This window comes from Rhodococcus sp. IEGM 1409, assembly GCF_030056735.1.
Lineage (GTDB): Bacteria > Actinomycetota > Actinomycetes > Mycobacteriales > Mycobacteriaceae > Rhodococcus_F.
In genome coordinates, this window is sequence record NZ_JASHKN010000014.1 from 56,549 (window position 1) to 151,717 (window position 95,169).

Annotated in this window: 89 protein-coding genes and 2 tRNA genes (1 of these 91 running past the window's edge); 58 read left to right on the forward strand and 33 right to left on the reverse strand. The window is 62.8% G+C overall.

What is annotated here, in order from left to right:
• Positions 1 to 188, reverse strand: the start of a protein-coding gene (locus tag QM716_RS27165) for a maleylpyruvate isomerase family mycothiol-dependent enzyme (RefSeq protein ID WP_283307368.1). It extends 631 nt beyond the left edge of the window; 188 of the gene's 819 nt are visible here — the first part of the coding sequence; it begins with the start codon at positions 186 to 188; its stop codon lies off the left edge, out of view.
• Positions 189 to 379: 191 nt separating this feature from the next.
• Here QM716_RS27165 and QM716_RS27170 point away from each other — a divergent pair, with 191 nt between their 5' ends.
• Positions 380 to 1,918 (forward strand): AMP-binding protein, encoded by a 1,539-nt coding sequence (locus QM716_RS27170; RefSeq protein ID WP_283307369.1) that lies wholly within the window; start codon positions 380 to 382, stop codon positions 1,916 to 1,918.
• A gap of 183 nt (positions 1,919 to 2,101) precedes the next feature.
• Here the strand turns inward: QM716_RS27170 and QM716_RS29440 are convergent, their stop codons facing one another.
• Positions 2,102 to 2,308, reverse strand: a complete 207-nt coding sequence (locus tag QM716_RS29440) for a DUF488 domain-containing protein (protein ID WP_502942160.1) — start codon at positions 2,306 to 2,308, stop codon at positions 2,102 to 2,104.
• Positions 2,309 to 2,582: 274 nt separating this feature from the next.
• Here QM716_RS29440 and QM716_RS27175 point away from each other — a divergent pair, with 274 nt between their 5' ends.
• From QM716_RS27175 to QM716_RS27185, 3 genes are read left to right on the forward strand one after another with little or no spacing between them, the layout of a single operon-like run.
• Entirely contained in the window at positions 2,583 to 3,692 is a 1,110-nt protein-coding gene (locus tag QM716_RS27175; protein WP_283307370.1) for a Re/Si-specific NAD(P)(+) transhydrogenase subunit alpha, read from the forward strand.
• The gene (locus tag QM716_RS27180; RefSeq protein WP_003941319.1) at positions 3,692 to 4,015 is read left to right on the forward strand and encodes an NAD(P) transhydrogenase subunit alpha part 2; all 324 of its coding nucleotides are present in this window, start codon (positions 3,692 to 3,694) and stop codon (positions 4,013 to 4,015) included. The genes QM716_RS27175 and QM716_RS27180 overlap by 1 nt, the downstream gene beginning before the upstream one ends.
• On the forward strand, positions 4,015 to 5,445 hold the full coding sequence (locus tag QM716_RS27185) for an NAD(P)(+) transhydrogenase (Re/Si-specific) subunit beta (protein WP_283307371.1): 1,431 nt from the start codon (positions 4,015 to 4,017) through the stop codon (positions 5,443 to 5,445). Before QM716_RS27180 ends, QM716_RS27185 begins: the two co-directional genes overlap by 1 nt.
• Before the next feature lie 357 nt (positions 5,446 to 5,802).
• Here the strand turns inward: QM716_RS27185 and QM716_RS27190 are convergent, their stop codons facing one another.
• The 5 genes from QM716_RS27190 to pdhA are packed head-to-tail and all read right to left on the reverse strand — an operon-like array spanning position 5,803 to position 10,960.
• A complete protein-coding gene (locus QM716_RS27190; protein ID WP_349307369.1) occupies positions 5,803 to 6,456 on the reverse strand; it encodes a hypothetical protein in 654 nt (217 codons plus the stop codon).
• Positions 6,457 to 6,485: 29 nt separating this feature from the next.
• Entirely contained in the window at positions 6,486 to 7,691 is a 1,206-nt protein-coding gene (locus QM716_RS27195; RefSeq protein WP_283307373.1) for an MFS transporter, read from the reverse strand.
• A 10-nt stretch (positions 7,692 to 7,701) separates the two neighbouring features.
• A complete protein-coding gene (locus QM716_RS27200) occupies positions 7,702 to 8,901 on the reverse strand; it encodes a dihydrolipoamide acetyltransferase family protein (RefSeq protein ID WP_283307374.1) in 1,200 nt (399 codons plus the stop codon).
• Entirely contained in the window at positions 8,898 to 9,875 is a 978-nt protein-coding gene (locus QM716_RS27205; protein WP_283307375.1) for an alpha-ketoacid dehydrogenase subunit beta, read from the reverse strand. The genes QM716_RS27200 and QM716_RS27205 overlap by 4 nt, the downstream gene beginning before the upstream one ends.
• Positions 9,872 to 10,960 carry a pyruvate dehydrogenase (acetyl-transferring) E1 component subunit alpha gene (gene pdhA, locus QM716_RS27210; RefSeq protein ID WP_283307376.1) on the reverse strand — a complete coding sequence of 363 codons (1,089 nt, stop codon included), beginning with the start codon at positions 10,958 to 10,960 and terminating at the stop codon, positions 9,872 to 9,874. The genes QM716_RS27205 and pdhA overlap by 4 nt, the downstream gene beginning before the upstream one ends.
• A 220-nt stretch (positions 10,961 to 11,180) precedes the next feature.
• Between pdhA and QM716_RS27215 the strand changes: the two genes are divergently transcribed.
• Complete coding sequence (locus tag QM716_RS27215; RefSeq protein WP_283307377.1) at positions 11,181 to 12,209, forward strand: phosphotransferase family protein; 1,029 nt, start codon at positions 11,181 to 11,183, stop codon at positions 12,207 to 12,209.
• Here QM716_RS27215 and QM716_RS27220 read toward each other — a convergent pair.
• Genes QM716_RS27220 through QM716_RS27230 form a run of 3 tightly spaced genes read right to left on the reverse strand, consistent with a single transcriptional unit; the run spans position 12,206 to position 14,400 of the window.
• Positions 12,206 to 12,655 carry an acyl-CoA thioesterase gene (locus QM716_RS27220; protein WP_283307378.1) on the reverse strand — a complete coding sequence of 150 codons (450 nt, stop codon included), beginning with the start codon at positions 12,653 to 12,655 and terminating at the stop codon, positions 12,206 to 12,208. The genes QM716_RS27215 and QM716_RS27220 overlap by 4 nt on opposite strands.
• On the reverse strand, positions 12,652 to 13,890 hold the full coding sequence (locus tag QM716_RS27225) for a benzoate/H(+) symporter BenE family transporter (protein WP_283307379.1): 1,239 nt from the start codon (positions 13,888 to 13,890) through the stop codon (positions 12,652 to 12,654). Before QM716_RS27225 ends, QM716_RS27220 begins: the two co-directional genes overlap by 4 nt.
• Positions 13,891 to 13,926: 36 nt before the next feature.
• Positions 13,927 to 14,400, reverse strand: a complete 474-nt coding sequence (locus QM716_RS27230) for an Lrp/AsnC family transcriptional regulator (protein WP_283307380.1) — start codon at positions 14,398 to 14,400, stop codon at positions 13,927 to 13,929.
• Between the two features lie 102 nt (positions 14,401 to 14,502).
• Between QM716_RS27230 and QM716_RS27235 the strand changes: the two genes are divergently transcribed.
• Together QM716_RS27235 and QM716_RS27240 are read left to right on the forward strand one after the other, a co-directional pair.
• Entirely contained in the window at positions 14,503 to 15,126 is a 624-nt protein-coding gene (locus tag QM716_RS27235) for a LysE family translocator (RefSeq protein ID WP_283307381.1), read from the forward strand.
• A 22-nt stretch (positions 15,127 to 15,148) separates the two neighbouring features.
• Entirely contained in the window at positions 15,149 to 15,985 is an 837-nt protein-coding gene (locus tag QM716_RS27240) for a sulfurtransferase (protein ID WP_283307382.1), read from the forward strand.
• 1 nt (position 15,986) lies between these two features.
• Here the strand turns inward: QM716_RS27240 and QM716_RS27245 are convergent, their stop codons facing one another.
• The gene (locus tag QM716_RS27245) at positions 15,987 to 16,448 is read right to left on the reverse strand and encodes a DUF6328 family protein (RefSeq protein ID WP_283307383.1); all 462 of its coding nucleotides are present in this window, start codon (positions 16,446 to 16,448) and stop codon (positions 15,987 to 15,989) included.
• Between the two features lie 13 nt (positions 16,449 to 16,461).
• Positions 16,462 to 17,280 carry a shikimate 5-dehydrogenase gene (locus QM716_RS27250; protein WP_283307384.1) on the reverse strand — a complete coding sequence of 273 codons (819 nt, stop codon included), beginning with the start codon at positions 17,278 to 17,280 and terminating at the stop codon, positions 16,462 to 16,464.
• A gap of 127 nt (positions 17,281 to 17,407) precedes the next feature.
• On the opposite strand from QM716_RS27250, the gene QM716_RS27255 reads away from it, so the two are divergent.
• The gene (locus QM716_RS27255; protein ID WP_283307385.1) at positions 17,408 to 18,982 is read left to right on the forward strand and encodes a molybdopterin-dependent oxidoreductase; all 1,575 of its coding nucleotides are present in this window, start codon (positions 17,408 to 17,410) and stop codon (positions 18,980 to 18,982) included.
• Here the strand turns inward: QM716_RS27255 and QM716_RS27260 are convergent.
• Positions 18,969 to 19,604 carry a TetR/AcrR family transcriptional regulator C-terminal domain-containing protein gene (locus QM716_RS27260; RefSeq protein WP_283307386.1) on the reverse strand — a complete coding sequence of 212 codons (636 nt, stop codon included), beginning with the start codon at positions 19,602 to 19,604 and terminating at the stop codon, positions 18,969 to 18,971. The genes QM716_RS27255 and QM716_RS27260 overlap by 14 nt on opposite strands.
• A 158-nt stretch (positions 19,605 to 19,762) precedes the next feature.
• On the opposite strand from QM716_RS27260, the gene QM716_RS27265 reads away from it, so the two are divergent.
• A complete protein-coding gene (locus tag QM716_RS27265; RefSeq protein WP_283307387.1) occupies positions 19,763 to 20,995 on the forward strand; it encodes a metal-dependent hydrolase family protein in 1,233 nt (410 codons plus the stop codon).
• A 1-nt stretch (position 20,996) separates the two neighbouring features.
• Here the strand turns inward: QM716_RS27265 and QM716_RS27270 are convergent, their stop codons facing one another.
• Positions 20,997 to 21,698 (reverse strand): HNH endonuclease family protein, encoded by a 702-nt coding sequence (locus QM716_RS27270; protein WP_283307388.1) that lies wholly within the window; start codon positions 21,696 to 21,698, stop codon positions 20,997 to 20,999.
• A gap of 53 nt (positions 21,699 to 21,751) precedes the next feature.
• Positions 21,752 to 22,672, reverse strand: coding sequence for an NADP-dependent oxidoreductase (locus QM716_RS27275; protein ID WP_283307389.1), 921 nt, complete (start codon positions 22,670 to 22,672; stop codon positions 21,752 to 21,754).
• A gap of 79 nt (positions 22,673 to 22,751) precedes the next feature.
• Between QM716_RS27275 and QM716_RS27280 the strand changes: the two genes are divergently transcribed.
• The 3 genes from QM716_RS27280 to QM716_RS27290 all read left to right on the forward strand — a co-directional run bounded on the left by QM716_RS27280 (position 22,752) and on the right by QM716_RS27290 (position 27,237).
• A complete protein-coding gene (locus QM716_RS27280; protein WP_283307390.1) occupies positions 22,752 to 25,568 on the forward strand; it encodes a DEAD/DEAH box helicase in 2,817 nt (938 codons plus the stop codon).
• Positions 25,565 to 26,338 (forward strand): SWIM zinc finger family protein, encoded by a 774-nt coding sequence (locus tag QM716_RS27285; protein WP_283307391.1) that lies wholly within the window; start codon positions 25,565 to 25,567, stop codon positions 26,336 to 26,338. The genes QM716_RS27280 and QM716_RS27285 overlap by 4 nt, the downstream gene beginning before the upstream one ends.
• Before the next feature lie 149 nt (positions 26,339 to 26,487).
• The gene (locus tag QM716_RS27290) at positions 26,488 to 27,237 is read left to right on the forward strand and encodes a GntR family transcriptional regulator (protein WP_283307392.1); all 750 of its coding nucleotides are present in this window, start codon (positions 26,488 to 26,490) and stop codon (positions 27,235 to 27,237) included.
• 65 nt (positions 27,238 to 27,302) lie between these two features.
• Here the strand turns inward: QM716_RS27290 and QM716_RS27295 are convergent, their stop codons facing one another.
• Positions 27,303 to 27,761, reverse strand: a complete 459-nt coding sequence (locus QM716_RS27295) for a PTS sugar transporter subunit IIA (RefSeq protein WP_283307393.1) — start codon at positions 27,759 to 27,761, stop codon at positions 27,303 to 27,305.
• Positions 27,758 to 27,988, reverse strand: coding sequence for a PTS sugar transporter subunit IIB (locus QM716_RS27300; protein WP_283307394.1), 231 nt, complete (start codon positions 27,986 to 27,988; stop codon positions 27,758 to 27,760). The genes QM716_RS27295 and QM716_RS27300 overlap by 4 nt, the downstream gene beginning before the upstream one ends.
• A 328-nt stretch (positions 27,989 to 28,316) precedes the next feature.
• Here QM716_RS27300 and QM716_RS27305 point away from each other — a divergent pair, with 328 nt between their 5' ends.
• From QM716_RS27305 to QM716_RS27355, 11 genes are all read left to right on the forward strand, one after another.
• A complete protein-coding gene (locus QM716_RS27305; RefSeq protein WP_283307395.1) occupies positions 28,317 to 29,660 on the forward strand; it encodes a PTS transporter subunit EIIC in 1,344 nt (447 codons plus the stop codon).
• A 2-nt stretch (positions 29,661 to 29,662) separates the two neighbouring features.
• The gene (locus QM716_RS27310) at positions 29,663 to 29,932 is read left to right on the forward strand and encodes an HPr family phosphocarrier protein (RefSeq protein ID WP_283307396.1); all 270 of its coding nucleotides are present in this window, start codon (positions 29,663 to 29,665) and stop codon (positions 29,930 to 29,932) included.
• The gene (gene ptsP / locus QM716_RS27315) at positions 29,932 to 31,605 is read left to right on the forward strand and encodes a phosphoenolpyruvate--protein phosphotransferase (protein WP_283307397.1); all 1,674 of its coding nucleotides are present in this window, start codon (positions 29,932 to 29,934) and stop codon (positions 31,603 to 31,605) included. Before QM716_RS27310 ends, ptsP begins: the two co-directional genes overlap by 1 nt.
• Positions 31,602 to 32,843, forward strand: a complete 1,242-nt coding sequence (locus QM716_RS27320; RefSeq protein WP_283307398.1) for an N-acetylglucosamine-6-phosphate deacetylase — start codon at positions 31,602 to 31,604, stop codon at positions 32,841 to 32,843. Before ptsP ends, QM716_RS27320 begins: the two co-directional genes overlap by 4 nt.
• Complete coding sequence (gene nagB / locus QM716_RS27325; RefSeq protein WP_283307399.1) at positions 32,831 to 33,610, forward strand: glucosamine-6-phosphate deaminase; 780 nt, start codon at positions 32,831 to 32,833, stop codon at positions 33,608 to 33,610. Before QM716_RS27320 ends, nagB begins: the two co-directional genes overlap by 13 nt.
• A gap of 1 nt (position 33,611) precedes the next feature.
• Positions 33,612 to 34,331 carry a copper homeostasis protein CutC gene (locus tag QM716_RS27330; RefSeq protein WP_283307400.1) on the forward strand — a complete coding sequence of 240 codons (720 nt, stop codon included), beginning with the start codon at positions 33,612 to 33,614 and terminating at the stop codon, positions 34,329 to 34,331.
• Positions 34,332 to 34,463: 132 nt separating this feature from the next.
• Positions 34,464 to 35,996, forward strand: coding sequence for a CoA-acylating methylmalonate-semialdehyde dehydrogenase (locus QM716_RS27335; RefSeq protein WP_283307401.1), 1,533 nt, complete (start codon positions 34,464 to 34,466; stop codon positions 35,994 to 35,996).
• 14 nt (positions 35,997 to 36,010) lie between these two features.
• Complete coding sequence (locus tag QM716_RS27340; protein WP_283307402.1) at positions 36,011 to 37,171, forward strand: isobutyryl-CoA dehydrogenase; 1,161 nt, start codon at positions 36,011 to 36,013, stop codon at positions 37,169 to 37,171.
• The gene (locus QM716_RS27345; protein ID WP_283307403.1) at positions 37,168 to 38,226 is read left to right on the forward strand and encodes an enoyl-CoA hydratase/isomerase family protein; all 1,059 of its coding nucleotides are present in this window, start codon (positions 37,168 to 37,170) and stop codon (positions 38,224 to 38,226) included. The genes QM716_RS27340 and QM716_RS27345 overlap by 4 nt, the downstream gene beginning before the upstream one ends.
• 23 nt (positions 38,227 to 38,249) lie before the next feature.
• Positions 38,250 to 39,143, forward strand: a complete 894-nt coding sequence (gene mmsB, locus QM716_RS27350; protein ID WP_283307404.1) for a 3-hydroxyisobutyrate dehydrogenase — start codon at positions 38,250 to 38,252, stop codon at positions 39,141 to 39,143.
• The gene (locus tag QM716_RS27355; protein ID WP_283307405.1) at positions 39,143 to 39,919 is read left to right on the forward strand and encodes an enoyl-CoA hydratase; all 777 of its coding nucleotides are present in this window, start codon (positions 39,143 to 39,145) and stop codon (positions 39,917 to 39,919) included. The genes mmsB and QM716_RS27355 overlap by 1 nt, the downstream gene beginning before the upstream one ends.
• Before the next feature lie 106 nt (positions 39,920 to 40,025).
• On the opposite strand, the gene QM716_RS27360 is transcribed toward QM716_RS27355, so the two are convergent.
• Entirely contained in the window at positions 40,026 to 40,559 is a 534-nt protein-coding gene (locus QM716_RS27360) for a MarR family winged helix-turn-helix transcriptional regulator (RefSeq protein WP_283307406.1), read from the reverse strand.
• An 85-nt stretch (positions 40,560 to 40,644) separates the two neighbouring features.
• On the opposite strand from QM716_RS27360, the gene mraY reads away from it, so the two are divergent.
• On the forward strand, positions 40,645 to 41,721 hold the full coding sequence (mraY, locus tag QM716_RS27365) for a phospho-N-acetylmuramoyl-pentapeptide-transferase (protein ID WP_003941316.1): 1,077 nt from the start codon (positions 40,645 to 40,647) through the stop codon (positions 41,719 to 41,721).
• On the opposite strand, the gene QM716_RS27370 is transcribed toward mraY, so the two are convergent.
• Positions 41,718 to 42,986, reverse strand: coding sequence for a multidrug effflux MFS transporter (locus tag QM716_RS27370; protein ID WP_283307407.1), 1,269 nt, complete (start codon positions 42,984 to 42,986; stop codon positions 41,718 to 41,720). The two genes, mraY and QM716_RS27370, sit on opposite strands and share 4 nt — an antisense overlap.
• Positions 42,987 to 43,219: 233 nt before the next feature.
• Here QM716_RS27370 and QM716_RS27375 point away from each other — a divergent pair.
• Positions 43,220 to 43,290 (forward strand) — tRNA-Cys (locus QM716_RS27375).
• Positions 43,291 to 43,439: 149 nt separating this feature from the next.
• A complete protein-coding gene (gene dcm, locus QM716_RS27380) occupies positions 43,440 to 44,741 on the forward strand; it encodes a DNA (cytosine-5-)-methyltransferase (RefSeq protein ID WP_283307408.1) in 1,302 nt (433 codons plus the stop codon).
• A gap of 82 nt (positions 44,742 to 44,823) precedes the next feature.
• Here the strand turns inward: dcm and QM716_RS27385 are convergent, their stop codons facing one another.
• Positions 44,824 to 44,949: a hypothetical protein gene (locus QM716_RS27385; RefSeq protein WP_003941303.1), complete on the reverse strand. Its 126-nt coding sequence runs from the start codon at positions 44,947 to 44,949 to the stop codon at positions 44,824 to 44,826.
• 394 nt (positions 44,950 to 45,343) lie between these two features.
• A complete protein-coding gene (locus QM716_RS27390) occupies positions 45,344 to 45,991 on the reverse strand; it encodes a TetR/AcrR family transcriptional regulator (protein ID WP_042923173.1) in 648 nt (215 codons plus the stop codon).
• Between the two features lie 97 nt (positions 45,992 to 46,088).
• On the opposite strand from QM716_RS27390, the gene QM716_RS27395 reads away from it, so the two are divergent.
• Together QM716_RS27395 and QM716_RS27400 are read left to right on the forward strand one after the other, a co-directional pair.
• On the forward strand, positions 46,089 to 47,879 hold the full coding sequence (locus QM716_RS27395; protein WP_283307409.1) for an N-acyl-D-amino-acid deacylase family protein: 1,791 nt from the start codon (positions 46,089 to 46,091) through the stop codon (positions 47,877 to 47,879).
• Complete coding sequence (locus tag QM716_RS27400) at positions 47,876 to 48,721, forward strand: alpha/beta fold hydrolase (RefSeq protein WP_283307410.1); 846 nt, start codon at positions 47,876 to 47,878, stop codon at positions 48,719 to 48,721. The genes QM716_RS27395 and QM716_RS27400 overlap by 4 nt, the downstream gene beginning before the upstream one ends.
• Before the next feature lie 73 nt (positions 48,722 to 48,794).
• Here QM716_RS27400 and QM716_RS27405 read toward each other — a convergent pair whose 3' ends face one another.
• Genes QM716_RS27405 through QM716_RS27415 form a run of 3 tightly spaced genes read right to left on the reverse strand, consistent with a single transcriptional unit; the run spans position 48,795 to position 51,893 of the window.
• Complete coding sequence (locus QM716_RS27405) at positions 48,795 to 49,934, reverse strand: sulfotransferase family protein (protein ID WP_283307411.1); 1,140 nt, start codon at positions 49,932 to 49,934, stop codon at positions 48,795 to 48,797.
• Positions 49,935 to 49,941: 7 nt separating this feature from the next.
• Entirely contained in the window at positions 49,942 to 50,724 is a 783-nt protein-coding gene (locus tag QM716_RS27410) for an SDR family oxidoreductase (protein ID WP_007726165.1), read from the reverse strand.
• Positions 50,725 to 50,726: 2 nt separating this feature from the next.
• Positions 50,727 to 51,893: a hypothetical protein gene (locus QM716_RS27415; RefSeq protein ID WP_283307412.1), complete on the reverse strand. Its 1,167-nt coding sequence runs from the start codon at positions 51,891 to 51,893 to the stop codon at positions 50,727 to 50,729.
• Positions 51,894 to 52,009: 116 nt separating this feature from the next.
• Here QM716_RS27415 and QM716_RS27420 point away from each other — a divergent pair, with 116 nt between their 5' ends.
• The 5 genes from QM716_RS27420 to QM716_RS27440 all read left to right on the forward strand — a co-directional run bounded on the left by QM716_RS27420 (position 52,010) and on the right by QM716_RS27440 (position 57,380).
• Positions 52,010 to 52,945, forward strand: coding sequence for a helix-turn-helix domain-containing protein (locus tag QM716_RS27420; protein ID WP_283307413.1), 936 nt, complete (start codon positions 52,010 to 52,012; stop codon positions 52,943 to 52,945).
• Positions 52,946 to 53,090: 145 nt separating this feature from the next.
• On the forward strand, positions 53,091 to 54,017 hold the full coding sequence (gene cysD / locus QM716_RS27425) for a sulfate adenylyltransferase subunit CysD (protein WP_283307414.1): 927 nt from the start codon (positions 53,091 to 53,093) through the stop codon (positions 54,015 to 54,017).
• The gene (gene cysC / locus QM716_RS27430) at positions 54,017 to 55,861 is read left to right on the forward strand and encodes an adenylyl-sulfate kinase (RefSeq protein WP_283307415.1); all 1,845 of its coding nucleotides are present in this window, start codon (positions 54,017 to 54,019) and stop codon (positions 55,859 to 55,861) included. The genes cysD and cysC overlap by 1 nt, the downstream gene beginning before the upstream one ends.
• A complete protein-coding gene (locus QM716_RS27435; RefSeq protein ID WP_283307416.1) occupies positions 55,858 to 57,012 on the forward strand; it encodes a 3'(2'),5'-bisphosphate nucleotidase CysQ in 1,155 nt (384 codons plus the stop codon). The genes cysC and QM716_RS27435 overlap by 4 nt, the downstream gene beginning before the upstream one ends.
• Positions 57,009 to 57,380, forward strand: a complete 372-nt coding sequence (locus tag QM716_RS27440; protein ID WP_283307417.1) for a limonene-1,2-epoxide hydrolase family protein — start codon at positions 57,009 to 57,011, stop codon at positions 57,378 to 57,380. Before QM716_RS27435 ends, QM716_RS27440 begins: the two co-directional genes overlap by 4 nt.
• 9 nt (positions 57,381 to 57,389) lie before the next feature.
• Here QM716_RS27440 and QM716_RS27445 read toward each other — a convergent pair whose 3' ends face one another.
• Both QM716_RS27445 and QM716_RS27450 read right to left on the reverse strand, forming a co-directional pair.
• The gene (locus QM716_RS27445) at positions 57,390 to 58,541 is read right to left on the reverse strand and encodes a N(5)-(carboxyethyl)ornithine synthase (RefSeq protein WP_003941354.1); all 1,152 of its coding nucleotides are present in this window, start codon (positions 58,539 to 58,541) and stop codon (positions 57,390 to 57,392) included.
• A 233-nt stretch (positions 58,542 to 58,774) separates the two neighbouring features.
• Complete coding sequence (locus QM716_RS27450; protein WP_283307418.1) at positions 58,775 to 59,152, reverse strand: MarR family winged helix-turn-helix transcriptional regulator; 378 nt, start codon at positions 59,150 to 59,152, stop codon at positions 58,775 to 58,777.
• A gap of 85 nt (positions 59,153 to 59,237) precedes the next feature.
• Between QM716_RS27450 and QM716_RS27455 the strand changes: the two genes are divergently transcribed.
• Entirely contained in the window at positions 59,238 to 60,767 is a 1,530-nt protein-coding gene (locus tag QM716_RS27455; RefSeq protein WP_283307419.1) for an MFS transporter, read from the forward strand.
• Positions 60,768 to 60,840: 73 nt separating this feature from the next.
• Here the strand turns inward: QM716_RS27455 and QM716_RS27460 are convergent, their stop codons facing one another.
• From QM716_RS27460 to QM716_RS27475, 4 genes are all read right to left on the reverse strand, one after another.
• The gene (locus QM716_RS27460) at positions 60,841 to 62,703 is read right to left on the reverse strand and encodes an FAD-dependent monooxygenase (protein WP_283307420.1); all 1,863 of its coding nucleotides are present in this window, start codon (positions 62,701 to 62,703) and stop codon (positions 60,841 to 60,843) included.
• 2 nt (positions 62,704 to 62,705) lie between these two features.
• Positions 62,706 to 64,016 carry an MFS transporter gene (locus QM716_RS27465; RefSeq protein WP_283307421.1) on the reverse strand — a complete coding sequence of 437 codons (1,311 nt, stop codon included), beginning with the start codon at positions 64,014 to 64,016 and terminating at the stop codon, positions 62,706 to 62,708.
• Positions 64,017 to 64,144: 128 nt separating this feature from the next.
• Positions 64,145 to 65,071, reverse strand: a complete 927-nt coding sequence (locus QM716_RS27470) for a LysR family transcriptional regulator (RefSeq protein ID WP_283307422.1) — start codon at positions 65,069 to 65,071, stop codon at positions 64,145 to 64,147.
• An 89-nt stretch (positions 65,072 to 65,160) separates the two neighbouring features.
• Positions 65,161 to 65,236, reverse strand: a tRNA-Arg gene (locus tag QM716_RS27475).
• A 243-nt stretch (positions 65,237 to 65,479) separates the two neighbouring features.
• Between QM716_RS27475 and QM716_RS27480 the strand changes: the two genes are divergently transcribed.
• Positions 65,480 to 67,849, forward strand: a complete 2,370-nt coding sequence (locus QM716_RS27480; protein ID WP_283307444.1) for a phosphoketolase family protein — start codon at positions 65,480 to 65,482, stop codon at positions 67,847 to 67,849.
• Between the two features lie 81 nt (positions 67,850 to 67,930).
• Here the strand turns inward: QM716_RS27480 and QM716_RS27485 are convergent, their stop codons facing one another.
• On the reverse strand, positions 67,931 to 68,650 hold the full coding sequence (locus tag QM716_RS27485) for a DUF305 domain-containing protein (protein ID WP_283307423.1): 720 nt from the start codon (positions 68,648 to 68,650) through the stop codon (positions 67,931 to 67,933).
• On the reverse strand, positions 68,643 to 69,470 hold the full coding sequence (locus QM716_RS27490; RefSeq protein WP_283307424.1) for a thioredoxin-like domain-containing protein: 828 nt from the start codon (positions 69,468 to 69,470) through the stop codon (positions 68,643 to 68,645). The genes QM716_RS27485 and QM716_RS27490 overlap by 8 nt, the downstream gene beginning before the upstream one ends.
• A 216-nt stretch (positions 69,471 to 69,686) precedes the next feature.
• Between QM716_RS27490 and argS the strand changes: the two genes are divergently transcribed.
• The 22 genes from argS to QM716_RS27600 all read left to right on the forward strand — a co-directional run bounded on the left by argS (position 69,687) and on the right by QM716_RS27600 (position 93,082).
• Positions 69,687 to 71,339: an arginine--tRNA ligase gene (gene argS, locus QM716_RS27495; RefSeq protein ID WP_283307425.1), complete on the forward strand. Its 1,653-nt coding sequence runs from the start codon at positions 69,687 to 69,689 to the stop codon at positions 71,337 to 71,339.
• Positions 71,336 to 72,757, forward strand: a complete 1,422-nt coding sequence (gene lysA, locus QM716_RS27500) for a diaminopimelate decarboxylase (protein ID WP_283307426.1) — start codon at positions 71,336 to 71,338, stop codon at positions 72,755 to 72,757. The genes argS and lysA overlap by 4 nt, the downstream gene beginning before the upstream one ends.
• On the forward strand, positions 72,754 to 74,067 hold the full coding sequence (locus QM716_RS27505; RefSeq protein WP_283307427.1) for a homoserine dehydrogenase: 1,314 nt from the start codon (positions 72,754 to 72,756) through the stop codon (positions 74,065 to 74,067). The genes lysA and QM716_RS27505 overlap by 4 nt, the downstream gene beginning before the upstream one ends.
• Positions 74,064 to 75,146, forward strand: coding sequence for a threonine synthase (gene thrC / locus QM716_RS27510; protein ID WP_003941280.1), 1,083 nt, complete (start codon positions 74,064 to 74,066; stop codon positions 75,144 to 75,146). The genes QM716_RS27505 and thrC overlap by 4 nt, the downstream gene beginning before the upstream one ends.
• Before the next feature lie 44 nt (positions 75,147 to 75,190).
• The gene (gene thrB / locus QM716_RS27515) at positions 75,191 to 76,135 is read left to right on the forward strand and encodes a homoserine kinase (RefSeq protein WP_283307428.1); all 945 of its coding nucleotides are present in this window, start codon (positions 75,191 to 75,193) and stop codon (positions 76,133 to 76,135) included.
• A gap of 503 nt (positions 76,136 to 76,638) precedes the next feature.
• Entirely contained in the window at positions 76,639 to 78,831 is a 2,193-nt protein-coding gene (gene rho / locus QM716_RS27520) for a transcription termination factor Rho (protein ID WP_283307429.1), read from the forward strand.
• 226 nt (positions 78,832 to 79,057) lie between these two features.
• Entirely contained in the window at positions 79,058 to 79,294 is a 237-nt protein-coding gene (gene rpmE / locus QM716_RS27525) for a 50S ribosomal protein L31 (RefSeq protein ID WP_003941310.1), read from the forward strand.
• A 146-nt stretch (positions 79,295 to 79,440) separates the two neighbouring features.
• Positions 79,441 to 80,520 carry a peptide chain release factor 1 gene (gene prfA / locus QM716_RS27530; RefSeq protein ID WP_283307430.1) on the forward strand — a complete coding sequence of 360 codons (1,080 nt, stop codon included), beginning with the start codon at positions 79,441 to 79,443 and terminating at the stop codon, positions 80,518 to 80,520.
• A gap of 77 nt (positions 80,521 to 80,597) precedes the next feature.
• Complete coding sequence (gene prmC / locus QM716_RS27535; protein ID WP_283307431.1) at positions 80,598 to 81,530, forward strand: peptide chain release factor N(5)-glutamine methyltransferase; 933 nt, start codon at positions 80,598 to 80,600, stop codon at positions 81,528 to 81,530.
• Positions 81,527 to 82,189, forward strand: coding sequence for an L-threonylcarbamoyladenylate synthase (locus tag QM716_RS27540; RefSeq protein ID WP_283307432.1), 663 nt, complete (start codon positions 81,527 to 81,529; stop codon positions 82,187 to 82,189). Before prmC ends, QM716_RS27540 begins: the two co-directional genes overlap by 4 nt.
• Positions 82,190 to 82,191: 2 nt before the next feature.
• Positions 82,192 to 83,517, forward strand: coding sequence for a serine hydroxymethyltransferase (gene glyA, locus QM716_RS27545; protein WP_283307433.1), 1,326 nt, complete (start codon positions 82,192 to 82,194; stop codon positions 83,515 to 83,517).
• Positions 83,514 to 84,701: a glycosyltransferase family 4 protein gene (locus QM716_RS27550; RefSeq protein ID WP_283307434.1), complete on the forward strand. Its 1,188-nt coding sequence runs from the start codon at positions 83,514 to 83,516 to the stop codon at positions 84,699 to 84,701. The genes glyA and QM716_RS27550 overlap by 4 nt, the downstream gene beginning before the upstream one ends.
• A gap of 32 nt (positions 84,702 to 84,733) precedes the next feature.
• Positions 84,734 to 85,204, forward strand: a complete 471-nt coding sequence (locus QM716_RS27555) for a Cg1360 family ATP-synthase-associated protein (RefSeq protein WP_411194354.1) — start codon at positions 84,734 to 84,736, stop codon at positions 85,202 to 85,204.
• Positions 85,205 to 85,484: 280 nt separating this feature from the next.
• A complete protein-coding gene (gene atpB / locus QM716_RS27560) occupies positions 85,485 to 86,312 on the forward strand; it encodes a F0F1 ATP synthase subunit A (protein WP_283307435.1) in 828 nt (275 codons plus the stop codon).
• Positions 86,313 to 86,395: 83 nt separating this feature from the next.
• The gene (locus QM716_RS27565; protein ID WP_042923194.1) at positions 86,396 to 86,644 is read left to right on the forward strand and encodes an ATP synthase F0 subunit C; all 249 of its coding nucleotides are present in this window, start codon (positions 86,396 to 86,398) and stop codon (positions 86,642 to 86,644) included.
• A gap of 7 nt (positions 86,645 to 86,651) precedes the next feature.
• Complete coding sequence (locus tag QM716_RS27570) at positions 86,652 to 87,212, forward strand: F0F1 ATP synthase subunit B (protein ID WP_042923197.1); 561 nt, start codon at positions 86,652 to 86,654, stop codon at positions 87,210 to 87,212.
• A 5-nt stretch (positions 87,213 to 87,217) separates the two neighbouring features.
• The gene (locus QM716_RS27575; RefSeq protein ID WP_283307436.1) at positions 87,218 to 88,042 is read left to right on the forward strand and encodes a F0F1 ATP synthase subunit delta; all 825 of its coding nucleotides are present in this window, start codon (positions 87,218 to 87,220) and stop codon (positions 88,040 to 88,042) included.
• A 62-nt stretch (positions 88,043 to 88,104) separates the two neighbouring features.
• Positions 88,105 to 89,748, forward strand: coding sequence for a F0F1 ATP synthase subunit alpha (atpA, locus tag QM716_RS27580; protein ID WP_283307437.1), 1,644 nt, complete (start codon positions 88,105 to 88,107; stop codon positions 89,746 to 89,748).
• A gap of 48 nt (positions 89,749 to 89,796) precedes the next feature.
• Entirely contained in the window at positions 89,797 to 90,780 is a 984-nt protein-coding gene (locus QM716_RS27585) for a F0F1 ATP synthase subunit gamma (protein WP_283307438.1), read from the forward strand.
• Positions 90,781 to 90,783: 3 nt separating this feature from the next.
• Complete coding sequence (gene atpD, locus QM716_RS27590; RefSeq protein WP_003941349.1) at positions 90,784 to 92,235, forward strand: F0F1 ATP synthase subunit beta; 1,452 nt, start codon at positions 90,784 to 90,786, stop codon at positions 92,233 to 92,235.
• A gap of 6 nt (positions 92,236 to 92,241) precedes the next feature.
• Positions 92,242 to 92,610, forward strand: coding sequence for a F0F1 ATP synthase subunit epsilon (locus QM716_RS27595; RefSeq protein ID WP_003941287.1), 369 nt, complete (start codon positions 92,242 to 92,244; stop codon positions 92,608 to 92,610).
• 49 nt (positions 92,611 to 92,659) lie between these two features.
• A complete protein-coding gene (locus QM716_RS27600; protein WP_058037053.1) occupies positions 92,660 to 93,082 on the forward strand; it encodes a DUF2550 domain-containing protein in 423 nt (140 codons plus the stop codon).
• 10 nt (positions 93,083 to 93,092) lie between these two features.
• Here the strand turns inward: QM716_RS27600 and QM716_RS27605 are convergent, their stop codons facing one another.
• Positions 93,093 to 93,665: a cob(I)yrinic acid a,c-diamide adenosyltransferase gene (locus tag QM716_RS27605; protein ID WP_283307439.1), complete on the reverse strand. Its 573-nt coding sequence runs from the start codon at positions 93,663 to 93,665 to the stop codon at positions 93,093 to 93,095.
• 54 nt (positions 93,666 to 93,719) lie between these two features.
• On the opposite strand from QM716_RS27605, the gene murA reads away from it, so the two are divergent.
• Positions 93,720 to 94,979, forward strand: a complete 1,260-nt coding sequence (gene murA, locus QM716_RS27610) for a UDP-N-acetylglucosamine 1-carboxyvinyltransferase (RefSeq protein ID WP_283307440.1) — start codon at positions 93,720 to 93,722, stop codon at positions 94,977 to 94,979.
• Positions 94,980 to 95,169 lie beyond the last annotated feature (190 nt).

Consider the following 95,169-nt stretch of genomic DNA (forward strand, 5'->3'; position numbering starts at 1 on the left):
GGCGGGTTTATGCCCGAGAGCAGCGATTCTGTACCGATCAGATGAGAAACGATGTCGTGAACTGTCCATCCCGGAAGATTCGACGGTGTCAACCACTGATCGCCGTCGAGTTCGGCAAGCAGGCCATCGATGACTCTCCATTCCTCGGTCAATGCGTCGAGTACTGAGTCCTGGGGCCAACCACTCATGTGGACATCTCCTGTTTCGGACGGTGCGGTTCTCCTCACTGTATGTCGCGCCGGATAAGTGAGCGGGCATTCCCAGGCTTCGAGTCGGTGTCGCCAAACATCCAAGGGAGGCAGAGTTCCTGTGGTAGACCAGGATTGTCGACGCCGAAGCAGGCTCACGCGGCGTTGTCGTCACCGACAGAGGAGTCTTCGTGTTTCCAGGAAATTTTGTCCAGTCCACGCCAGACAAGCCCGCCGTCATTCGCCCTGCGACCGGTGAGTCCATCACCTATCGGGAACTCGACGAACGGTCGACGCGGCTGGCGCGGTACTTCCGAAGCGTCGGTGCCAAGCCGGGGGACCACGTCGCTCTCATCTCGAACAACGATCTCCGGGCGTTCGAGGTCTACTGGGCGGCGTTGAGATCCGGTCTGTACATCACAGCGGTGAACTGGCATCTCACCGCTTCTGAGGCTGCCTACATCGTCGACGACTGCGAGGCGACAATTCTGGTCGCGTCAGGGCAGGCGTCAGCAGCAGTTCCGTTGGACGAGAAGCTGATTCCGCGCGTACGTCATCGATTGGTATACGGCGGCACTCTCGAGGGTTTCGACGACTACGAGGGGGCGGTCGACGCACAGTCCGCTGATCCACTCGACTCGCAGCCACGTGGGGCGGACATGCTGTATTCGTCCGGAACCACCGGCAGGCCCAAGGGGATCAAGGGAGATCTTCCGGAGGGCGAGGTGGACACCACCATGGATCCGTACACTGCGGTGTTTGCGCCGATGTACGGGTTCGACTCCGACACAGTCTATTTGTGCCCGGCTCCGGTCTATCATGCGGCGCCCCTGCGCTTTTGCGGCGTGATCAATTCGGTCGGCGGAACCGTGATCTTGATGGATGCTTTCGAAGCCGAGACTGCGCTGGGGTTGATCGGTAAATACGCTGTGACCCACAGTCAGTGGGTGCCGACGATGTTCGTACGAATGCTGAAACTTCCGAAGGAGACCCGCAATCGTTACGACGTCTCGACGGTGAAAGTCGCAATTCACGCTGCTGCTCCCTGCCCGCCCGAGGTGAAGACGGCAATGATCGACTGGTGGGGGCCGGTGATCCACGAGTACTACGCCTCGACCGAGGGGTCGGGAGCCACCTTCATCAACAGTGAGCAGGCCTTGTCGCATCCGGGTTCGGTCGGTCGTGACGGCGTGATGGGGATCGTGCACATCTGCGACGAGGGCGGGCGTGATCTTCCGGTCGGCGAGATCGGTACCGTGTTCTGGGAACGGGAGACTCTGCCGTTCCGCTACCACAACGATCCCGAGAAAACGGCTGCCGCGCAGCATCCGGATCATCCGACGTGGACGACAAGTGGAGATATCGGATATATCGATCCCGAGCGCTTTCTTTATCTGACCGATCGCGCGGCATTCACGATTATCTCTGGCGGCGTCAATATCTATCCGCAGGAGTCCGAGAACATCCTTACCTTGCATCCGAAGGTGTTCGACGTGGCGGTCATCGGTGTTCCCGATGAAGAAATGGGTGAACAGGTCAAGGCGGTTGTCCAACTTGCGGAGGGAATCGAGCCGAGTGTCCATGTCGCCGAGGAATTGCTGGAATACGTCCGCAGTCAGGTTGCACATTTCAAAGCTCCGAGAAGCATTGACTTTGCCGACGAATTGCCTAGGACCGCGACAGGAAAACTCGTCAAGCACAAGCTGCGGTCTCAATATGTGAGCAGTTGAACCCTCAGGTGAAATACTAGGACATCAGAGTATTTCTGCAAGATAGTCGGAAAGGCCCTGTGCATGGCTGTATGGCAGGTCCTTGCTTGCTGTCAGCAGAACAACGGGTCGAGCACCGATACCGGTGCGATGCGTTCGACGTATTCGCGAACCGGAGATGCATCCAGTTCGTCGATGTATCTGCTATTGAATGCGTCGAAACGGGTGTGGTCGTGGCCGTACCATTTTCGCAAATTCGGGGGAGGGCGCCAAGTCCTTCGACCAGTCGTCGTACTGCAGGTTTTCGCGTTTGACGCCGCGTGGCCAGAGTCGGTCGACGAGGAGACGGACGGCGTTACATTCGGAAGCAGGTTCGTAAACTCGCTCGACGGTGATGATCCGGCGCGTCATTTTGATGCTTTTACGTCTTCCGGCCGTTTCAAATAGTGGAATAGCCCGCCATTTGACTGTGATCGGCCTCACAGTAGGCTTCTCCAGGTATGTCCAAACATACTGTTCGGACTCGATTCAGATGGAGAAAGCGCGTCGTCGGTTTCCCTACGCCGCTGTAACTCTGGCTACTATCAGTCACCATTCACCCAAAAGCGGGTCATCTTCCGCTCATCACATGCTGGTTGCCGCTCGTCGCAGCAGGCGAACCACCAACCGCAGAAGGTAATGGAAAATGGAAACATCGAAGAGCGCACAAATGCGTCCGTCGGTCGGCGTCCCTCGAGAATCGAGTGACGGTGAGCGCCGGGTCGCGTTGGTGCCCAAAATTGTGTCCGCTTTGATCGGCAAGGGTGTCGATGTAATCGTCGAGTCCGGGGCCGGTCTCGGGGCGTTGATTCCCGACGAGCTGTACACCGCTGCCGGCGCGAAGATCGGCGATCCGTGGACTGCTGACGTGGTGGTCAAGGTTGCGCCCCCGTCGACAGAAGAGATCGCCCGGATCAGCACCGGCGCGAAGCTCATCGGTTTCTTGAATCCGCGTAATGCAGACAACCGCATCGCCGAGTTGAAGGCCGCCGGCATCGAGGGATATGCCGTGGAGGCGATTCCCCGTATCTCCCGTGCGCAGGTGATGGACGCGTTGTCCTCGCAGGCGAACGTGTCCGGATACAAGGCTGTTCTGTTGGCGGCATCGGAGTCGACGCGGTTCTTCCCGATGCTCACCACCGCTGCGGGCACGGTGAAGCCTGCGACCGTTCTGGTGCTCGGCGTGGGTGTGGCAGGTCTGCAGGCGCTGGCGACAGCCAAGCGTCTCGGTGGCCGCGCTACCGGGTACGACGTGCGCCCTGAGGTCGCAGACCAGGTGCGTTCAGTGGGCGCACAGTGGCTCGACCTCGGAATCGATGCGGCCGGCGAGGGTGGATACGCCCGCGAGCTGACCGACGACGAGCGCGCGAAGCAGCAGCAGGCACTCGAAGACGCGATCAAGGGCTTCGACGTCGTGATCACCACGGCTTTGGTTCCGGGTCGTCCCGCGCCGCGACTGGTCACCGCTGCCGCGGTCGAAGGGATGAAGCCGGGCAGTGTCGTGGTCGACCTCGCGGGTGAAACCGGTGGTAACTGCGAGCTGACCGAGCCGGGTCAAACCGTCGTCAAGCACGGCGTGACCATCTGCTCTCCGCTGAATTTGCCGGCGTCCATGCCTGAGCATGCGTCGGAGTTGTACTCGAAGAACATTTCCGCGCTGATCGAACTGATGTTGGTGGAAGGTGCTTTGGCGCCTGATTTCTCCGACGAGGTTCTGGCCGGTGCGTGCGTCACCCGTGAAGAGAAGGGCGCCTGATGTACACATCACTTCTGGCGAACATCGCGATCCTGGTGTTGTCCGGGTTCGTCGGTTTCGCCGTGATTTCCAAAGTTCCGAACACCCTGCACACCCCGCTGATGTCCGGTACGAACGCCATCCACGGCATCGTCGTCCTGGGTGCGTTGGTCGTCCTGGGCAAGGTGCACGATCCGTCGATCGGGTTGCAGATCATCTTGTTCGTCGCCCTCGTCTTCGGAACCGTGAACGTTGTCGGCGGTTTTGTGGTCACGGACCGCATGTTGGCGATGTTCAAGGCCAAGCCGGCCGCCAAGTCTGTGTCGAAGGATGGTGACCAGTAATGGAATACCTGGTCAATGCGCTCTACATTGTCGCGTTCTCGATGTTCATCTACGGCCTCATGGGTCTTACCGGCCCGAAGACCGCAGTCCGCGGCAACCAGATCGCCGCGGTCGGCATGCTCATCGCCGTCGTTGCAACACTGATCTCCATTCGTGATGCGGAGATGGGGAACTGGATCCTCATCGCTGCCGGCCTGGTCATCGGTGTCGTGCTCGGCGTCCCGCCGGCGCTCCGCACGAAGATGACGGCCATGCCGCAGTTGGTCGCGCTGTTCAACGGCGTGGGTGGTGGCACCGTCGCGTTGATCGCGTACGCGGAATTTCTGGACTCGGACGGGTTCACCGCATTTCAGCACGGCGAGTCGCCGACGGTGCACATCGTCATCGCTTCGCTCTTTGCCGCGGTGATCGGATCGATCTCCTTCTGGGGCAGCGTGATCGCGTTCCTGAAGCTGCAGGAAACCCTGCCTGGTCGCCCGATCGGAATCGGTAAGCTCCAGCAACCGCTCAATGCTCTGCTGCTCATTGCCGCAGTCGCGTTCTCGGTGATCATCGGTATCAAGGCGATCTCGCCGGAAGGCCCGACCAGCTCACTGTGGATCGTCGGCGTGCTCGTGCTCTCGGGCATCCTCGGACTGATGGTCGTTCTGCCCATCGGCGGCGCGGACATGCCCGTCGTCATCTCGCTGCTCAACGCTCTGACCGGTTTGTCAGCTGCTGCTGCAGGTTTGGCGCTCAACAACCAGGCGATGATCGTCGCCGGCATGATTGTCGGTGCTTCGGGCACCATCCTGACCAACCTCATGGCGAAGGCCATGAACCGGTCCATCCCAGCCATCGTCGCCGGCGGTTTCGGCGGCGGCGGCGGAGAAGCGCCATCCTCCGACGGCGTCGTGCGCACGGCAAAGGCGACCTCGGCGGCCGACGCGGCTATCCAGATGGCCTACGCCAACCAGGTCATCGTCGTACCCGGATACGGACTTGCGGTCGCGCAGGCTCAGCACGCCGTCAAGGACATGGCGAAGTTGCTCGAGTCGAAGGGCGTCGAGGTCAAGTACGCCATTCACCCGGTCGCCGGCCGTATGCCCGGTCACATGAACGTTCTTCTTGCAGAAGCGGATGTCTCGTACGACGCGATGAAGGAAATGGACGACATCAACGACGAGTTCGCGCGTACCGATGTCACCTTGGTGATCGGCGCGAACGACGTCACCAACCCGGCGGCGCGCAACGATCCGAGCTCACCGATTCACGGAATGCCGATCCTCAATGTCGACCAGTCGAAGTCCGTCATCGTGCTCAAGCGTTCGATGAACTCCGGTTTCGCCGGTATCGAGAACCCGCTCTTCTTCGCCGAGGGCACCTCGATGCTCTTCGGTGACGCCAAGAAGTCGGTCTCCGAAGTTACCGAGGAACTCAAGGCGCTGTAGCGCTGGTACTCGGAAGGGGCGTCCACTCGTAACAGCGAGTGGGCGCCCTTATTCGTCTCTTGTGCTGCAACGACTTCTTGTGCTGTAACGACAAAGGCGCCTAGCCCGAGACAAAACTCGGAACAGGCGCCTCTGGTGACGTTTTACGGGACCTCGGGGGTTTCGGGGTCGGAAGAGAAGCCGGAAAGTAGTTCGATCAACTTCTGGATCAGTTCGAGCGGGTTCAGATCTTCGAGGCTCACGGTAAAGACTCCTTCGCTGTGGAACTACTTGATTCGGACATTTCAGAACATACGTCATGTCCAACCGTCGCGGGAGAGCTATCGGCGAAAATCTCTGGATCCCAAAGATTTAGGACTAAAGTCGGATGCTTCGGTGCCTGGAGAACGCGATTGCTGCCGTATCCGGGCGTAGCTCTTCACGTTTCGCGGCGATGGGTGATCGTGCCATCAAAATGGCTGCGACACAGGCCCATACCAGAGCGATCAGGATGCCGGCTATCACTCCGAAAAGGCCGCTCAACTCGGCGGCGAGTGCACTGGCAACGATCGCAGCAACCCCGACAAATCCCAGACCGGCAACCACCGGACGCCACTGCGGGGCGGAGATCAGGATCGCCGAGCAGTACAGAGCGGTCGCCGCGGCCACGTGACCGCTGGGCAACAGGGCCTGGGGCACATCGGTGAGCCAGGAACCGAAAGCGGCGTTGGTGAGATTGGCGCCCATCCCGAGGAGCAGGATCGCGCCGATGCCATAGGGGAGTCCGCGGACCATCGAGACGACGGCCAAAGCGGTAGTGGCTGCGAGTACAGCGGTGACGTCGAATCGGCCTACCGTCCACTCGGCAAGTGCGCGTACCTGTTCCGGGACGCTCACGCCGGGCGAGGTGGGTTGCACAAAATACAAGATGCCCAACGCTACAGCGGCGATCGCAGCAAGGGCGAGGAAGCGGGGAGTCGCGGAGTGGGTGGGGTGCTGGGTGGAGGTCGAGACGGTCACGAGTACCAGCATCCCTGGTGAGTCTGTGCCGATCGTGAGGATCAGCTGTGAGGTCGGTGGGCGGTCGGAGAATCGCGCCGAACGACACCCGCACAACCCGCTGCGACCAGGACGCATGCAAATGGGATCAACATTGCTGTGGTGAGAGGCACAAGCTTGGTGACCCACCCGATGGTTGCCGGGCCGGCGAGGAATCCGATGTATCCCATCCCGACGACACGAGACATGTTGGTACCAGCCGAACCTGAGCCGAGATTTCCCGCGGTGGTGAAGATCTGCGGAATGCATCCAGAGAGGCCAGCGCCGAACAGTGCCCAGCCGAGCAATGTCAGCGGTAGCCAACCGGACACCACGACAGTCAGCATGCCGACGGACGACAGCAACGCGCCGTAGCGAACCACAGCCACCGGGCCGACCGCTGCGCTGATTCGATCCGCGGTGAACCGTCCGACGGTCATCATCGCTGAGAACGCACCGAACGACAGTGCAGCAACGGCATTCGAGACACCCAGATCTTCCTTGACCTGCAGCGCACTCCAGTCGTTTGCCACTCCCTCGGCCAGCATCAGAACAAAGGCGAGGGTTCCGAGCGCAAGCACGCGAGCCGAGAATCGGCCGTGTGTCTTTCCGGCAGTCAAGGCCGTTTCGGCGTGCACGTCGAGGTGGGGGAGCAGGGGCCGCGAGCACAGCCAGAGCGCCAGCAGACCGATTGCCGACGCGATGCTGAGCGTGACGTACGGCGGAAAATCCAGTGCGAGAGTGCCGAATCCGATGACGGACCCCAATACGCCGCCGACGGAGAACATGCCGTGAAAGGCCGCCATGATCGGGCGCCGGTACAGCTGTTCGGCTTCGACCGCCTGCGAGTTCATCGACACGTCCAATGCGCCGTTCGCGAAGCCGAACACCACAAGGGCAGCGCCCAGTTGCCAGGTGTTCGTGGCGAACCCCGGGCCGAGAGTGGCGAATGCCAGCCCGCTGCCCGCCAGGATGACCATGTGCCTGCTGCCGTATCGATCCGCGAGCGGGCCGCTCAATTGCATACCGGCGATGGCTCCGACTGCAAGAAGGAGAAGCAGTGAGCCGAGCGTCGAGTGACTGATTCCCACACGGTGTTCGATGGACGGGATGTGGACGACCCACATCGCGAGGAGAAAGCCGTTGATGCCGAAAATGCCGAAGATGCCGGCCCGGGCGCGTACCAGGGCGGAGGTGGGGACTGCGCGGTCGGTGGGGTTGACGCTCACTCGTACCTTTTTACAGGTGTGACAGCAACAGGTCCGGGTCCGTGAGCATCTCTGCGACAAATGAGAGGAATTTGGCGGCCTGCTCACCGCTCAGTACGCGGTGGTCGAACGTCAACGTCAGTGTCACGACGCTCCGCACTTCGATCTTGCGCCCGATCACCCACGGGCGCTCGCTCACCGAGCCCAGGCAGAGGATGACGGCTTCTCCCGGATTAAGGAGCGGCATGCCGCCGTCGACACCGAAGACTCCGACATTGGTGATCGTGACGGTGCCACCGGTCAGGTGATGGACATCGGTCACTCCCGCGCGGGCAGCGACAGTCAATTCGGTCACCGCGCGTGCGAGTTGGACCAGGCTCAGGGCCTCGGCGCTCTTGATGTTGGGCACGGACAGCCCGCGCTCGGAGGCGACGGCGATGCCGAGATTCACGTGATCGTCGATGACGGCGTCGCCGCGAGCCTCGTCCCAATGCGCGTTCACCATCGGATGCGACGCGATGGCCGCCACCAATGCCTTGGCCGCGAGAGTCAGCGGAGTGAGGGACAGTCCGGTGAACGCGTCCGAGGAACGGAGCCTGTCGAGCAGTCCCATCGAAGGCGTGACATCGGCGGTGAGGAAGACGCTGGCCTGCGGAGCGCGGGTGCTGGCAACCATCGCCGACGCCATCCGATTCCGCATGCCGGACGAGGCCAGGCGTGTCGCGTTATTCGAAGGCGCCTTCAAGCCAAGCGCGCCTGCGACGTCAGCCGCCGTGACGGCACCGTCGAATCCGCTGCCGGTGATTTCGCTCAGCTCGATGCCGGACTCGCGGGCCGCGCGCCGCGCCGAAGGGGTTGCGGGCCGTCGCTCGGGTGTCGGTAGGGGCTGGGGGTGCGGCGCGATCCTGCTCCGTCGCCGGCTCGGTTGCTCGGCGGTGGGTCCGTACCCGACCAGCACACTCGGAGACTGTGGATCACGCAGATCGGCAGACCCCTCGATACGGATGATCGGAGTGCCGACGGGAACGGTAGTGCCAGGTTCGACGAGGAGTTCTCCGACAACGCCGACATACGGTGACGGCAGTTCGACAAGAGCTTTGGCCGTCTCTACCTGGGCGAGAACTTGATTGAGTGCCACAGTGTCGCCGACCTTGACCGTCCACTCGATCAGATCGGCGGAAGTCAGGCCCTCGCCGAGATCCGGCAAACGGAATTCGTGCGCCGTACTCATGCCGCCAGCGTTCGGTCGAGCGCCGCGAGGATCCGGTCGGCGTCCGGAAGGTGAAACTGCTCGAGCTTGGCGGGCGGATAGGGGATGTCGAATCCGGTGACCCGCAGGATCGGCGACTCTAACTGGTAGAAGCAGTGTTCCGCGACGTGTGCTGCGATTTCGGCGCCGACGCCGAGAAACTTCGCCGCCTCGTGGACGACGACCAGCCGGCCAGTCTTGTTCACCGATGTCTCGATCGTGTCGAAGTCGACGGGGGAGAGCGAACGCAGATCTACCACTTCCAGATCATGGCCTTCTTCTTCGGCGATCCGCGCGGCGTCGAGTGCGGTGGCGACCATGGATCCGTACGCAACCAGTGTCGCATCGTTTCCTGAGCGGGCGACGCGGGCACGGTGAAGCGGAAGTTCGGGCGCGGCATCGATATCCACGTCGGCGGCGTCCCAGTAGCGCCGTTTGGGTTCGAGGAAGATCACCGGGTCGTCGGCGGCAATCGATTGTCGGATCATGTGAAATCCGTCGATCGGATTGCTCGGGTACACCACCCTCAGTCCCGCGGTGTGAGCGAAGTAGGCTTCCGGCGACTCCGAATGATGTTCCACCGCACCGATTCCGCCGCCACTGGGAATTCGAATCGTCAGCGGTGCTGTCATGGCGCCTCGGGTACGGTAGTGGATCTTTGCCACCTGCGAGACGATCTGATCGAAAGCCGGGTAGACGAAACCGTCGAACTGGATCTCGCAGACCGGCCGGTATCCGCGCAGAGCCAAGCCGAAAGCTGTTCCCACGATCCCAGATTCGGCGAGCGGCATGTCGATTACCCTGGTATCGCCGAAGTCCTTCTGCAGGGCGTCGGTAACCCGGAATACGCCGCCGAGACGGCCGACGTCCTCGCCCATGATCACCACGCGACGATCGTCTTCGAGTGCGCGTCGCAGGCCGGTGTTGAGCGCGGTCACCAGATTCATGACGGTCATGACAGTGCCCCTTCCATGCTGCCCAGATACGCTCGATGCTCTTCGCGTTCAGCGTCGATCAAGGGGTGTGCCTCGACGTAGACGTGATCGAAGAGCGCTGACGGGGGTGGATCGGTGAGTGCGATGGTTGCGCGTCGCAGTCCAGCGGCGAGGTCGTCGGCGGCCGCCGTGATGGTGGTGAGTTCTTTCTCATCGAGAAGGCCGTGATGGCCGAGGAGCAGACGCACTCGCTCCAGCGGATCGCGGTTTCTCCACTCCGACATATCCGTATCGGCGCGGTACCTGCTCGGATCGTCGGACGTCGTGTGCGGGCCCATTCTGCAGGTGATCGCCTCGATGAACGTCGGGCCGCTGCCCTCGCGTGCGCGATTGAGCGCCGAGCGCGTGACGGCGAGCACGGCAAGGACGTCGTTACCGTCGACGCGGATCGCCGGGATGCCGTAACCGATCGCCCGATGTGAGATGGGTGTGCGGGACTGCAGGGACACAGGTTCACTGATGGCCCACTGGTTGTTCTGGCAGAAGAAGACAACGCCGACACGGAAACTGGCGGCAAATCCCATCGCCTCGGCGATGTCGCCCTGGCTCGTGGCGCCGTCACCGAAGTAGGCGATCGTCGCGATCTCGGCGCCGTCCAGATGTGCGCCCAGTGCGTATCCCGTGGCGTGCAGACCTTGGGAGCCGACGACGATCGCCGGATTGGTGACGTTGAATTGTGCTGGATCCCAGCCGGAATGGGAGATTCCGCGCCACATGGTCGTCAGCAGTTCGACGGGAACTCCCCGGCAGTACGCGACGGCGTGTTCGCGATAGCTGGTGAAGGCGAAGTCGTCGAGGGCAAGCGCTCTCGCGGAACCGACCTGCGCGGCTTCCTGGCCGAGCATCGGAGCCCACAAACCTATTTCGCCTTGACGCTGAAGGGCAACAGCTTCGGTGTCGATTCGGCGACTCACGACGAGATCGCGATACAACGACAGCAGTTCGTCAGGTCCGATGTCTGTTATGAGACGGTCGAATTCGGGACGGCACACGCGTGCGCCGTTCGGTTGGATGAGTTGGACCGGATAATCGAGATTGTCGATCATCTTCGCTCACCTCGGTTTCTGCTCATGCCCGGCGCGCCTCGTGAGTACGCCGCACAATCCCGATGTGTTGTATGCAGTTGTCGCTCTACCATCAGGATCCCCCTGATTGGGAAATTCGCAAGTATTTCACTGCCGTATCAAGACCTGAACTGCGAACTGGCGAGTAACAAACGTGTCCGTACGCCCAACCGATCCGGCATCAACCGCTAGCATCGGTGCGGTGACTGCAGTCGGTTTGAACGAAGAAGCTGTTTCCGCGTGGATCGCCGAACTGGGGGTCGGCGCCACGACACCACTGACTTTCGAGAGGATCGGTAACGGGCAATCGAACCTGACCTACTCCGTGACGGATGCGGGCGGAGGACGGTGGGTACTGCGCAGACCTCCACTGGGCACGTTGTTGGCGTCGGCCCACGACGTCGTACGTGAGCACCGCATCCTGTCCTCACTCCAGGGCACCAAGGTTCCGGTTCCCAAAATCCTCGGTATCACCGAAGACCCGGAGATCACGGACGCTCCGCTGGTCCTGATGAGCTACATCGACGGCGTTGTGATCGACGGCGTCCCGGTGGCTCAGAAGTTGACCGAGGACGAGCGTCGTGCGGTCGGGCTGGCGATGCCGAAAACCCTCGCCAGCATCCATGGGGTCGACCTGGAAGAGACCGGCCTCGACGATCTGGCCAGCCGCAAGCCCTTTGCCGAGCGTCAGCTCAAACGGTGGTCGGCGCAGTGGGAGAAGTCGAAGACCCGCGATGTTCCGGACGTCGACCGGTTGGCCGAGATTCTGCACCGAAACATTCCGGAACAGAGCGAAGTGACCTTGGTTCACGGCGACTTCCACCTCAACAACGTCATCACCGATCCGGTCGAGGGGCGCATCGTTGCCGTCGTCGACTGGGAGCTGTGCACGTTGGGGGAGCCCCTCGCGGATCTCGGTGCGCTACTCGCGTACTGGCCGGAAGCCGGCGACAAAGTTGCCGGTCCGTTCATGGCGTCCACGCTGGAAGGCTTCCCGAACCGGGAGGAGCTGGTCGCTGCCTACGTCGAGGCGACGGGCCGCGACGTGTCCGCCGTCGGATACTGGCACGTACTCGCGCTGTGGAAGCTCTCGATCATCGCCGAGGGCGTGCTGCGCCGGATCCTCGACGATCCGCGCAACAAGGCCGAGCACGGCGGGCCGACGGTCGCGCTGATCGACGGAATCGTTGCACGCGCCGTCTTGACGGCAGATCAGCTCGGTCTGAGCTAGCTTCCGGTCAAGCTCCCGGCTGCCGATCTGATGGTGGCCGGGATCTCCACCGGCTTGCGGGTGTCAGCGTCGACGTAGACGTGTACGAAGCGTCCGCTGGCAGCGGGTTCCCAATTGCCGCCGTCGACCTCGTGGAATATCGCCAGGGAGTAGACGATGCTCTTGGTGCCCAGCTTTTCGACGGAGATGCCCACCTGCAACTGCTCGGGAAACGACAGTTCGCTCAGGTACCGGCACGACGTCTCGGCGACGACGCCGATGGCAGGCAGATTGCGGATGTCGGTTCCGGTGGAAGACATCAGCCAGGCGTTGACCGCCGTGTCGAAGTACGAGTAGTAGGTCACGTTGTTGACGTGGCCGTAGTGATCGTTGTCGTCCCACCGCGTCGGGACGGGCCAGAGAACGGGAAACTCGCTGATCGACGGGGGCGTCTGCGCTGTGCTCACGGCTTCGACTGTAGTGAGGACTTTCGCGAGAGTGAGGGCAGGGTGGTGCCCTGTAGGACGGCACGCACGATCAGCCCCACTAACAGCGCCCAGAATGCCGAACCGATTCCCAGGATACTGACCCCGGATGCGGCGATCAGAAACGTGACCACGGCGCCTTCACGTTCGCTCGCCTCGCCCAGCGCCGAAGTGAGGGCACCGGCAAGCGTTGCCAGGAGCGCCAGTCCGGCAACAGTTTCCACGACTCCGGCCGGTGCGGCGGCTACCAGAGCGGCCACCGCGGCCGCGCCGGCAGCGAGAACGAGATACGCCCAGCCTGCGGTGAAGGCAGCGATCCATCGGCGTTTGGGATCCGGATGCGCGGTAGGGGCGGCGGCCAGGGCTGCGCTGATCGCCGCGAGGTTGATCGCATGGCCACCGGCGGGAGCGCCGACGATGGTGCCGATACCCGTCACGATCATCGACGGTCGCCAGGGAACGGTGTATCCGAACGAATTCATCACCGCCACACCGGGAATGTTCTGCGAAGCCATCGTGACGATGTAGAGCGGAACGGCGATGCCGATCATCGCCTGCCAGGTCCACGACGGCGCGGTGAGATCGATGCGGGGGATCATGGCGCCGGCGTCGAGCATGCGATCCGACGTGACGAGGCTGATCCCGATCACGATCGCCGCGGTAAGAAACGCGAGCGGAACCGCCCATCGCTTGGAGAAGCGTTGCGCCGCAAGCCAGACCAGGATGACCGGTGCAACCGCTGCCGGTGCGTCCCGGACCGCGATGATCGGCGCCAGACACAGTGGCATCAGAACTCCGGCGAGCATCGCCTGTGCCAGGGGTGTCGGGATTGCCGAAATGACCCTTCCGAGCGTCGGCCACAGTCCGGTAAGAACGATCGCGATTCCGACGACGATGAATGCGCCGACCGCGGCCGGCCACCCACCCTCGACCGCTCCGGCGCCGGCCAGGAGAGCGGCACCGGGCGTCGACCACGCGAGGGTGATCGGCATCCGATACCGGCGTGAGAGCCAGAGCATTCCCAACGCTTGGGTCATGCACAGAACCAGCAGACCGGACGCCGCCTCGGCCGCGTCCGCACCGACGGCGGCGAGGCCGGTGAGCACCACCGCGAACGAACTTGTGAAGCCGACGAGGGCTGTGACGATGCCTGCGCTCATCGGTTGTGAGTTGCTGCGAACGGCTTCCGGTTCGGTGGTTTCTGTGGAGTCCGACATGGTCAGTGATTCTGCCCGACCACCTCGGGGCGCGAATTACCTGTCCGGCCGAATGGGTGAGGTGACCGCTTTGCCGTAGATGAGGTGCGTTTGGGCGTGCCAGACCTCGGGGTGTGCGGCGAGGTGGTCGATCAATACTCGTTGTAGATGAGCACTGTCGCGGACCGCGACGTGGAGGAAGAAGTCTTCCGGGCCCGAGACGTTGAAGAGGGCAAGGGTTTCCGGCAATGCGAGCGCGTCGGCCGTGAAGCGATCGACGAGGTCGCGTCGATGCGGTCGCAACTGCACGGCGATGATCGCCTGCATCGACCGACCCACCGCAGCCGGGTCGACAATCGCATGGATACCGCTGATCGTCCCGTTGGCACGGAGGCGTCGTACGCGCTCGTGGCACGAGGACGTCGCCAAGCCGACACGATCGGCTAAAACCTTGTTGGTGATCGACGCGTCGTTCTGCAATTCGGCCAAAATCTTCCAGTCCACCGGATCCAGAGGCTCATTCTTCGTCATCTGCCGAACTATATCCGGAGTCGTTTTGAACTTCCCGGATCCAGTTGCACACTCCTGGCATGAACATGTGTCTCGAATCAGCTCGGGTGTGAGGTATTTCGGATGAGTGTCGGTCAATGGCTTGCTTTCGGCTCCCTGCTATCCATCGTCCTGTTCACGCCGGGACCGGATTTTGTCCTGATCCTGCGTCATTCTCTGGCGGATCGACGGACCGGCGCAGTGGCAGCTGCCGGCGTGATCTCGGGGCTGTTCGTTCACACCGCTGCGGCGTCACTGGGTCTTTCGGCCCTCGTCGCGACCCGTCCGCAGTTGCTCTCCGCGCTGACGTACGCCGGGGCGGCATACCTCACCTGGCTCGGCATCTCCGCGATCCGAAGTGCATTCAAAGCCCGAGCCTCGGACGAGGGAATTCCGGCGGCAAAGGAACCGATCGCCGCCACCACGGCGTTTCGCTACGGATTCCTGTCGAACTTGCTGAACCCGAAGGCGTTGCTGTTCTTTCTCGGGCTACTCCCGCAGTTCATCGAGCCGGGTGAAGGCGCAGGGCTGCGCACGTTGATGTTGGCGGGCGCGACGGTGGTCGCCGCGGCGTTGTGGTGGGCGATCGTGGTGGTGCTGGCGGCCGGAGCCGGCAAGAAGCTGCGTCGTCCTGGCGTCGGCAAGAGGATCGATGTGGTGACGGGCGTGTTGTTGGTGGGCCTCGGTGCCTTCTTCGGGGTTGCATGAGAGTTCGTGTCAGGATGGGCTCATGACACTTCCCGTGCTGATCGACGTCGAAGAACTGTCCGCCCTCGTCGAGGCCGGCGCCTCGCCGCGTTTGCTCGATGTCCGATGGGCGCTGGGTGATTCGAACGGCGAGCAGCATTTCCGCGAGGGCCATATTCCTGGTGCCGTATTCGTGAACCTCGACGAGGAACTTGCCTCGCCGCCGTCGGCGGAAATGGGAAGGCATCCGCTGCCCAGTCTCGAAGACCTGCAGGACGCTGCGCGGCGTTGGGGAATCGACGACGGTGATTCGGTGGTGCTCTACGACGCCACCGGCAACACGGCCGCTGCCCGCGGTTGGTGGCTGCTGCGGTGGGCCGGGCTCTCGGACGTCCGACTCCTCGACGGCGGGCTACCGACCTGGGAGACCGCGGGACTGCCGTTGGCGGCCGGAATCGGTGAGTCGGTCACTCCAGGCAACGTGACTTTCACCGGCGGCAACATGCCGACTGTCGACATCGACGGCGTCGGCAATTGGATGGGTGAGGGCGGTGTCCTTCTCGACGCCCGAGCAGGGGAGCGTTACCGCGGTGAGGTCGAGCCGATGGATCCCGTCGCGGGGCACATCCCCGGTGCGGTGAGCGCGCCGACCGCAGAGAACATCACCGTCGACGGAAGGTTCCTGGATGCGGACGGCCTGCGTGAGCGGTTCGCCGGCCTGGGCGTCGGAGACAGAGTGGCGGTGTACTGCGGATCCGGAGTGACCGCAGCGCACGAGATTGCGGCGCTCGCGATCGCAGGTTACGACGCGACGCTGTTCCCGGGCTCGTGGTCACAGTGGTCGAACGACAGCACTCGCGGCGTCGAAACCGGAGCCTGAGTCAGCTTTTGGTGCGATCGATGAATGACGGCACGAGGAACCACAGTGCCGTGAACATGATCGCGGCGCACGCTGCCAAGACCTTGGCGGCAACTCCGCCGACGGCGACCTCGGCGATCAACAGGACCGTGCCGGTCATGGAGGCGGCGAGAAAAGCTATGCCGCACAGGACGAATCGGTTGGCGATGGGCAAGATGTTCTCACGGTGCCCACGACGGAACAGCACACGGTGCCAGACAGCGGGCGCCATCAGGAACCCGAACGAGATGGCAACAAGTATCACGGTCACCAAGTGGATGCCGCGGATGTACGTCGAAGCCTCCTCGTAGCGTTCGGTGAATGCCACGGCCAGCAGGAAGGCGAACAGGATCTGCACACCCGAGAGCGCAACGCGCAGTTCTTGCAACAGCTCGTTGAAGTTTCGCGCCAGTTGTCGAGGCGGAGTCTCCCCGGTCTCGTTCACGGTGGCGTGGTTCCTAGGCCCGTGAGTATTCCGACGCTCGCTGGATCTGCTCCGCGCTCGGACGCACACCGGTGTAGAGAACGAACTGCTCGGCCGCCTGAAGGGCGATGACCGATGCTCCGGTGATCGCCGTCTTGCCGAGTTCGGTGGCCAACGCGATCAATGGTGTGTTCGCGGGCATCGCGACGACGTCGAAGACGACCTCGGCTGCACGAACTGCGTCTTCGGGAAATGACAGTGCATCTGCTTCCGCGCCACCGGACATACCGATCGGGGTCGCGTTGATCAGCACACCGGGACGCAACTCGCCCAGATCGGCCTGCCAGTCGAAGCCGTACTGCTTCGCGAGCGCTGACCCTACTTCCTGGTTGCGTGCGATCACCGTGACGTCGGTGAAACCGGTGTCGCGCACCGCAGCGACGACGGCTTTTGCCATGCCGCCGCTTCCGGCGACAGCGACGGACAGGCTCGTGTCGACGTCGTTGTCACGCAGCAGATCGGCCACCGCCTGATAGTCGGTGTTGTAGGCGTGCAGCACTCCGGACTCGTTGACGATCGTATTGACGGAGTCGATAGCACTGGCCGAATCGTGCATGACGTCGATGTGCTCGATGACCTGTTCCTTGAACGGCATCGACACCCCGCATCCTCGAATCCCAAGTGCGCGTATGCCGCCGATCGCGGCGGGCACGTTTTCGGTGGTGAAGGCTTTGTAGACGAAGTTCAGGCCCAATTCCTCGTAGAGGTAATTGTGAAACCTGGTGCCGATATTGCTCGGTCGCCCGGAGAGCGACATGCACAGCAGCGTGTCCTTGTTGAGGTCGACGGTCATTGTTCCCACTCTAATCGCGACGACGGGGTAGTTCTCGAGGGAGGAGTGCACCCATCCGGATGTCCTGCAGCGCCGAATGCCGGGTATCCGATCGAAGCACCACTCGCACCGACAGAGCCGAGACGACATGGTCACACAGAACATCGACGAGCACCCGAGCACCGAATCTCGTCCACCGCGTCGTAGGTGGGCTGCTCACGCGATCTCCGGAGTGTTGGCCGCGGCCGTCGTCCTGGGCATCGGTGAACTGGTGGCGCTGCCGATCAACCCGGACGCGTCGCCCTTCTACGCAGTCGGTGCAACCACCGTCGACCGAACCCCGGCATGGGCTCGCGAGTTCGCGATCGACACCTTCGGTACCAACGACAAACCGGCGCTGTTCATCGGAATGTCGATATTGATCGTTCTGCTCGGCGCGGTGGCCGGACTGCTGGAACGGCGACGCCGTCCGATCGGCAGTCTCATCCTCGTTCTGCTGGGTGCGGTTGGCGTGTATGCGGCGATGCAACGCCCGACCGCCGATGCGATGTATGTATTCCCGACGCTGGTCGGTGTGGTGGCGGGCGTCGCAACACTGCGGTTGCTGATCACACAACTCGAGGTGCCGCTCTCGCCGGGCGTCGCCGACTCGTGGTTGCCTCGTCGTCAGTTCCTTCTGCTGGCAGGTGCGGCGTTGGCAGTGGCTGCGGCGGCGGGCGCGGCCGGAAAGTTCGTGGGACAGCGAATCGCCGGCGCGGTGGCGAATCGTGAAGACTTCGTCGTGCCCACCGCCGCTGACCCGGCGCCGCCGATTCCGGCGGGTGCGGATATCGGGATTTCGGGTGCATCGACGTACATCACGCCGAACGACGACTTCTATCGAATCGATACCGCGCTCCTTGTTCCGCAACTGACGACGGATTCGTGGGAACTCCGAATTCACGGAATGGTGGACCGAGAGATGACGTTGTCGTTCGACGATCTGGTGGCGCGAACGCCGATCGAGCGAGTGATCACGCTGACCTGCGTTTCCAACGAGGTGGGTGGCGTACTGGCCGGGAACGCAAAGTGGATCGGTTACCCCATGAAGGATCTGCTCGACGAAGTCGGTGTCCATCCCGACGCTGACATGCTCCTTTCGACCAGCGTCGACGGCTTCACGGTCGGGACTCCCGTCGAGATAGTCACCGACGGCCGTGACGCGATCCTCGCCGTGGCGATGAACGGTGAGCCGTTGCCGTTCGAGCACGGTTATCCCGTTCGGCAGGTGGTTCCGGGGCTGTACGGTTTCGTGTCCGCCACCAAGTGGGTGACGGAGTGGGAGTTGACGCGTTTCGACAAGGTCGAGGCCTATTGGACCCAGCGCGGTTGGGGTGCGCAGGCACCGATCAAGACGTCGTCGCGCATTGAGGTACCGGCAGCTTTGGCGCCGATCGAGCCGGGACAGGTGCTTGTCGCCGGAACTGCTTGGGCGCAGCATCGCGGGATCGAGAAGGTCGAGGTTCGCGTCGACAACGGTGACTGGCAACCGGCGACGCTAGCTCAGGAGTACTCGATCGACACGTGGCGTCAATGGTCCTGGATGTGGGATGCGGGCTCAGGCTTGCACACGGTGCAGGTCAGAGCGACGGACTTGGACGGGAATGTTCAGGTGGAAGAGCGCACTCCGCCGATTCCCGGTGGAGCCACGGGATGGCACACCAGGTCGTTCACCGTGAAGTGACGGGGAAATCCGAATGGGGTTCGGTATACAGGCGAACGACACGCTGAGCCATCCATCCGGCGATCAGGGTTCGCAGGCCGAAGTCGAAGGTGTCGTCGGTTCGGAGTGGGGTCGTAGCCTCGCGCGTGATCTCGCTCGGGTTGGAGGACTGGGTCCACGCGACATCCGGCGTCGACAGTTTCACGACTGATCCGAGAACCAGACTGTCGAGTGTGGAAATTGCGTGGCGAGTGTCGGTCGGATCGAAACCACCGTCCGAAAATGCTTGAACCAGTGCAGTATCGATTGCGAAGGTCACCTCGGTGCGGACGCTTCGTGTCATCAGCAGCGGGATGAGGCGCCAGTGCTCGACCGCAGCTCGGCGATAGGCCCACCCCCATGTGCTGATCCGCTCGCTCCACCCGGTGGGTGGTTGCGGGACCGAGATCGACGACATCACGCGGATGCGCATGAGTTCGACGATCTCGGATCGACCTGAAATGTGTGAATAGAGCGAAGACGGAGTCACGTTCAGTTGCTTGGCGATCCCGGGCATGGTGAAGTCGCCGGTCGCGTCGACAGCATTCAGAGCCGCGTCGGTGATGTTCCCCCTGGACAGTATCGGCTGGGTAGGACGCGGCATCGATTCTCCTGGTGAGGGATTCGTCGGCAATCTCGGACTTGATCGATTGATGACAACTCCTTGATTTCGGGAGCCGATATGCATCATACTAACCGAACCCTATTCGGTATGTCGGCGGATTCTTCCGGCGATCGGTACACGTCGGAGGAACATTCAATATGTCTGTCGTATGGCTGACCGGTGCAACGATCATCGACGGTACGGGCGCCGACCCCATCGAGAACTGCCCTGTTGCTGTGGAAAGCGGACGCATCAGTGCGATCGGTGGCACGCCGCCCGAGGGAGCGGAGGTGCTGGACTGCGCCGGGTTGACGATCACGCCCGGACTGATCGACGCACACGTTCATCTCGGTGGATCGAGTGATCTCGCACCGAGCCTGCGGCGTCAGATCTCGGTAGCCGAGCTTGCCGCAGACATGTTCGCGACCTGCGCGTCGACCCTCGACGGGGGATTTACCACCGTTCGTGACTGCGGCGGAATCGACGGTGGACTCGCCGGAGTTGTCGCCTCAGGCAAGATTCCGGGACCGCGGATCATTCAGTGCGGCCCGATCCAGTGCCAGACCGGCGGACACGGACACCTGGCAGCCGAGTGGGAGCCGACTTCGGACTGGTCCGATCATGACATCCCAGGATTGCGTTGTATGTCTCTGCTTTCCGACGGTCCGCACGAAATGCGTAAGAACGTTCGCGAGACGTTCCGCAGAGGTGCGGACTTCCTCAAACTGTGCGTCACCGGGGGAGTGGTATCGACTCATGACAAGCTCACCGACACGCAGTTCACGGTCGACGAGATCGAAGTTGCAGTCGAAGAAGCCAATGCGCGCGGTACGTATGTCACGGTGCATGCCCACAACAACGAGGGAATCCGGAACGCGGTCACTGCCGGCGCCAAATGCGTCGAGCATGGCTCCGATATCGACGACGAGACCGCCAAGTTGATGGCCGAGCACGACGTCGCATTGGTGCCGACGTTGGCTGTGGTTCAGGTGCTCTCGGACAGTGCGGCGTCAGCGGGTCTGCCCGAATCGATTTCGGCTCGCATCGGAAAGATGATGCAGGGGCAGATCGACGGGCTCCTCGCCGCGCGAAATGCCGGGGTCAGAGTGGGGCTGGGATCCGACCTCATCGGTACCGATCAGACGGGCCGTGGGATGGAGCTGGTCCTGCGCGCGAAGGTCGAAACACCCATGGATGCACTGGTTTCCGCTACTCGGATCAACGCCGACATTCTCGGAATCGCCGACGAGGTCGGCACCATCGAAGTCGGCAAGTTCGCCGACCTCGTTGCCTTCCGTGGCAATCCGTTGACGGATCCCTCCATCTTTGCCGATCGTGAGCGGATCGCACTCGTCATTCAGAGCGGCCGAGTGGTGAAGGACTGCCGCTAGATCAGCAGCGAGTGGCAAGATCCGTCAGGGCCGAATGATCAGCTCGGCTGACCGGTAGACCATAGGAAATCGCGACGGTCAAGTACTTGCCGGCGTAGAAGCATCGGTACGCAGGATTGGGCGGCAACCAGTCGCTGGGCGTGCTGTCGCCTTTTGACTGGTTGTCGGGGCCGTTGACGGCCAACAGGTTCAGCGACATGTCGTTCGCGAACCTCATCCGCAGCGCAGGCGTCCAGGAGTTCGCGCCGAAGTCCCAGGCCGCGGCGAGCGGGAAGACATGGTCGATTTGGACGGACTTGGCCTGGCTGCGTTCGAATTCGATGTGATCACCGGAGTACGGGTCGGTCATCACCCCGGACAGTACGACGCAGTCACGCGTACCCGGTTTGAACACCACGCCCGAGAGATCGTGGGCCAGGACGTTGTTGCGGGTATCGCACCCGTCGTGGCCACCTGGCGCGTCCTGGTCGTCGGACCAAGCGGGGCCGAAGACGCAGGCTTCGCCGTTACCGCAGCCGCGCTCGTATCCACCCGGATGTGGGCGGTTGTTCACGATTGCGGTTCGGGACAGCAACTCTTCGAGTTCCGATCGCGTCGGGCTGCCAGGGGCCGAATCGAGACGCTCGTCTCCGAACCATCCGCAGGACGCGACGAGACATACGAGCACGAGCGCCGACAGGATCGCAGATAGCCGTGCAATCACCTGTGCCCCCGCCCGTCGTAGACGGTGATTGAACCATCGCGGGCTGACAGAAATCAGCCGAACTCGATCACCACTTTGCCGGCGGCATGGCCGTCCTCGACTGCAGCGAGCGCGTCACCGGCGTTGGAGAAAGGGTAGCGACCGGACACGGACGGGTTCAGGGTCCCATCGGCCACGAGTGCCGCCACCTCTGTGAATACTGCTGTGGTCCTTCGACGTTCGACTCCGCCGCCGCCGAGTCGGCTTGCCGCCAGGGGATCGGCGATGCTCAGGATCGGCGCGCCCGATCGCGCGAGCGCGGCGCCGCGGGTGAGCGTGTCCCCGCCGACCAGGTCGAAAACCGCGTCCACTCCGACTGGGGACAACGCGGACACTTCGTCTGCGAATCCGTCTCCCGACGCAACCCAGCGTGCTCCCGCTTCCTCGATCGCGGTTCTCTTGCCCTCACTCGCGACACCGATCACGTTGATGCTCCGCGAGAGCGCAAGCGCGATCGCGCTGCGACCCACGCCGCCGCCGGCACCGAGGAGCAGAAGTGTTGCTCCGGGCTTCAGCCCGAGACCGTGGAGAGCGTCGTAGGCCGTTCCCGCCGCAACCGTCAGCACCGCGGCATCCGCCCACGGCACGGTAGGCGGCTTGTGTGCTGTTGACGAGACGTTGAGCAATGTCGACTCGGCGTAGCCGCCGAAGCCGGTGGCGGTCGCGCCGAACACTTCGTCGCCGACCTCGAACTCGGTGACCCGCGGACCCACTCCGATGACAACACCGGACACTTCGCGTCCCAGAACCGCAGGCAGTGTCACGGGCACGGTGTCTTTTCGCGTACCAGCGCGAACCTTCCAGTCGGCTGGATTGACGCCCGCGGCTCGGACCGACACCAGCAGTTGTCCCGCACCGGGCGGTGGCAGGGTGACGTCGAAGTAGGACTGTGTGTCGGGGCCGCCGTACTCGATAAAGCCGTATGCCGTCGTCATGCCTGCCAGCCTATTGCCCCGCTAGGCCGGCAGGGTGGTGAGGAGCAGTGGTGTCGGTGGCACCTGATTGGATGGTCGGATGCTGCATGGACTCTGGTCACCGGGATCGGGGCTCAAACTGTGGGTCGACGGGCACGATGGTGCCGGGACCGACGATCCTCGTGATCCGGTCAGCGCTGTCCTGCATCGCAAGTTCCGTCATCGTGTGAATGTCGCTATGCCGCCCGTGCCTGGCGGGCCATTGCAGAGTGAGTACGCGGCCGTTGCGTTGGCACCGCCGGACGCAGTCGATCTCCTGCTGCGGTTCAAGGCCGACGACCAGCGAATCGCCGGCGACCTCCACTTTCTCGTGCACGTGGCGCGAGGGATCGACCGTTGGGTACGTGCTGGGCGAGTGGTACCGGCTCTGACGCGGGCCGAAGGCAGTTGGTGGCCGCGCTGGCAGTTGTCGGTAGGGGAACGCCAGCGCGCCTGGATCGGTGAACTGGTAGTTGCCATGCCGCCGGTACAGCGGGCCCTCGGCTCGCCGAGGGCGACGATCGAAGACATCACGAACGAATTCACGGACCCGATCGTCCGCCGTGTTCTCGGTGGCTCGGTGCCGGTGATGCAGACCCCGCTGTGGCAGGCAGTGCTGTCCGGAGACGCTTTCGACGAAGCGTCGGTACGAGCGGCTGAGGGACTCTCCGAATGGGGGTCGACGTTCACCGCCGGAGAGCCGGACCTGGTTCTGCGACTGATCGAACCGGAACTTGACGACAATTCCGATCCGGACGACGAAGCGCTGTGGCGTCTTCAGGTGTGTCTACGTCCCGAAGGCGAAGCGCCCGAGCGTGTTCGACTGCACCGTGCCGATCCCAAACGCATCCAACTCGGCAGCCGCAAGCTCGAAGAGGCGATCAAAGCCTACCCGCGTTTTCGCGACGTGCCGCGGGACGAAGACAGTCTCGACCTGTTGCTGCCCACTCCTGTCGTGATGGACCTGGTCGGACACGGCGCGATCGTATTGCGGGAGCGAGGGATCACGCTACTGCTCCCGCGCGCCTGGAACGTGGTATCTCCCTCACTGCGTGTGCGGGTGACCACGGCGGCATCTCCGATCGTGGCGGAGAATCGCACGGTCGGTATGGATCAATTGTTGGAATACGATTGGGAATTGGCGCTCGGAGACAAGGTGCTCACCGCCGAGGAAATGAACCGACTCGTCGACGCGAAGTCCGATCTGGTCCAGTTGCGCGGTGAGTGGGTTCAAGCAGACAAAGACGTGCTTGCCCGTGCGGCTCGTTTTGTCAATCAGCGGCATTCGAGCGGGGACCGAGCGATTGTCGATCTGATCAAGGATTTGATCGCCGACGACCTCAAAGATCTGCCGGTCGAGGAAGTGAAGGCAACCGGATGGGCTTCCGCATTGCTCGACCAGTCGGTGGCTCCGCAGCAGGTCGCGGTGCCGTCGACGGTCAATGCGACTTTGCGTCCGTATCAACGACGCGGTCTCGACTGGTTGGCATACATGAGTGCGCTGGGGCTCGGTGCGGTATTGGCCGACGACATGGGTTTGGGTAAGACGCTGCAACTGCTGGCGTTACTTGCGCACGAGACGTCCAAGACAGCAACGCTTTTGGTGTGCCCGATGTCGGTGGTCGGAAATTGGCAGCGTGAAGCGGCGCGATTTGTGCCGAGTCTGCGTGTCTACGTTCATCACGGTTCGGACCGCGCTACGGGGCCAGAGTTGGAACAGGCAGTTCGTGAGAGTGATCTGGTGATCACCACCTACGCCCTCATGACTCGCGACGTCGCGGCGCTCAAGGATCTCGACTGGCGCCGCGTGGTGCTCGACGAAGCTCAACACATCAAGAACGCCAAGACATCTCAGGCGCGCGCTGCTCGGAGCATTCCCGCGGACCATCGAGTTGCTCTGACCGGAACGCCGGTGGAGAACCGACTGGACGAATTGCGGTCCATCCTCGATTTTGCCAATCGCGGGGTGCTCGGCTCGGAGCAGATGTTCCGCAAACGGTTTGTCGTACCGATCGAGCGGGAAAAAGATCAACTTGCCGTCTCCAGACTGCGAGCCGTCACGTCACCATTTGTGCTGCGGCGGGTGAAGACTGATCCCTCCGTGATCGCGGATCTACCCGAGAAACTGGAGATGACCGTTCGAGCGAATCTCAGTGAGGAACAGGCCGCGTTGTACCGCGCGGTGGTGGACGAGATGATGGCGCAGATCAAGGGGACGGAAGGCATGAAGCGTAAGGGTGCCGTCCTGTCTGCGCTGACCAAACTCAAACAGGTGTGCAATCATCCGGCGCACTTCCTGCGCGACGGATCGCCGATGATGCGCCGCGGGCAACACCGTTCGGGAAAACTCGGTCTGGTCGAGGACATCGTCGAGTCGGTCACCGCCGACGACGAGAAGGTTCTGCTCTTCACACAGTTTCGTGAGTTCGGGGAATTAGTGGTGCCGTACCTGGCCGACCGGTTCACCACCGATGTTCCGTTCCTGCATGGCGGAGTGTCGAAAGCCGGAAGGGACGCCATGGTCGAGGCATTCCAAGGTGAAGGCGGACCGCCCATCATGGTGCTCTCGCTCAAGGCCGGCGGCACCGGTCTGAATCTCACGGCGGCCAACCACGTGGTTCACCTGGACAGATGGTGGAACCCCGCGGTGGAGAACCAGGCGACGGACCGCGTCTTCCGCATCGGCCAGAGAAAGAATGTGCAGGTGCGCAAAATGGTGTGCGTCGGAACTTTGGAAGAGCGGATCGACACGATGATCGCGAGCAAGAGCGAACTCGCTGAACTTGCCGTCGGAACGGGTGAGAACTGGGTGACGGAGATGAGCGTCGAGCAACTGGATGAGTTGTTGCGACTCGGCGACGACGCGGTAGGCGAATGAGTCCGCGCGGTAAGGGCCCCGATTTCAGCGAGTACACCGGGCCGCGGAGACGAGCCCCTGCGCCGGTCAAGCCCCGTCCCGCGTTCGGGAGGACGTTCTGGGGCAAGGCTTTTGTCCGCGTCGTCGAAGAAATCGGCGACAAACCTCGTGTCACACGTGGGCGTACGTATGCGCGTTCGGGCCAGGTCTTGGCGCTCGACATCGAACCGGGAGTGGTGACCGCCGAGGTTCAGGGCAGTCAATTGCAGCCTTTTGTTTCCACGCTGTCGATCGACACCCTTGATCAATCGGATATCGACGACATCATCACCAAGATCCGCCGCGTGCCGGGAAGCCTTGCCTCGCTGGTGTCCGGCACGGTCCCGGACATGCTTGCTGCTCAGCTGATACCGGACGGGCCGTCGGCTTTCCGCTTCGACTGCACCTGCCCCGATGTCGGTTGGCCGTGCAAACACGCTGCGGCCGTGGCGTTCTTGACTGCCGAGCGAATCGACACCGATCCGCTGAGGTTGCTGAGACTTCGCGGGGTCGATCTGGAGCAGTTGATCGGGGGCGTGGAAGACGAGTCGACTGTTCCGGTGGACGTCGAGAATTGGTTCGGAATCGCCGCTGCCCTGCCGGCGCTACCGAAGGTGCCTTTTCGTGCGGCGATCGACGATCTGGATATCAGGCGCTTGCGCGAGGCGGTTGCGGCACTGGGATTGGACATGGCTCAGCAGAATGTCGCCTTGGACGAGATACGGTCCATCTACCGACGGTTGGACGATTGAAATCGGACCACTCCGGACTGGTGCTAGTTTCCTGTCGTGAATTCCAGTATCGTTTATTGGACCGGTCCGGTCGGGACCTGCCTGCGATTTCATATCGTTGTCGTCGGCGAATAGACGGCTATTCATTTCTCGGAGGGACAGTCGCTGTGATGCCCGTTCATTTGCGCGACAGCGCAATACCCAAACACGAACAGTTGCGCACCATTCTCCTGCGCAAGTGCACCCAAGAACTCCAGCCTGGTGACTTGATGACCAGCGAGCGAAACCTGATGCAGGACTACGGCGTCAGTCGGATCACCGTTCGCGAGGCCATCGGGCAACTGGTCAATGACGGACACCTCGTTCGCGTGCGTGGCAAGGGAACCTTCGTTGCGCACCGTGCCGTCCAGTCAAAGCTGCACCTTGCATCCTTCACCGAGGAAATGCGCGCCCAGGGGCACCATCCCACGACAGTGGTCCTGGTCAGCGAACAGGGGCCTGTCCCCGAAAGTACTGCTGCCGCACTGAATATGAGACCGGGTTCCGACGGTTATCACGTCAAGCGCTTGCGCCTCGCCGACGGCGAGCCAGTGAGTGTCGACGACGGCTGGTTCAATCCGGAACTGTTGCCGGGTCTGCTCGACATGGACTTGACGGGTTCGATCTACCGGGCGACCGCTGACAAGTACGGCAAGCCGATCGATCGGGCAGAACAGACGGTCAGTGCAGACGGCGCCAGTACGGAGATCGCGACTCTCCTCGGTACTCGTAAAGGCGCTCCGGTCCTGTACTTCGATCGAGTGTCGTTCAGCGAGATCGCACCGGTCGAGCACACTCGTAGTTGGTACCGATCCGACCGCTACCAGTTGCAGATGGAAGTCCAGGGTCAAGCGCGGCCCAAAACTCGCGGCGACCAGTAATTGTTCGGTAGTCATCGATCGAAACGAAAGGGCGGGCACACCTTTCGGTGCGCCCGTCCTTTGCGTTACGCCGACCAGTCGAACAGCGTGTCGCCTGTGGTGACGTCGCTACCGATCGAAGGGGATTCGACGGTGTCCGGCTTGGAATCCATCACCACTACCGGGCAGATCGCCGAGTAGCCGGTGGTGTCGATGTCCGCTGGATCGAAGCTGACGACGGGATCACCCGCATTGACGGTGTCACCCTCGGCGGCGATGAGAGTGAATCCGTCGCCTTCGAGTTTGACCGTGTCGATGCCGATATGGACCAGCACGCCGGTGGCCTTCTCGCCGAAGATCACAAATGCGTGGGGGTGAAGTTTGAGGATCTTCCCGCTGATCGGCGCGACAACGGTGAGCGGCCCCTGATCGCGGGCAGGTTCGATGGCGACGCCCGAGCCGACCATCTGCTGAGCGAACACCGGGTCCGGGACGTCTGCCAGTGCGACGACCCGGCCGGGCAGCGGGGCGAGGACGACCGTCACAGGATGTCCTCGATGTCCTCTGCAAGGGTGTCTGCCTCGGGTCCCACGATGACCTGGACGACCGTTCCGGCCTTGAGTACGCCGTGTGCGCCGGCAGCCTTGAGCGCGGCTTCGTTCACCTTCGCGCCGTCCTTGACCTCGGTGCGTAGGCGGGTGATGCACGCTTCGATCTCGACGATGTTCTCCGCGCCGCCGAGGCCCTTGATGATTGCTTCCGCTTTCGACATTTGCTGCTCCTGATTGTCGGGTTGGTCGTGATCGTTGAACGGTCGTACAGGTGGGCTGACTAGTTGCTGGTCAAGGCTATCCCGGTTACGTGTGTCACATCTTGGTGTTGACAACTCGCCTCGACCAGGTAAAACTACAACTGGTTATGACCGGACAGTACCCGTTGGAAGTCCGGCTCCACAACAGTTTCGACAAAACGGTTTCGGCCTCACCTCCGAGCGTGAACCGCGACCTGCATTTTCACGAAACCTGCACGTGCACGACACCCGAATTTCCAGAACCAGTGGCCGATCGCGACGCGGCCCGGCGAACGAAGAAGGTCCTTTGATGACGCTCGAAGACACCCCGAAGAAGGAATCGAAAGTGTTCGCCGGGGTTCAACGCCTCGGCCGAAGCTTGATGCTTCCGATCGCAGTTCTGCCGGCTGCGGGAATTTTGCTCCGCCTCGGCCAGGACGACCTGCTCGGGCGGTTCAGTTCGATGCACAGTGCGGCGGCAGTGATCTCCGCTGCGGGACAAGCGGTCTTCACGTGGCTGCCGCTGATCTTCGCCGTCGGTATCGCGATCGGCTGGGCCAAGAAGGCCGACGGCTCGACCGCCTTGGCGGCCGTCGTCGGCTACATGGTGATCGACGGAGTGTTCAAGGCGATGTCGCCGATCGTCCTCGAAGGGAAAACCGACCCGAACGGGGATCAATCCCTGATCAACTACGGTGTGCTTGCCGGTATCGTGATGGGCTTGCTGTCGGCGATCTTGTGGCAGCGGTTCTATCGAACGAAGCTTCCCGATTATCTCGGATTCTTCAACGGGCGCAGGCTCGTTCCCATTCTGACGGCAATCACCGGTTTGGTCGTCGGTGTCCTGATGGCATTCGTGTACCCGCTGTTCAACTCCGGCCTGAACTGGGTCGGTGAAGCAGTTGCTTCCAATACCGTTGTGGGTGGCGGCATTTACGGCGCAGCGAACCGACTGCTGATCCCCACCGGCTTGCACCACATTTTGAACTCCGCCGTGTGGTTCTTGATCGGCGACTACCAGGACGCGAGCGGGCAGATCGTTCGCGGCGACCTCAACCGGTTCTTCGCCGGTGACCCCTCCGCCGGTACGTTCATGACCGGCTTCTTCCCGATCATGATGTTCGCTCTCCCTGCTGCAGCCTTCGCAATCTGGCGCAACGCCAAGCCTTCTCAGAAGAAGCTCGTCGGCGGCATCATGCTCTCCACCGGGCTTACCGCCTTCCTCACCGGAATCACCGAACCTCTCGAATTCTCCTTCATGTTTGTCGCGTGGCCGCTCTACGTCATCCACTCACTGTTGACCGGAACGTCGATGGCGCTGGTCAATGCGCTCGGTATCCACGACGGATTCACGTTCTCCGCAGGCTTCTTCGACTACGTGTTGAACTTCGGCAAGGCGACCAACGCTTGGATGCTGATCCCGATCGGACTCGGGTACGCGCTGATCTACTACTTCCTCTTCAGTTTCGTGATCAAGAAGTGGAATCTGCGCACGCCGGGACGAGAAGAAGACGTCGAGGTGGCGGCAGCCGAACCGGATTCCGCGCTCCTCGAGGCCGAATTGGCACTCGCAGCCGAGGGTGATACCCGCACCGACGCCCCACTGGTCGCAGAACTTGAACACAAGCTCGACAAGGAACTGGAAGGACGCTGAACATGGCGATCGCAACCACGACAATCGGATCCCGCGTCGGACTCCACGCACGACCCGCAGCGCTCTTCGCGCGCGCCGCGGCCGACCTACCGGTCGTCGTCACCATCTCGCTCGGCGACGGCGAACCCGTCGACGCCTCCAGCATGTTGTCGGTCATGACTCTCGGTGCCGCATTCGGGGATTCGGTGACCTTGCGAGCTGACGGTGACGGCGCCGATGCCGCGGTCGGTTCGCTCGCAGAGCTTCTCGCTTCGGAACTGGACGAAGCTTGATGACGGCGAGTGTGGACAACCGCATTGCGGGTATCGGAGTGAGCGCTGGTTCGGTATGTGCGCCGTGGCTGCGATTCTCCACGCCCGAACCGACCTCGGCGTCGGATCGGGTTACGGGCAGCCCCGAGGCGGAGCTGATCAGAATCCGAGAGGCACTGGACGCCGTCGCGGAGGAATTGCTCACGCGTGCACAGTCCGTCGAAGGTGTTCCGGCGGAAATCCTGACGACCTCGGCTGCGATGGCGCGCGATGCGGGCATCGTGAAGGCGGCCAAGGCAAACCTGGAGTCCGGGTTGCCGACCGCTCACTCGGTGGCGATCGCCTTCGACGCGTTCTGTGAAAAACTCACAGCGCTCGGCGGATACATGGCCGAGCGGGCAACCGATTTGCGTGATCTCGGACAGCGAGCCGTTGCCGTGCTCCGCGGTGAGCCGATGCCCGGAATTCCCGCTCCGGGTCACCCGTACATCCTGGTGGCGCGCGACTTGGCGCCGGCGGATACGGCGACGCTGGGTGAGAGTGACGTGGTCGGACTGTTGACCGCGGAAGGAGGCCCGACCAGCCATACGGCTATCTTGGCGAAGTCGCTCGGAATCCCGGCCGTGGTCAACTGCTCGGGAACCGATCAGCTGACGGAGGGGAAACTCCTCATCCTCGACGGCACCACCGGGACGGTCACCATCGATCCCTCGGAAGAAATGCGCGAGCGCGCTGTCCGTGAAGCATCGTTCGTGGCTGAGCAATCGGCTTCGGCACGTGGTCCGGGGCGCACGCGCGACGGATTCGCGGTGAGATTGTCGGCCAACATCGGAACCCTCGAGGACGCCGCGCGGGCCGGGGCGGCGGATTGTGAGGGCGTCGGACTGTTCCGTACCGAATTCTCGTATCTCGGGCGGCACGACGCTCCTTCGGTAGAGGAGCAGGCCCAGACGTACACGTCGGTGCTCGAGTACTTCGCCGGACAGAAGGTAGTGGTCCGCACTCTCGATTCGGGTTCGGACAAGCCGTTGCCGTTTCTCGATCTCGGAGGCGAAGAGAATCCGGCACTGGGCGTCCGTGGGTTACGAGTGGGCACGGTCTATCCCGACACACTGATCAGTCAGCTCGACGCACTTGCCGCCGCAGGAAACGCGACGGGCGCCGACCTGTGGGTGATGGCGCCGATGGTGGCGACGGCCGACGAAGCGAAAGGATTTGCAGCCCTTGCGCGTTCGCGGGGTATCGGCAAGGTGGGAGCGATGATCGAGATTCCAGCTGCCGCTTTGCGGGCGAGGGATCTCCTCGAGCATCTCGATTTTGTCAGTATCGGTACCAACGATCTGAGCCAGTACACCTGCGCCGTGGATCGTATGGCCGGGAGCCTGGCGCAGCTGCTCGATCCGTGGCAGCCGGCGGTCCTCGATCTGATCGCGATGGTCGGCCAGGCGGGCGCCGACGCCGGGAAACCGGTTGGCGTGTGCGGCGAATCCGCGTCGGATCCGCTGTTGGCTCCGGTTCTGGTCGGGTTGGGCGTCACGAGCCTGTCGATGTCGGTCCCGGCGTTGGGCGCTGTGCGCTCTCAATTGGCGTCACTCGATCTGGAGGTGTGCAAGGACATGGCCGCAGCGGCGCGGGGCGCGCGAAACCCGATCGAGGGTAGAGCGGCCGTCGCGCGGATTCGCGAGTCCGCATGAGTACGTCAGGCTCGGCCGCTGTTATCGATCCGATCGTGTTGCGGGGAACGGTGATCGGATCGCCGATCGGCAAGATTCACGACGGGGTTGTCGTCGTGGACGGGGAGAAGATCAGCTGGGTCGGCTCGGCTGCGGACTACGTCGCGTCGGCGCCCGTCTCGGCCATTCCGGAACGTACCGACTCGTTGATCATGCCTGGACTGATCGATGTCCACAGTCACGGCGCAGCGGGTGCTGGTTTCCCGAACACCGATGCAGAGGGAGCGAGCCGCGCCGCAGCGCACCATAGTGAGCACGGCACGACCGGAATGTTGGCCAGCCTGGTCTCCGCACCCCGCGCAGATCTGGTGCGGCAAGCAACGATGCTCGCCGATCTGGTCGAACGCGGAGAACTCCTGGGTATCCACCTCGAGGGGCCGTTCATCAACGGCCTCCGCTGCGGTGCCCAGGATCCGGCGGCGATCATTCCCGGCGATCCGGTTCTGCTCGAAGCCGTGTGCGACGCCGCGCGGGGGACCGTACGGTCCATGACTCTGGCTCCCGAGACCGAGAACTTCGCAGAGTTGCTCGCGATCATGCGTCATCGCAATATCGTGCCGAGTTTCGGTCACACCGATGCCGGCGCGGCAACGACGTCGGCGCGCATCGATGCTGCAGTACACGGGGAGTGGGCCGGTGAGATCAGCGCAACGCACCTCTTCAACGGGATGCCGCCGCTGCACCATCGATCGCCGGGCCCCGTTGCGGCGTGCCTGGCGGCGGCGGCGCGAGGCGAGATGGTGGTGGAACTGATCGCGGACGGAGTGCATCTTGCTCCCGAGACCGTGTCGATGGTCTTTGATGCTGTCGGGCCGGACCAGATCGCCTTGGTCAGTGATTCGATGGCCGCTGCCGGAATGGATGACGGCGACTACCAACTCGGTGCTCTCGACGTCACGGTTCACGAGGGAGTCGCACGGCTCGCGACCACCGACGGCAGTTCCGGTGCCATCGCCGGAGGGACTGCACGATTGCTCGATGTGGTGCGTAGCACCGTATTCGACGGTGGAGTCGCTCTCGAAGACGCGGTCGCAGCAGCAACTCGGAGCCCGGCGCGTCTGCTGGGGCTTGGCGACCTGATCGGATCGCTGGCCGTCGGCGCTCGCGCCGACATTCTGGTCACCGATCGTCAATTGCGCCTGGGGCGTGTACTACTCGGCGGAAAAACCGCCGGACAGGAAGAATCATGGAAATCGTAATTCTGCCGACACCCGCGGAGGTCGACTCGACCGTCGCGGACATCGTCGAAGGGTATGTCAGAGCCGGGGCGACGACGCTCGGGCTCGCAACGGGGTCGTCGCCGATCGGAACTTATCGTGAATTGGCAGCGCGGCATCGCGACGCCGAACTCGACTTCTCGCTGGCCGGCGCCTTCCTGCTCGACGAGTACCTCGGATTGCCGAAACGCCATCCGCAGTCGTACTACTCGGTGATTCGGTCGGAGTTCGTCGATCACGTCAACCTGGATCCGGCGATGGTGTCCAGCCCCAACGGTGAAGCGCCGTGCCCGGAGAAGGAGATCGCCCGGTACGACCAGAGCATCGCGGCGGCCGGGGGAGTGGACGTGCAGTTGCTCGGCATCGGCACCGACGGCCATATCGGCTTCAACGAGCCAGGATCGTCTTTGACGTCGCGCACCCGCGTGAAGACACTGACCGAACAGACCAGGATCGACAATGCGCGGTTCTTCGACGGTGTGGACGACGTCCCGCACCACGTGCTCACCCAGGGGCTCGGAACCATCAGCGATGCACGGCATCTGGTGATGATTGCGACCGGAGAAGGAAAAGCTGATGCGATCGCGGCCGCCGTGGAAGGTCCGTTGTCTGCATTCTGCCCGGCCTCGGTGATGCAGTTGCACCGCCATGTCACCGTCGTGATCGACGAAGCCGCGGCCAGTTCGCTCGAGCTTGCCGACTACTACCGGTACGCGCTCGAACACAAGCCGTCGTGGCAGTCCTTCTGACATGACCGTTTTGGAACTGGCTGTGCAGGACGTGCGGGGGGCGAGGATCGCGCGTTCGGTAGGAGCAACTCGGGTCGAGGTGTGTGCTGCCCTCGGCCCGACGGGGGGAGTGACGCCCAGCATCGGAGTGATCGAGGCAGCGTCGGAAGTGGGGATCGCGGTTCACCCGCTGATCCGTCCGCGCGCCGGAGGTTTTGTGTTCTCACCCGACGAAGTGTGGGTGATGGAGCACGACGTCCGTGCTGCTGCGGCGGCGGGAGCTGCCGGCATCGTGATCGGCGCGCTGACGGAGGACAATTCGATCGACACCCTCGTGCTGCGCCGCATCATCGGATGCGTGGACCGGGCGAGGGTCGAGGTGACGGTGCATCGTGCGATGGACGTGGTGACCGACCGTCTGACCGCGCTGGACGAGCTGATCGATCTTGGCGTGACCCGCGTGCTGACATCCGGGGGTGCGGACACTTGCAGTGAGGGGCTCGAAGAGATCGGACGAATGGTCGACCATGCCGCGGGTCGCATTCAGATCATGGCGGGTGGCGGAATATCCGTCGACGACATCCCGGCGATCGCTGCCGTCGGCGTCGATGCGGTGCATCTCTCGGCGCGCAAAGTTGTCGCAGTGTCCGGCGGACCTGGTGGGGGATCGGATGGATACGACGTCACCGATGCCGAAGTCGCGCGGGATGCTGCGTTAGCGCTACGCGCTGTGAGTGCTTAGAGACCCCTGGGACTCCTTAACCACTCACGGCGCTTGGGCTCTAGACATACATGGACATCCAACTATAGGATGGTAGACATATTCACTGCTGCCTCCTGGGCGGTCCATACGAGCAAGGAACGGGTTAGCACAATGGTTGAAAATGCGACGGTTGAAAATGCGACGGTTCACGAGTTGACGCACTTCGTCGGTGGCAAGCGTGTTCCCGGGACCTCTGATCGATTTGCAGACGTGTTCGATCCCAACACCGGCAAGGTGCAGGCCCGCGTCCCCCTCGCGAGCAAGGCCGAGACTGAAGCCATCATCGCCAATGCCGAAGAGGCGCAGCTGGTGTGGGCAGCGTTCAACCCGCAGAAGCGCGCCCGCGTGCTGATGAAGTTCCTGCAGCTCGCTCAGGCCGAGATGGATTCTCTGGCCCGCCTCCTTTCGTCCGAGCACGGCAAGACCGTCGCCGACGCCAAGGGCGACATCCAGCGCGGCCTCGAGGTTATCGAGTTCGCCGTCGGCGCTCCGCACTTGCTCAAGGGTGAATTCACCGAGAGTGCCGGCACCGGCATCGACGTGTACTCCATGCGTCAGCCGCTCGGCGTCGTTGCCGGAATCACGCCGTTCAACTTCCCCGCGATGATCCCGCTGTGGAAGGCCGGCCCCGCCCTCGCCGCAGGTAACGCCTTCATCCTCAAGCCCTCCGAGCGTGACCCTTCCGTGCCGCTGCGCCTGGCCGAACTGTTCCTCGAGGCCGGACTGCCCGCCGGCGTGTTCAACGTGGTCAACGGTGACAAGGAAGTTGTCGACGTCCTGCTCACCGACGATCGCATCAAGGCTGTCGGCTTCGTCGGCTCCACGCCGATCGCTCAGTACATCTACGAGACGGCCGCAGCTCACGGCAAGCGCGCACAGTGCTTCGGTGGCGCCAAGAACCACGCGATCGTCATGCCGGACGCCGACCTCGACGAGGTTGCCGACGCCCTGATCGGTGCCGGCTATGGCAGCGCCGGCGAGCGTTGCATGGCCATCTCGGTTGCTGTTCCCGTCGGCGAGGAGACAGCGGACGCCCTCGTTGCGAAGCTGAAGGAGCGCGTCGCGAAGCTCAAGATCGGTCGCAGTGACGACGAAGGCGTCGATTTCGGTCCCCTGGTCTGCCAGGATGCTCTCGACCGCGTCAACAACTACGTGCAGATCGGCATCGACGAGGGCGCAACGGCAGTCGTCGACGGCCGCGGCTTCACTCTCGAAGGCCACGAAGGCGGATTCTTCGCCGGCGCAACCCTGTTCGACAACGTCACGTCGGACATGCGCATCTACAAGGAAGAGATCTTCGGACCCGTCCTTCAGGTGGTACGCGCTGCAGATTACGAAGAGGCACTGCGTCTGCCGACCGAACACGAGTACGGCAACGGCGTCTCCATCTTCACCCGCGACGGCGACACCGCGCGTGACTTCACCGCTCGCGTCAACGTCGGCATGGTCGGCGTCAACGTGCCGATCCCGGTCCCGATCGCCTACCACACCTTCGGCGGCTGGAAGCGCTCCGGATTCGGTGACCTGAACCAGCACGGCCCCGACTCCTTCCGCTTCTACACCAAGACCAAGACCGTGACGCAGCGCTGGCCTTCCGGCAAAAAAGAAGAGACCAACCACTTCGTCATCCCCACGATGAACTGATCGGAACACTTTTCATGTTTACTCTGACCGATGACGAGCGGGCGATTCGCGACACTGCCCGCGACTTCGCGGCCGAGCATCTGGCGCCCAACGCAGTGGAGTGGGATCAGACCAAGCATTTCCCGGTGGACGTCCTCCGTAAGGCGGCGTCCCTGGGGATGGGCGGTATCTACATTCGTGAAGACGTGGGTGGCAGTGAGCTGAGCCGCGTCGACGCTGCCCGGATCTTCGAAGAGCTCGCCAAGGGTGATCCGTCGATCGCCGCGTACATCTCCATCCACAACATGGTCACGTGGATGATCGACCAGTTCGGGGATGACGACCAGCGCCACAAGTGGGTGCCCGGACTCTGCTCGATGGACCAACTGGGCAGCTACTGCCTCACCGAACCCGGTGCGGGCTCGGATGCTGCGGGCTTGAGTACCAAGGCCGTTCGCGACGGTGACGACTACATCCTCAACGGCGTCAAGCAGTTCATTTCCGGCGCAGGCACTTCCGACGTGTACGTCGTGATGGCGCGCACCGGATCTGCCGGTGCCAAGGGCATTTCGGCGTTCATCGTGCCCAAGGATTCACCTGGACTGTCCTTCGGTGCCAACGAGGTCAAGATGGGCTGGAACGCGCAGCCCACTCGTCAGGTGATCTTCGAAGACGTGCGCGTTCCCGCCGCCAACATGCTCGGTGAAGAGGGCAGCGGATTCCGCATCGCCATGAAGGGTCTCAACGGCGGCCGGTTGAACATCGCCGCCTGCTCGGTCGGCGGGGCCCAGGCAGCGCTCGAGAAGGCCGTCGCATACCTGGTGGACCGCAAAGCTTTCGGTTCGGCACTGATCGAATCGCAGGCCCTGCAGTTCCAGCTCGCCGACATGCGCACAGAACTCGAAGCGGCCAGGACACTGCTGTGGCGCGCCGCCGCAGCACTCGAAGACGGAGCGTCCGACGTCGTGGAGCTGTGTGCGATGGCCAAGCGCTTCGCGACCGACACCGGATTCGACGTTGCCAACAAGGCTCTCCAGCTTCACGGCGGGTACGGCTATCTTGCTGAGTACGGGATCGAGAAGATCGTTCGCGATCTTCGGGTTCATCAGATCCTCGAAGGCAGCAACGAGATCATGAGGGTGGTCATCGCGCGCAGCGTTGTCGCATCAGGTCAGGGAAAGCAGGGAGCAGCATGAGCGACGAGCTCGAGGTATTGATCGAAAAGCGTGACGGACTGGGGCTCATCACCCTCAACCGTCCCAAGGCGATCAACGCCCTCAACCACTCGATGGTCAAGGCGATGGCCAAGGCACTCGAGGAATGGAAGTCCGACGACGACGTCAAGGCCGTCGTACTCACGGGCGCCGGCGAACGTGGTCTGTGCGCGGGCGGCGACATCGTCTCGATCTACCACGACGCCAAGGACGGCAAGACCGGTTCGCTCGACTTCTGGCGTGAGGAGTACATCCTCAACTCCGAGATCGCGAACTACCCCAAGCCGTACGTTGCGATCATGGACGGGATCGTCATGGGCGGCGGCGTCGGAGTGTCCGCACACGGCGACATTCGCATCGTGACCGAGCGTTCGATGATCGGAATGCCAGAGACCGGAATCGGTTTCATTCCCGACGTCGGCGGAACGTACCTGCTCTCGCGCGCTCCTGGTGAACTCGGAACGCACATCGCGCTCACCACGGCGCGACTGAGCGCCGGGGATGCCATCGCAGCAGGCTTCGCGGATCACTTCATCCCGTCGGAGAACATCGAGACGTTCATTGCCGCTCTCGCGTCGTCTTCGGTTGCCGAGGCCGTAGCGCAGTACGCGGAGTCGGCTCCGGTGTCGGAGCTGTTGGCCCAGCAGAGCTGGATCGACGCCGCGTACTCGGCAGACGATGTGTCCACCATCGTGGAGCGTCTTCGCGCAAGTGGAATCCCCGATGCGGAGAAGGCCGCGGAGCAGATTCTCGGCAAGTCACCCATCGCACTGTCGGTGACCCTGCGATCACTGCGCCATGCCAAGAACGCAGCAGGCCTGGAAGAAGTCCTCAACGAGGAGTTCCGGGTCTCGACGGCTGCGCTCGCCTCACACGATCTGGTCGAGGGCATTCGCGCCCAGGTCGTGGAGAAGGACCGAAACCCGAAGTGGTTACCGGCAACTCTCGACGATGTCACGGCAGAATCCGTCGACGCCTACTTCGCCCCGCTGGGCGACAACGAGCTCGGACTCGCCCCCCAACTGCAAGGCAACTGATCACCGCCGAAGGAGCATCACTAATGAGCACCATTGGATTTATCGGACTCGGTCACATGGGTGGCCCGATGGCGGCCAATCTCGTCAAGGCCGGACACAAGGTCGTCGGTTTCGATCTGGCACCTGCGGCGCTGGAGCAGGCAGTCAAAGACGGTGCATCGGTAGCGGATTCGGCAGTCGACGCCGTTCGCGGTGCCGACGTCGTGATCACGATGCTGCCGAGCGGTAAGCACGTTCTCGGACTGTACGAAGAGCTGCTGCCGGGGGCAACACCGGGCACGCTGTTCATCGACTGTTCCACCATCGACGTCGCCGATGCCCGCGAGGCACACGACAAAGCCGAAGCAGCCGGTCACCGCAGCGTCGACGCACCGGTCTCCGGCGGAGTCGTCGGGGCAACGGCAGGCACTCTGGCATTCATGGTCGGCGGTTCCGAAGCGGACTTCCAGGCCGCGTCACCGTTGCTGGACGTGATGGGCCGCAAGGTTGTTCACTGTGGCGACGCCGGTGTCGGCCAGGCTGCCAAGATCTGCAACAACATGATCCTCGGCATTTCGATGATTGCGATCAGCGAGGCGTTCGTGCTGGGTGAGAAGCTCGGTCTGAGCAACCAGGCGCTCTTCGACGTGGCGTCCAACGCCTCGGGACAGTGCTGGGCACTGACCACCAACTGCCCGGTACCGGGACCGGTGCCCACCAGCCCGGCCAACAACGACTACCAGCCTGGCTTTGCCGTCGCGCTGATGGACAAGGACCTCGGTCTGGCTGCAAATGCGCTGCGCACCAACGGCGTCGATGCTGAGATCGGGCTCAAGGCCGCCGAACTCTACAGTCGCTTCCATACTGCGGGCGGTGGCGGTCAGGACTTCTCTGCCATCATCAACGACATCCGTGACCGTTCGACCGAAGGACAGTAGTGACCGACTTCAACACCATCATCCTCGAGCGTAAGGGTCGCGTCGGCGTCATCACGCTCAACCGCCCGAAGGCTCTCAACGCACTGAACTCCGAGCTGATGAACGAGGTCGTCGCTGCGGTTGCCGACCTCGAAGCGGACAACGGCATCGGAGCCATCCTGATCACCGGTTCCGAGCGCGCATTCGCCGCCGGCGCCGACATCAAGGAAATGCAGTCCAAGACGTACATGGACGCATACGTCGAGGATTTCTTCACCCCGTGGGACCGCGTCGCAGCAGCTCGCAAGCCGCTGATCGCCGCTGTCTCCGGATACGCCCTCGGTGGTGGCTGCGAGCTGGCGATGCTCTGCGATTTCATCATCGCTTCGGATACCGCGAAGTTCGGTCAGCCGGAGATCAAGCTCGGTGTCATTCCGGGTATCGGTGGCTCGCAGCGCCTTACGCGCGCCGTGGGCAAGGCCAAGGCAATGGAACTGTGCCTCACCGGCCGCAACATGGACGCAGAAGAAGCCGAGCGCGCAGGCCTGGTCGCCAGGATCGTTCCGGCCGCCGACTTGCTTGACGACGCCTTGAAGACCGCAACCACCATCGCCGAGATGTCGCTGCCGATTGCGATGATGGCCAAGGAAGCAGTCAACCGCTCCTTCGAGACCACCCTCGCCGAGGGCGTCCGCTTCGAGCGTCGGGTGTTCCACTCGACCTTCGCCACGGAGGATCAGAAGGAAGGCATGGCCGCATTCGTGGAGAAGCGGTCGGCCGAATTCAAGCACCGCTGAGCTCAGGTACCGCTGAACTTCAATACCGCTGAACTTCAATACCGCTGAAACTGCCCTCACACTCGTCGAGAGTGTGAGGGCAGTTTCAGCGGTATCTGTGGTCAGTTCACCATTTGGTGGGCACGCCGCCGGTGTCGAAGTCGCCGGCTGTCTTGCGAAGCTCAGTGAGGATCGTCACCAATTGTTCGAGCTTGTCCTGCTGGAGTCCGGGGTGAGCGAACACCTTGCTGTTGAGCATTTCGGTCGCTTCGAGAGCCAATGCGCGACCCGCGTCGGAGATCTCGATGAGCGTCGCGCGTCGATCACTGGGATGCGGGACCCGCCTGACCAGCTCTGCTTTCTCCAAACGGTCGACTGCATTGGTGACACTGGTGGGATGAACCTGGAGGCGGGCACTTGCCTTGGCCATCGGGAGCGCACCCGACCTGGTGAAGGTGAGAAGCGTCAGCAATTCGTAGCGGGCGAAGGTCAACCCGAGCGGCTTGAGTACCTCTTCGACCCGCGCCATCATGATCTGCTGTGCCCGCATCACCGACGTGACCGCAGCCATACCGTCGGCGACGTCACTCCACCCGTGCTCCGTCCACTGACGATGCGCCTCTTCGATGGGGTCGAGGGGGAGCGGTGCGGGGGGAGACATAAGGTCGATCATCCCATGCTGGCAAGCGGTCGGGTGCCTTGTCTGATTGTGTGTCGCAGCCGCTTACGTCTGTAGAGTCCCACGGGTGATTTCAATCCTCGTCGCGGGTGGCGTCTCGTTGTTCGTCGCTCTCTTCCTGACTCCGTTTCTCATTCGTGTGCTTTCGCGGCAAGGGCTCGGGCACGAGATTCGGATCGAGGGTCCGCAGAGTCACCAAGGCAAGCGTGGCACCCCGTCGATGGGCGGGATCGCGATCATCGCCGGCATGTGGGCGGGATACCTGGCGGCACACATCATCGGTTTCGGCTCGCGGCTTCCACGTCTGTCTGCGTCCGGTTGGCTGGTTCTCGCGCTGGCGACGTCACTGGGAATCGTCGGCTTTCTCGACGACTTCATCAAGATCCGCAAGAAGCGCAACCTCGGGCTCAACAAGACGGCAAAGACCGTCGGTCAGCTGGCGAGCGCCATCATCTTCGGCATTCTGTTCCTGCAGTTCTCCAACAACAACGGAGTCACCCCAGGTAGCCAGTACCTGTCCCACGTTCGTGACATCTCGGTGTTCTCGATGGGGGCCATCGGCTTTGTGGTCTTCTTCTGCATTCTGGTTTTTGCCTGGTCCAACGCCGTCAATTTCACCGACGGTCTCGACGGTCTCGCGGCCGGCTCGATGGGCATGATCCTGGGGACCTACGTCGTCATCGCCGGCTGGCAGTACCGGAACTCGTGTGTCCTCGAGCCCGCCGCCGGATGCTACGACGTTCGTGACCCTCTCGATCTCGCTATCGTCGCTGCCGCAGCAGGCGGGGCGTGCCTCGGCTTCCTCTGGTGGAATGCCGCCCCGGCTCAGATCTTCATGGGCGACACCGGCTCCTTGGCACTCGGCGGCCTGGTGGTCGGCCTGTCCGTCACGACGCACACCGAGCTGCTGATGGTCATCATCGGCGCCCTGTTCGTGGCTGAGATCCTGTCGGTGATTATCCAGGTTCTGGTGTTCCGATCGTCCGGCCGACGCGTATTCAAGATGGCCCCGATCCATCATCACTTCGAGTTACTCGGCTGGCCGGAAACCGTCGTGATCGCAAGATTCTGGATCTTCGTCGCGATCTCGTGCGTCCTGGGACTCGCCACCTTCTACAGCGAGTGGTTCTCCGCTGCCGGTTAGACCGGTTCACTCTTTCGGGTTGTAGCCAGAAGAGCGATCAGACCCAGCGACACACACGCCGTCATCGTGACGGCCAGGGCGGTGCTGGTGTTTCCCAGTAGCCCGACGGCGGGCGCGATGGCCGCGCCGACGCCGAACTGAAACGCACCGAGCATTGCCGCAGCAGTACCCGCCGCTTCGCCGTGACGAGCGAGAGCCAGTGCCGGGGCGTTGGGGAGAACAAAGCCGATGGCGCCGGCCATGACCCACAGTGCGATCACGAATCCGGTGAGCCCGCCCAGTTCGAGGACTGCGACAGCGATGACTACAGCGCCGGATACCACCGCCGCGACAAGGGCCCACTTGGTGATCTGCTGAGGAGTCCACCGGTCGAGCAGTCGGACGTTGACCTGCGAAGCGCCGATCAACGCGATCGCGCCCGCACTGAAGAGCAGTGCAAACTCCTGCTGGTTGAGGCCGTACTGGTCCTGATAGACAAATGAAGCACCGGAGACATACGCGAACAACGACGCCATGCCGACGCTGGAGACGAGCGTCAGCACCATGAACGTGCGGTCACTGAGCAGCGAACCGTAGGTACGGAGAACCGACTTCAGTCCGCTCGGGCGACGCTTTTCCCGCGGCAGTGTTTCGGCGAGACCGAACGCACCGATCATCGCCGTGCCGACGCCGATCAATGCCAGGACGACGAAGATCCCGCGCCAGTCGAGGGCGACGAGGAGGGCGCCGCCGATGCTGGGCGCCAGGATCGGTGCCACGCCCAGCACAAGCATCAGCCGGCTCATCACGACGGCAACGGTGTTACCGCTGTAGAGGTCGCGGACGATCGCCATTGTGACCACTGCCGCGGCTGCCGCGCCCATGCCCTGGAACACCCGCAGGATGCCGAGGACCGCGATGCTCGGTGCGAAGACCGCCAGCAGCGACGCCAGGATGTGCACGCCGATTCCGGCGAGAAGCGGCTTCTTACGGCCGAGAGTGTCCGAGAGCGGCCCCACCAACAGTTGGCCGAGCGCGAGGCCGATGAGGGTTCCGGTGATCGTCAGCTGAACCGTTGACGACGAGACCCCGAGATCGGCGCCGATATCCGGCAGCGCGGGCAGGTACATGTCGATGGTGAAAGGCCCGAGCGCCGTCATGGAACCGAGGGCCAGGATCTTTCCGACGCTCGGTTTGCGGTCGACACTGCTCGTGTCCAGCGGGGCCGTCTCCAGGGGCGGGGCTGCCTTTACTGGCGGGGCAACGGCGGTGTTATCGGCGCTCATGAAACCTTCTGGGTTGTCTGGGTCTGGCGAACTGCTCGGGCGTTCGGGCGAATCCGGGCCGCAATTCGTATGACCTGCGCCCACCGAGGGAGTCAGCATCGAGACTGACCGATTTGTTCCCGAAGGGCCCGCAGTTTTCCCAGAGACTGGAACGCTTGGTGGGATTGCACTCGAATCATGCTGAGCGGAACTGTGGTTCGACGCCGTCGCTCGGGGCAGAGTTACGCAGTGACGCGGGTGTGGCTGAGTGGCTAGGCACCGGCCTGCAAAGCCGTTCACACGGGTTCGAGTCCCGTCATCCGCTCGTGTCGGAGACCGGCAGGCATTTCGCCTGCCGGTCCCTCTTGTGTGGTCCCGGTTCACAGGGTCCGCTGCGATAGTCTGGGCTGCCGGAGCGGACCACATGAGTGAGGCACTGAATTGATTTCGGGACAGGACCTGCGATCGCGGCGCATGGACGTGGGGATCAGTCAGTTCCAGTTCGCCCGTGAAGCCGGAGTCTCGTCGGCCGTTGTCTCCGCGTGGGAACTCGACAAGGCGTATCCCAAACCACCGGTGGAGCTAGCAGTTCTCACGGCCCTCACCGCGTTGGAATCCGCGAAGCGTGAGGGTACGTATGCGGCCCCGCGGAAGCGATCGTGCGGTAGTACCCGTGCGCGTCGAGCGACACCGGTCAACGACCCCGCCTCGGTGGCCGGGCGTGCGGTCGCAGGGGCAGGAAGCGGAGGCCCAACCATACTGACGGCGTTCTCCGGTTGTGGCGGTATGGCCGAAGGCTTTCGGATGGCGGGGTTTTCGGTGGAGGGATACATCGAAGTCGTGCCGGAGGCGCGCGCGACCTTCGATCGGAACTTCCCCGGCGCGAGGTGCCTCGGCGAGGACATCCGGGCCATCGACGAAGCCCGTGTGAAAGATCTTCTGGCACAAGTGGACATCGATGTGTTGGCCGGGGGACCGCCGTGTCAGGGCTTCAGCCTCGCCGGCCGACGCGACCGCGACGATCCGCGCAACCATCTCTTCCGGAACCTGCTCGAGCTCGCCGAACTGGTGAAGCCGAAGGTCTTGGTGATGGAGAACGTGCGACTGCTGCTCAGCATGAAGGACCCGGACGGCGGGATGGTCATCGACCGGATTCTCGGCGAGATGGCTGCACGCGGTTACGAAGCGTCGGTCAACACGGTGAATGCGCAGGATTACGGGGTCCCGCAGTTCCGGGAGAGAGTATTCATCGTGGCGACCCGCCGCGACAGTGGTATCGGGCCACTGCGTTTCCCGCCGAAGACTCATGGCGTGAATGGTGTTGCGCCGCTGAGGACTTTCCGCGATGCCACCGTCGATCTAGCCCCGCTGGAATCCGGGCAGGCCTGCGAGACGGACCCGCTGCACTGGGCCGTCGAGCATCCCGAGCACGTCTTGCGGTGGTTGCGTGATGTGCCGGAAGGGATGTCGGCTCACGACAACGAAAATCCGTCGATGCGACCATCCTCGGGCTACAACACGACGTACAAGCGACTGCGGTGGGACGAGCCGGCGTCGACGGTCGGAACCACCTTCGGGATGATCTCGGCTTCCCGCAACGTGCACCCGAAACACACGCGATCCTTGACCGTTCGAGAAGCTGCTCGCCTCCAGACCTTCCCCGACGACTACGTCTTCGAAGGCAAGTGGGGAGCGGTGCGCACGATGATCGGCAATGCCGTGCCGCCGCAACTGGCTTCGGCGCTGGCAGGAGAGATCAAGAAGGCGCTCGGCTGAGGTAAGGCGCCGACGGAAAATGGGGCCGACAATGTCGGCCCCATTTCGAGTTACGCCCTGGCAGGGGTGTGGTGCAAGCGAATCAGCTGAGGTTGAGCTTGGCGATCAACGGCTGGACGACCTTGATGATGTCGATGACGGCGCTGAGGGTGTTGATGGAACCCATGTTTCGGTCCTCCGTGTCGTATGTACAGGTGTGTATGTACAAGGTTGTGTCTGCGTGGTGTTTCTGTACGACCTTGTGTCGCAGACACAAATTAGCAAACTGGACGCTTGTTTGGGTTGAAATGACCACTTTGCGCTGAAGTTGCCGAAGAGTTCACGGTTTGTTCAGGGACGGAAACAAAAAACAGGCCGGACTCCCCGAAGTCCGGCCTGTCGATGACGCTTTGCGATCAGCTGAATGCCGAAAGTGCGCTGATGAGGCCGATGCCCGCAACTGCGACCTTGAGGACACTCAAGACGTCTTCGAGCTTGACACCCTCGGGCAATACGTTTTCGACAGACTCCATGTTGGATCCTTCATATGTTGGGGTCGTGGTCCAGTGCCACTGCAAGGAAGATACCCAATCGTGACCACCTGTGAAACCCCGGCGCGAAGATCACAGTTGTGTTGCGCCGGACTCACTGGCCGTCGCGACCACGGTGGCTGCCACTATTTGCTCCACGCTGATGCCCGCTGCCGGTAGGCAGTGGTAGAAAATTCGTTCGCAGAGGTCGACCATCTCCCCGCGCTCGAGCGTCGGCTCGTCGATCCAGTTGACGACGATTTCCTCCATGAATGCCTGCCACCCGGCGATTGTCGCCTCTACGGTCGCGTTCGATTCGATGCCCAGATTCGTCAGCGCAGCGACGATCCACGTGGTGAAAGTGCGGCGCATGCCGCGGTAGATCGTGCGCATCCGGACGTCGCCACTGCCGGCCATACGCATCACGGCGAGGTAAATGGTGGGGTGCTCGATAACGGCGTCGACGAAAGTTTCGATACCTGAACGCAGCTGGGACGTGATGGGTAGCTCGGGATCCGGTCGCATTCGATCTTCGAGATCGGCCGAGGCAGCCTCGAGGATGGCGTTCTGGAAGCCCTTCTTGTTTTTGAAGTAGTGGAACAGCAATGGCGGTGAGACGCCGGCCTCGGCCGCAACTCGGTCCATCGACAGCTGATCAAAAGGCTCGGTCCGCAACATGTGCACTGCCACCTCGAGGATTTGCCTCTGACGGTCTTCGGGGGAGCGGGGGACGGCAGCCATTCCGACATCTTATGTATTCGCTCGGAAGGTTCATTGACTTTTACTCAACGCTGTCTATAACGTGAGGTAACACATACGTGAGGCGAGGAGTCCGACAGTGTCTGCTTTCGACATCGTGGTCAACGACGGGTTGTGGTTCGACGGGACGGGGGCTCCAGGTCTGCGTCGTAATCTCGGAATTCGAGACGGCGTGGTCGCGGAGGTGTCCACGACGCGCCTGGAGATCGGACCGGACACCGAAGTGATCGACGCGGCCGGCAAATGGGTTCTCCCGGGCTTTGTCGACGTCCACACGCACTACGACGCCGAAGCCTTGGTCAGTCCAGGGCTTCCGGAATCGGTTCGCCACGGCGTCACGACGGTCGTGCTCGGCAATTGCTCGCTGTCGACGGTGTATTCGACCCCGCGCGAGATCGCGGACCTGTTCAGCCGAGTCGAAGCAGTTCCCCACGATGCGGTGCTGAGCATCCTCGAAGCGAACAAGACTTGGAGCGGCCCCACCGCTTACACCGCCGCACTCGACGCGCTCCCGCTCGGACCCAACGTCGCGGCATTCATCGGTCACTCCGACATTCGCACGCACGTACTCGGATTGGGGCGAGGCACAGACAAGAAGGTCAAGCCGAGCCGCTCGGAACTCGGCCGGATGGGCTCGATGCTCGAGGACGCCATCGATGCGGGGATGCTGGGCCTGTCGTCGATGACCAATGCCCTCGACAAGATCGACGGCGACGAATACCGTTCTCGCTCTTTGCCGTCGACGTACGCGCGGTGGAAGGAGTTCCGATTCCTCAACCGTATCCTTCGTGATCGCGGAAAGATCTTGCAGAGCGCTCCGACCATCAACCTGTATCCGAACGTCGCGGCGTTCTTCGCCGAGAGTTCCGCGATCGGACGCAAGAAGCCGCTCAAGACTTCGCTGCTCTCCGGTGCGGATTCGAAGGCCTACCCGGTGATCGTGTACTTCATGCTCGCTGCGGCCCCACTGCTGAACCGTTTCGCCAAGACCGATTTCAAGTGGCAGCATCTTCCGGTTCCCTTCACGGTCTACGCGGACGGAATCGACCTCGTCGTGTTCGAGGAGTTCGGTGCCGGCGCCGCCGCTTTGCATCTCAAAGACCAGGTGGAGCGCAACAAGCTGCTCCAGGACGAGTCGTACCGGCGTGCATTCCGTAAGGACTACGACAACAAGTTCTCGCCGCGCATCTGGCACCGCAATTTCTACGACGCCGTCATCGTCGGTTGCCCGGACGAGACGTTGATCGGCAAGAACTTCGGTCAGGTCGGAGACATCCGGGGAGTGCACCCGGTGGACGCGTACCTCGACTTGGTGGTCAAGTACGGGCGAGATCTTCGTTGGCGCACCACCATTGCGAATCATCGTCCCAAGTTTGCGAAGAAACTCGCCGCGAGTTCCGGCGTACAGATGGGCTTCGGCGATGCCGGCGCGCATCTGCGCAACATGGCGTTCTACAACTACCCGGTGCGACTCCTCAAGCGTGTGAAGGACGCCCAGAGTGATCGCAAGCCGTTCCTGACCGTCGAGCGCGCAATCCATCGCCTGACGGGTGAACTGGCGGACTGGTACGGCATCGATGCCGGGCATCTACGCCAGGGTGACCGCGCGGACTTCGTTGTCATCGACCCTGCCGGGCTCGACGAGTCGGTCGACGGGTTGTTCGAGGCAACCGTCCCCGAGTACGGCGGGATCAGCCGAATGGTCAACCGCAGCGACGATGCAGCCGTCGCGACCGTGATCAACGGCCGACTCGTCTACAGCGACGGTGAATTCGTCCCGGGATTCGGAACCGAAAAGACGGGCCAATTCCTGCGCGCCGGCGAAAAGGCTCCGGTTGCGGGTGTCGCGAAGACTAGCGTGGCGTTATGACTTCACCGGCGGATCGCCTCACCTCGTACTCCCGGTCCGGACTGACCTTCGACGTACGCGACGAAGGGCCGGTCGACGGTCCGGTCGTGGTCCTCCTGCACGGTTTTCCGCAGGATTCGAGCTCGTGGGATCAGCTCGCACCGCTGCTGCACGCCCGCGGCTTCCGTACCGTCGCACCGGATCAGCGAGGATACTCACCAGGCGCCCGGCCGAAAGCGCGCTGGGCGTACCGCGGGTCCGAGCTTGCCGCAGATTCTGTCGCATTGATCGACGCACTCGGTGTGGGGAAGGTGCACCTGGTCGGCCACGACTGGGGTGCCGCCGTGGCATGGCAGGTAGCTGCCGAGCGGCCCGATTTGCTCAATACCGTTACCGCGGTGTCGGTTCCGCATCCACTTGCATTCGTCAAGGCAATGGTGACCAGCACACAGGGACTGAAATCGTGGTACATGGGGGCGTTCCAATTGCCCTTCGTTCCCGAGAAGGTTCTGTCCTCCACGTCGGCGGGTGAGAAGTTCCTGATTTCGAGCGGACAGACGCCGGAGAACGCACGGCGCGATCTGAACGCCATGCTGGCTCCCGGACGACTGCGCGGGGGTCTGAACTGGTACCGCGCGATGTGGATGACCAAGCCGAACCCCGCAAGTGCCCGGGTCACCGTGCCGACTTTGCATGTGTGGAGCGACGGCGACGCTGCCATCGGGCCCAAGGGTTCTGCGCTCACCCCCGCGTTTGTCGACGGTCCGTACCGGTTCGAAGTTCTCAGCGGCGTGAGCCACTGGATTCCGGACGAGGCCCCGGAGGAGTTGGACCGACTGCTGGGAGAACATCTCAGTAGCTGACCGAGTTTCGATCACTGAAGCCCCGCCGATCGGCGGGGCTTCAGTTGTCAGTAAGGTTGTCGGCCAGCGGGTGTCAGCGAGTTCCGAATCGCTCTTCCACCTGCTCCTTCGTCAGTCCGAACTCCTCGAGCGTGTACTTGTGCGAAGGTTTGCGAGCACCCGAGCGGCTTTCCTCGTGCATGGCCTCCATCGACTGCTGCGCGGCAGATGTCAACGAGATGTCGAAGTGCGCGTAGATGTTCTCGACGGTGCCCAGTGGATCGGTGACGAAGTCCTGATAGTCGACGTCGATGAACTGTGCCGGATTGTGGTGTGCACGTGCACTGTCGAACTGCTCGAGACCCCTGGCCCACAATTCGAGCTGACTTTCGCCGATCACCTTGTCGGTGAACGTGTTCGACCAACCCTCTGTCGCCTGGGCGGCCAGGCTGCACACCGATGGAATGATCGTGGTAGGGGAGCGGTGAGTCTGAATGACCAGCGCGTCGGGGTACGCCTCCATCAATTCGTCGAGCGCAAACAGGTGGCTCGGGTTCTTGAGGACCCACCGTCGATCCTGATCGGGCAGACCGATCAGCTGCAGGTTCTTCTTGTGTCGGGCATAGGCGTTCGACCACTCCTGGTCCTTCAGCCACGCGGAGTACGTGGGTAGATTCGCCAGGCACTCGTAAGACACGGACTTGAACGTCTGACGTAGGAGTTGCCAGCACTCTTCGACTTCACTGGCTGACATGTAGTGCACGCCCATGAATTCGGGATGCTCGACGTGGTGTTGCCCGAACGTCTCCTCGATCTTCGCGAAGACCGGGTTCGATTCCCACGTATCGCGAGGCGGGCGAGGCTGGGGGAACTCGGTCAGCCACATCTCGAGGCCCTGGTGAGCCGGGTCGACCGTGAGGAGGCGGTGCAGCGCAGTGGTGCCGGTGCGCGGCAATCCGGTGACGAAGATCGGACGCTCGATCTTGACGTCGGCGTGTTCCGGATGCTCCTTCCATGCCGATTCACTGAGTAGACGTGCCACCAGCGCGCCGCGCAGGAATACCCGAGAGATCTTGCTGCCGAAGGGGGTCAGATCCTCGTCACGGTCGTAGGACTCGAGGAGTACCGACAGAGCCTCGGTGTAATCGTCGACGCCGAAGTCCGTCAGTCCGGTCATCCGTGTCGCCGAGGCGTGGAGATCCTCGACGGTGCCGACATGAGTGCGTTCAGTCATGGTGCTCCTAGTGATGGAATTCGCCGCAGTTGACGTCGATACATTGGCCGGTGATGGCGCTGGCCATCGGAGACGCGAGGAAGATCGCCGCATCGGATACTTCGTCGGTCGTCGGCAGGCGCTTGAGGTCGGTGTTCGAGGCGGTGTGCTCGTAAATCTGTTCGACGGTCATGCCGAACTTCTCCGCCTGGTGCGCGAAGTAACCCTTGAGGGTGTCGCCCCAAATATAGCCGGGTGCAATCGAATTGACACGAATTCCTTGCGGACCGAGCTCGGTGGCCAGAGACTGCGACATGGCGAGCAGCGCCGATTTTGCCATCTTGTAGCTGCCGTACCGCTCTTGCGAGTGGCGCAACACCATCGAATTGATGTTCACCACGGAGCCGTCCGACTCTGCAAGTGCCGGCGTGAACAGCTGGGTCAGACGAAGCGCCCCGAGCACGGTCAGTTCGATGCTGTCGCGGATGTGCTGGTAATCGGTGCGAGCCAACGGTTTCATCGAGGGTATCGAGAATGCATTGTTGATCAGCGTGTCGACTTTGCCGTAGGCGGCAATGGATTCGGCCACCAGATTCTCGGCGGAAGCCTGGTCGGTGATGTCGGTGGCCACGGTGACTGCGCGCCCACCGGCATCGACGATTTCTTTTGCGACGTCGTCGAGTCTCGATTGTGTGCGCGCTGCGAGAACAAGACTCGCGCCGGCCGACGCACAACGAAGGGCCAAAGCGCGGCCGAGGGCCGGACCGACTCCGGAGATGACTACTACACGGTCTTCGAGCAATGCGGTCATGATTACCCCAGCATTCGGTTGTCGATGGCGGCCTGGCGCTGGGCAATTCGCGCTGCCCAGTCCTCGGCGGTGATGGCGTTGGTGTCGAAATGCGGCAGGTGGTTCGCAATATCTTCGACTGGAACGATGTCGACGGTTGGGCCGTCCTCGGGCGTCAGCTCACGGGAGACTCGCTGCCAACGGAACTGAAGAATGCCGCGCGGATGCCCGACGGTTTCGATCCAGTTGGTGACACCGGGGTTTCTCTCGCTGACCACCATTCGGACCATCCCGTCCGGATCCACCTGCGCCTGGCCGTTGTTGAGCGAAGTCTGGTGGTTGACGTAGTCCAGTGAGATGTACCAGAGGCTGCCGAGTTGGAATCCCAGATACGGTGCGTCCGACGCCGGGACGGTGATGATCATCGCCTGGTCATCGGTGAGTTCGTAATGTCCTACCGACGAGTACTGCGTCGCCAGTCCGCCCGGAGTCAGACGCGGTTCGGTCATGGTGTTGACCGTGAGCTTGAGGTAGAACCACTCCGGAAACTGCAGCCACGTCTTGACCCGGGTGACCAGGGCCTTCCCTGCCCGTGCATACCGTTTCTCGGTCTCTTCGGCGGTGAGCGGCGGCGGCGCGATCCCGATCGAATCGGTGCGCTCGATGCGGATCACGCCGCGCTGCTGACTCCAGTCGCTGTAGACCTCGCGCACGACCAACTGCGAGGATCCTGGCGCCAGGGTGTAGTAGTTGGCTCGGCCGTCGGCAGGGCCGGGGCCGAACCAAGCGACGAAGTTACCGTCCTCGCCTATCTCGAGTTCGCGGTCGTCGAAGGCGATCTCGCTTCCGGGAACGTTCGAGTTGGTGTAGTTCCCGCTCAGCACCTGGAAGCTGAGATCGGCTGTGGTGCCACGCTTTCCGGTGACCTTGTATTCCTTGTCGTCGTTGATGCGAGCGCCGAAGTACAGGGTGTCCGGGTTGTCGAGGCCCATCTTGGTGAACGGTCCGGTGCCCTGGATGAAACTCGGATGGGTCCTTTCGCTGGCCCACGCGGCATGCGTCGTCGCGATGATTCCGCCGGCCAGATATTGGTATCCCTCCAGTAGATCCTGCTCGGATCTGATGTGCGGCGCAGTCTCGATCAATTTCTCGGCTTCGGCGATCGCTTCGGCAAACGGGTCCGTCAGCACGCTGGCTCCTCACAGTTCCGACTATGTCGCCGGCCCAGAGCGTCGTGGTACAAATATGTACCTATGGGGTAGATGTTTGGTATTCCGACAATAGAACGCGTTCTAGGGAGTGGTCAATGGGTGGACCTGAGAAGGCGCCTGACGAGGGTCGCTCGAGGGGGAGGCAATCGCCTCCCACCGAACGTGTGGTTCAGGTGCTCGACTACCTCGTCGGCCGCCCTGACCAGCGGTTCGGGCTGTCGGAACTCGCCCGCGCGCTCGAGATCAGCAAGCCGACCTGCCTGGGAATTCTCACGGCCCTGGCTGACCGTGGGTACCTGACACGGGACGAGGCGTCGAAGACCTACGGGCTCGGCCCTGCCTTGATCGCGGCCGGACGTGCAGCTCAGCGAGGATTTGCCGTCGGACCGATAGCACGCACCCACCTCGAGAAGGTGAGTGCGGACTTCGGGACGACATGCACGGCGTCCGGTGTGATCGGTGATCAGATCAGCGTGCTCGAAGTGACCGGGCCGATCGGCGCGCGTCGCACCGCCAAGGTTGGTCAGGTGTACCCGTTCGCTCCGCCGGTCGGACTGATGTACGTCCTCTGGGGTTCGGATCACGACATGGACAGTTGGCTGAGCAAGGAGCCGAGCTTGCCGGTGCGCTTGGATCGCGAGCGTCTGTGGAACGTGGTCCGCGAGTGTCGCGCCGCGGGGTATCTGGTCGAGAGTCTGGACCCGGTCGGGCAGCGACTTCACACGCTGATGGCGGGCGTCGCGACGCATGATCTTCCGCCGGAGGTGCGTGAACTGCTCGGTGAGATGGTGTCGAGCCTGGGCGAGAGGGTGTACCTCGGGCGCGATATCAGTTCTGACGACGAGCATCCCGTCAGTCTCATCGCGGCCCCGACTTACGACGCCGAAGGGCATCAGGCGCTGGTGCTCACGCTGTATGTGGGCGGGGCGATTACGGGCGCCGAGATCGAGCGAAGGGCCGCGGCGCTGGTTGTGGCGGCGGACGCGGTGACGGCGGAAGTTGGTGGCCGGAGTCCGGATCGCGGTCTGTGACGTTTGATTGTCGGTCATTGACCTTTGGGTAGAACGAGTTCTATTCTGTGATTGCGTTCAATTTAGAACCAGTCCGGTACATAAATGTACCGATGCGGTGACGAAGTTCCCGCAACGGAGTCAGTGATGCTCAGGAGCGAAAGACATGGCAACACTCCAGACCCCGCCCGCCTACGAGTTGTCGCATTTGCGAGCACTCGAAGCGGAGGCGGTCCATATTTTCCGCGAAGTCGCAGCGACTTTCGAAAAGCCGGTCCTCCTGTTCTCCGGAGGTAAGGATTCCGTCGTGATGCTGCACGTAGCGGCCAAGGCATTCTGGCCTGCGCCATTGCCGTTCGCCGTGATGCACGTCGACACCGGTCACAACTTCGACGAGGTGATCGAGTTCCGTGACCGCACTGTCGATCGCTTCAGCCTGCGGCTTGTCGTCTCCAGTGTGCAGGACGACATCGACGCCGGACGCGTCATCGAGGACACCGGAGTCGGTTCCAGTCGCAATCGCCTGCAGACGCACGCGTTACTGCGCGGAATTCGCGACAACAAGTTCGACGCCGTGTTCGGTGGTGCTCGCCGCGACGAAGAGAAAGCGCGAGCCAAGGAGCGGGTATTCAGCTTTCGGGACGAGTTCGGGCAGTGGGATCCCAAGGTGCAGCGACCTGAACTGTGGAACCTGTACAACGGCAAACACCGTAAGGGCGAACATATTCGGATCTTCCCCCTCTCCAATTGGACAGAGCTCGACATCTGGCAGTACATCGAGAGCGAGCAGATCGACCTTCCCGGCATCTACTACGCCCATCGGCGTGAAGTAGTTCCGCGCGACGGAATGTTGTTGGCGCGCACCCGCTTCCTCGAGCTTCGCGCAGGTGAGGAGTCCTACGAGGCGTTGGTGCGCTTCCGTACGGTCGGCGACGCAACGTGCACCGGGTGCGTCGAATCGTCGGCCGAAACCCCGGCCGCCGTCGTGGAAGAGGTTGCTGCGAGCCGTATCACGGAGCGTGGCGCAACAAGAGCTGATGACCGTATTTCCGAAGCAGGCATGGAAGATCGTAAGAAAGAGGGGTACTTCTGATGCCGCAACTGCTGAGAGTCGCTACGGCGGGCAGTGTCGACGATGGTAAATCCACACTCATCGGCCGGTTGCTCTACGACTCCAAATCCATCTTCGAGGACCAGCTCGAGGCGGTGGAACGGAGCAGTCGAGAACGCGGAGACGAGTACGCCAACCTCGCGTTACTGACTGACGGATTGCGCGCCGAGCGCGAACAGGGCATCACGATCGATGTGGCCCACCGGTATTTCGCGACCCCTCACCGCAAGTTCATCATCGCGGACACTCCCGGGCACGAGCAGTACACCCGCAACATGGTGACCGGTGCTTCGACGGCAGATCTCGCCCTGATCCTGGTGGATGCACGCAAAGGAGTGCTCGAACAGACGCGGCGCCATGCCTTCTTGTCGACTCTCCTGGGGATTCCCCACCTCGTGCTGTGTGTGAACAAGATGGACTTGGTGGACTGGTCTCAGGAACGATTCGAGGAGATCAAGGAAGAATTCCGGCAGTTCGCGATCAAATTGGACGTCCACGACCTGACGTTCATTCCGGTCTCGGCGCTGTTGGGAGACAACATCGTTGCCCGGACCGAGAACATGTCGTGGTACGACGGGCCGTCGCTGCTGCACCATCTGGAGCAGGTGCACATCGCCTCGGATCGCAACTTGATCGACGCTCGGTTTCCGGTGCAGTACGTGATCCGTCCGCAGAAGCAGACCGACGCCGACCTCCACGATTTCCGTGGCTACGCGGGAACGGTGGCCAGTGGGGTCTTCAAGCCAGGCGACGAAATCGTGGCGTTGCCTTCTGGATTCACGTCGACGGTGAAGGCTGTCCACGGGCCGGGCGGCGACGTGATCGACGAGGCGTTTGCGCCCGCGGCCGTGTGCATCGAGCTGACCGACGATCTGGACGTCAGCCGTGGGGACCAATTGTGTCGGCTCAACAACCGGCCGCAGGTCGGGCAGGAAATCGATGCGATGGTCTGTTGGCTGACCGAACAGACCACACTGTCGGAGAACAATCGCTACTCGTTGCTGCACACCACGCGCTCCACGAAGGCACAGATCGTACGGCTCGACTACCGGCTGGACGTCAATTCCCTGCACCGCGACGAGAAGGCAGAATCTCTGTCCCTCAACGAGATCGGTCGCATCTCGATCAAAACGCAACAGCCGTTGATGTTCGATCCCTACCGCCGCAACCGCGTGACGGGCAGCTTCATTCTCGTAGACGAGACCACGGGCAATACCGTCGCAGCCGGAATGATCAACGGTCCCACGCTCAAGGAATCACGCGTCGTCTGGCACAGTTCGGAGGTCTCTCGCGAGGAACGGGCGACTACCGGCGGGACCGTGTGGCTCACCGGTCTCTCAGCCTCGGGTAAGTCCACGATCGCGGTGGAACTCGAGCGCCGGTTGGTGGCCGCGGGTATCCCGGCGTACCGCCTCGACGGCGACAACCTCCGACACGGCCTGAACGCGGATCTGGGTTTCAGCGCCGAGGACCGGGCGGAAAACGTTCGCAGGGTCGGCGCCGTGGCGCAGCTGTTCGCCGATTCCGGCGCAGTGGCAGTGGCCTGCCTTATCAGTCCGTACCGCGAGGATCGTGATCGAGTGCGCGCAGCCCACGAAGCTGCTGGACTGAAGTTCGTCGAGGTTTATGTCGACACGCCGATCGAGCAGTGTGAAGCCCGAGATCCCAAGGGAATGTATGCCAAAGCCAGAGCTGGGGAAATCAAGGGATTCACGGGGGTCGACGATCCCTACGAAGCCCCGAACAGTCCAGAACTGGTGATTCGGCCCGAAGACGGAACGCCTACCGAACTTGCACTGCGAATTATGGAAGTGTTGGACCGGTGAGCGAACCCACACACAGCCGACTTGCCGACGAGGCACTGGCAGCGGAATTGGCGCAAGCAGCCGGCGCGATCCTCTTGGGGATCCGAGCCGAGGGCCTGGGCGTCGACGACGGTCGTGAGCTGGGACGACGGGGCGACAAGGCCGCCGATTCCTACATCCTCGACCGGTTGGCGGCCGAGCGGCCGGGCGATGCCGTGCTCTCGGAAGAATCTGCCGACGATCGCACTCGTCTGGAGGCGTCCCGGGTCTGGATCATCGATCCGCTGGACGGCTCCAAGGAATACGGACTCCCGGATCATTCGGATTGGGCAGTGCACGTTGCGCTTTGGGAGCGCGGTAGCGGAATTACCGCAGCCGCGGTTGCTCAGCCGGCGCTCGGAGCGGTGTACTCCAGTGGCGACGAGGCCGATTCGGTTCCCGTGAACTCACCGCTCCGCGTAGTAGTCAGCGGATCGCGGCCGCCCGCATTCACCGAAGCGGTGGCAGCCGAACTCGGGGCCGACGTGGTGCACATGGGGTCGGCCGGCGCCAAGGCGATGGCGGTGGTGCGCGGCGACGTCGACGCTTACCTTCACGCCGGTGGGCAGTGGGAGTGGGATTCGGCGGCACCGGTCGGCGTCGCGCAGGCGGCGGGACTGCATTGCAGTCGCATCGACGGTTCGCCGTTGCTCTACAACGAGTCTCATCCCTACCTGCCGGATCTCGTGATCTGCCGACCGGAGTTGGCTGAGGCGATCGTCGGCGCAATTGCCAAGCACTCCAAGGAGTCCGCGGTCAGCGGGCGCGTCGCCATGGCGCGTGAATACGTGAACGCTTTGCTCACTCATGACGCAACGAAGGTCCGATTCGCCGCCGACGCCTGGCGGGTCGAGAACGGTCAGCGAACCGGTGATACCGGCGCTTTCATCAGCAACGAGCTCGAACAGGGGCAGCAATATCGCGGAATCGTGGCGATTCGTGAACTCGCGCTGCGTGAGTGGGGTGAGAGCGTCGTAGCGCGGTATCTGCTGGACCTCGGAACGCCTGGCCAATCACCGGCCGTGACGGTCTTCGTCACCGAGTACTTCGCCATTCCTGCAGGAGAGATCGCCAGCATCATGGCTATTATCGAACCACACGAATCCGAAGCGAAAGAGGCTGGCACACAATGACACCGGACAAGCTGATCACCGAATTCTGTGCACTCTGGGCACACGCCGACGTCGCGAAGATCGTCGAGTACTTCACCGATGACATCGTCTACCACAACATTCCGATGGAACCCGTCGTCGGGCGCGAGGCCGTCCGAGCTTTCATCGAACAATTTGTCGGTGCCTTCGGAAACATCGACTTTCAGATCAAGCGTCAGGTCGCGGACGGCAGCGTGGTGATGAACGAACGCGTCGACGTCTTCACCATCAACGGCGCCGAGGTAGCGCTCCCGGTCATGGGGGTATTCGAAGTCGAGGGCGGGAAGATCAGCGCCTGGCGCGACTATTTCGACATGGCGCCGATCAACGCGGCAGCCGGCCAGGCCTGATCGGGGCCGCTACTCCGCGATGACGGCGTGCGGGTAGTCCGCTGAGCGGTGCTGGAACCGTGTGATGGCCGGATTCACGATGACGCCGTCACGGATTTCGATGGCCCGATCGACGGTCTCGTCTGCCTTCCATGCCGTCTCTCCCGCCATCACGGTGGGCAGGTAGGGGAGAAGAGACTCGCTGATTTCCCACGATGCCGAGTTCCACAGGTACGACGGACTGTGGTCGACACCGTAGTAGGTGATGTTGTCACCGACGATGAAGGTCGGCTCGGCAAACGAGGTGGGGCGAGCCCAACTGAAGCCCATGCCTTCGTCGCACGACACGTCGACGATGAGGCTGCCGGGTTGGAAGTCCATGAGGTCTTCCTCGGTCAGGAAAGTCAGTGGGGCGTCGGTGTTCTGCAGTACGCAGTTGACGACGATGTCGTGCTCGGCCAAGAATCCGGGCACCGGCACGCTGTGATTGTCGAGCATCACGTGGCTGCCACGGACGTCACCGTTGTTGTTGTCGAAAGAGACCATGCGCGCCGAGTGAATAGGGGAGCTGACGGCGGTGACTCCACGCTGGGTGAGGACGTCCACTTCGTGGATGCCGTGCGCCTTGAGCGCTGTGACCGCGCCGCGTGCAGTGGCTCCGAAACCGATCACGGCAGCAGTGAGACGGCGGCCGTAGTCTCCGGTGGAACCGATCAACTGCAGGGCGTGCAGTACCGAGCAATAGCCGGCGAGCTCGTTGTTCTTGTGGAACACATGCAGATTGAACGATCCGTCGCTGTGCCAGAAGTTCATGGCCTCGAAGGCGATGAGAGTCAGTTTCTTGTCGATCGCGATCTGTGTCAACTCGGTGTCCTGGACGCAGTGCGGCCAGCCCCAGAGAACCTGACCGGATCGCAGTTCGGCGAGGTCACGCACCAACGGCTTCGGTAGCAGAACCACATCGGTTTCCGCCAAAATCTGCTTGCGCGTGCGGATTCCGGCAACCAGGCGCGAGAGGTAGTCGTCGGAGTAGCCGAAGGGGTGGCCGTAGCCCTCTTCGAGGTAGATCCGAGAGCGTAGTTCGGCATCGATGCGATCGAAATGCGCAGGATGGATCGGCAACCGGCGTTCTGCCGGTTTGCTCGACTGTCCGATGACTCCAAGGGTGCGTGCGTTGTTCAATTGTGTATCTCTCGATAGGAGCAGGTAGAGATGTCAGGCAGGAGCCTGAGGGACGAGCAGAAGCCGCAGAAACGCTGGCAGATTGCCTCGGCCAGGACCGCGTGAAAGCGTGCTGGCTGCGCTGCTGTCGATCGCCGACGGCAACAGAAAGGCGCGTCGGTATGTGCCCAGTCTAGTCCGGAACGGCCCTCGCCTGGTGGCCGGGCGCTGTGTGGTGCTCCTCTGACGTACGGCTACTGCTCGCGCAGGCGTGAATCCAGCACGGCCAGTTGAATTTTGCTGGCATCCGCGTGTACCTGGCGTCCTTTGTCGGTAACGTCGACGAAGACTCCGCGCCGGTCAGCCTCGCATAGTGCTCGCTGAACCAATCCGGCCTTCTCGAGACGAGCGACGCTGCGGGAGAGCGCGCTGGGACTCAGATACATCTCCGAGGCCAGCTCCTGCATGCGTGGACGCTCGCACGAGGCGTCCATGAGCCGGTCGAGAGCCTCGAAGTCGCTCATGCTCAGCCCATGCGCCGACTGCATCTGGCGATCGAGTTCGCTCGCGATGTCGTTGTAGCTGGTCGACAGCGAGCGCCAGGTGTTGCGCAATTCGGATTCCGACGTCACGACCGCATTCTAGTTGAAGACCCGATTGCGTGCAATTGCATTAAATGCTTGTGCATTATGTGCATGTGCATCTATTCTCGCTGACGTGACTTGCACAGACTCGACACTCAAACCATTCGAATCGCCGGAATCCCCGGGTTCTAAGGAATCCGCGGATCCGGCCACAGGGGAGGGCTGGTCCCTCAAGCTGTGGGGCATCCTCGCGGTGCTCTGCCTCGTGTTGTTCCTCGACGGTCTCGATGTGTCGATGGTGGGCGTCGCTTTACCGTCCATCGGCAATGAACTGGGCCTGTCCACTACTTCGCTGCAGTGGATCATCAACGGCTACGTCCTCGGATTCGGCGGCTTGCTGCTGCTCGGTGGACGTACTGCCGACCTTCTCGGACGCAGGAAGGTCTTCCTGATCGCGCTCGCCGTGTTCGCGATCGCCTCGCTGGTCGGTGGACTTGTCGACAACGGAACACTGCTGATCGCATCACGATTCGTCAAGGGACTCGCTGCGGCATTCACTGCGCCGACCGCAATGTCCATCCTCACCACGACGTTCAAGGAGGGGCCCGCCCGTAACCGTGCCTTGTCAGTGTTCTCGGTGTTCGGAGCCAGTGGTTACTCCTCCGGCTTGATCCTCGGCGGGCTGTTGACCAGCGCCGGTTGGCGATTCACGTTCCTGATGCCGGTTCCGTTTGCCGTCATCGCACTGATCGGTGGGTACTTCCTCATTCCGCGGGACCGTCCCGCGGACGCCGGGGGGCACGACCTCGTCGGGGCCGTCACCCTGGTGACGGGAATGCTGCTCACGGTTTACACGATGGTCTCGGCTCCGACCCGTGGATGGGCGCACCCGATGACACTGGGATCGTTCGCCGTGGCCGCCGTGCTGCTCGCGACGTTCTTTTTCGTGGAGAAGAAGGTTGCGCATCCGCTTGTGCGCCTCGGACTTCTGCGCGTCGGCACCATCGTCCGTGCGAATCTGGCCATCATCGCGCTCTTCGGTTCCTACCTGAGCTTCCAGTTCATGATGACGATCTTCCTTCAGTCCGCTCTCGGCTGGTCGCCGCTGAAGATGGCGATGGCGTTGCTCCCCGCAGGCATCATCGTCGCCTTCGGATCACCGTTTGTCGGACGGTTGGTCGACTTGTACGGCAGTGCCAAGCTCATCATCGCGGCACTGACGTCGCTGAGCGTCGGGTACCTCTGGTTCCTCTTCGCCGGCGGCGATTCACCGTCGTACGTCGTGGCGATTCTGCCGAGCGTCATCCTGCTCGGGCTCGGATTCGCATTGGGGTACACCTCGATCATGGCGCAGGCCACCTCGGGCGTCGACGACTCCGAGCAGGGCTTGGCCTCGGGTCTGGTGAACACGTCCGCTCAGGTCGGTGCGGCGCTCGTGCTCGCTCTGACTACTGCCCTCGTGACCGCTGGATCGCACACCGCGTCCGGCGCCGGTACTGCCGGGTTCGAGCAGTTCCATCCCGGCCTGATTCTGGTCACCGGGGTCGCGCTGGTGGGCTTGGCGATCACCGTCTCGCCGCTCGTACGTGGGAGTTCGCTGCGGGGAAGATCAATGCGTGAAAGGCGCGCTGAGGAAGAAAAGGAGTTGGCCGAGGTCAACTGAATACTTGCTTCATCCGCGAATGCGCTCGGCCGCGTAGGAGAGACTCCTGCGCGGCCGAGCTGCTGTGCGGGAACTACCGAGTGGCAGAATTCAGGGCTGTGTCGAAGCTCGTCGACGTAGCTTGTGAACCGAGAATCAAGGCAAGACGCACCAACATGGCTTCGCGATCAGCCGGTTCAGCCTGATCGAGTGCGTTCGACAGTGCCAGCCAGACGTGTTCGCGGTGGCCTTCGTCGTCGATCACAGTGGGCGCGACCGACTGTGTCGCGTCGAAGTGCGTTGGCGCGGTGCCGGCAGTGAGGTGTTTGGCCACGTCGCTCAATTGCGCGGGATCGCTGATGCGGCACAGCACCAAGCCGTCGGGCCGAATCACGAAGATCTCGCCGACACGGGCGCCGAGGGCAGATGCGAGGTCACCTTCGACATCGGGAATCGTGGAGGCGGCAGTTCCCGCGGTGATCACCTGCACGGTTTCCGGTGCAGTAGTCTGAGCGAGAATTTCGGCCTGTTCGGCGAGTTCGGTCACCGCCTCAGCCGGCAGTCCGAAGGTCACTAGACCGAATCCAGTGCCGCGCAGACTGTTCAAGGAGACTGCCGAACCGTCGACCGAGGTCTGGACGATTCTGTCTTCCAACGGATCGCCGGGTAGCACCCCCTCGGTGCTCGGAGCCGTGGGCCACGTCAGTGGTGAGAGGCGGGCGTGCGTCGCACTCGACTGGCGAGGGTTGATCAGGTGCGCGAATTCGCTTCGGGTGGTGGCGAGTTCGAGTACGGCGTCGCGGGTGGTCCGGTAACCGTGACTGCCTGGGGACATGATGAGCGTCGACTTGCCTGCATTGTCGACGTTCTGCTGCCACGCGCTGCGACGTTCCTTCGAATAGGCGTCGAGGATGGCGGTATCGGAAGCTCTGTTGACGACGGCGGCCAGTTGCCACACCAGGGTCTCGGCGTCTTCCATGCCGGAGTTGAGTCCACGGACACCGAAGATCGGAACGAGATGCGCGGCGTCGCCGGCAAACAGGACGCGGCCGTGAGTGAAGTCTTCCAGGGCCAAGGCGTGAGCGCGGTAGAAGCCGAACCATTCGAGGGTCCAGGGGATGTCGCTCTGGAGCCATTCGAGGTGACGCGTGATGCGATCGCGGATGCGGTCTTCCTGCGTCTCGGCTTCTGGATCGTCCGACGCGTCGAGCTGGTAGTCGATGCGCCAGATGTCACGAGGCTGGCGGTGCATGATGATCGTGGAACCCGGGTTGCTGGGTGCGTCGAACCACACCAGACGCTCGGCCGGGAGTTCCGATTCCCAATGAATGTCGGCAATGACGTAGTTGCCTTCGTAGCTGTTGCCCTGCAAGCGGATTCCGCTGAGTTCGCGCATCTTGCTGCGTCCACCATCGGCAGCCACTACCCAGGCGGCACGCAGTTCGCGGGTTCCGAACGTGGTGTCGACGGTCAGAGACACCTCGTCCTCACCACGGGAGATGCCGGCGATCGATGACGACCAGTGGAAGTTCACGAGGGGATGAGCGAGCAACTTGTCCGTCATGATCTGCTCGAGCTCGGACTGCGACACGTTGACCATGGGGCCACGCGCGTCGTGCTCGGCGGATGCCATGCGGAAGTGCAGTACTTCCTGATCACGATAGTAGCTCCGGCCACCCACCCACGGCAGAACTGTGTCTTCGAGTTCGGCACCGAAGCCCAGGCGTTCGGCAACTTCGAGGCTGTGCCGTGACACGCAGATCGCGCGACTGCCGAACGAGACCTGATCTGCCGCTTCGAGAATCGTGACGGGAATGCCGCGCTGTGCCAAGCCCATGGCTACGCCCATGCCGACGGGGCCGGCACCGACGATCACGACGGGAAGTGCGTCGGCCGAAGGCTCCGTGGACATGAAGTCCTCGGGTGCGTACTTCTTCGGATGAAAGTAAGTCGACATGGTCACGAGGCTTTCTGTGCGGCAGCAGGTTCCGGGAGCAACAAGATGGAAACCAGGCTGATCACGGCAATGATCACGAAGTAGGCAGTGATGGCGAACGAGGTGTCGAATGCGGCGTAGAGCGCAGTGGCGATCATCGGAGCCAGGCCGCCGCCGAGGATTGCGCCGATCTGGTATCCCAGTGACGCTCCGCTGTAGCGGATGTGTGCGGGAAACAATTCCGCGAACAGGGCAGCTTGTGGGCCGGCGCAGCAGCCGAGCGTGAAGCCGAGGGCGATCATCGATACGAGCATCACCGGAACGATCGCTGTGTCGATCAGCGGAAAGAACACCGCTGCCGCGACGACGAGGGCGATCGAACTGCGGATGTAGACGGTCCGGCGTCCGAGAGTGTCCGACTTGTGGGCGCTGAAAGCCATTCCCGCCATCCAGAACGGGCAGGATGCGATGAGGAGAAACAGCATGGTGGTTTTGCTGAAGCCGAGTTCGGACTCGCCGTATTTGAGGACGTAAACCATGTACGCGTACGCAATTCCGTTGGTGGCGATGAAGGTTCCACCGGCGAGGAGCACAGTCTTCCAGTGTTTGGTCAGAACCTCGAGGATCGGCAGGGACTCCGCCGGCGTCTCGGACTTCGATGCGGTGAACTCGTTACTCTCCTCGAGTCCGAGACGGATCCACATCGCAACACCCACGAGAACTGCGCTGAGCAGGAACGGGATTCGCCATCCCCAGGAGGTGAAGGCGTCGTCGTCCATGAAGGCGGCGAGAGGGAGATAGACGAGGTTGGCCACCAGTACGCCTGCGGGAACACCGATTTGTGGTGCGCTGCCGTACAACCCCTTCTTGCCCTCCGGCGCGTTTTCGGTTGCGACCAGAACTGCGCCACCCCACTCGCCGCCGACACCGAGTCCTTGGACGAAACGCAGGGTCACCAGGAGTATGGGCGCAAAGACGCCGATGGCGGCGTAGTTGGGTAACAGACCGATGGCAACGGTGGCGCTGCCCATCAACATGAGCGAGGTGACCAACATGGATTTGCGTCCGATGCGGTCGCCGAAGTGCCCCATCACGATTCCGCCGATGGGGCGCGCGACGAATCCGACGGCGAGGGTGGCAAAGGCGGCCAGGGTACCTGCCAGATCGGACGTGCCGGGGAAGAACTGCTTGCCGAGTACGAGTGCGGCCGCGGTGCCGTAGATGAAGAAGTCGTACCACTCGATGGCGGTGCCGACAAAGCTGCCGAGGGCGGCCTTGCGCGCCTTGACCGTCGCGGCAGCGCGCGTAGCGGTCGGTGAGGCGATGGAGGTCATGAAGTGCCTTTCGAGATAAATGTGGCTTGAAGACACAATGACGTGCGCCACAACACTTGAAAAGCGAAAGAATTGGAGGTTCTTGCACGGAAAATCCGCGGAAGGACTTTCGATGCCTGGTAGCGCGACTATTGGGCGATGTCTGAGGGTGAAACGAATTCTATGAAAGCGCGTGCGACACGGCTCAAGCGCGTGTTCTGGTGCCAAGCGAGAACTACGTGCACCGACGGCACTGCGGGGGAAGAGATGGTCTTGACGACCACCTCGAGCCCCTCGTAGGTGACGTCCATCTTGGGTCGCTGGAGCAGCAGCGTCCAGCCGAGGCCGCGGCCGACAAATGCTCTCGCTGTCTCGAAGTTCGCAGTTCTGTAGGCAACCTTCGGGATGAATCCGCCTGCGCGACAGACGTCAAGCGCGTGTTTGGTGCTCGGCGGCGCGTCGAGGAGAACCATCGGATGCTCCGCCAGGTCCGGAAGATTGATCGGTCGCTCGGACCGCGCGAGCGGATGCTCGGCACCCAGGACGATCAAAGGTTTGCGGATTCCCAACGGGACTGTGCGCAGTTGTGGAGACAGATCCAGGTCGTAGGCGATCGCGAGGTCCAACTCGCCGTTCTCGAGATGTGTCTGGAGGCGATTCTGGGTGTCCTCGCGGAACTCCACCAGCGCGTCAGGATTCTCACGGGTGAACCCGGCGATCATCGACGGCAACACCGTCGGTCCCAGAGCGGGATAACAGCCGATCGCGATGGGGCCCGACACGGTTCCGCCGGTTCCCAGTGCGTCGGATTCGAGCTCGCCTGCCTGCTGAAGTAGTGCCCGCGCACGCACCAGGACGGATTCACCGGTACGAGTCAGTTGAATGCCGAATGAGCGACGGCGAACGCACAGTTGAACTTTGAGCGCGCGTTCGAGTTCGGTGAGCGCCGCGGACAGGGCAGAGGGGGAGAGATGCAAGCGCTCGGCCGCTGCACTGATCGTTCCGGTCTCGGCTACCGCGACAAACACAGCAAGCTGACGCATCGTGTACGTAGGAGCAGGATCGATGCGAGGCATGAGATCGACAGTAGTCGGGTAGATGACCCAGAAACTTTTGGTGTGGCACCGTGAAGAGGCGAAGGATGAATCGCTGACCTGCGTCTTCGTGGTGCCCCCGGCAGGATTCGAACCTGCGACCTTTCGCTCCGGAGGCGAACGCTCTATCCCCTGAGCTACGGGGGCGCACCGAACTTTCGGTGTGCCGATTGGGCTGCGTTAGCGTAGCGCATCGCGGGGGGACAAGACCAAACCGGTCCCCGTCTCGGCATGGCGTCGTCGCCCTAGGCGATCGAGCATGCGGCCGGGGACCATGGTCGTCGAATCATCTGTACCGACTGACTCGGATGCTTTTTGCGCCTAGGCTCGCCTGTGAGTACAGGCTCGGGCGGACTGCTCGGGCAGCCTCGTGAGGTACGGGAGTCGTTGATGACCGATCACCACTATTCCGAAGACCAACTCGCACTCGACCTGAAGTGGTGGGCAGCGGCCAACTACCTGACCGTTGCGCAGATCTACCTGAAGGACAACACGCTCCTGCGGGAACCGTTGCGTGCCGAGCACATCAAACCTCGACTGCTCGGGCACTGGGGGACCAGTCCCGGTTTGTCGATGATCTACACGCTCCTCAATAGGCACATCGTCGTCACTGATGCGGACTGGCTGTACGTGACCGGTCCCGGGCACGGCGGTCCGGCGCTGGTCGCGTCGACGTATCTCGAGGGAACGTACTCGGAGATCTATCCGGAAGTGTCGGACGACGCCGAGGGCATCCACCGGATGTGTCGGCGATTCTCGGCTCCCGGCGGGGTGCCCAGCCACGTGAGTGTGCAGACACCCGGAAGCATTCACGAAGGCGGGGAGCTCGGCTACGCCCTTGCCCATGCGGCCGGCGCTGCCTTCGATCATCCGAACCTCGTGGTGGCTTGTGTGATCGGCGACGGCGAAGCGGAGACCGGGCCTCTGTCCGGTTCGTGGAAGCTTCCGGCGTTCCTGAATCCACGACGCGACGGCGCGGTGCTGCCGATCCTGCACGTGAACGGCGCCAAGATCGCCGGGCCGACGGTGTACGGCCGCAGCAGTGACGAAGACATCCAGGCGTATCTCGGTGGCCAGGGGTGGGCACCGATCGTCGTCTCCGGTGACGACCCCGACGTGGTGTTTCCTCAGCTGTATCAAGCGATCTCACAGGCGCACGAGAAGATCCGCGAGATGCAGGGTGCCGCACGCCGCGGAGAGGAATGGACGGGTTCGTGGCCGGCAATCGTGTTGCGGACACCGAAAGGATGGACCGGTCCGCACGCCGTCGACGGAATTTTGGTCGAGGGCACACATCGTGCGCACCAGGTGCCGTTGTCCGGCGTGCGAACAAACGAGTCGCATCTGCGGCAACTCGAAGAGTGGATGCGTTCGTATCGGCCAGACGAGTTGTTCGACTCCAACGGATCACTGGTCGCGGAACTGGCGGCGCTCTCGCCGGCGGGTGACAAGCGTATGGGGAGCACCCCGTACGCGAACGGTGGACGACTTCGCGTCGATCTCCCGATGCCGCCGCTCGAAAGATATGCGCTTCCAATCGAATCCCCGGGTTCGACTTTCCACGAGACGACGAGAGTGCTGGGCGAGCTTCTGCGCGACATCTACGCCGCCACGGAAACCGAAGACGGCGGCGGGATTTTCCGACTCTTCTGCCCGGACGAGACGTCGAGCAATCGCCTCGGCGCCGTGTTCGAGACAACCGATCGCTGCTGGCAATTGCCGATCACCGACTACGACGACGGACTGTCCGCGGACGGACGCGTCATGGAGGTCCTCAGCGAGCACCTCTGTGAGGGTTGGCTCGAGGGGTATCTGTTGTCAGGCCGACACGGGATGTTCGCGAGCTACGAAGCGTTTGCGATGGTGAGTGTCTCGATGCTCATCCAGCACGCCAAGTGGCTCCAACACGCAGTCGACCTGCCGTGGCGGGCGTCCGTCGCTTCGCTCAACGTGCTGCTGACCAGTACTTGTTGGCGCAACGACCACAACGGATTCTCTCATCAGGGTCCCGGTATGATCGACGCCGTTATTCCCTTGGCTCCCAGTGTGATCCGTGTGTGGCTACCGCCGGATTCCAACACCTTGCTCTCGATCTCGGATCACTGTCTGCGCAGTACCGACCACGTCAACCTGATCGTCGTGGACAAGCAACCGCACCTGCAATACCTCACGCTCGAGCAAGCGCACGAGCACTGTGCGGCGGGGGCTTCGGTCTGGGAATGGGCCGGAACGGAAGCTCGCGGACAGGAACCGGACGTGATCCTGGCCGCGGCGGGAGACGTACCGACGCAGGAGATATTGGCTGCTGCACAGTTGCTGCGCGATCACACGCCGGAACTGGTCACCCGTGTCGTCAACGTCGTCGACCTGATGGCGCTGCTGACCCCAACCGAGCATCCACACGGATTCGGGGAGCGGGTCTTCCTCGATCTGTTCACCACGCAGACCGACGTCGTGTTCGCGTTTCACGGCTACTCGCGCGCGGTGCACGAACTCATCCACGGGCGTCCGAGTCCCGAGCGTTTCCACGTTCGCGGATTCAGTGAACAGGGCACAACCACAACACCGTTCGACATGGTTGTCCTCAACAAGATGAGCCGCTACCACCTGGTGATCGAGGCGCTACGACGCTCCAAGCGCCGGCCGGCCGGCGCGTCCGAGTTGGCGGAGTTCTGCCGCACCCAGCTCGAAAAGCACTCGCGCTACATCGTCGAGCACTTCGAAGACATGCCGGAGGTAGAAAACTGGACCTGGTCCTGAAATTCAGGACCAGGCCCAGTTCGGGTCTGAACGTTCTCGGTTCAGTTCAGTTCAGTTCAGTTCAGTTCAGTTCGGTTCGGCTCAGTTCATAGGCAGTGGCACGGCGCCGCGAGCTGCCAACATGTCGGTCATCAGCTTGGACTCGCTCTGCTGCGTGTTGACCATGGTCTGCGCCAGGCTGCGCACCGGACCCTCGGTGGCGTCAGCTGCTGCGTACTCCATCATCGGAAGCCCACCTTCGTGGTGACGAAGCATCAACTGCAGGAACAAGGTGTCGAGTTGCAGGCCTTCCGCTGCGCGGAGAGCTGCAAGGTCCTCGGGGGACGCCATGCCGGGCATGGTGTCGACCGGGCCCGAATGAGCCATGTCCATCGTGGCCGAAGTCCCGTGCGATCCGTGGCCGGAGCCCGAGTCGGACGACATCCACTCCATGTACGGACCCACCTTGGACAGCGGCTGATCCCACATGGTCAGCCACGCCTGCATCTGACCGAGCTGGTTCTGCTGCGTGGTCAAGATGTCGAACGCGAGCGTGCGCATGTCGTTGTCGGTGGACTTCGTCAGAGCGATCGACGCCATGTCCACTGCCTGGCTGTGATGCACGCTCATGTCCTGTGCGAATCCGACGTCCACCGAATCCGATGCCGGAACGGTCAGTGACGACTTCGCGTCGGGTCCGAGGAGACTGGTAAATGCGCCCAATGCAAAACCGACGGCGATCGCGCCGATCAGACCGATGATCAGCAGTGCGGTGCGCTGACTCGGCTTCGAAGACTGATCGGTGTTCTGGGAACTATCCACCGGCGGGAATCTGCTCGTCGGTCGCCGCGGTAGCGCCCGCGCCGTCCATCTGGATGGCGTCGGGGCCCGGAGGCGTCGGATCGAACGGCGACGTCGACGGAGTGAACAGCGGATTGGTGCAGCTCGCGCCGACCTCGGGGTAGACGTTCGGGTTCTGGTTCAGCGCGGTGATGAACTGATCGATGCGATCGTCGTCGGCCTTGTCGATCTCGACGCGATGGCCCCACGACTGCAGAGAAATGGGGCTGCTCTGACCGGGGAACGGCGACATCAGCATGTAGGACTTGCCGTTGACGCGTCCGGCAAGGCTGTCGATCTGGTCCTGATCGACGAGATCAGGGTTGTACGTGATCCAGATGGCACCGTGCTCGAGCGAGTGGACGGCATTCTCGGTGCGGATCGGGTCGGCGTACACGGTTCCGGTGCAGTTCGCCCAGGTGGCGTCGTGCGGGCCACCGAACGGCGGGGTCTGGTCGTACGCGACGCGCTGAGCGGAATCGACGTGCTGGCCCGCCGGGTATTCGATCTTGAGGACGCCGTCGATCTTGTCTGACGGATCCTTGTTCTCCGAGCTGTACTTGTACGGCTCGAGGGCTTGCCGCTCCTCGACCTTGGGCCACAGATTGATGCCGAGCACGGCGATGAGTGCGAGCACAGCCACACCGGCGCCGATCGACAGCCAGGGGATCTGGCGGGGAGCGGGGACGCCACCCTTGCCCTTCTTGGCCGGCCGACTGCTCTGGTTGGCGGCCTTGATGGCCTTGGCTGATTTGGCCCCGGAGTTCTTCTTGGGACCGCGACTATCGGAACCGCTTGGCATCGATTGGGCTCTTTCGGTGTGTGGGCTTGAGGTGTAGCGCGCCCGCGCATGAAGGTACGCGGTGGTAGCTCGGGCATTACCACTGTACTTTCCGAGTCTGAGGGCAAACTTTGAGAGTGGCGTGCGACACGCCACAGCGGCCTCGAATAGCTTCACCGAGTGCGAGGCGTGAGGCGAGTCTCCACTTCCGGTGTCCAGGCAATAGGATGAATACCTGTGACTCCAGCTGACCTTGCCGAACTGCTCCGCGGAACCGCAGCGAGCGTCCTTGCCGATCGTGGCCTCGACGTATCCGTGCTGCCCGAAACCCTTACCGTCGAGCGACCACGCAACCCCGAGCACGGCGACTACGCCACCAACATTGCGATGCAGGTAGCCAAGAAGGTCGGCACGAATCCCCGCGAGCTGGCGGGCTGGATCGCCGAAGCCCTCACCGCTGCCGACGGAATCGAATCCGCCGAGATCGCCGGGCCCGGCTTCCTCAATATTCGGCTCGACAAGGATGCCCAGGGTGCGATCGTCGTGTCGGTTCTCGAAGCCGGCGCGTCGTACGGCTCGGGTGATTCCCTCGCCGGCAAGAAGATCAACCTCGAATTCGTCTCGGCCAACCCCACCGGTCCGATTCACCTCGGTGGAACCCGTTGGGCCGCAGTCGGAGACGCGCTCGGACGCATTCTGTCCGCGCAGGGTGGGTTGGTCACACGTGAGTACTACTTCAACGACCACGGTGCCCAGATCGACCGCTTCTCGCGTTCGCTGATCGCTGCAGCGAAGGGCGAACCTGCTCCCGAAGACGGTTACGCCGGTGCATACATCGCCGACATCGCCGCCTCGGTGCTGAAGCAGCGCCCCGACGCGATGGAGCTGCCGGCCGACGAGCAGCAGGAAACCTTCCGGGCCATCGGCGTCGAATTGATGTTCACGCACATCAAGCAGACACTGCACGATTTCGGCGTCGACTTCGACGTGTACTTCCACGAGAACTCGCTCTTCGAATCCGGTGCGGTCGAGAACGCCGTCGAATCCCTCAAGGGTTCGGGCAACCTCTTCCACGAAGACGGTGCTTGGTGGCTCAAGAGCACCGATTACGGCGACGACAAGGATCGCGTCGTCATCAAGAGCGACGGCAACGCCGCCTACATCGCCGGTGACATCGCCTACTTCCAGAACAAGCGCGCCCGCGGGTTCGACCTCTGCATCTACATGCTCGGTGCCGACCATCACGGTTACATCGGCCGTCTCAAGGCTGCCGCCGCCGCTTTCGGTGACGATCCGGACACCGTGGAGGTGCTGATCGGCCAGATGGTCAACCTCGTCAAGGACGGCACCGCCGTCAAGATGAGCAAGCGTGCAGGCACCGTCATCACCCTCGACGACCTGGTCGAGGCAATCGGCGTCGACGCGTCGCGCTACGTCATGATCCGCTCGTCGGTCGACTCCAGCATCGACATCGACCTGGACCTGTGGACCAAGACCAGCAGCGAGAACCCTGTCTACTACGTCCAGTACGCGCACGCACGACTCGCTGCGATCGCCCGCAACGCCGCAGACCTCGGACTCTCGGCCGACGCGAGCCACCTCGCCCTGCTCACTGTCGAGCAGGAAGGCGACCTCATCCGCACGATCGGCGAGTACCCGCGCGTCGTGTCCAGCGCAGCGAATCTGCGTGAGCCGCACCGTATTGCCCGCTACCTCGAAGAACTCGCGGGTGCGTACCACCGCTTCTACGGCGCGTGCCGCATCCTTCCGCAAGGCGACGAAGACGCCACCGACGTGCATCGCGCGCGTCTGGCCCTTTGCGCCGCCACCCGACAGGTCCTGGCCAACGGCCTCGAACTGCTCGGCGTCACCGCACCGGAGCAAATGTGAACGCGCACCCCGCCGGCCCCAAGCATGCCGAGCAGTTGCAGGCCCCCGGCTTGCCCGACCGTCCGGCCGGCCCCGAAGCCTTCGGTGAACTCTCACCGCAGGTGTGGCCGCGCAACGCTTCTCGCGGTGACGATGGTGAAGTGACCCTCGCGGGTGTGAAGGTCAGTGAACTTGCCGAGAAGTACGGCACCCCGTTGTTCGTCATCGACGAGGACGACTTCCGCTCGCGCTGCCGTGACATGGCCCGCGCTTTCGGCCCGGACGCCAAGGTGCACTACGCATCCAAGGCGTTCCTCTGCGGTGAGATCGCACGCTGGGTTGCCGACGAAGGCCTCTCGCTCGACGTCTGCTCCGGCGGCGAACTGGCGATCGCGTTGCACGCGGACTTCCCGGCCGAGCGAATTGCCATGCACGGCAACAACAAGTCCGTCGCCGAACTGGCGGCAGGCGTCGCCGCGGGCGTGGGGCACGTCGTGCTCGACTCGGCGATCGAGATCGACCGACTCGATCGCGTCGCCGGGGAAGCCGGTGTCGTTCAGGACGTGTTGATCCGCCTGACCGTTGGCGTCGAAGCGCATACCCACGAATTCATCTCCACCGCACACGAAGACCAGAAGTTCGGCTTCTCGCTGGCCGGGGGAGCGGCAATCGACGCGGTCCGCCGCGTCTTCGCCGCCGAAAACCTGCGACTGGTCGGACTGCACAGCCACATCGGCTCGCAGATCTTCGACGTCGACGGCTTCGAGGTGGCAGCGCACCGCGTGATCGGTTTGCTCCGCGACGTCGTCACCGAGTTCGGCGTCGAGAAGACCAAGCAGATTTCGATCATCGATCTCGGCGGCGGCATGGGGATCTCGTACATCCCGTCCGACGACCCGCCGCCCGTCGACGAACTGGCAGCAAAGCTCGGTCACATCGTGCGCAACGAGTCCGCACTGGTCGGACTGCCGGAGCCGACGCTTGCCGTCGAACCCGGCCGCGCCATCGCCGGACCGGGCACGGTGACGCTCTACGAGGTCGGCACCATCAAGGACGTCACGGTGGGCAGTTCGCTGACACGCCGCTACATCAGCGTCGACGGCGGGATGAGCGACAACATCCGCACGTCCCTCTACGGTGCGGAGTACGAAGCCAAGTTGGTTTCGCGAACTTCCGAGGCTGATCCCGTCGTTGCACGTATCGTCGGTAAGCACTGCGAGTCCGGTGACGTGGTCATTCGGGACACCTGGATGCCCGAGGACGTCGGACCCGGTGATTTACTAGCGGTAGCAGCGACCGGTGCATACTGCTATTCGATGTCGAGCAGGTACAACCTGCTCACCCGCCCAGCCGTGGTGGCGGTGCGTGACGGAGTCTCACGCGTGATTCTGCGGAGGGAAACAGTGGAAGATCTGCTCAGCTTGGAGGTATCGCAGTGACGAGCGAATCGGCGCATCGCGCTATCGGTGTGGCCGTTCTCGGCCTCGGCAACGTCGGGAGCGAGGTCGTCCGGATCATTCGTGAGCAGGCCGAGGAACTCGAAGCCCGCGTCGGCGCCCCGTTGGAACTGCGGGGAGTTGCCGTTCGTCGTATCGGCTCGGACCGCGGAATTCCCGAGGAACTGCAGACGACGGACGCCGAGTCCCTGGTCGGTCGTGACGACGTCGACATCGTCGTCGAGGTGATCGGCGGAATCGAGCTTCCTCGCAAGCTGATTCTCTCCTCGCTCAACTCCGGTAAGTCAGTCGTCACCGCCAACAAGGCGCTGCTCGCGGACCACACCGGTGAATTGGCGGAGGCTGCAGAGGCCAACTCGGTCGACCTGTACTTCGAGGCCGCTGTTGCCGGCGCGATCCCCGTGATCCGCCCGCTCACGCAGTCGTTGGCCGGAGACCGTGTCAACAAGGTCGCCGGAATCGTGAACGGCACCACCAACTTCATCCTCTCGGCGATGGACGAGACCGGCGCCGACTACGAGGAGACACTGGCCGAAGCCGGACGCCTCGGTTACGCGGAAGCCGATCCGACCGCCGACGTCGAAGGCTACGACGCCGCGGCGAAGGCTGCGATCCTCGCGTCGATCGCGTTCCACACCCGCGTCACTGCCGCGGACGTGTACCGCGAAGGAATCTCCACGATCACTTCTGCCGACCTGGCGTCGGCGAAGGCACTCGACTGCACGATCAAGTTGCTCTCGATCTGCGAGCGCATCGTCACACCCAAGGGCAAGGAGCGGATTTCCGCTCGCGTGTACCCGGCGCTGGTTCCACTCAGTCACCCGCTCGCTTCGGTCAACGGCGCGTTCAACGCCGTTGTCGTGGAAGCAGAGAACGCCGGCCGGCTCATGTTCTACGGCCAGGGCGCAGGCGGCGCCCCCACCGCTTCCGCGGTGATGGGTGACCTGGTGATGGCGGCGCGCAACAAGGTTCACGGCGGCCGCGGCCCCCGTGAGTCCAAATACGCCAAGCTCAAGATCGCCCCGATGGGCGACATCCTCACGCGCTACTACGTGAACATGGAGGTCGCGGACAAGGAAGGCGTGCTGTCCGCAGTCGCCGCCGAGTTCGCCAAGCACGGCGTGAGCATCTCCGTTGTCCGTCAGGAGGGCGCCGGCGCCGGCGCGCGTCTGGTGGTCGTCACTCATGTAGCAACCGACGCGGCTCTGTCCGAGACCGTGGCGGCCCTCAACGAACTCGAATTCGTCACCGCTGTGACCAGCGTGCTGCGACTGGAAGGCACTGAACAATGACCGGCATCGTCAACCCAGTCCACAAGGCATGGCCGGGTCTCATCGAGGCATACCGGGACCGTCTCGCGATCGGTGACAACTGGAAGACCGTCACCCTGCGCGAAGGCGGCACCCCGCTCCTGCCGGCCGGCCACCTCTCCGAGATCACCGGCTGCGACGTCTACCTCAAGGTCGAGGGTCTAAACCCCACCGGTTCCTTCAAGGACCGCGGCATGACGATGGCCGTCACCGACGCCTTGGCCCGTGGCCAGCGCGCAGTTCTGTGCGCGTCCACCGGCAACACCTCCGCCTCGGCCGCTGCGTATGCAGCCAAGGCCGGCATGACCTGCGCCGTGCTCATCCCGCAGGGCAAGATCGCCATGGGCAAGCTCGCGCAGGCAGTCATGCACGGCGCCAAGATCATTCAGGTGCAGGGCAACTTCGACGACTGCCTCGAGCTGGCACGCAAGACCACGGCGGAATTTCCCACCATCGGTTTGGTCAACTCGGTCAACCCGGTGCGCATCGAAGGTCAGAAGACCGCGGCATTCGAGATCATGGACGTTCTCGGCAAGGCTCCCGACGTGCACGCCCTCCCGGTCGGAAACGCCGGAAACATCACCGCGTACTGGCGAGGCTACTCCGAGTACTACGCCGACGGCCTGACCACGGTCAAGCCCCGCATGCTCGGCGTTCAGGCTGCCGGTGCGGCTCCGCTGGTCAACGGCGCACCCGTCAAAGATCCCGAAACCATCGCCACCGCAATCCGAATCGGTTCCCCCGCTTCCTGGAACGGCGCTGTCGCCGCGAAGGAAGAGTCGAACGGTGCATTCCGTGCCGCCACCGACGAGAAGATCCTCGAGGCTTACCGTCTGATCGCCGCCACCGAGGGCGTCTTCGTCGAACCGGCATCGGCAGCCAGCGTCGCCGGCCTGCTCGCCGCACGTGCAGAGGGCTGGCTCGAGCCGGGACTGACCGTCGTGTGCACGGTGACCGGTAACGGTCTCAAGGATCCTGACACGGCTTTGAAGGGTATGCCGAACGTCGAGCCGATCGGTGTCGATCCCGTTGCCGTTGCGGCTGCCCTCGAGCTTGCATAGTGTCTGTGGATTCATCGACCACTCCGCGGAATCCGGTGTCTGACATGACTATAACCCTGCCTATCGGCCTTTCGGTGACTGCTCGCGTCCCGGCCTCGAGTGCAAACTTGGGGCCGGGGTTCGACACCCTCGGTCTGGCGTTGGGGTTGTACGACGAAATCGTGGTCACCACAACGGATTCAGGTCTCCAGATTCGCGTCGAAGGTGAAGGCGCCGCCGACGTCCCTTGGGGTCCTTCGCATCTCGTGGTTCGCGCCATCGAGCGTGGTCTCGAAGCGGCTGGAGTATGGGCCAGCGGCCTGGACGTGTTGTGCCGCAACACCATCCCGCATTCGCGCGGGCTGGGGTCCTCGGCTTCCGCGGCCGTCGGCGGACTCGCCGCAGCCAACGGTCTGGCACGCGCACTCGATGCCGAGATCGGTTTGACGGAAGAGCAGTTGGTTCAGCTCTCTTCCGAGTTCGAAGGTCACCCGGACAACGCGTCTGCCAGTGTTCTCGGCGGCGCAGTCGTCTCGTGGAGTTGCCCGCCTGCCGTCGAAGGCGACGAGCCGATCTACTCCGCGGCGAAACTCGACGTACATCCCGATATCCGTGCCGTTGCACTGGTTCCCGAGGAACGGTCGTCCACCGCACACACCCGTGGGCTCCTGCCCGAATTGGTTCCGCACCAAGATGCGTCGTTCAACGCGAGCCGCAGTGCACTGGCCGTCGTCGCGCTCACGGCTCGGCCGGATCTGTTGATGGCAGCCACCGAAGATCGCCTGCATCAGGCACAGCGCGCACCCGCCCTTCCGCTCACGACGCGATGGATCGGCATCCTTCGTGAGGCTGGCATTGCTGCGACCGTTTCCGGAGCAGGCCCCACCGTGTTGGCGCTCAGCACAGAACCTTTCCCCGTCGAACTCGCCGAGGCGGCGCGGGCAGACGGACTCCGTGTGCTCGAATTGGACGTCGCCGACGGCGTCGAAGTATCCACGACCACGGTCTGAGCCCTGCCTTGGTCCTGGTGATCGCCCACTACCGATCGGTAGTGAACTGACACACCCAGTCGTCCAAATTCTTGCCGGACTCAGGTTTGGGCGCTATCCTGGGCTATGTCCGTACATCGTGCGCGTCAGTCGCCGGTGCATCACCAGGGGGCAAAACTCCTTCCCAATCGGGGTCCACAGTCCTTGGCATGATTCTCGCAGGCATGATTCTCGCGCTTGTACCTTCTCCGAAGGTTTGGATCCTCCGCGGATCGAACACTCAGAGGTTCCACAACTCTGGGGTTCACCACACGGGGGAGTGAATCGACGACGAAGGCGCGTTGGGCAGGTTTGCGAGCGCATGAAAAGTTTGAGGCGAGAGTTTCCGACATTCATGTGACGGCGGACAAGCCGGCAGTTCTGGACAGCAACCACGTACGGCACCACCGAGTTCGGTATTCAATCGAACTGCGGGACGAACCCTCGACTTTGCGCAGTGCGAGTGAGGGAAGGAAAGGACCTCCGTGACCGATACGGACCTCATCGCCACTTCTGCACCCGCCGGGTCGGAATCAGGCGACAATTCTCAGGCGTCATCTTCAGCATCGAACGGTGCGGTGGCGACCTCCACGAAGCGTGCGGAAGCGCGTCGTGGTGCCGGACTCTCCGGCATGGTGCTCACCGAACTCCGCACTCTTGCGGGTGAACTGGGCATCAAAGGCACTTCCGGCATGCGGAAGGGCGACCTGATCGCAGCCATCAAGGAGCGACAGGGCGGCAGCGCAAAGGCTGCACCCGCACAGAGCGAACTCACGCTCGACGACGCACCCGTAACGCGCACCCGTGCCAAGAGCACTCGCGCAGCACGTACCGAAACTCCCGCAGCCGAAACGGCTCCCGCGGCAGAATCCGCTCCTGCCGAGGCAACGCCTGCGCGTACCGAATCCGCCGAGGATTCCGATCAGAGCGCACCCCGTCGCGGACGTCAGCGTCGCGGCGCCGCTCGTCGCGCAGGTTCACCTGACCAGGGTGAACTGAGCATCGAGCAGGAAGCTCCTTCGACCAAGTCCAACGCGGACACCGCGAAGGCCGCCGATGCCTCGAAGGTCAACGAGACCGCCAAGGCTGAGGCTCCGGCCGAGCGTCCTGCGCGCACCGAGGGCAAGTCCGACGCTGATCAGGCTCCCGCCGAGCAGGGCAACGAGCGTCCCCGCCGCGAACGCAACCGCGACAACCAGGGGCAGCGCGACAACCAGGGGCAGCGCGATAACCAGGGGCAGCGCGACAACCAGGGCAACCGGGCCAACCAGGACCGTCAGGATCGCCCGGACCGTCAGGATCGCCCGGACCGTCAGGATCGTCAGGACCGCCAGGATCGCGGTAACCAGAACAACGCAGGCCAGAACAACGCCGGTCCGCGCACAGACAACCGCAACAACGGCCCGGACGACGACGAAGAGGGTGGACGCGGACGCCGCGGACGCCGCTTCCGTGAGCGTCGTGGCCGTGGTCGCGACCGCGGTGAGGGTGGCGCACCCAACGATTCGCGCGAGACCGAGATTCGTGAGGACGACGTCCTGCAGCCGGTCGCCGGCATCCTCGACGTCCTCGACAACTACGCCTTCGTGCGTACGTCCGGGTACCTCGCCGGCCCCAACGACGTCTACGTCTCCATGAACCTGATCCGCAAGAACGGCCTTCGCCGTGGCGACGCCATCACCGGCGCTGTCCGGGTCTCGCGTGACGGTGAGCAGGGCAGCCAGCGTCAGAAGTTCAACCCGCTGGTCCGTATCGACACGGTCAACGGCGGCGACGTCGAGGCCGCGAAGAAGCGCCCCGAGTTCAACAAGCTCACGCCGCTGTACCCGAACCAGCGTCTGCGCCTCGAGACCGAGCAGCATATTCTCACGACGCGCGTCATCGACCTGGTGATGCCCATCGGTAAGGGCCAGCGTGCCCTCATCGTGAGCCCGCCCAAGGCCGGTAAGACCAGCGTGTTGCAGGCGATCGCGAATGCCGTCGCCACCAACAATCCTGAGTGCTACCTGATGGTCATCCTCGTGGACGAGCGTCCCGAGGAAGTGACAGACATGGAGCGCAGCGTGAAGGGTGAGGTCATTTCCTCCACCTTCGACCGGCCGCCGGGAGATCACACCGCAGTTGCCGAGCTGGCAATCGAGCGTGCGAAGCGCCTGGTCGAGATGGGTAAGGACGTCGTAGTACTGCTCGACTCCATCACGCGTCTGGGTCGTGCGTACAACAACTCCTCGCCGGCATCGGGACGCATCCTCTCCGGTGGTGTCGACTCGACGGCCCTGTACCCGCCGAAGCGTTTCCTCGGTGCTGCCCGCAACATCGAGAACGGTGGATCGCTCACCATCATCGCTACCGCAATGGTCGAAACCGGATCCACGGGCGACACCGTGATCTTCGAAGAGTTCAAGGGCACCGGCAACGCCGAGCTCAAGCTCGATCGCAAGATCGCCGAACGCCGCGTCTTCCCGGCCGTGGACGTCAACCCGTCCAGCACGCGTAAGGACGAGTTGCTCCTGAGCCCGGACGAAGCTGCGGTGCTGCACAAGCTCCGCCGCGTCCTGTCCGGTCTGGACTCGCATCAGGCCATCGATCTGCTGATCGATCGTCTGAAGAAGAGCAAGAACAACCTCGAGTTCCTGATGCAGGTCTCCAAGACCGCACCGGGTGCGATCGACGACTGATCGACTCGACGTCAAAAGGCCCACAACCAGCTGGTTGTGGGCCTTTTGCATGGACGGAACAAAACCGAGGGGCAGTGCGTTGACAACTTCGTACAGCCACCCCGAGGCGTGCGAGACGCGGAATTTCTGGTGAAGTACCGCATCTGGCATACTGAACGGCCGAGTCCGGTTCCGGTTCACGATGTCGATTGGCGACGTCGACCCGGCGACCATTGAAAGGGACACCATGAAGGCAGGAATCCACCCAACTTACGTAGCGACCACCGTCGTCTGCGGTTGCGGTAACACGTTCGAGACCCACAGCACCAAGGAGTCCGGACGCATCAACGTCGAGGTTTGCTCGCAGTGCCACCCGTTCTACACGGGCAAGCAGAAGATTCTCGACACCGGTGGACGCGTCGCTCGCTTCGAGGCTCGCTACGGCAAGCGCGCAGACAGCAAGGTCCCGGCCACCGAGTCCTAGCTGTTCCGCCGACGCCCGATCTGCCATGTGCAGATCGGGCGTCGGCTTTTTTGTGCCTGCACTCGGTTTGCGCGTTTCCCGGGTGCCGGCGTCGAACTATCTTCAAGCGCGCACCGTAGGAATCGAAACTCAGAGCGGAGCGAACCATGGCAGGCGCAACCCAGCCCTCGGCCATCGACGACATCTTGGCGGAGCACGCCGGTCTCGAAGCACAGATGTCCGATCCGGCGCTGCACAACGACCCTACGGCTGCCAGGCGCGTCGGTAAGCGCTTCTCCGAGCTCTCGCCGATCATGTCGACGTACAACAAGCTCACGGCCGCGCAGGACGATCTGGAAGCCGCGCGCGAACTCGCTGCCGACGATTCCAGCTTCGCCGCCGAGATCCCCGATCTCGAAGCCGAGGTCGCGCAGCTCGAGCAGACGCTGACCGATCAGTTGGCACCCCGAGATCCGCACGACGGCGACGACATCGTCCTCGAAGTGAAGTCCGGTGAAGGTGGCGAAGAATCCGCACTCTTTGCCTCGGACCTGGCCCGCATGTACGTCCGCTACGCAGAACGGCACGGCTGGCGCGTCGAGATTCTCGACGCGACGGTCTCCGATCTCGGCGGATACAAGGAAGCCACGCTGTCGATCAAGAGCAAGTCCGATACCCCGGACGGAGTGTGGGCGCGGCTCAAGTTCGAGGGCGGCGTTCACCGCGTCCAGCGAGTGCCCGTCACCGAATCCCAGGGACGCGTTCACACTTCGGCTGCCGGCGTTCTGGTGTACCCGGAACCCGAAGAGGTCGAGCAGGTCCAGATCGACGAAGGTGACCTGCGTATCGACGTCTACCGTTCGTCCGGCAAGGGCGGTCAGGGCGTCAACACGACGGACTCCGCTGTTCGAATCACGCACCTTCCGACCGGCATCGTCGTCACGTGTCAGAACGAGCGTTCACAGCTTCAGAACAAGGCGCGCGCCATGCAGGTGCTGGCAGCCCGTTTGCAGGTAGTCGCAGAGGAGGCCGCGGACGCAGAAGCGTCGGCAGGTCGCCAGAGCCAGGTTCGGACGGTGGACCGTTCGGAGCGCATCCGCACCTACAACTTCCCCGAGAACCGCATCACCGATCACCGCATCGGATTCAAGTCGCACAACCTCGACGCGGTGCTCGACGGCGAGCTCGACGCACTCCTCGACGCATTGGGCAAGGCGGACCGAGAGGCGCGTCTCGCGGCCGAGTAGATGCAGACCATGACTGACCTCCACCCCGCCGGGAACTCGGTGAACCGCGTGTCGGTCGAGCGTGGCAGGCTGTACCCGTGAGTCGACTTCCACTTCGTTTGGCGCTGATCGAAGCTGCAAAACAGCTCGACGCCGCAGGTGTGCCCAGCCCACGGACCGACGCCGAGTTGTTGGCATCCCACCTGCTCGGTGTCGAACGCACGCGCCTCGGGTTGACTCCGTTGGTCGATCCCGAGGTCATCGCGGCATTCGACGAGTTGGTTGCGCAACGCGTGAAGCGGATTCCGTTGCAGCACATCATCGGAGTCGCATCGATGGGCAACATCGACGTCGCTGTCGGTCCCGGTGTCTTCATTCCGCGGCCCGAAACCGAACTGCTCATGGGTTGGGCGCTCTCGTTCCTCGAAGGTTGCGGAAGTAAGCCGCCGGTAGTCCTGGACCTGTGCACGGGATCGGGTGTCCTCGCGCTGTCCATCGCCGAGGCTCGCCCCGACGCAGTCGTGCACGCCGTGGAGAAGGAGCCCGCCGCGCTGGCGTGGGCGCGTCGTAATGCCGCCGACCGCGAGGCGGCCGGTGATACGCCGATCCACCTGCATCAGGGCGATGTCACCGATCGGAACCTGTTGCCAGGGCTCGAGGGCGGCGTAGATCTGGTCGTTTCCAATCCGCCGTACATCCCCGAAGGCGCGCAATTACAGCCTGAGGTCATGGATTACGACCCACACACCGCGCTGTTCGGCGGTGCCGACGGCCTGTCCGTCATCAAACCCATGATCAGCAATATCGCGCGGTGGCTTCGCATCGGCGGCGCGGCAGGCATCGAGCACGACGACACCAACGGTGACGGCGTCGCTGCGCTGTTCTCGGCGCGCCGGGTATTCGGCGAGGTCGCGCAGCATCCCGATCTTGCCGGTCGTCCGCGTTTCGTCGTCGCCAGACGTGTCGCCACCGACGTCGAAGCGCAGCGGAATCGAACGCCCGAAGTGCAGAGTGAAAGGATGGCTGAGTGAGCACCGTGTACGACTGCAGTCAGACAGATTCCCGAACCGCAGGCTTGGCCGCCGCGAAGAACGCGCTCAAGGCCGGCCGACTCGTAGTTCTCCCTACCGACACCCTCTACGGACTCGCCGCCGACGCGTTCGACAGCGAAGCTGTCACGAGTCTGTTGCGCGCCAAGGGTCGCGGACGAGACATGCCCGTCCCGGTTCTGGTCGGATCGTGGAACACCATCGACGGACTCGTCTACAGCGTGCGCCCGCAGGCGCGGGATCTGATCCGCGCGTTCTGGCCCGGCGGACTGAGCTTGGTCGTCGAGCAGGCACCTTCACTCGCCTGGGACCTGGGCGATACCCGCGGAACCGTCATGCTTCGCATGCCCTTGCACCCGGTTGCCCTCGAATTGTTGCGCGATGTCGGACCGCTTGCCGTCTCGAGCGCCAACATTTCCGGCCGTCCGCCGGCAACCACCGCCGAGGAAGCCCGCGATCAGCTAGGCGGCTCTGCCAGCGTGTACCTCGACGGAGGCAAGGCCGAACACGCCGTTGCTTCCACGATCGTCGACCTGACCGGCAATTCACCGCGTATCTTGCGAGTGGGTGCCGTCTCGGCAGAATCCATCGCCGAGGTATTGGGCACCAGTCCGGAAAGCCTCGTAGAGGGAGCTTCGTAACGATGGTCGGCGCCGGCGGCGAGCGCGCGGGGGAATCCACGTACTGGGGACCGGATTTCGGTGAGCTGGCCACGGCAGACCCCGAGATCGCGGCTATTGCGCTGGCCGAACTCGAGCGTCAGCGCGGCGGGCTTCAACTCATCGCGAGCGAGAACTTCACCAGCCCCGCGGTAATGGCAGCCTTGGGCTCGACCCTGAGCAACAAGTACGCCGAGGGCTATCCGGGCCGGCGTTACTACGGCGGGTGCGAGTACGTCGACGCAGCTGAGAATCTGGCGATCGACCGGGCGAAAGCACTCTTCGGCGCTGAGCACGTCAACGTTCAACCGCATTCGGGGGCCACTGCGAATCTCGCGGTGTACGCCGCATTCGCCAAGCCCGGCGACACCGTATTGGCGATGAGTCTGCCGCACGGTGGGCATCTGACTCACGGATCTCGGGTCAGCTTTTCAGGGCAGTGGTTCACCACCGTTCCCTATCACGTCGATTCCGCCACCGAATTGATCGACTACGACGAGGTTCGCACACTGGCTCTGGCGCACAAGCCGAAAATCATCGTCGCCGGCGCGACCGCCTACTCCCGCACCATCGACTTCGCAGCCTTCCGCTCGATCGCAGACGAGGTCGGTGCGATCCTGTGGGTCGACGCCGCCCACTTCATCGGACTCGTGGCAGGTCGGGCGATACCGTCGTGTGTTCCGTATGCCGACGTGGTCTCCGCGACGACGCACAAGGTCCTCAGGGGCCCACGCGGTGGAATGATCCTGTGCCGCAGCCAGCATGCCTCGGCTGTCGATCGCGCGGTCTTCCCCTTCATTCAGGGTGGGCCGATGATGCATGCGATCGCAGCAAAGGCGGTGGCCTTCAAAGAAGCGTCGACATCGGAATATCGTTGGTATGCACAGGAAGTGGTTGCCAACGCGTCGGCGCTCGCGCAGTCGTTGGAAGCTCGCGGTCTGCGCACCGTGTCCGGTGGAACCGACACGCATCTGGCGCTTCTCGACCTGCGTGCAAGCGGCGTCACCGGAGTCGACGCCGAGCGTAGGTGCGGACTGGCTTCGATCACGCTCAACAAGAACGCGATTCCGTTCGATCCACAATCGCCGGCCGTGACGTCCGGCATCCGCGTCGGATCTGCGGCAGTGACGACGCAGGGTTTCAACCGTTCCGACATGAGCGTCGTGGGGGAGTTGATCGCGCGTGCAGTTGTCGCGGATCCCGCCACTACGTCCGGGGAGGCCGAGTTGGCATCAGTTGCCGACGGCGTTCGCGAATTGGTTCGGGCCAAGCCTGCCTATGCCCGCCAGACGGGTGATCTCGCGCAGTGATCACTACCTACGAAGCGACCACATATCTTGCACAGGGCGGCGGGGGAGCAGGTGTCCCCATCCGTGAACTGTTGCTCGTGCTGTGTACGGCGGCAGTGGTGACCTACCTGGCGACTGGCGCAGTCCGGTTGCTGGCGCTGCGGTTCGGCGCCGTCGCGATTCCGCGAGATCGGGACGTTCACGTCGAACCGATTCCGCGTCTCGGTGGCGTCGGAATGTACATCGGAATGGCTGTCGGCCTGTTGTTCGCGCAGCAATTACCCGCGCTCACAAGAGGTTTCGGCTTCGGTAGTCCGGACGTTCACGCCGCACTGGTTGCGGGAGCCGTCATCGTCCTCGTGGGTGTCATCGACGACAGATGGGGCCTCGACGCGCTCACCAAGTTCGTGGGTCAGGTGACGGCTGCCGGAGTTCTCGTGGTGATGGGCGTCAGTTGGTTCATCATCTACAACCCGTTCGGCGGTGACGGTGGGTCCACCATCATCCTCGATCAGATTCAATCGGGACTGTTCACGGTGGCTGTTGCCGTCGCGACCATCAACGCCATGAATTTCGTCGACGGTCTCGACGGTCTTGCAGCCGGGCTTGGACTGATCGCGGCACTTGCCATCCTCATCTTCTCGATCGGTCTTCTCCACGATCAGGGCGGCGACGCGAGTGTCTACCCGCCCGCAATGATTGCCGCGGCATTGGCAGGCGCTTGCCTCGGATTTCTTCCGCACAACTTCAATCCGGCACGCATCTTCATGGGCGATTCCGGTTCGATGTTGATCGGTCTGATGCTGGCTGCGATCTCCACCAGCGCATCCGGTCGTATTCCGCTCGCTGCCTACGGAACCCGTGACCTCGTCGGCCTTCTCGCGCCGTTGTTGCTGGTCGGGGCTGTGATGTTCATCCCGATGCTGGACATGCTCCTGGCCGTGATCCGCCGAACGAAAGCGGGCGTCAGCCCGTTCAGCCCCGACAAGATGCACCTGCACCACCGTCTCTTGCAGATCGGGCACACGCATCGACGAGTCGTGCTGGTCATTTACCTGTGGGTCAGCGTTCTTGCCTTCGGTGCCGTCGGATCCTCGCTGCTCAATCGGCAACTGGTTGTCGTACTCGTCGCGGCCGGTTTGGTCCTTGCTCTGTTCTTCACCGCCGTGCCGTCTTTGATCGATCGCAAGCAGCAGCGGCGCTAGCCAAGTTTCCCGATCCATTACCCTTGGGCATCGTGACGAACACGCCGCAGCCAGTACCTGCCTCTCAACCCATCCCTGATTCGACCGCCGCCATGAAGGCAGCCGTGAAGTGGGGTGTGATGGGGCTGATCGCGCTGGCCGTGGTCGGCGCGCTCCTGGGAGGGTTGTTCGCCGGCAAGGAAGGCGTCTACGGCGCACTGATCGGCGCAGCGGTCGGCGGCGGGTTCATCCTGTTCACGGCGTTGGGCGTGCTGCTCACGGCAAAGCTGCCCGCGCTTACGGCCGGCGCAGTTCTGCTCGGTACATGGCTGCTGAAGATGATTCTCGCGATGGTGGTTCTGTTTGTCCTCTCGGACATGGACTTCTACAACAAGACCGCCCTCGTCCTGGTCATCATCATGTCTCTGGTCGTGGTGCTCGGTGCGGAAACATACGGGGTTCTCGCAACCAAGACTCCGTACGTTGATCCCACTCCCAGCAGCAACGTCGACGACGCCGAGTAGTACTACAAGACGTAACTAATCGGACTTCCAGGTACCCCATCTACACAATGTCGTAGATGACTTGATAAGGTTCGGTTCAAGCGAGAGCAATGGTGGGCCGAGTAACACTCAGCCGACGATGCCATGTGCTCGCAGGTGGTCGAAATTCTGACCGCTGAGTCGACGAGAGTCGCCGACACCGACAGACGCCAGGTCCCTCTAGGGTTCTCCAGCTGCTGACGAATGCGCGAGTCGAACTTGTCGACTTGTAGATCGTCAATGTCCGATCGAACCACAGTCAATGATGGCTGCGGACCGACTACGGGAGAGAACGCTGAGCGTCACCACCCTGGCCGCGGATGAATTCCATCCGCCGTCACTAGACGATTTTTTCCCGCCCTCTGTGTTGATTCACGCGGGCCCCTTCGAGCTCGACCGTCTGATGCTGATCCGTCTGCTGATGTCGGTGCTGGTCGCAGCGTTCTTCGTGATCGCGATGCGCAGCCCTCGATTGGTTCCCCGCGGACTTCAGAACGCAGCTGAGCTTGCGCTCGACTTCGTTCGGATCAACATCGCCGAGGAGATCCTGGGCAAGGAACAGGGCAAGCGCTTCCTGCCGGTCATCACGACGATCTTCTTCCTCGTGGTCGCCAGCAACCTGGCCAGCGTCATTCCCTTCCTGAACATCTCGCCCAACGCGCGAATCGGTATGCCGCTGGTACTCGCAGCGCTCGCCTACATCGTGTTCAACTACGTGGGAATCAAGAAGTACGGCTTCTTCAAGTACGTCAAGAGCAGCATCGTCGTTCCCGGCGTCCCGCTGCCCCTGCACTTCTTGTTGGTGCCCATCGAGTTCATCTCGACCTTCATCCTGCGTCCGTTCACGCTGATGGTTCGTCTTATGGCCAACATGTTGGCCGGCCACATCCTGCTGGTGCTGTTCTTCAGCGCGACGAACTACTTCTTCTTCGTGTCCGGCGGATTCCAGGCGATCTTCGGCGTTCCGTCGATCATTGCCGGTATCGCATTCACGTTCTTCGAACTGCTGGTCATCTTCCTGCAGGCTTACGTGTTCGCGCTGCTGACCGCCGTGTACATCGAACTGGCGCTCCACGCCGACGAGCACTGACCTTTTACCTCCTCACCAGCTACAACAAGAACTGAGCCTCTCGTCGAATCCGGCGGAGGTCAACAGAAAGGGAACGGAACACCATGAGCCTCGCATACCTGGCACAGGAAACTGCCGAGACTGTCTCTCGCTCCAAGGGCTTCGGAGCCATCGGCTACGGCCTCGCAGCGATCGGCCCCGGCATCGGCGTGGGTATCGTTGTTGGTAAGGCAATCGAAGGCATGGTCCGCCAGCCCGAGATGGCCGGACAGGTTCGCACCACGATGTTCCTCGGTATTGCATTCACCGAGGCCCTCGCGCTGATCGGCCTTGTCGCCGGCTTCATCTTCTAAGACAGACATGGCAGCCACCATCGCAATTCTCGCGGCGGAGGGGACGACCGAACACAATCCCCTCATTCCCGAGACATACGACATCGTGTGGTCCGCGGTCGCGCTCGTCGTAGTCGGTTTTGTCTTCTGGAAGCTCGTTCTTCCGAAGTTCCAGAAGGTCTTGGCCGAACGCACCGAGCAGATCGAGGGCGGTATTCAGAAGGCCGAAGCAGCACAGGCAGAGGCAGCAGCAGCGCTCGAGCAGTACCGCGCACAGCTCGCCGAAGCTCGTACCGAGGCAGCGCAGATCCGAGAGGAAGCGCGTACCCAGGGTCAGCAGATCATCGCTGACATGAAGGTTCAGGCGCAGGACGAGAGCGACCGCATCGTGGCCGCAGGCCACAGCCAGCTCGTTGCCCAGCGCCAGCAGATCGTCGCTGAGCTCCGCTCGGATCTCGGCAAGACCGCTGTAGACCTGGCCGAGAAGGTCATCGGGGAGTCCCTCGCCGACGACGTGAAGCGCGCCGGAACGGTTGATCGATTCCTCAACGAGCTCGACACCGTCAGCGCTGATTCAGCCAGGAAGTGAGCAACATGTACGCAGCGAGCCGTGAAGCCTTGGCGCAGACTCGTTCTGCGCTGAGCAGTGCCCTGGGCGCCGTCTCTGCAGGAGCCGCAACTGCTGCTTCTGCTCAGGCTGGGTCCGAGCTCTTCTCGGTGGTCGAGGTACTCGACGGCCAGCGCGCTCTTCGCAGCGCGCTGGCTGACGCTTCGGCACCGGCCGCTGGTCGCCAGGCTTTGGCACAGCAGTTGTTCTCCGGAAAGGTCGGCGCCGAGGCGCTCGCCACCGTGAAGGCAGCTGCAGGCCAGGACTGGTCTGCGGCCCGCGACTTGGTCAACTCGCTCGAACTGCTCGGACGCGAAGCTCTGCTCCGCGCCGCAGCCGATCAGAGCCAGTTGGACACCGTTGAGGACGAGCTCTTCCGTCTCGGCCGCATCGTGGCAGGGGATCCCAGCCTGGAGCAGACGCTCTCGGATCTGTCGGTTCCCGCAGCCCGCAAGCGTGAGTTCCTCTCCCGCTTGCTCTACGGCAAGGTCACTGCGGTCACCGAGGCACTCGCCGGACAGGCCGTCGGCCGGTTGAAGTCTGCGCCCGCAGACACTTTCGATCAGCTGTCGAATCTTGCCGCAGCGCAGCGCGATACCACCGTTGCTCACGTTCGCAGCGCCTCGGCGTTGAGCTCGGAGCAGTCGGATCGCTTGGCCAGCACTCTTACCCGCACCTACGGGAAGCCGGTAGCAGTACACGTCGAGGTCGATCCAGAACTCCTCAGCGGCTTGGTCGTCCGGGTGGGCGACGAGGTTATCGACGGCAGCGCAGCGGGTCGACTCGCAGCACTGCGGAAGAACCTCAAGTAGTCCTTCAGCCGAACACATACTCCAGATCTTTTCGAAGACCAGACACCGAGAGCAGGAAAAACATGGCGGAGCTGACGATCTCCTCCGACGAGATCCGTAGCGCGATCGACAACTACACCGCGAGCTACTCCCCGGAGGCCTCCCGTGAGGAGGTCGGCACAGTGACCGACACCAGTGACGGCATTGCGCACGTCTCTGGCCTGCCTTCGGCTATGTCCAACGAGCTGTTGGAGTTCCCCGGTGGAATCGTCGGCGTCGCGCTCAACCTGGATGCCACCGAAATCGGTGCCGTCATCCTTGGCGATTACCAGAACATCCAAGAAGGCCAGGAAGTAAAGCGCACGGGCGACGTTCTGTCGGTTCCCGTCGGCGATGCTTTCCTCGGCCGCGTCATCGACCCGCTGGGTGCGCCCATCGACGGCCTCGGCGAGATCGAGAGCACCGAAAACCGTGCACTCGAACTGCAGGCTGCTTCGGTGCTCGAGCGTCAGCCGGTCGAAGAGCCGCTCCAGACCGGTATCAAGGCTATCGACGCCATGACCCCGATCGGCCGCGGCCAGCGCCAGCTCATCATCGGCGACCGTAAGACCGGCAAGACCGCGGTCTGCATCGACGCCATCCTGAACCAGAAGGCCAACTGGGATTCCGGCGATGTCAACAAGCAGGTTCGCTGCATCTACGTTGCCATCGGTCAGAAGGGTTCCACCATCGCGGGCGTCAAGGCTGCCCTCGAGGAGAAGGGCGCGATGGAGTACACCACCATCGTTGCTGCTCCGGCATCTGATTCCGCAGGCTTCAAGTGGCTCGCACCGTACACCGGCTCGGCCATCGGCCAGCACTGGATGTACCAGGGCAAACACGTTCTGGTCGTATTCGACGACCTGACCAAGCAGGCAGAGGCGTACCGCGCCATCTCGCTCCTGCTGCGTCGCCCGCCGGGACGCGAGGCTTACCCCGGTGACGTCTTCTACTTGCACTCCCGTCTGCTGGAGCGTTCGGCGAAGCTGTCCGATGCACTCGGCGGTGGCTCGCTGACGGCTCTGCCGATCATCGAGACCAAGGCGAACGACGTCTCGGCTTACATCCCGACCAACGTCATCTCCATCACCGACGGTCAGGTGTTCCTCGAGTCCGACCTGTTCAACAAGGGCGTTCGCCCCGCGATCAACGTCGGTATCTCGGTCTCCCGCGTCGGTGGTGCTGCACAGACCAAGGGCATGAAGAAGGTTTCCGGTTCGTTGCGTCTGGAACTGGCTCAGTTCCGTGAGCTCGAAGCGTTCTCCGCCTTCGCCTCCGACCTCGACGCTGCCTCCAAGGCTCAGCTCGAGCGCGGTGCCCGTCTGGTCGAGTTGCTCAAGCAGGATCAGTACAGCCCGATCCCCGTCGAGGACCAGATCGTTTCGATCTACCTCGCCGGCGAAGGCATCTTCGACAGCGTTCCGATCAGCGACGTCCGTCGCTTCGAGAAGGAACTGCTCGAAGACCTCAAGCACTCGGCTGCAGGCGTCTACTCCAGCATCAACGGCGGCAAGGCACTCGATGCCGACAACGCTGCTGAGCTGATCGCTGCAACGAACAAGTTCAAGGAAGGCTTCATCGCATCCGACGGAAGCCGGGTCGTGAACGAAGCCGAGGCTGACGCTTTGGGCGCCGACGAGGTCGCGAACGAGCAGATCAACGTCAAGCGCAAGACCGTCAGCAAGTGACGTACGCGCCCATGAACCTGCGAATTCCGAAGGGAGAGTGATTGATCGATGGCGAGCATTCTCGAATTGCGGTCTCGTATCAAGTCGGTCAACTCGACCAAGAAGATCACCAAGGCACAGGAACTGATCGCGACTTCGCGTATCACCAAGGCTCAGCTTCGCGTCGCCGCGTCCAAGCCGTATGCCGAGGAGATCACGAAGGTACTCACCGAATTGGCGAGTGCGTCTGCTTCGCTCGATCACCCGTTGCTCAACGAGCGTCCGGAGCCCAAGCGGGCTGCCGTGCTTGTTGTCACCAGTGACCGCGGCATGTGTGGTGGCTACAACTCCAACGTCCTCAAGCAGGCAGAAGAGCTCATGGCTCTCCTCCGCAGCGAGGGCAAGGAGCCGGTCGTCTACGTGCTCGGTTCCAAGGGACTCGGCTACTACACGTTCCGCGGCCGCGACATCGGTGCAGCGTGGACGGGCTTCTCGCAGGATCCGGGCTACTCGGATGCAGCGAAGGCCAGCCGCCACCTGGTGGAGCTGTTCATGGCTGGTTCGGGTAACCAGGTTGCCGCTCCGAACGGTGAAGGCACGATCGAGGGCGTCGACGAGCTCCATATCGTCTACACCCGCTTCGTGTCGATGCTGACGCAGACTCCCGAGGTTCGCCGTATGGCTCCTCTCGAGGTCTTCGTGTCGGAAGAGCGCATCGAACTCGGTGACGACATGCTGACCAACGGCCACGACGACGACCATGACAATGGCCCCGTCGCGGACTTCAGCTTCGAGCCCGAGCCCGAGAAGCTTCTCGGTGCTCTTCTCCCGAAGTACGTCAGCACTCGTATCTTCTCGTCGCTTCTCGATGCTGCGGCATCGGAGTCGGCAGCCCGTCGTACCGCCATGAAGGCCGCGACGGACAACGCAAACGAACTGGTGAACACGTTGAGCCGTCAGGCCAACCAGGCTCGCCAGGCCCAGATCACCCAGGAAATCAGCGAGATCGTCGGCGGCGCCAACGCGCTCGCCTCGAGCGCAGGAAGTGACTAGCACATGACCGCAGCAGTAACCGAAAACAACGGGGCAGGTTCGGCTTCGGCCGTAGCCGGCCGCGTCGTGCGGGTCATCGGTCCCGTCGTGGACGTTGAATTCCCGCGTGGCGCTGTTCCTGAACTGTTCAACGCCCTGAACGCCGAGATCACGCTTCCCTCGGTCGCCAAGACGCTGACGCTCGAGGTTGCACAGCACCTCGGTGACAACCTGGTCCGCACCGTCTCCATGCAGCCCACCGACGGCCTCGTCCGCGGCACTGCAGTGACCGACTCGGGCAAGCCGATCTCGGTTCCCGTCGGTGACGTCGTCAAGGGCCACGTGTTCAACGCACTGGGCGATTGCCTCGACACCCCGGGCCTCGGCCGCGACGGCGAGCAGTGGGGCATCCACCGCAAGCCACCAGCCTTCGATCAGCTCGAAGGTAAGACCGAGATCCTCGAGACCGGTATCAAGGTCATCGACCTTCTCACCCCGTACGTCAAGGGTGGAAAGATCGGCCTGTTCGGTGGCGCCGGCGTCGGCAAGACCGTTCTGATCCAGGAAATGATCACGCGTATCGCTCGCGAGTTCTCGGGCACCTCGGTGTTCGCAGGCGTCGGTGAGCGTACCCGTGAGGGCACCGACCTTCACCTGGAAATGGAAGAGATGGGCGTCCTTCAGGACACCGCCCTTGTCTTCGGCCAGATGGACGAGCCGCCCGGAACGCGTATGCGCGTCGCCCTGTCCGCACTGACGATGGCGGAGTACTTCCGCGACGTTCAGGGCCAGGACGTTCTGCTGTTCATCGACAACATCTTCCGCTTCACGCAGGCAGGCTCCGAGGTTTCCACCCTCCTCGGCCGTATGCCTTCGGCAGTGGGCTACCAGCCCACGCTGGCGGACGAGATGGGTGAGCTCCAGGAGCGCATCACCTCGACCCGTGGTCGCTCGATCACCTCGCTGCAGGCTATTTACGTGCCCGCCGACGACTACACCGACCCCGCGCCGGCTACGACGTTCGCGCACCTCGATGCCACCACCGAGCTCTCGCGCCCGATTTCGCAGATGGGTATCTACCCCGCTGTGGATCCGCTGAGCTCGACCTCCCGCATCCTGGAGCCCGGCATCGTCGGTGCGGAGCACTTCCGCGTTGCCAACGAGGTCAAGCGCATCCTGCAGAAGTACAAGGAACTGCAGGACATCATCGCCATCCTCGGTATGGACGAGCTTCAGGAAGAGGACAAGGTCCTCGTCGGCCGCGCCCGTCGTATCCAGAAGTTCCTCGGCCAGAACTTCATCGTTGCCGAGAAGTTCACCGGTGAGCCCGGCTCCGTCGTGCCGCTCCGCGACACGATCGAAGCCTTCGACCGCGTCTGCAAGGGCGAGTTCGATCACCTGCCCGAGCAGGCATTCAACAGCTGCGGTGGACTCGACGACGTCGAGGCTGCAGCCAAGAAGATGGCCGGGAAGTAGTCCACGATGGCTGAGATGACCGTAGAACTCGTTGCCGTCGAGCAGCGCTTGTGGTCTGGTTCGGCGACGCTGGTCAGCGCTCAGACCACCGAGGGTGAAATCGGAATCATGCCTGGGCATGAGCCGGTCCTCGGCCAGCTGATCGAGGGCGGAACCGTGTCGATCACCTCGGTCGACGGCGAGCGTATCGTTGCTGCAGTACACGGAGGGTTCCTCTCCGTCACTGCGACGACGGTGACGATCCTTGCCGAGTCCGCGGACATGGCACAGGACATCGACGTCGAGGCAGCCAAGGCTGTCTTGGCCGAGAACTCGGGCGACCTCGAAGCGATTGCGGTCGCCAAGGGTCAGCTCCGGGCCGTCGAGCGCGCGTAAGTTACTCGAGTAAAGCCGCGACGGGAGCCGACGAACAGTGACATTCGGAATGACTGTATTGATCATTCTGGTTGTGCTGCTCGCGGTTCTCGTCGCGGCTTTTCTGTATCGTCTTGTAGTTTTGCGCCGAGGCGGTACTGCTGCACTGCTTCGTGTCTTGCCATCCCCGGGGGACAGCGGGTGGCGGCACGGAATCATTCGCTACGGCGAAAGCACATTCGTTTTTTTCAAACTGTCGAGTCTGCGGCCCGGCCCGGACTCCAGAATTGATCGTCAAGGTATCGAGGTCGAGAGCCGTCGCTCTCCCTCAGGCACTGAATTCGACATCATGAGCGACGACATCGTCGTCGTCAAGGTCAACGACGGATCGTCGGCCTACGAAATCGCCTTGGACAGTGGGGCATTGACAGCTTTCCTGTCCTGGGTCGAGTCACGGCCGGACGGGCGCGCCCGTAGGCGACGCACCGCCTGACCGGTCCCGCTCAAGCCCCCGCGCCGGGCTTCCAGAGCACATCGCCCTCAGGATTTGCCACTCTTCCCATGATGAAGAACAGATCCGACAACCTGTTGAGGTATTTCGCGGGGAGGACGCTTGTGTCTTCCGGGTTCGCATCGATGGCGGACCAGGCCGCACGCTCCGCGCGCCGTGAGACGGTCCTTGCTACGTGAAGCAGGGCTCCCAGGGCAGTTCCACCCGGCAGAATGAACGAATTCAACGGTGCGAGTTGCTCATTGAGCTCATCACACCATCCTTCGAGTCGATCGATATAGGCCTGAGTCACCCGCAGCGGTGGGTACTTCGGGTTCTCGACAACAGGGGTGGACAAGTCGGCCCCCGCGTCGAAGAGATCGTTCTGGATCTGGCGCAGCATCGCGAGGAGATTCTGCGGGGGAGTGCCGAGGGCAACGGCCACACCGATCGCTGCATTGGTCTCGTCGCAATCCGCGTAGGCGACCAGACGCGGATCGTTCTTGGACACGCGGGAAAAATCGCTGAGGCCCGTGGTCCCGTCGTCGCCGGTCCGGGTGTAGATCTTCGTCAGGTGAACAGACATAGGGCTACGGTACCGGCGCGGTGCCGACGAGGTTGTGGCTCTAGGCTGTGAACCGTGAGTGAGCACTTTCTTGTGACCGGGGGTAACCGCCTCGAAGGTGAAGTACTGGTGGGAGGGGCCAAGAACAGTGTGCTGAAGCTGATGGCCGCGGCGCTGTTGGCCGAAGGCACCACTGTCGTGACCAACTGCCCGGACATTCTCGACGTACCCCTGATGGCGGACGTCCTGCGAGGTCTGGGCTGCGAGGTTGAACTCGAAGACTCCGAAGTGCGGATCACGACGCCGGCCGAGCCGAAGTATCACGCTGACTTCGACGCGGTGAAACAGTTTCGCGCATCGGTGTGTGTGCTTGGTCCGCTGGTCGCGCGTTGTCGACGCGCTGTTGTCGCCTTGCCTGGCGGCGACGCTATCGGTTCGCGGCCACTCGACATGCACCAATCCGGACTCCGTCTGTTGGGTGCGCGCAGCGAGATCGAACATGGATGCGTGGTCGCCGAGGCCGACGACCTGCACGGCGCGAACATTCGCCTGGTCTTCCCGTCGGTGGGCGCAACCGAGAACATCTTGATGGCAGCAGTGCTCGCCCGAGGTGAGACGGTTATCGACAACGCTGCACGTGAGCCCGAGATCGTGGATCTCTGCAACATGCTCAACGAAATGGGCGCCAAGGTATCGGGCGGCGGAAGTTCGACGCTCACCATTCAAGGTGTCCGCAAGTTGGAACCTGCTACCCACCGTGTCATCGGCGATCGGATCGTCGCTGCAACGTGGGGCGTCGCAGCCTCTATGACCAGGGGTGACGTCCGCGTTCGCGGAGTGAACCACAAGCATCTCGGACTGGTCCTCGACAAGCTTCGGACAGCCGGCGCGGAGGTGACGCCCGAGGTCGACGGCTTCCGTGTCATCCAGCGCGAACGGCCTAAAGCGGTCAATTTCGCAACCTTGCCTTATCCCGGATTCCCGACCGACCTGCAGCCGATGGCAATCGGTTTGGCTGCGGTTGCCGAGGGCACGTCGATGATCACCGAGAACGTGTTCGAATCACGCTTCCGATTTGTCGAGGAAATGATCCGACTCGGCGCCGACGCTCGTACTGACGGCCACCATGCCGTGATCCGCGGCGTTCCAGTGCTGTCGAGTGCGCCGGTGTGGTCTTCGGACATTCGGGCCGGCGCCGGGCTCGTGCTTGCCGGGTTGGTCGCGGACGGAACCACCGAAGTCCACGACATCTTCCACATCGACCGTGGGTACCCGCGATTCGTCGAGAATCTCCGTGGACTCGGGGGAGTGATCGAGCGGGTGGGCACCGAATAGGTTCGGTGCTCGGCGTCACACTCGCGCCTTGTTGCCGTCGGTGGAATGGCAAAACTGTCTGACCTGGCCTTAACTGTCCAATTCGCTGTAGTGACCAGGCGATTTGTGAATTGATCGAAGGTTCGCGTAACTTATTCCAGGTCAGAGCGACACGGACACCGACTCCCACCTGCGAGGGTGAGTGACACGA

Coding starts and splice junctions, on each gene's coding strand:
- QM716_RS29440 (WP_502942160.1), bottom strand. CDS start 2,308: ATGACGCGCCGGATCATCACCGTCGAGCGAGTTTACGAACCTGCTTCC.
- QM716_RS27175 (WP_283307370.1), top strand. CDS start 2,583: ATGGAAACATCGAAGAGCGCACAAATGCGTCCGTCGGTCGGCGTCCCT.
- QM716_RS27180 (WP_003941319.1), top strand. CDS start 3,692: ATGTACACATCACTTCTGGCGAACATCGCGATCCTGGTGTTGTCCGGG.
- QM716_RS27185 (WP_283307371.1), top strand. CDS start 4,015: ATGGAATACCTGGTCAATGCGCTCTACATTGTCGCGTTCTCGATGTTC.
- QM716_RS27190 (WP_349307369.1), bottom strand. CDS start 6,456: ATGCTGGTACTCGTGACCGTCTCGACCTCCACCCAGCACCCCACCCAC.
- QM716_RS27200 (WP_283307374.1), bottom strand. CDS start 8,901: ATGAGTACGGCGCACGAATTCCGTTTGCCGGATCTCGGCGAGGGCCTG.
- QM716_RS27205 (WP_283307375.1), bottom strand. CDS start 9,875: ATGACCGTCATGAATCTGGTGACCGCGCTCAACACCGGCCTGCGACGC.
- pdhA (WP_283307376.1), bottom strand. CDS start 10,960: ATGATCGACAATCTCGATTATCCGGTCCAACTCATCCAACCGAACGGC.
- QM716_RS27225 (WP_283307379.1), bottom strand. CDS start 13,890: ATGTCGGACTCCACAGAAACCACCGAACCGGAAGCCGTTCGCAGCAAC.
- QM716_RS27230 (WP_283307380.1), bottom strand. CDS start 14,400: ATGACGAAGAATGAGCCTCTGGATCCGGTGGACTGGAAGATTTTGGCC.
- QM716_RS27235 (WP_283307381.1), top strand. CDS start 14,503: ATGAGTGTCGGTCAATGGCTTGCTTTCGGCTCCCTGCTATCCATCGTC.
- QM716_RS27240 (WP_283307382.1), top strand. CDS start 15,149: ATGACACTTCCCGTGCTGATCGACGTCGAAGAACTGTCCGCCCTCGTC.
- QM716_RS27250 (WP_283307384.1), bottom strand. CDS start 17,280: ATGACCGTCGACCTCAACAAGGACACGCTGCTGTGCATGTCGCTCTCC.
- QM716_RS27255 (WP_283307385.1), top strand. CDS start 17,408: ATGGTCACACAGAACATCGACGAGCACCCGAGCACCGAATCTCGTCCA.
- QM716_RS27260 (WP_283307386.1), bottom strand. CDS start 19,604: ATGCCGCGTCCTACCCAGCCGATACTGTCCAGGGGGAACATCACCGAC.
- QM716_RS27265 (WP_283307387.1), top strand. CDS start 19,763: ATGTCTGTCGTATGGCTGACCGGTGCAACGATCATCGACGGTACGGGC.
- QM716_RS27275 (WP_283307389.1), bottom strand. CDS start 22,672: ATGACGACGGCATACGGCTTTATCGAGTACGGCGGCCCCGACACACAG.
- QM716_RS27280 (WP_283307390.1), top strand. CDS start 22,752: ATGCTGCATGGACTCTGGTCACCGGGATCGGGGCTCAAACTGTGGGTC.
- QM716_RS27285 (WP_283307391.1), top strand. CDS start 25,565: ATGAGTCCGCGCGGTAAGGGCCCCGATTTCAGCGAGTACACCGGGCCG.
- QM716_RS27290 (WP_283307392.1), top strand. CDS start 26,488: ATGCCCGTTCATTTGCGCGACAGCGCAATACCCAAACACGAACAGTTG.
- QM716_RS27300 (WP_283307394.1), bottom strand. CDS start 27,988: ATGTCGAAAGCGGAAGCAATCATCAAGGGCCTCGGCGGCGCGGAGAAC.
- QM716_RS27305 (WP_283307395.1), top strand. CDS start 28,317: ATGACGCTCGAAGACACCCCGAAGAAGGAATCGAAAGTGTTCGCCGGG.
- QM716_RS27310 (WP_283307396.1), top strand. CDS start 29,663: ATGGCGATCGCAACCACGACAATCGGATCCCGCGTCGGACTCCACGCA.
- ptsP (WP_283307397.1), top strand. CDS start 29,932: ATGACGGCGAGTGTGGACAACCGCATTGCGGGTATCGGAGTGAGCGCT.
- QM716_RS27320 (WP_283307398.1), top strand. CDS start 31,602: ATGAGTACGTCAGGCTCGGCCGCTGTTATCGATCCGATCGTGTTGCGG.
- nagB (WP_283307399.1), top strand. CDS start 32,831: ATGGAAATCGTAATTCTGCCGACACCCGCGGAGGTCGACTCGACCGTC.
- QM716_RS27330 (WP_283307400.1), top strand. CDS start 33,612: ATGACCGTTTTGGAACTGGCTGTGCAGGACGTGCGGGGGGCGAGGATC.
- QM716_RS27335 (WP_283307401.1), top strand. CDS start 34,464: ATGGTTGAAAATGCGACGGTTGAAAATGCGACGGTTCACGAGTTGACG.
- QM716_RS27340 (WP_283307402.1), top strand. CDS start 36,011: ATGTTTACTCTGACCGATGACGAGCGGGCGATTCGCGACACTGCCCGC.
- QM716_RS27345 (WP_283307403.1), top strand. CDS start 37,168: ATGAGCGACGAGCTCGAGGTATTGATCGAAAAGCGTGACGGACTGGGG.
- mmsB (WP_283307404.1), top strand. CDS start 38,250: ATGAGCACCATTGGATTTATCGGACTCGGTCACATGGGTGGCCCGATG.
- QM716_RS27360 (WP_283307406.1), bottom strand. CDS start 40,559: ATGTCTCCCCCCGCACCGCTCCCCCTCGACCCCATCGAAGAGGCGCAT.
- QM716_RS27370 (WP_283307407.1), bottom strand. CDS start 42,986: ATGAGCGCCGATAACACCGCCGTTGCCCCGCCAGTAAAGGCAGCCCCG.
- dcm (WP_283307408.1), top strand. CDS start 43,440: ATGGACGTGGGGATCAGTCAGTTCCAGTTCGCCCGTGAAGCCGGAGTC.
- QM716_RS27390 (WP_042923173.1), bottom strand. CDS start 45,991: ATGGCTGCCGTCCCCCGCTCCCCCGAAGACCGTCAGAGGCAAATCCTC.
- QM716_RS27400 (WP_283307410.1), top strand. CDS start 47,876: ATGACTTCACCGGCGGATCGCCTCACCTCGTACTCCCGGTCCGGACTG.
- QM716_RS27405 (WP_283307411.1), bottom strand. CDS start 49,934: ATGACTGAACGCACTCATGTCGGCACCGTCGAGGATCTCCACGCCTCG.
- QM716_RS27410 (WP_007726165.1), bottom strand. CDS start 50,724: ATGACCGCATTGCTCGAAGACCGTGTAGTAGTCATCTCCGGAGTCGGT.
- QM716_RS27420 (WP_283307413.1), top strand. CDS start 52,010: ATGGGTGGACCTGAGAAGGCGCCTGACGAGGGTCGCTCGAGGGGGAGG.
- cysD (WP_283307414.1), top strand. CDS start 53,091: ATGGCAACACTCCAGACCCCGCCCGCCTACGAGTTGTCGCATTTGCGA.
- cysC (WP_283307415.1), top strand. CDS start 54,017: ATGCCGCAACTGCTGAGAGTCGCTACGGCGGGCAGTGTCGACGATGGT.
- QM716_RS27440 (WP_283307417.1), top strand. CDS start 57,009: ATGACACCGGACAAGCTGATCACCGAATTCTGTGCACTCTGGGCACAC.
- QM716_RS27460 (WP_283307420.1), bottom strand. CDS start 62,703: ATGTCGACTTACTTTCATCCGAAGAAGTACGCACCCGAGGACTTCATG.
- QM716_RS27465 (WP_283307421.1), bottom strand. CDS start 64,016: ATGACCTCCATCGCCTCACCGACCGCTACGCGCGCTGCCGCGACGGTC.
- QM716_RS27470 (WP_283307422.1), bottom strand. CDS start 65,071: ATGCCTCGCATCGATCCTGCTCCTACGTACACGATGCGTCAGCTTGCT.
- QM716_RS27480 (WP_283307444.1), top strand. CDS start 65,480: ATGACCGATCACCACTATTCCGAAGACCAACTCGCACTCGACCTGAAG.
- QM716_RS27490 (WP_283307424.1), bottom strand. CDS start 69,470: ATGCCAAGCGGTTCCGATAGTCGCGGTCCCAAGAAGAACTCCGGGGCC.
- thrC (WP_003941280.1), top strand. CDS start 74,064: ATGACCGGCATCGTCAACCCAGTCCACAAGGCATGGCCGGGTCTCATC.
- thrB (WP_283307428.1), top strand. CDS start 75,191: ATGACTATAACCCTGCCTATCGGCCTTTCGGTGACTGCTCGCGTCCCG.
- rpmE (WP_003941310.1), top strand. CDS start 79,058: ATGAAGGCAGGAATCCACCCAACTTACGTAGCGACCACCGTCGTCTGC.
- prfA (WP_283307430.1), top strand. CDS start 79,441: ATGGCAGGCGCAACCCAGCCCTCGGCCATCGACGACATCTTGGCGGAG.
- glyA (WP_283307433.1), top strand. CDS start 82,192: ATGGTCGGCGCCGGCGGCGAGCGCGCGGGGGAATCCACGTACTGGGGA.
- atpB (WP_283307435.1), top strand. CDS start 85,485: ATGATGGCTGCGGACCGACTACGGGAGAGAACGCTGAGCGTCACCACC.
- QM716_RS27565 (WP_042923194.1), top strand. CDS start 86,396: ATGAGCCTCGCATACCTGGCACAGGAAACTGCCGAGACTGTCTCTCGC.
- QM716_RS27570 (WP_042923197.1), top strand. CDS start 86,652: ATGGCAGCCACCATCGCAATTCTCGCGGCGGAGGGGACGACCGAACAC.
- QM716_RS27575 (WP_283307436.1), top strand. CDS start 87,218: ATGTACGCAGCGAGCCGTGAAGCCTTGGCGCAGACTCGTTCTGCGCTG.
- atpA (WP_283307437.1), top strand. CDS start 88,105: ATGGCGGAGCTGACGATCTCCTCCGACGAGATCCGTAGCGCGATCGAC.
- QM716_RS27585 (WP_283307438.1), top strand. CDS start 89,797: ATGGCGAGCATTCTCGAATTGCGGTCTCGTATCAAGTCGGTCAACTCG.
- atpD (WP_003941349.1), top strand. CDS start 90,784: ATGACCGCAGCAGTAACCGAAAACAACGGGGCAGGTTCGGCTTCGGCC.
- QM716_RS27595 (WP_003941287.1), top strand. CDS start 92,242: ATGGCTGAGATGACCGTAGAACTCGTTGCCGTCGAGCAGCGCTTGTGG.
- QM716_RS27600 (WP_058037053.1), top strand. CDS start 92,660: ATGACTGTATTGATCATTCTGGTTGTGCTGCTCGCGGTTCTCGTCGCG.
- QM716_RS27605 (WP_283307439.1), bottom strand. CDS start 93,665: ATGTCTGTTCACCTGACGAAGATCTACACCCGGACCGGCGACGACGGG.